The organism is Scytonema sp. NUACC21 (assembly GCF_054684315.1).
On the sequence record NZ_BAAFZH010000086.1, the window covers coordinates 1 to 115,343 of the forward strand.

93 protein-coding genes and 10 pseudogenes (1 of these 103 running past the window's edge) are annotated in these 115,343 nt (G+C 41.9%); 37 read left to right on the plus strand and 66 right to left on the minus strand.

What is annotated here, in order from left to right; all coding sequences use genetic code 11:
* Positions 1 to 166, minus strand: a 166-nt coding sequence (locus tag ACYRY3_RS21065) for a histidine phosphatase family protein (RefSeq protein ID WP_460203709.1), incomplete at its 3' end; no start/stop codon positions are given.
* Between the two features lie 463 nt (positions 167 to 629).
* On the opposite strand from ACYRY3_RS21065, the gene ACYRY3_RS21070 reads away from it, so the two are divergent.
* From ACYRY3_RS21070 to ACYRY3_RS21095, 6 genes are all read left to right on the plus strand, one after another.
* Positions 630 to 1,001, plus strand: a complete 372-nt coding sequence (locus tag ACYRY3_RS21070; protein ID WP_460203574.1) for a LysM peptidoglycan-binding domain-containing protein — start codon at positions 630 to 632, stop codon at positions 999 to 1,001.
* Between the two features lie 125 nt (positions 1,002 to 1,126).
* The gene (locus ACYRY3_RS21075) at positions 1,127 to 1,321 is read left to right on the plus strand and encodes a glycoside hydrolase family 30 beta sandwich domain-containing protein (protein WP_460203710.1); all 195 of its coding nucleotides are present in this window, start codon (positions 1,127 to 1,129) and stop codon (positions 1,319 to 1,321) included.
* Between the two features lie 87 nt (positions 1,322 to 1,408).
* Positions 1,409 to 2,473, plus strand: a complete 1,065-nt coding sequence (locus tag ACYRY3_RS21080) for a LysM peptidoglycan-binding domain-containing protein (protein ID WP_460203575.1) — start codon at positions 1,409 to 1,411, stop codon at positions 2,471 to 2,473.
* A gap of 174 nt (positions 2,474 to 2,647) precedes the next feature.
* Entirely contained in the window at positions 2,648 to 3,262 is a 615-nt protein-coding gene (aroQ, locus tag ACYRY3_RS21085) for a gamma subclass chorismate mutase AroQ (RefSeq protein ID WP_460203576.1), read from the plus strand.
* 4 nt (positions 3,263 to 3,266) lie between these two features.
* Entirely contained in the window at positions 3,267 to 4,010 is a 744-nt protein-coding gene (locus ACYRY3_RS21090) for a WD40 repeat domain-containing protein (RefSeq protein WP_460203578.1), read from the plus strand.
* A 635-nt stretch (positions 4,011 to 4,645) separates the two neighbouring features.
* Positions 4,646 to 5,374: an SDR family NAD(P)-dependent oxidoreductase gene (locus ACYRY3_RS21095; protein ID WP_460203579.1), complete on the plus strand. Its 729-nt coding sequence runs from the start codon at positions 4,646 to 4,648 to the stop codon at positions 5,372 to 5,374.
* A 301-nt stretch (positions 5,375 to 5,675) separates the two neighbouring features.
* Here the strand turns inward: ACYRY3_RS21095 and ACYRY3_RS21100 are convergent, their stop codons facing one another.
* From ACYRY3_RS21100 to ACYRY3_RS21125, 6 genes are all read right to left on the minus strand, one after another.
* The gene (locus tag ACYRY3_RS21100) at positions 5,676 to 6,035 is read right to left on the minus strand and encodes a helix-turn-helix domain-containing protein (RefSeq protein WP_460203580.1); all 360 of its coding nucleotides are present in this window, start codon (positions 6,033 to 6,035) and stop codon (positions 5,676 to 5,678) included.
* Positions 6,028 to 6,243: a hypothetical protein gene (locus tag ACYRY3_RS21105; protein ID WP_460203582.1), complete on the minus strand. Its 216-nt coding sequence runs from the start codon at positions 6,241 to 6,243 to the stop codon at positions 6,028 to 6,030. The genes ACYRY3_RS21100 and ACYRY3_RS21105 overlap by 8 nt, the downstream gene beginning before the upstream one ends.
* Positions 6,244 to 6,431: 188 nt before the next feature.
* Positions 6,432 to 6,719: a hypothetical protein gene (locus tag ACYRY3_RS21110; protein WP_460203584.1), complete on the minus strand. Its 288-nt coding sequence runs from the start codon at positions 6,717 to 6,719 to the stop codon at positions 6,432 to 6,434.
* A gap of 403 nt (positions 6,720 to 7,122) precedes the next feature.
* Entirely contained in the window at positions 7,123 to 7,968 is an 846-nt protein-coding gene (locus ACYRY3_RS21115) for a DUF4351 domain-containing protein (protein ID WP_460203585.1), read from the minus strand.
* The gene (locus ACYRY3_RS21120; protein WP_460203587.1) at positions 7,925 to 8,113 is read right to left on the minus strand and encodes a hypothetical protein; all 189 of its coding nucleotides are present in this window, start codon (positions 8,111 to 8,113) and stop codon (positions 7,925 to 7,927) included. Before ACYRY3_RS21120 ends, ACYRY3_RS21115 begins: the two co-directional genes overlap by 44 nt.
* A 457-nt stretch (positions 8,114 to 8,570) precedes the next feature.
* Positions 8,571 to 9,068 (minus strand): hypothetical protein, encoded by a 498-nt coding sequence (locus ACYRY3_RS21125; RefSeq protein ID WP_460203589.1) that lies wholly within the window; start codon positions 9,066 to 9,068, stop codon positions 8,571 to 8,573.
* Positions 9,069 to 9,890: 822 nt separating this feature from the next.
* Between ACYRY3_RS21125 and ACYRY3_RS21130 the strand changes: the two are divergent.
* Together ACYRY3_RS21130 and ACYRY3_RS21135 are read left to right on the plus strand one after the other, a co-directional pair.
* Positions 9,891 to 10,220 (plus strand): annotated as a pseudogene (locus ACYRY3_RS21130) (DUF4365 domain-containing protein); the annotation flags it as partial.
* Positions 10,217 to 10,765 (plus strand): hypothetical protein, encoded by a 549-nt coding sequence (locus ACYRY3_RS21135; protein ID WP_460203590.1) that lies wholly within the window; start codon positions 10,217 to 10,219, stop codon positions 10,763 to 10,765. The pseudogene ACYRY3_RS21130 and the gene ACYRY3_RS21135, both read left to right, overlap by 4 nt.
* Before the next feature lie 412 nt (positions 10,766 to 11,177).
* Here the strand turns inward: ACYRY3_RS21135 and ACYRY3_RS21140 are convergent, their stop codons facing one another.
* From ACYRY3_RS21140 to ACYRY3_RS21155, 4 genes and pseudogenes are all read right to left on the minus strand, one after another.
* Positions 11,178 to 12,026: a hypothetical protein gene (locus tag ACYRY3_RS21140; RefSeq protein ID WP_460203591.1), complete on the minus strand. Its 849-nt coding sequence runs from the start codon at positions 12,024 to 12,026 to the stop codon at positions 11,178 to 11,180.
* Between the two features lie 532 nt (positions 12,027 to 12,558).
* Positions 12,559 to 13,524, minus strand: a pseudogene (locus ACYRY3_RS21145) (AbiTii domain-containing protein).
* Between the two features lie 6 nt (positions 13,525 to 13,530).
* Positions 13,531 to 13,734, minus strand: a pseudogene (locus tag ACYRY3_RS21150) (response regulator transcription factor); the annotation flags it as partial.
* A gap of 283 nt (positions 13,735 to 14,017) precedes the next feature.
* On the minus strand, positions 14,018 to 14,284 hold the full coding sequence (locus tag ACYRY3_RS21155) for a type II toxin-antitoxin system RelE family toxin (RefSeq protein WP_460203711.1): 267 nt from the start codon (positions 14,282 to 14,284) through the stop codon (positions 14,018 to 14,020).
* Between the two features lie 172 nt (positions 14,285 to 14,456).
* Here ACYRY3_RS21155 and ACYRY3_RS21160 point away from each other — a divergent pair, with 172 nt between their 5' ends.
* Positions 14,457 to 14,579: a hypothetical protein gene (locus ACYRY3_RS21160; protein ID WP_460203592.1), complete on the plus strand. Its 123-nt coding sequence runs from the start codon at positions 14,457 to 14,459 to the stop codon at positions 14,577 to 14,579.
* A 36-nt stretch (positions 14,580 to 14,615) separates the two neighbouring features.
* Here ACYRY3_RS21160 and ACYRY3_RS21165 read toward each other — a convergent pair whose 3' ends face one another.
* From ACYRY3_RS21165 to dpdE, 6 genes are all read right to left on the minus strand, one after another.
* Positions 14,616 to 14,867: an AbrB/MazE/SpoVT family DNA-binding domain-containing protein gene (locus ACYRY3_RS21165; RefSeq protein WP_460203594.1), complete on the minus strand. Its 252-nt coding sequence runs from the start codon at positions 14,865 to 14,867 to the stop codon at positions 14,616 to 14,618.
* A 35-nt stretch (positions 14,868 to 14,902) separates the two neighbouring features.
* The gene (locus tag ACYRY3_RS21170; protein ID WP_460203595.1) at positions 14,903 to 16,000 is read right to left on the minus strand and encodes a helix-turn-helix domain-containing protein; all 1,098 of its coding nucleotides are present in this window, start codon (positions 15,998 to 16,000) and stop codon (positions 14,903 to 14,905) included.
* 389 nt (positions 16,001 to 16,389) lie between these two features.
* Positions 16,390 to 18,333: a DUF4365 domain-containing protein gene (locus ACYRY3_RS21175; protein ID WP_460203596.1), complete on the minus strand. Its 1,944-nt coding sequence runs from the start codon at positions 18,331 to 18,333 to the stop codon at positions 16,390 to 16,392.
* Between the two features lie 280 nt (positions 18,334 to 18,613).
* The gene (locus ACYRY3_RS21180) at positions 18,614 to 19,120 is read right to left on the minus strand and encodes a DUF3368 domain-containing protein (RefSeq protein ID WP_460203597.1); all 507 of its coding nucleotides are present in this window, start codon (positions 19,118 to 19,120) and stop codon (positions 18,614 to 18,616) included.
* A complete protein-coding gene (locus tag ACYRY3_RS21185; protein WP_460203598.1) occupies positions 19,113 to 19,364 on the minus strand; it encodes a UPF0175 family protein in 252 nt (83 codons plus the stop codon). Before ACYRY3_RS21185 ends, ACYRY3_RS21180 begins: the two co-directional genes overlap by 8 nt.
* Positions 19,365 to 19,572: 208 nt before the next feature.
* Positions 19,573 to 22,896: a protein DpdE gene (gene dpdE / locus ACYRY3_RS21190; protein WP_460203599.1), complete on the minus strand. Its 3,324-nt coding sequence runs from the start codon at positions 22,894 to 22,896 to the stop codon at positions 19,573 to 19,575.
* Positions 22,897 to 23,252: 356 nt separating this feature from the next.
* Between dpdE and ACYRY3_RS21195 the strand changes: the two genes are divergently transcribed.
* Both ACYRY3_RS21195 and ACYRY3_RS21200 read left to right on the plus strand, forming a co-directional pair.
* On the plus strand, positions 23,253 to 23,912 hold the full coding sequence (locus ACYRY3_RS21195; RefSeq protein ID WP_460203600.1) for a DUF938 domain-containing protein: 660 nt from the start codon (positions 23,253 to 23,255) through the stop codon (positions 23,910 to 23,912).
* A gap of 107 nt (positions 23,913 to 24,019) precedes the next feature.
* Complete coding sequence (locus ACYRY3_RS21200) at positions 24,020 to 24,610, plus strand: Uma2 family endonuclease (protein ID WP_460203601.1); 591 nt, start codon at positions 24,020 to 24,022, stop codon at positions 24,608 to 24,610.
* 66 nt (positions 24,611 to 24,676) lie between these two features.
* Here ACYRY3_RS21200 and ACYRY3_RS21205 read toward each other — a convergent pair.
* Positions 24,677 to 25,000 (minus strand): annotated as a pseudogene (locus ACYRY3_RS21205) (transposase); the annotation flags it as partial.
* A gap of 820 nt (positions 25,001 to 25,820) precedes the next feature.
* On the opposite strand from ACYRY3_RS21205, the gene ACYRY3_RS21210 reads away from it, so the two are divergent.
* A complete protein-coding gene (locus ACYRY3_RS21210; protein WP_460203602.1) occupies positions 25,821 to 27,485 on the plus strand; it encodes an MBL fold metallo-hydrolase in 1,665 nt (554 codons plus the stop codon).
* 64 nt (positions 27,486 to 27,549) lie between these two features.
* On the opposite strand, the gene ACYRY3_RS21215 is transcribed toward ACYRY3_RS21210, so the two are convergent.
* From ACYRY3_RS21215 to ACYRY3_RS21225, 3 genes are all read right to left on the minus strand, one after another.
* On the minus strand, positions 27,550 to 27,861 hold the full coding sequence (locus ACYRY3_RS21215) for a DUF6679 family protein (RefSeq protein ID WP_460203603.1): 312 nt from the start codon (positions 27,859 to 27,861) through the stop codon (positions 27,550 to 27,552).
* Positions 27,779 to 28,030, minus strand: a complete 252-nt coding sequence (locus ACYRY3_RS21220; RefSeq protein WP_460203604.1) for a hypothetical protein — start codon at positions 28,028 to 28,030, stop codon at positions 27,779 to 27,781. The genes ACYRY3_RS21215 and ACYRY3_RS21220 overlap by 83 nt, the downstream gene beginning before the upstream one ends.
* A gap of 388 nt (positions 28,031 to 28,418) precedes the next feature.
* Positions 28,419 to 28,607, minus strand: a complete 189-nt coding sequence (locus ACYRY3_RS21225; protein WP_460203605.1) for a hypothetical protein — start codon at positions 28,605 to 28,607, stop codon at positions 28,419 to 28,421.
* 271 nt (positions 28,608 to 28,878) lie between these two features.
* Here ACYRY3_RS21225 and ACYRY3_RS21230 point away from each other — a divergent pair, with 271 nt between their 5' ends.
* On the plus strand, positions 28,879 to 30,465 hold the full coding sequence (locus tag ACYRY3_RS21230; RefSeq protein WP_460203606.1) for a B12-binding domain-containing radical SAM protein: 1,587 nt from the start codon (positions 28,879 to 28,881) through the stop codon (positions 30,463 to 30,465).
* A 310-nt stretch (positions 30,466 to 30,775) separates the two neighbouring features.
* Here ACYRY3_RS21230 and ACYRY3_RS21235 read toward each other — a convergent pair whose 3' ends face one another.
* From ACYRY3_RS21235 to ACYRY3_RS21245, 3 genes are all read right to left on the minus strand, one after another.
* Complete coding sequence (locus ACYRY3_RS21235; RefSeq protein ID WP_460203607.1) at positions 30,776 to 31,081, minus strand: P-II family nitrogen regulator; 306 nt, start codon at positions 31,079 to 31,081, stop codon at positions 30,776 to 30,778.
* A gap of 509 nt (positions 31,082 to 31,590) precedes the next feature.
* Positions 31,591 to 34,776, minus strand: a complete 3,186-nt coding sequence (locus ACYRY3_RS21240; RefSeq protein ID WP_460203608.1) for an efflux RND transporter permease subunit — start codon at positions 34,774 to 34,776, stop codon at positions 31,591 to 31,593.
* Positions 34,777 to 34,835: 59 nt separating this feature from the next.
* The gene (locus ACYRY3_RS21245) at positions 34,836 to 36,269 is read right to left on the minus strand and encodes an efflux RND transporter periplasmic adaptor subunit (protein ID WP_460203609.1); all 1,434 of its coding nucleotides are present in this window, start codon (positions 36,267 to 36,269) and stop codon (positions 34,836 to 34,838) included.
* Between the two features lie 497 nt (positions 36,270 to 36,766).
* Here ACYRY3_RS21245 and ACYRY3_RS21250 point away from each other — a divergent pair, with 497 nt between their 5' ends.
* Positions 36,767 to 37,204, plus strand: a complete 438-nt coding sequence (locus ACYRY3_RS21250; RefSeq protein ID WP_460203610.1) for a hypothetical protein — start codon at positions 36,767 to 36,769, stop codon at positions 37,202 to 37,204.
* A gap of 76 nt (positions 37,205 to 37,280) precedes the next feature.
* A complete protein-coding gene (locus tag ACYRY3_RS21255; RefSeq protein WP_460203611.1) occupies positions 37,281 to 39,962 on the plus strand; it encodes a CHAT domain-containing protein in 2,682 nt (893 codons plus the stop codon).
* Positions 39,963 to 40,032: 70 nt separating this feature from the next.
* Here ACYRY3_RS21255 and ACYRY3_RS21260 read toward each other — a convergent pair whose 3' ends face one another.
* Positions 40,033 to 40,779: a DUF928 domain-containing protein gene (locus ACYRY3_RS21260; protein WP_460203612.1), complete on the minus strand. Its 747-nt coding sequence runs from the start codon at positions 40,777 to 40,779 to the stop codon at positions 40,033 to 40,035.
* Positions 40,780 to 41,514: 735 nt separating this feature from the next.
* Between ACYRY3_RS21260 and ACYRY3_RS21265 the strand changes: the two genes are divergently transcribed.
* The gene (locus ACYRY3_RS21265) at positions 41,515 to 42,951 is read left to right on the plus strand and encodes a filamentous hemagglutinin N-terminal domain-containing protein (RefSeq protein WP_460203613.1); all 1,437 of its coding nucleotides are present in this window, start codon (positions 41,515 to 41,517) and stop codon (positions 42,949 to 42,951) included.
* A gap of 29 nt (positions 42,952 to 42,980) precedes the next feature.
* Here ACYRY3_RS21265 and mtnB read toward each other — a convergent pair whose 3' ends face one another.
* On the minus strand, positions 42,981 to 43,610 hold the full coding sequence (mtnB, locus tag ACYRY3_RS21270) for a methylthioribulose 1-phosphate dehydratase (RefSeq protein ID WP_460203615.1): 630 nt from the start codon (positions 43,608 to 43,610) through the stop codon (positions 42,981 to 42,983).
* A 38-nt stretch (positions 43,611 to 43,648) separates the two neighbouring features.
* Positions 43,649 to 44,200: a 1,2-dihydroxy-3-keto-5-methylthiopentene dioxygenase gene (locus tag ACYRY3_RS21275; RefSeq protein WP_460203617.1), complete on the minus strand. Its 552-nt coding sequence runs from the start codon at positions 44,198 to 44,200 to the stop codon at positions 43,649 to 43,651.
* Between the two features lie 343 nt (positions 44,201 to 44,543).
* On the opposite strand from ACYRY3_RS21275, the gene ACYRY3_RS21280 reads away from it, so the two are divergent.
* Together ACYRY3_RS21280 and ACYRY3_RS21285 are read left to right on the plus strand one after the other, a co-directional pair.
* Positions 44,544 to 46,763, plus strand: coding sequence for a hypothetical protein (locus ACYRY3_RS21280; protein ID WP_460203618.1), 2,220 nt, complete (start codon positions 44,544 to 44,546; stop codon positions 46,761 to 46,763).
* Complete coding sequence (locus tag ACYRY3_RS21285; RefSeq protein WP_460203620.1) at positions 46,735 to 47,775, plus strand: NAD(P)/FAD-dependent oxidoreductase; 1,041 nt, start codon at positions 46,735 to 46,737, stop codon at positions 47,773 to 47,775. Before ACYRY3_RS21280 ends, ACYRY3_RS21285 begins: the two co-directional genes overlap by 29 nt.
* 184 nt (positions 47,776 to 47,959) lie before the next feature.
* Here the strand turns inward: ACYRY3_RS21285 and ACYRY3_RS21290 are convergent, their stop codons facing one another.
* The 8 genes and pseudogenes from ACYRY3_RS21290 to ACYRY3_RS21325 form a co-directional block, all read right to left on the minus strand.
* Entirely contained in the window at positions 47,960 to 49,810 is a 1,851-nt protein-coding gene (locus ACYRY3_RS21290) for an alpha/beta hydrolase (protein WP_460203622.1), read from the minus strand.
* A gap of 234 nt (positions 49,811 to 50,044) precedes the next feature.
* Complete coding sequence (locus ACYRY3_RS21295; RefSeq protein ID WP_460203623.1) at positions 50,045 to 50,974, minus strand: EthD domain-containing protein; 930 nt, start codon at positions 50,972 to 50,974, stop codon at positions 50,045 to 50,047.
* 167 nt (positions 50,975 to 51,141) lie between these two features.
* Complete coding sequence (locus tag ACYRY3_RS21300) at positions 51,142 to 52,308, minus strand: low temperature requirement protein A (protein WP_460203624.1); 1,167 nt, start codon at positions 52,306 to 52,308, stop codon at positions 51,142 to 51,144.
* Positions 52,309 to 52,473: 165 nt separating this feature from the next.
* Positions 52,474 to 52,740: a ubiquitin carboxyl-terminal hydrolase 14 gene (locus tag ACYRY3_RS21305; protein WP_460203625.1), complete on the minus strand. Its 267-nt coding sequence runs from the start codon at positions 52,738 to 52,740 to the stop codon at positions 52,474 to 52,476.
* Positions 52,741 to 52,760: 20 nt separating this feature from the next.
* Positions 52,761 to 54,146, minus strand: coding sequence for an ATP-binding protein (locus ACYRY3_RS21310; RefSeq protein ID WP_460203626.1), 1,386 nt, complete (start codon positions 54,144 to 54,146; stop codon positions 52,761 to 52,763).
* A 48-nt stretch (positions 54,147 to 54,194) separates the two neighbouring features.
* Positions 54,195 to 55,853, minus strand: coding sequence for an FAD-dependent oxidoreductase (locus ACYRY3_RS21315; RefSeq protein ID WP_460203627.1), 1,659 nt, complete (start codon positions 55,851 to 55,853; stop codon positions 54,195 to 54,197).
* A gap of 219 nt (positions 55,854 to 56,072) precedes the next feature.
* Positions 56,073 to 57,308 (minus strand): annotated as a pseudogene (locus tag ACYRY3_RS21320) (STAS domain-containing protein); the annotation flags it as partial.
* Positions 57,309 to 57,418: 110 nt separating this feature from the next.
* Positions 57,419 to 58,090, minus strand: a complete 672-nt coding sequence (locus ACYRY3_RS21325; protein ID WP_460203628.1) for a hypothetical protein — start codon at positions 58,088 to 58,090, stop codon at positions 57,419 to 57,421.
* A gap of 534 nt (positions 58,091 to 58,624) precedes the next feature.
* Between ACYRY3_RS21325 and ACYRY3_RS21330 the strand changes: the two genes are divergently transcribed.
* The 4 genes from ACYRY3_RS21330 (at position 58,625) to ACYRY3_RS21345 (ending at position 63,395) form a co-directional block, all read left to right on the plus strand.
* Positions 58,625 to 60,220, plus strand: coding sequence for a prenyltransferase/squalene oxidase repeat-containing protein (locus ACYRY3_RS21330; protein WP_460203630.1), 1,596 nt, complete (start codon positions 58,625 to 58,627; stop codon positions 60,218 to 60,220).
* A 1-nt stretch (position 60,221) separates the two neighbouring features.
* Positions 60,222 to 60,938: an HAD family hydrolase gene (locus ACYRY3_RS21335; protein WP_460203632.1), complete on the plus strand. Its 717-nt coding sequence runs from the start codon at positions 60,222 to 60,224 to the stop codon at positions 60,936 to 60,938.
* Between the two features lie 491 nt (positions 60,939 to 61,429).
* Positions 61,430 to 61,585, plus strand: a complete 156-nt coding sequence (locus ACYRY3_RS21340) for a hypothetical protein (RefSeq protein WP_460203633.1) — start codon at positions 61,430 to 61,432, stop codon at positions 61,583 to 61,585.
* 1,057 nt (positions 61,586 to 62,642) lie between these two features.
* A complete protein-coding gene (locus ACYRY3_RS21345; protein WP_460203634.1) occupies positions 62,643 to 63,395 on the plus strand; it encodes a hypothetical protein in 753 nt (250 codons plus the stop codon).
* 498 nt (positions 63,396 to 63,893) lie between these two features.
* Here ACYRY3_RS21345 and ACYRY3_RS21350 read toward each other — a convergent pair whose 3' ends face one another.
* Complete coding sequence (locus tag ACYRY3_RS21350) at positions 63,894 to 66,098, minus strand: dynamin family protein (protein ID WP_460203635.1); 2,205 nt, start codon at positions 66,096 to 66,098, stop codon at positions 63,894 to 63,896.
* Positions 66,099 to 66,230: 132 nt separating this feature from the next.
* Between ACYRY3_RS21350 and ACYRY3_RS21355 the strand changes: the two genes are divergently transcribed.
* Positions 66,231 to 66,383: a hypothetical protein gene (locus ACYRY3_RS21355; protein WP_460203636.1), complete on the plus strand. Its 153-nt coding sequence runs from the start codon at positions 66,231 to 66,233 to the stop codon at positions 66,381 to 66,383.
* 146 nt (positions 66,384 to 66,529) lie between these two features.
* Here the strand turns inward: ACYRY3_RS21355 and ACYRY3_RS21360 are convergent, their stop codons facing one another.
* Positions 66,530 to 67,279 carry a hypothetical protein gene (locus ACYRY3_RS21360; RefSeq protein WP_460203637.1) on the minus strand — a complete coding sequence of 250 codons (750 nt, stop codon included), beginning with the start codon at positions 67,277 to 67,279 and terminating at the stop codon, positions 66,530 to 66,532.
* Between the two features lie 671 nt (positions 67,280 to 67,950).
* Between ACYRY3_RS21360 and ACYRY3_RS21365 the strand changes: the two genes are divergently transcribed.
* Complete coding sequence (locus ACYRY3_RS21365) at positions 67,951 to 69,144, plus strand: RNA-guided endonuclease InsQ/TnpB family protein (protein ID WP_460203638.1); 1,194 nt, start codon at positions 67,951 to 67,953, stop codon at positions 69,142 to 69,144.
* A 45-nt stretch (positions 69,145 to 69,189) separates the two neighbouring features.
* Here ACYRY3_RS21365 and ACYRY3_RS21370 read toward each other — a convergent pair.
* Positions 69,190 to 69,486 (minus strand): annotated as a pseudogene (locus ACYRY3_RS21370) (M24 family metallopeptidase); the annotation flags it as partial.
* 126 nt (positions 69,487 to 69,612) lie between these two features.
* Between ACYRY3_RS21370 and ACYRY3_RS21375 the strand changes: the two are divergent.
* Together ACYRY3_RS21375 and ACYRY3_RS21380 are read left to right on the plus strand one after the other, a co-directional pair.
* Positions 69,613 to 69,801 (plus strand): ribbon-helix-helix domain-containing protein, encoded by a 189-nt coding sequence (locus tag ACYRY3_RS21375; RefSeq protein WP_460203639.1) that lies wholly within the window; start codon positions 69,613 to 69,615, stop codon positions 69,799 to 69,801.
* Positions 69,802 to 69,892: 91 nt separating this feature from the next.
* Positions 69,893 to 70,495, plus strand: a complete 603-nt coding sequence (locus tag ACYRY3_RS21380) for a hypothetical protein (protein ID WP_460203641.1) — start codon at positions 69,893 to 69,895, stop codon at positions 70,493 to 70,495.
* A 231-nt stretch (positions 70,496 to 70,726) separates the two neighbouring features.
* Here ACYRY3_RS21380 and ACYRY3_RS21385 read toward each other — a convergent pair whose 3' ends face one another.
* The 3 genes and pseudogenes from ACYRY3_RS21385 to ACYRY3_RS21395 all read right to left on the minus strand — a co-directional run.
* Entirely contained in the window at positions 70,727 to 70,978 is a 252-nt protein-coding gene (locus tag ACYRY3_RS21385; protein ID WP_460203642.1) for a hypothetical protein, read from the minus strand.
* Between the two features lie 136 nt (positions 70,979 to 71,114).
* A complete protein-coding gene (gene cutA / locus ACYRY3_RS21390; protein ID WP_460203644.1) occupies positions 71,115 to 71,462 on the minus strand; it encodes a divalent-cation tolerance protein CutA in 348 nt (115 codons plus the stop codon).
* A 141-nt stretch (positions 71,463 to 71,603) separates the two neighbouring features.
* A pseudogene (locus ACYRY3_RS21395) lies at positions 71,604 to 71,795 on the minus strand (transposase); the annotation flags it as partial.
* Between ACYRY3_RS21395 and ACYRY3_RS21400 the strand changes: the two are divergent.
* A complete protein-coding gene (locus ACYRY3_RS21400) occupies positions 71,795 to 72,286 on the plus strand; it encodes a phosphopantetheine-binding protein (protein ID WP_460203645.1) in 492 nt (163 codons plus the stop codon). The pseudogene ACYRY3_RS21395 and the gene ACYRY3_RS21400 sit on opposite strands and share 1 nt — an antisense overlap.
* 508 nt (positions 72,287 to 72,794) lie before the next feature.
* Here the strand turns inward: ACYRY3_RS21400 and ACYRY3_RS21405 are convergent.
* The 8 genes and pseudogenes from ACYRY3_RS21405 to ACYRY3_RS21440 all read right to left on the minus strand — a co-directional run bounded on the left by ACYRY3_RS21405 (position 72,795) and on the right by ACYRY3_RS21440 (position 80,348).
* Positions 72,795 to 72,950: a hypothetical protein gene (locus ACYRY3_RS21405; RefSeq protein WP_460203646.1), complete on the minus strand. Its 156-nt coding sequence runs from the start codon at positions 72,948 to 72,950 to the stop codon at positions 72,795 to 72,797.
* 62 nt (positions 72,951 to 73,012) lie between these two features.
* A complete protein-coding gene (locus ACYRY3_RS21410; RefSeq protein ID WP_460203648.1) occupies positions 73,013 to 73,252 on the minus strand; it encodes a peptidoglycan-binding domain-containing protein in 240 nt (79 codons plus the stop codon).
* Positions 73,253 to 73,526: 274 nt separating this feature from the next.
* Positions 73,527 to 74,064 (minus strand): annotated as a pseudogene (locus ACYRY3_RS21415) (universal stress protein).
* Between the two features lie 231 nt (positions 74,065 to 74,295).
* The gene (locus tag ACYRY3_RS21420; RefSeq protein WP_460203649.1) at positions 74,296 to 75,150 is read right to left on the minus strand and encodes a DUF4231 domain-containing protein; all 855 of its coding nucleotides are present in this window, start codon (positions 75,148 to 75,150) and stop codon (positions 74,296 to 74,298) included.
* 405 nt (positions 75,151 to 75,555) lie between these two features.
* Positions 75,556 to 76,401: a class I SAM-dependent methyltransferase gene (locus ACYRY3_RS21425; protein ID WP_460203650.1), complete on the minus strand. Its 846-nt coding sequence runs from the start codon at positions 76,399 to 76,401 to the stop codon at positions 75,556 to 75,558.
* Positions 76,402 to 76,747: 346 nt separating this feature from the next.
* Positions 76,748 to 77,263 carry a hypothetical protein gene (locus ACYRY3_RS21430; protein ID WP_460203651.1) on the minus strand — a complete coding sequence of 172 codons (516 nt, stop codon included), beginning with the start codon at positions 77,261 to 77,263 and terminating at the stop codon, positions 76,748 to 76,750.
* A gap of 142 nt (positions 77,264 to 77,405) precedes the next feature.
* Positions 77,406 to 77,789, minus strand: coding sequence for a hypothetical protein (locus ACYRY3_RS21435; RefSeq protein ID WP_460203652.1), 384 nt, complete (start codon positions 77,787 to 77,789; stop codon positions 77,406 to 77,408).
* 21 nt (positions 77,790 to 77,810) lie between these two features.
* The gene (locus tag ACYRY3_RS21440; RefSeq protein ID WP_460203653.1) at positions 77,811 to 80,348 is read right to left on the minus strand and encodes an alpha/beta hydrolase; all 2,538 of its coding nucleotides are present in this window, start codon (positions 80,346 to 80,348) and stop codon (positions 77,811 to 77,813) included.
* Positions 80,349 to 81,188: 840 nt separating this feature from the next.
* Between ACYRY3_RS21440 and ACYRY3_RS21445 the strand changes: the two genes are divergently transcribed.
* Positions 81,189 to 82,142, plus strand: a complete 954-nt coding sequence (locus ACYRY3_RS21445; RefSeq protein WP_460203654.1) for a lipase family protein — start codon at positions 81,189 to 81,191, stop codon at positions 82,140 to 82,142.
* A gap of 65 nt (positions 82,143 to 82,207) precedes the next feature.
* Positions 82,208 to 83,848 (plus strand): peroxidase family protein, encoded by a 1,641-nt coding sequence (locus ACYRY3_RS21450; RefSeq protein ID WP_460203655.1) that lies wholly within the window; start codon positions 82,208 to 82,210, stop codon positions 83,846 to 83,848.
* Between the two features lie 202 nt (positions 83,849 to 84,050).
* On the opposite strand, the gene arsH is transcribed toward ACYRY3_RS21450, so the two are convergent.
* The 4 genes and pseudogenes from arsH to ACYRY3_RS21470 all read right to left on the minus strand — a co-directional run.
* A complete protein-coding gene (gene arsH / locus ACYRY3_RS21455) occupies positions 84,051 to 84,698 on the minus strand; it encodes an arsenical resistance protein ArsH (RefSeq protein WP_460203656.1) in 648 nt (215 codons plus the stop codon).
* A 60-nt stretch (positions 84,699 to 84,758) separates the two neighbouring features.
* Entirely contained in the window at positions 84,759 to 85,217 is a 459-nt protein-coding gene (locus tag ACYRY3_RS21460) for a phosphatase domain-containing putative toxin (protein ID WP_460203657.1), read from the minus strand.
* A 12-nt stretch (positions 85,218 to 85,229) separates the two neighbouring features.
* The gene (gene arsC / locus ACYRY3_RS21465) at positions 85,230 to 85,628 is read right to left on the minus strand and encodes an arsenate reductase, glutathione/glutaredoxin type (protein WP_460203658.1); all 399 of its coding nucleotides are present in this window, start codon (positions 85,626 to 85,628) and stop codon (positions 85,230 to 85,232) included.
* Between the two features lie 58 nt (positions 85,629 to 85,686).
* Positions 85,687 to 86,388 (minus strand): annotated as a pseudogene (locus tag ACYRY3_RS21470) (arsenic resistance protein); the annotation flags it as partial.
* A 175-nt stretch (positions 86,389 to 86,563) separates the two neighbouring features.
* On the opposite strand from ACYRY3_RS21470, the gene ACYRY3_RS21475 reads away from it, so the two are divergent.
* Positions 86,564 to 86,725 carry a hypothetical protein gene (locus ACYRY3_RS21475; RefSeq protein ID WP_460203659.1) on the plus strand — a complete coding sequence of 54 codons (162 nt, stop codon included), beginning with the start codon at positions 86,564 to 86,566 and terminating at the stop codon, positions 86,723 to 86,725.
* Here the strand turns inward: ACYRY3_RS21475 and ACYRY3_RS21480 are convergent.
* A complete protein-coding gene (locus ACYRY3_RS21480; RefSeq protein ID WP_460203660.1) occupies positions 86,693 to 87,244 on the minus strand; it encodes a hypothetical protein in 552 nt (183 codons plus the stop codon). The genes ACYRY3_RS21475 and ACYRY3_RS21480 overlap by 33 nt on opposite strands.
* A gap of 688 nt (positions 87,245 to 87,932) precedes the next feature.
* Here ACYRY3_RS21480 and ACYRY3_RS21485 point away from each other — a divergent pair.
* From ACYRY3_RS21485 to ACYRY3_RS21495, 3 genes are all read left to right on the plus strand, one after another.
* Positions 87,933 to 88,493: a helix-turn-helix domain-containing protein gene (locus ACYRY3_RS21485; RefSeq protein WP_460203661.1), complete on the plus strand. Its 561-nt coding sequence runs from the start codon at positions 87,933 to 87,935 to the stop codon at positions 88,491 to 88,493.
* 27 nt (positions 88,494 to 88,520) lie between these two features.
* Entirely contained in the window at positions 88,521 to 89,285 is a 765-nt protein-coding gene (locus ACYRY3_RS21490) for a foldase protein PrsA (protein WP_460203662.1), read from the plus strand.
* Between the two features lie 440 nt (positions 89,286 to 89,725).
* Positions 89,726 to 92,362, plus strand: coding sequence for an AAA family ATPase (locus ACYRY3_RS21495; protein ID WP_460203663.1), 2,637 nt, complete (start codon positions 89,726 to 89,728; stop codon positions 92,360 to 92,362).
* 283 nt (positions 92,363 to 92,645) lie between these two features.
* On the opposite strand, the gene ACYRY3_RS21500 is transcribed toward ACYRY3_RS21495, so the two are convergent.
* The 12 genes and pseudogenes from ACYRY3_RS21500 to ACYRY3_RS21555 form a co-directional block, all read right to left on the minus strand.
* The gene (locus tag ACYRY3_RS21500; RefSeq protein ID WP_460203664.1) at positions 92,646 to 95,690 is read right to left on the minus strand and encodes an AAA family ATPase; all 3,045 of its coding nucleotides are present in this window, start codon (positions 95,688 to 95,690) and stop codon (positions 92,646 to 92,648) included.
* On the minus strand, positions 95,677 to 96,897 hold the full coding sequence (locus ACYRY3_RS21505) for a metallophosphoesterase family protein (protein ID WP_460203665.1): 1,221 nt from the start codon (positions 96,895 to 96,897) through the stop codon (positions 95,677 to 95,679). Before ACYRY3_RS21505 ends, ACYRY3_RS21500 begins: the two co-directional genes overlap by 14 nt.
* 200 nt (positions 96,898 to 97,097) lie before the next feature.
* Positions 97,098 to 98,816: an ATP-binding protein gene (locus ACYRY3_RS21510; protein WP_460203666.1), complete on the minus strand. Its 1,719-nt coding sequence runs from the start codon at positions 98,814 to 98,816 to the stop codon at positions 97,098 to 97,100.
* Positions 98,813 to 99,832 carry a hypothetical protein gene (locus tag ACYRY3_RS21515; RefSeq protein WP_460203667.1) on the minus strand — a complete coding sequence of 340 codons (1,020 nt, stop codon included), beginning with the start codon at positions 99,830 to 99,832 and terminating at the stop codon, positions 98,813 to 98,815. Before ACYRY3_RS21515 ends, ACYRY3_RS21510 begins: the two co-directional genes overlap by 4 nt.
* Positions 99,833 to 100,254: 422 nt before the next feature.
* Positions 100,255 to 101,022 carry a ferritin-like domain-containing protein gene (locus ACYRY3_RS21520; protein WP_460203668.1) on the minus strand — a complete coding sequence of 256 codons (768 nt, stop codon included), beginning with the start codon at positions 101,020 to 101,022 and terminating at the stop codon, positions 100,255 to 100,257.
* Entirely contained in the window at positions 100,964 to 103,825 is a 2,862-nt protein-coding gene (locus ACYRY3_RS21525) for a PAS domain S-box protein (RefSeq protein WP_460203669.1), read from the minus strand. The genes ACYRY3_RS21520 and ACYRY3_RS21525 overlap by 59 nt, the downstream gene beginning before the upstream one ends.
* Positions 103,826 to 103,987: 162 nt before the next feature.
* Positions 103,988 to 105,007: pseudogene (locus tag ACYRY3_RS21530) on the minus strand (hybrid sensor histidine kinase/response regulator); the annotation flags it as partial.
* On the minus strand, positions 104,965 to 106,026 hold the full coding sequence (locus ACYRY3_RS21535) for a hypothetical protein (RefSeq protein ID WP_460203670.1): 1,062 nt from the start codon (positions 106,024 to 106,026) through the stop codon (positions 104,965 to 104,967). The gene ACYRY3_RS21535 and the pseudogene ACYRY3_RS21530, both read right to left, overlap by 43 nt.
* Before the next feature lie 418 nt (positions 106,027 to 106,444).
* Positions 106,445 to 109,990, minus strand: a complete 3,546-nt coding sequence (locus ACYRY3_RS21540) for a hybrid sensor histidine kinase/response regulator (protein ID WP_460203671.1) — start codon at positions 109,988 to 109,990, stop codon at positions 106,445 to 106,447.
* Complete coding sequence (locus ACYRY3_RS21545; RefSeq protein ID WP_460203672.1) at positions 109,984 to 110,115, minus strand: hypothetical protein; 132 nt, start codon at positions 110,113 to 110,115, stop codon at positions 109,984 to 109,986. Before ACYRY3_RS21545 ends, ACYRY3_RS21540 begins: the two co-directional genes overlap by 7 nt.
* Before the next feature lie 28 nt (positions 110,116 to 110,143).
* Positions 110,144 to 111,766, minus strand: coding sequence for an MFS transporter (locus ACYRY3_RS21550; protein ID WP_460203673.1), 1,623 nt, complete (start codon positions 111,764 to 111,766; stop codon positions 110,144 to 110,146).
* A 257-nt stretch (positions 111,767 to 112,023) separates the two neighbouring features.
* The gene (locus tag ACYRY3_RS21555) at positions 112,024 to 112,359 is read right to left on the minus strand and encodes an ArsR/SmtB family transcription factor (protein WP_460203674.1); all 336 of its coding nucleotides are present in this window, start codon (positions 112,357 to 112,359) and stop codon (positions 112,024 to 112,026) included.
* Positions 112,360 to 112,439: 80 nt separating this feature from the next.
* Between ACYRY3_RS21555 and trxA the strand changes: the two genes are divergently transcribed.
* The 4 genes from trxA to ACYRY3_RS21575 form a co-directional block, all read left to right on the plus strand.
* Positions 112,440 to 112,763, plus strand: a complete 324-nt coding sequence (gene trxA, locus ACYRY3_RS21560) for a thioredoxin (RefSeq protein ID WP_460203675.1) — start codon at positions 112,440 to 112,442, stop codon at positions 112,761 to 112,763.
* A 205-nt stretch (positions 112,764 to 112,968) separates the two neighbouring features.
* The gene (locus tag ACYRY3_RS21565; protein WP_460203676.1) at positions 112,969 to 114,081 is read left to right on the plus strand and encodes an alkene reductase; all 1,113 of its coding nucleotides are present in this window, start codon (positions 112,969 to 112,971) and stop codon (positions 114,079 to 114,081) included.
* Positions 114,082 to 114,116: 35 nt separating this feature from the next.
* Positions 114,117 to 114,788 carry a nitroreductase family protein gene (locus tag ACYRY3_RS21570; RefSeq protein ID WP_460203677.1) on the plus strand — a complete coding sequence of 224 codons (672 nt, stop codon included), beginning with the start codon at positions 114,117 to 114,119 and terminating at the stop codon, positions 114,786 to 114,788.
* 217 nt (positions 114,789 to 115,005) lie between these two features.
* Positions 115,006 to 115,343, plus strand: the 5' portion of a protein-coding gene (locus tag ACYRY3_RS21575) for a glutathione S-transferase N-terminal domain-containing protein (RefSeq protein ID WP_460203678.1). 328 nt of this gene lie beyond the right edge of the window; only the first 338 of its 666 coding nucleotides appear in the window; its start codon is at positions 115,006 to 115,008; its stop codon lies off the right edge, out of view.

The window sequence follows — 115,343 nt, forward strand, 5'->3', positions numbered from 1 at the left end:
GGCTCACATAAACTGCTTCCCACTTCAATTTTTGATAAACATCAGCAAAGCTCTCTGCCATCTGCATCCCTTCAAGTGTCAACTCCGCATCAGTTTCACCGCAGAAATTACCACTTTGACTAAAAGTAGTTTCTCCGTGTCGCAGTAAATATAAATTGAGCGTCATAGCTTGTATCGCGATTGGGATAACCGAGTGTGTGTAAACATAAAATATCATTAATCTCGCAATCGAGTATGTGCCACCAGGACAAAGTCATCAACCAAAAAAGTTAATTAACCACAAAGTTTTGGCAAGAGATTAATTGTGGCTAGTTTCTTCTGTGATATCTTGCACTTACACCCTAGAAGGGTGAGGCTATACAAACGAAGCAAGCCTACGCAGGCACAGAAATTGTTGTGATTGTTAATCGAAGTTGAAAATGGGGATTGGGGATTGGAGACTGGGGAAGGGACATTTGTACGGTACTGAGGTTTGGATTTGGATTCCAACTTTAGTTGGAGCTTACTTTCTATTTTAAGATCGACCGATCGATCGCTCGCTATATTGAATAGAAATTGCATCTCAAAGTGGACGACAAGTAAAAGGCAATTGCATATATTGAATTTATACAAACATTGATAGCAAAATTATGAGTTGTAAAATAGGTAGTTCATACACGATCGAAATCGGAGATACGCTGTTTAATATTGCCCAACAACAGTTGAATAATGGCGATCGTTGGCGTGAGATCCTTAAATCAGATGGCACTTCATTTACGGAAGAAGATGTTCGTAATTTACAAGTAGGTCAGGAAGTATGCATTCCTCTGTCTGGTAATGGAAGCACAGGTGGAAGTACAAGCGATGGTTTTGCAAGCATAGTGTCTCGTCAAACTTACGAGAGTATCTTTCCCGAACGTGATAATTTTTATACTTATGAAAGTCTAATGACGGCAGTTCAGAAGTACTCGCTGTTCTGTAACGAGGGCTCGAAAACTCATCTCCAAAGCTTGCAGGAGTAGATTCATCCAATTCAAACCGTGGTTTCCTGACAATCAGGTCAGATTCTACAGACAGCGTAACAAGGAACACATCGTATTATTCAATAGGTCATACAAGCAAGTTTGTTGACCCAGGAGCATACAGAATAGAATCTAATTCATTCACAGACGATATTGAAGACGTAGCATACAAAAACTCTGATGGTTCTAAAGTAGTTGTATTGTCCAATAGAACATCAATTCAGAAATCAGTAAAAATCAAATGGGGTTCGCAGTCATTTACATACACTGTACCTGAAAAAGCTGCGGTAACATTCAAGTGGGGTGCGCCAAATCAATAAGGATGAGGTGCTCAAGAGCCTTGACCAATTGCTGACAAGCTTTGTAAAAATTTTACCGATTGAGTATCCTATCGTTTGAGTAGTGATATGGCAACACAAACATATACCGTACAGCCAGGAGACACGCTATCAAAGATAGCCGAAAAATTTTACGGAGATGGCAATCAGTGGCATCTTATTTATGAAGCCAATCGCAATATCATTGGAGATAATGCGGAACAGATTCAAGTTGGAATGGTATTTGTTATTCCCGAACAATCTGGTAATGATGGCGGTGGTGCTAACATTTGGCAACTTCAAGATAGTTGGATTGGAAATCAGTTTATCAATGGAAATGAAAAAGGTGACAAATGGAGTTTTTTCACTCATGATGACCCAACCCACGGCTATGTACAATACGGGAAGTGGGACGAGCTCATCAACATTGTCGATGGCAACAAAATTAAAATCGATGTTGAATCGGATGGCTACAACCCTGAAGAGAAACGTCAAAGAAAGGCGATCCGCATTTATACAGATAAAAAGTACAATGGAGGGTTATTTATTATCGATTTAGACCATATACCTGAAGGAATGGCAGTATGGCCAGCCATATGGCTTGTTGGAACGGGACCTACATGGCCTGAAAACGGGGAAATCGACATCATTGAAGGAGTAAACTCGACATCCTCGGCCAACAACAACAACCAGTCAACATTGCATACCAAAAAAGGATGTTTCCAGAACATTCCACATATTTTGCAGCCAGATTGCAACGCCAACAACGGTTTCACGGGATGTGGCATCATAGGACCGGAAAATTCGTTTGGTCACGGATTCAATGAGAATGGCGGCGGAGTATACGCTTGTGAGTGGCTCTACGACCAGACAATTAAAATCTGGTTTTGGAAACGTGCTGACATCCCTGCAAATGTCCTTGGAAATTCACCTGACCCAAACACATGGGGAAACCCTTACGCTAGTTTCAATCCGTGTCCTGGATATTTCAAAGATATGGAGATGGTCATCAATACGACTTTGTGCGGAGACTGGGCTGGCAATGTTTTCCCTGGAGGATTAGAAAGATGCGGTGGATATCTTTGGGACACAACAAATAATCCCAAATTACGAGATGCATATTTCCTCATCCGAAGTGTAAAAATCTTCACGTAAACACCACTTTAGGTTGAGCTTTCAGTCAAGCTCAACTAAATCCCTCTAACAAGTACGTGGTGCTCTACATCTGTTAGCTATCTTCAGCAGTTTCTCATATCACTCATCATGAATTTAAATTTTTCTAAAAAGCTTTTACTATTGCAGATCACTATCATTACTTTTGCGCCGTTCTTGACTGATAAGCTAAGTCTTGGACAGTCCAAAGAAAACTTTCAAGGAACGCAATTAGTAATTTCCCAAAGCTCTACGGTAGTATCCTACCAGCAACAGGTAGATAGACTACTGAACCTAATACGGCAGCGATTGTTGATTCAGAATGATGTTGCCCGATGGAAATGGAATCAGAACAGCGCCATTGAAGCTCCTGAGCGCGAACAGGAGTTGCTGGCAGAAATTCGGAAGCAGGCACCGACTTACGATCTCAATCCCGATGCAGCCGTAGTCTTTTTTCAATGGCAGATATTTGCTGGAAAGCTGCTTCAAGTAAATAATTTTCAAACCTGGCAAAGAGAAGATCTTCAATTTTTTGATAACGTGCCTGACTTAAATCAGACATTGAGACCATCGCTGGATAAGTTAACCCCAAAAATCCTCTCAGCATTAGCATCACTGTCTCCAGTCCTCAGTTGTTCGAGATTACAGCAATTAATTCAGTCACGCGCCCAGATTGTTATCCATGAAGATGCGATCGATGACACAGTGCGCCGTATTGCTATTGCACCCTTGATAGAACTTAAAGGTAGTTCATGCCAAGATGTTTCCGGACTTGATTGGGTAAAAAACTGAGATCTTGCAATATTCAGTTGTATCACTCAACATTAGTCCAGATGGCAAAACTTTAGCCAGTGGTAGTTGGGACAACCGGATTAAGTTGTGGAATCTCAAAAATGGGAAATTTCACCGCACTTTCTCTGGACATTCTGATGATGTTGAATCTGTTGCAATCAGCCGAGATGGGAAGACTTTAGTAAGTGGCAGTTGGGATCGGACAGCTAAAGTCTGGAATATGAGTACTGGAAAAGTACTCCGCAGTTTTTACCACACAAATGCAGTGAAAGCGGTTGCCATTAGTCCTGATGGGCAGTTGCTTGCCAGTGGTACTAAAGATGGAAAAATCATGATTTGGCAATTGGCAAGCGGTGCATTGAAAACCCCCCTAGCGGCACACAATCGGGCTGTTTCATCATTGGCTTTTAGCCCTGATGGAAAGCAGCTTGCTAGTGGTAGTGATGACGGAACAATTAAGGTGTGGAATCCGCAGGGGCAGTTGCAGCATGTCCTAACCGGACATAATAATGCAGTTTGCTCTGTGGCTTTTAGCCCCAATGGGCAGCAACTCGCTAGTGGTAGTTACGATCGGACAATTAAATTATGGAATCCCAAAACAGGGCAGTTGTTAGACACTTTCACCGGACATAACAAAGCAGTTTGGTCTGTGGCTTTCAAACCGCAAGGTAATACCGTTGTTAGCGGCAGTGCAGATAAGACTATCAAGATTTGGCAAGCGCCTTTAAAGCCACTGTCGCATAACTAAATCGGGTTTGAGAACCCCTCAAAAAAGGGTACAGTGTAATCACGAGAAAAAATTATTGATCGAGGGAGGTGGCATACCAGTGACAAAAACGCATCAAACTGAAGAATTGTTAGTTTGTAGAAGGATTAGTACTCAGGTTTGAATTGAAATTCCTACTTTAGCTGCAGCCAAGCTTCGATTTTGAGATGGGCTCATTCATCAATCACTTGATTGAATAAAATTTTCAACTCTAAGTGGACGACAAATTTAGAGTCAATTGTATATATTGAACTCATGCAAATCTATAATGCTATGGTTAATGACTTTGCACTGCTGAATGGTTTAGCCGAGCTTCCAGCAACCCGTTCTCTTTTCGTCCAGGCAGCTGCCGAACTGAAGAAACATCTGCAATAGGTAGCGATCGCTTTTTTCCCCTCAGTTGCAAGTAATTCTCTTTTTTATCAGGTTTTGGTATCGGCGGCTTGACAGCGCTTTGGCTTATCTAATTTTCGTTGGGTAAGTCAAAGATAAGTTAACAACTGGCATTGACTCCGTAGTTTGCGTTTGAGAATACGAGCAAAGGGGATTGAGAAAGTTCAGTGCTTTAGGGCAGAAAGAGGAAAACCGCGAATATTAACAGACATGGATTCGCCATTATGAGAAAACTAGAAGGAAAAGTCGCTCTTGTCACTGGTGGCAATAGTGGTATTGGTCTTGCCACTGCCAAGCGCTTTGTTGCTGAAGGTGCTTATGTCTTCATCACGGGTCGTCGCCAAACTGAACTGGATGCTGCTGTCAAAGAGATCGGTAAAAATGTTACGGGTGTTCAGAGCGATGTCTCCAAGCTGGCAGACCTCGATCGCCTGTTCGTTACCATCGAACAAGAACAAGGACACCTTGATGTCATCTTTGCCAATGCTGGCGTTGGCGAATTTGTCCCCATCGGCTCAATCACCGAAGAACACTTTGACAAAACATTCAACACAAACGTCAAAGGTACTCTGTTCACCGTGCAAAAGGCACTGCCTTTGTTGACAGAGGGCGCTACTATCATCCTAAACGCCTCAATCGTTTCGATAAAGGGCAATCCAGCCTTCAGCGTTTATAGTGCTACTAAAGCTGCCGTGCGCTCCTTTGCCCGTAATTGGATACTCGACCTTAAAGATCGCAAAATCCGGGTGAATGCCATTAGTCCTGGAGTGATTCCAACTCCTGGTTCCGAGCACTTGGGAGTGGAATTTGACAGCCAAGCCAGCGCTATCCCACTCTTGAGAGTCGGCACGCCCGATGAGATTGCCAAAGCCGTTGTCTTTCTTGCATCAGACGACAGCAGCTTTGTCAACGGCATCGAGTTGTTTGTTGATGGCGGTATGGCACAGATTTGAAGCACCCTAGGATCGATCGATCCATATTCAGTAACTGAATCTGTTCAACGATTGAAATCTAAAAGATTGACCTCTCCGAACGGTATTGAGAGTTTTTTCTTTAGCATTGCTCTTTTAAGCAGTGCATATGTTCTGTTTTTAGCAGGTTGGTGGATCGTTATCATTCCACCCCTTCTTGGTCTTGTGGGATCTGCGATTACAAGCAGTAGCTACCTGCTGTGGGAAAATTTGAAGGAGTATACGCTGGATATTTTTGACGTATCTCCCTCAGTGTCTGTTCTAGTTTTTTTTTCCAATTTTCTTATTCTACCTGGTCTGCCAGTTCGTGTGCTGGTCGCGGTACCTTTAAACGCATATCAAAAGATTTTAAGTATTCCCACCCTCTTTGTGGATGAATAGGACGGTCAAGATGATTACTCATCCAATCCGCAACTTTACGACCATTCCATAAACCACCATCTGGTGGTGGTTCTTGCAATGCGCTCCATAACAAAGCTTGTTCTGTCTCTGATAGCAAAGTATCAGGACCGGGATGGTCATGGCGTTTATCCTTTAACCCAAAAGCACCTAACTGGTTATAACGACCTACAATTCTATAAATCGAACTCCGCCTATATCCTGTAACTTTTACGACTTCTTCTACCCTGTATCCCTTAGCCAACAACCATATTATTTGGAATCGCGTGCGTTCTATTGGGTATGAGTGCTTGTCGGTAAAGCTTGGACAACTCCTCTAAACAGTCGTGTTGCTCTAGTTTCAAAATTTTAGGCATAGCGATCGCAACCCATACCCGAATCTTGATGAGTGTCACATATTCATTATCTGGAATGTTTTGATTTTGATACAAATTCAAATTGGGATCCAGCATTAAGTCTGAAAGCTAGTTCTATTATACTTTCCAATTCTTTTTATCACTCCAATAGGGTTGTTTTTCACGCCACTCGACCCAATTGTCTTTTCGTAATCATTTCATTTACTAAATCTCTGACAAGCATCCAAAATTATATTCACGTATTTTTGTCAAGCTCATTTTTGACAAGTTTTAATGCGTTTGCCCTAAGGGTATTGTGGGTTATACTGATTAATTCTTTCACAAATTTCTATCAAAGTTTTCTGTAAAGCCTCATTGTAATAATCTTGATAATTAGGCATCCCCAACCACTTAGCTTGCTTGCTCAATCGTCCAGAAAACTGAATAGCATTAACCAGTCGATTCAAGGCTATCCGTCGCTTTGCTCTGATGATTGGACTATCATCAGTAGCCGAAAATTGCTTGACCTCCTCGATAACCTGCTGTAATTGCAGGTTGAGAGCGCTATCTCTGTTGTGAAAATCGTTGCTCATCAGTACTTCTGGTTACCCATGAGGGAATCTCTACTCTGGTATCTTCCCGCAGCTGAGACTTCTACGCAAAAACTGCTAATCTTTACAAAACTTTACTTATGCTTTCCCGTGTTGTGCGGTTTAGTGTGCTTTGAATCAAAACACGAGTGTCACCCAGACGATAATTTGTCTGGGTGACATTGAAGGTATATACGGCGATACACGCAAAAACTTTATGGAACTCTACGCCGTCTTCAGCATCATATCGCGTCCAGTTAAAGACTTATCATTAAGGCAGATGGGGGGCTTTGGGGTCCCCTCTGGGGTTGGGGGGCAATGGGGAGCGGGTTTTCTGGTTTTTGCACTGCTCGCTTAATAATAACCCATTAACCGAATATGCGATCGCCCCCCTAATCTCAGGTTATTAACTTTTTTCTACTTCTATAGCATAAGATCTATCTCGTAACCATTGTTCTAAATCAGATACAGTCGAAAAATCCAGTAATGCTTCTGCTAATTCTTCCAACAGTTCAACAGGTAATTTACGAATTTGCTCAATGAATGGAGCTTCAATCTCACCAAGACGACGATTGAGTAGTCGTATAATGACTTTCTGCTCACCTATTATTTCGCCTTCTTCGCGACCTTCTTCGCGACCTTCTTCCCTAGCCAGTTGTACAGTTGGGCTTACCAAAGCCATTAACATTTCCTCCTCAAAACGATTGATTTTGGCAACTAATCTTTTTTGTAGCTGAAATGGCAGTGTCATCATTGTATCAATTATGTCAAAGAGTTTAACAATTTGCTGTTTTGTGAAACCCCGTTCATAAAGTCCGCGAATTAACTGCCATTTCCACTCTTCCCGTTGGGTTAAGTTAGTCGTGGTTGCTTTAGTTTTCAAGTGTGCCATCGTAATGATGGCAAATGGATTACTACTCGATTCTAGCTCATGCCAACTCTGTTCGTAATCCATGAGTTTAACAGTAGGAAATGTGAAATTCAACGAACAATTTAAAACATATTTAGCATATTGGTTAGGTCGCCATGTAGGAATAGTGTCACCTAAAACCGCCAGACTCACAACAAATTTATCGTAAAGTTCGGCGGCGCGGTAATTATAAGTGTAAATCCGCTTGGACAAGTTAGCATCATAATAGCTTTGCACCTCAACGTGGATTAAAATCCAAGCTTCTTTTTTGTCTAACAACGCAACTTTGTAAAGTTTATCAGCCACTCCATCTCCCGTTTCTGCTGAAGCCGTAATATGCATGAAGCTCTTTATCAAGAAGTTCAGGGGTTTGCGTCCAATCAATTGCTCTGTGTGCTTCGGGAAAAAAGAAGGCTAAGAAGTCTTCAAAATATTCGTTTAAAGCTTCTTTCCATGATTTGTCATAATTGGCTCTGACTTCACTCATTTTGCTTTTAGTAAATGATATTGCTGGGAAAAATCTAGTGTTGTATTAACTTGTTAGGCAAGCATTTGGCTAGCTTTAAAAAACCGAACAAGTAGAATCTAACTCTAGGGTATTTTAGTATGAATTAATCAAATTTTTATTTTAAATTTATAAAATCAAATATTATATAGGACGATTCAATCTAAACACAATTCATCTGCTTTATCAATCAGTTGCTCAAGCAACAGAAGAATTTTGGAGAACGCCAGATTTAACATGAAAGAATTCAGGCGATCGCTTGCTAAACAACGGAGTGCGGAGCGCTTTATTGGTTGTAGTTCGTAATTGAATCTTCAACTACGAATTACGAATTGCACATTATACCAAAGTTAGTTTTGGTGGAGATGAAGACTTTTTCGATGGACGTGTTTTCTCCTCAAAAATCCGGCTCTTTTCTTCTAGAGAAGTCGTGCATAAGTCACTCCAAAACTGAACTCTTCTGTATAGCGTCGTTGCTATGGCGTTGTTTCATGAGTGCTTTTTCTTTTTTCAGAGCAATAAATAACTTATCTGACCACAGTTTTTTTAACAATCGTGGAGAGAATTCTTCAAAAGGAAATATCCAATTGTAGTCTGAATCCAAAAATGCTCTGTAAGCTGCGATCGCGGGTAACGAGAGGACGGCTGGCGCTTTGAACCCAAACGCGCTACCGTCAGCCAATATTGTGTTTCCACTGGTTGATATTGAAGCTAGCGTGTCATTGTTACCTTTATTTACAGGGCTTGTTAAGTATTTCTCGATAAGTTTGTACAGTTCCCGCTCAATTTCCAACGCTTGAGGAAGGAGTGGTAACAGGCGATTGATTCTTTCTAGTTCTGTGGCGTTCAGCACCTTTGGTATCTGCAAGCTAGTAGGATGTCGTAACTTACCACTAGTGCTGTAATCATATTTAACTCTGTCCAAACAGATTAACATTTTGTAAATGTGGTTGATAGAGCAACGTCATTTCTTTATAAGTGCTTGACTTTTTGTTTGGTTCTCTGACGTTTGGTGTTAGAGGAATGTCTGTTGGGAAATCTTCCACACGTGCTGTCACTACTATGTATAGATGACTACCTTAAGATATCTGATTGCTGATGGATTCTCCTTTAATAATGAACGTTTTGGGCATATTAGAGATATTTTGGAGTTGATGTCTTGTCGATTGTAATTGATAAAGGTCGCATGCACTTGTTTGCTAGAGAGTGAAAACACCTATTTGTAGCTAAATTTTTATATTCCATTAAGAAGTACTATCTTTCTCTTATGACAAGAGTACTGGATGGTGCTTTGTTCCCTGCCTGCTCCACAGCCAACAGCCATGCTTCACGCTGGTCGTCTGGTTGTAATTTTGTCAGTGGTCTCACTTGGTACTTATTGGTAGGCAAAATTTGTGAACTACCAGGGATGGCGAAAACTAATTATTGACAGTTTTACTTCTCTGTATTTTCTTTTTTTAAAAGAGATTTTTTTGCCAAGAAAAAGCTGCAAAAAACGTATAACTAGCGTAATATGATAATAATGTTGATAAATAAAATCAACATTATTCCAAACATCTCAAATTAATACATAAGTGCCAGTTTAATGGATTTGAATATCCAAAAAGAAGAATTCAGCTATGCTTATATATATGCTGTCGTATCAGCAGCAGGTTACTCATGCCAGATAGCATCCAGACCTACAGATATTGGTGGTATCGACATTATCATTTCAGGTATAGAGCAGTAATACTCGCTTTATCCACCTCGCCTCGAAGTCCAAGTGAAATCTACTTCAATAGATGTAGTGAGTGATGAGTTTATTAGATACCCCCTCAAACTCAAAAACTATAATGAGTTGAGAAAGCAGAAAACTCTTGTACCTAAAATCTTGATTGTAGTGTTAATTCCTGACAATCCAACTCAATGGGTGAATCAGTCAGAAACCGAACTCTGTATGCGGCGTTGCGGCTACTGGATGTCATTAAAAGGACAACCAGAAACACAAAATACTGAAAGTGTAACTGTCTATTTGCCTCGCCGACAGTTGTTTACAGTCAATGCTCTTAAAGATATTATGCAGCAAATCGAAACAGGAGGCACATTATGAAAGCAATTGTTTGTGATAATGATATACTGAAAAGTTTAGATCCCTGTCAGGTGGCAGCTTATTTACAATCTAAAGGATGGCATGAAAGAACCCGTGTTCCCGCTCAAGTATCTAGTTGGACTAGGGACACTTTCAATGAAGATAAATTAAAGATTTATTTACCTTTAGACCAGGATTTCGATGATTATCCCCGTCGGATGTACGAAGTTATGGAAATTTTGGAAAAGGCAGAAAATCGGTCACAGTTGGATATTTTGAGCGAGCTAATTACAGTAGTGGGGAATATTGAAATTCAAGGAGTTGTGACACAAGTTCAACCGTTAACCGAAGTAAAAAGTAGCAACATTATGATTCTGGGCGTTGTTGTGGATAAGTTGCGAAAAATTCACATGAATTTAAATGAATCCCAATACAATATAGCACTGAAAGCTTACTGGGAGCGAAAGCCCATTATCTGCACTGGGGATTTAATTAAGGAGGGTGGCTCATTTATGCTGCGAAACCCTCGAAACTTTGGATTCTATCCAGACGAGGAGACAAATTAACCTTAAGTGCAATATTCTTCAAAATTCTAGCTCTGTAAAACTCATCCTCTAGTTCCCGTGTTTTCTCTAGCACTTGCGACAAGAGATTTTCGGATAAGTATTGAGCGATGTCCTGCAAAGCTTGAGATCGAGCAGATTAATTACTGCAAATAAGGCATTTGTCGTTATACCCATAATATTACCGAAGAAAGGCAGCCTTGCTGATGGCAGATGGCAGCTATGTAGGATTTTCAATCTTTAACAAAGGTAAGTCATCTGTGCTCTGCCATTATGGTTTAAAGGCACCATTATTTATTTATGGATAAAAATAAAAACGTAGTAACTTTACGCGCATCCCCTAAATTTATTTATGGGGATTCCATAAATGCCCTCTGCCCTCGTACTTCTGCCTTCTTAACTTTTTTGGGTAAAATCACACTTCAGCAATAAAGCACATTGAGTCTTTGATTAATAAAATTTCTGTATCATTTGGTGCTTCTGGCCAATCTTCACGAATTGTATTTCCTTGAATAAGATTAATAGATACATTAGTCCATGCATCAAGATTATGTCCACGAATGAGAATTTCACTAAAGAATTTATCTCCGATCAAATTTAGAATTTTTTCTTTTGGAGCTTTGTAAGTTAGCCAAAAAGCAAAAGGATAAAATTTTAGAAAATCACCGTTAAGTGTGATAACTGTACCACTCTGTTCAATTGAAGATATGCTTAATGCTCTTAAAATCACTTGACGTTCTGGTATGTAGTAAGGCCAAAAGTAAAGGTTAAAATCAGATGGAAAGTCTAAAGTAACATCTAAAAAATATTTTCTCATTAAATCAACCATTGGTGCTGTACGTAGTGGTTCAGCCATGTCATTACGTATTTCTACAGCGAGTAAATGGCCTACAATAGAACGTGCTAATTTTTGTGGTTGTATTTTAATATTAATTTCTCCAGGCAATATAATTGTTTGATTTGCATTGAGAATTTTGGAAAAATCATGGCTAAATTTATTTAAAGAAGGGTCAAAATTACTTCCCAATCGTTCATTGTTACACCTTCCACATAAACTTTTAAATTTCATCCCATTTTGGGATAATCTACAAATTTTTGGATCTACTTTATCAAAAAAAGGAATTAGACTTTTAATTGTTACTTTTTTAGGATTTACACTACCTTTTGGTGGTACATGATCTTCAGTTAAATTACAAAAAGTACCACAGATATTGCACAAACCTTTTGGCGTACTTTTTGTACAAACTTTTGGAGTATTTGTCATTTCTATTTTTACCTGTTAAATTAGTTTAATTAAGTTAACACATTTTTTACTTCTTGCCCTTTCATTAACTCTAAGCTGCAATCTTTAACAATTTTGTAGATTGCACCAAAAAGTTTCTCTGGAAAACTTTTAACAGCGGAATGTTCAATTAGCATACTTAACTGGTTTAGCCATTTATACAACACCGTTATTCTGGCACAAGTTTTTAAAAATAGGTATTTTTTTTAAGATTCCGCTACAGGGTTTTAGGGGTCACCTTTTTTATTGACACTCCTAAAAAGGCGGTGTTATATTTGACAGGTTTGGCATGGTGCTCCCAAAACTGGCAACAAACACGACTTTTTGAAACCAATAGAAAATATAATTTCAGGATTTCGCCTTGACAAAAATTTCTCAATAAGTTAAAGCTAGGAAAGCTATGACAAGTGTTGCTGAATAATAAGCTAAGTTTCACCTATCCAGGTGAAAATTTGCATTATCCTCATTACAAATAGTTGTATTGTTGCCAATATAGATTTTCGCCAATTCAAAATTAGAAACAGATGGGAGACGCTCTTTCTAACCGTTGACTCAAGTACTCTGTAAGTTTAAGAATTTCATTAATGTTAGCATCAGTAGATTTGCTGTATGTATTTGTAACATTTCCACTGATGTGGCCACCTGCGACTACGCCACTAACATTAGAACTACTGGTAATGCCACTCACATCGCGACCTGCTTGAATATTAGTTGAATAATTATCAGAATTTGAACTATATGTTTGGGACATATTGATGTATTTTGTGTAATTTCTTATTGAGTAATGCGCTGGCGCTGCTTGTACAATTTGCTTTTCTTTGACAGAGAAAGTTATTCCTTCCCCTAAAATTCCATCTTCTTCTAGCTTCAACGACCATCTAAGTATAACATCTCTAATAGCTTCTAAAATACCGACTAAGCTGACTTTGCTAATATGTAGTGATGGCGGAAGGTCGATACCTAAAAACTGCATCAAATTCGATTCTGCATTCTTGGAAAAATAAATAACCAATGGATCTTGTCCATCATTGACCAATTTCTCTATTTCACTCACTGGTTGAGCAATATATTTTTGGGAAATCGTGTCGGCTAAGTCTTGCGGTATATTATGGATTACAATTGGTATCCAGCCATGATAAGGATTCCATGCTCTCAATATTCCTGTAATCAAACGATACTCAGGTATCTTTACCTAGTTAGAATATCCATTGAGTTCAAAATCAATCCATTCTTGAAATTCCTTGAGCGCAAGTTTTTGGGAAACAACTAATGCTTTACGAAGCAAGTTCAATACAGAGACTGATGGGTCAAAAGCATCTCTTTGTAAATCTAAAACTAATGAATTCATGGCAAATTGTTGAGTATGAAGGGAAGCTTGCTCAGAAGAGACTTGAGCTTTCATTATTATCTGTTGAGGAGTCTCTAAACTACTTTGAGCAGTACTGGCTTCTGTGGATTCAACTGCTGTCTTTCTTAACATAGTTGCCAGTCGCAAAAGCGATCGCACCCTCGCCAACAGTTCATCCACTGTTACAGGTTTACGAATAAAGTCATTCGCACCCAAATCTAATCCTTTAGCAACATTGGGTGAGTCGTGGGCTGAAATCAGCAGAATAGGGATAAATGGCAATGCAGTATTTTGCCGGATTGCTATAGTTACTTCATAACCATCCATTCCTGGCATCATAAGTAACATACAGCAAAGCTGCTCTAATTCCTGGTGATTACTAATACCAAAACCAGCCTGTACGCTACGCAAAACCATCAGATATTCTTCAACCCCTAACAGCAAACCATGTCGTTGTCGCAAGCTGTTAAAAATATCCAAAAGGAGGGGAGAGGATAACAGAGAACACCCATCACCGAATTGCTGTTTATTCGCGAACATACTCTTTGCTCCACGCATCCAATGCTCTTTTATGGAACTTAATACTAGAAAACTCTAGGCGATACTTCTAAAATTTTCATATTTGTCAACTTTCATCTTTATAAACCTTATTACGATGTCCAATTTCCACAACGTTTTTCAGTAAAATATTGTCAAAAATATCGTAGATAACGCGATACTCACCTACTCTAATCCTATAAGCGGTTTCTTTACCTTTTAGCTTTTTTACCCCGTTAGGACGGGGTTCTGTAGCTAAATCATCAATTTTAACTTGTATGCGTTCTTGAATTTCTGGCGATAATTTTTTAAGTTGTTTTAACGCTCCTTTTAAGATTTCAATTTTATAACATATATTAGATAAACAATATTACTATTGCGGTACCCACTGGGAGGATGTGAAAACCAAGCTAAAGGAATTGGGAATTGGGAGAGACGACCCAATTCAGGATAAAGATTAGAGAATGAAAGTACAGGTTCTGTGAACTTAACTAGCTGCACTGTTAAGTCGATAACTTCGCAGAAAAATGACAAATCCAAAAACTGTGAATAATGCAACACTGGAAGTGCTGGGCAAACCCCAAAGCGTGAACATTTTTACCGATACAATTTCATGGCTGACCAATCAAACCAGTTGGGATCGTTGGTAAGAATGTCGAGGATAACGTTGCTGTCTACTAAGACGGTCATTGATTGTCGTCGCTGCGGGTAAGAGTCATGATTTGGTCAGTGGTGAGATTTCCAGCAGCACAACCCCGCATGGTGTCAATCCAGGTTAGGATTTTATCACTAGGTTGTATTTTCTTGAGATAAAGACGCTCGCCTTCGATTTCAAACGCTAATTCTACGTCAGGAGAAATGCTTAGCGCTTCTCGGATTTCAGGAGGGATGGTAATCTGACCGTCAGGTGTAACTCGCAGCGTGTGTTTGTTGTTCAAGCGTTCTTATGTCCTCATATTACAAGAAATAGTCACTAACAATAATCCGAATAGACACAACTTGGTCCCTTTAATCCAGCCTCTACTTCGTGAATCGGTTTTCGCAAAAGTTCCGCAGCTTTACTTAAAGAAATTAAACCTTCTGCTAACGCACGATAACAAAGCCGCTCAAATCGGCAAGCTTGTTCTTTTTTACCTCTTTCTTCAGCTACTTCTAGTTCTTCTGGTTCAGTAGTTCTCCAATATCTTGCTACCGATTGAAAAGAGTACGTTAAAGTTGCTTCAGAAATAATTCCGATCGCTTGAAGACGAATCAATAGTGCTGCTCCGCTCACTTGGTACAATCGTTTAAGCTCAATAAGTTCTTGGTATCCCAAACATTTACGCTGCTTGCCAACTTCCCGCTCAAGATGTTCTCGTGGCATTAGAAAGGCTTCTGCGAAGAAATTTACTATTTTTTCTGCGTTTTGTTGAGGCAAATTTTCGGGATCTATTAGCTGATGACCTAACTCACGTCCCAATATTAACCGCCGCCGTTCTAGAGATAATTGGTTATTAACTACAACAACTGGTATGTCTAAATGATTATTGAAACGTTTAACTGAGCAAGTAAAGCCGGACACTTTTCTAGGAAGATTAATTGTCAGAACTTTTATTCCTTTTTCTTCCAGTAGTTCAGTCATGTTTGGGATAGGAGCATAACCTAAATTCCACTTCCTGCGAACATCATCAGCGAGTTTCTCAGATTCTTTAATGTCTCTAATTTTAAAAGAAGCGTTAATAGGTCTTTCCCATTCTACACTGCTCATATCAAGTATTTGTTCAATTTGTAAGTAGCGTTCTACCCATTCAAGAACTTTAGTTTTAACTCTCGCACGGTCTTGAATATTGATATGGCTTTTACATTGAAAGTCAATTTCACCTAGTTCGATACCCTGAGTATCTATTAAATAAGTTAGAGACACCCCAAGTGCTTTGCTTAGAGCAAGTAGAACACTCGAACTAGGAAGCATTTCTCCTCGTTCATACTTCCCGATCGCTTGGGGAGAAACCTTCCCCTGAATGGCTTCGGAAAGCTGGCGAAGAGATAAACCCGCTTTATTCCGGGCAATCTTAATGCGATCGCCAAGCATAGATTTCGCTGTTGTTTTATAGTATGTTTTGTAAACAAATTCTAGCTTCCCGTTCTTCCAGTCAAAAGCATTATACCAGGAGTAGTAAGGGCTGGTAGTTACCTATGGGGTTCGGGGAATTAACGTTCATGACGCTCGACTGGTCGTAGCAATGCTGGTGCATGGCTTAGCCCATATTCTAACTTTCAACATTAGCGATTTTACTCGTTATAATGTCACATAATTTCTAATCCTGATATACTCCCTTCCCGGTGTAAGATTACCGATCTTTTTTTCCTCTTTCTTTGTGTCCTTAGCGTCTTTGCGGTTCATTTAAATAGGTAATCTTCTGGCGGGAAAGGAGTAGGATTATCTCAAAGATGAAGCTTGAAACATTAATTCAGTAGTCATTATATATCTCCGAAATTGAAAGTGTCAAAATCTGCTCCCTTTCCAAGCAAACGCACCTTAAACTGCTCCTTTTGTCGCGGAACTTGACTGAAAACTTCGTTGAGCACAGTGATAAAATCAGTAACTGGAAATTCTTCGGGTTGGTTTTGTGCAAAACTAATCATTTGTTCCATAAGCTTATTTCCATTGCACTGGTAAGCAGCTAGAATTATATCTGACACCAATAATGAGTCATCACTTTGAGAAATTCCTATCGCAATAGCGTTACACCAAGCTTCTACATCCTCTGTATTGATTACAGCAGCTATTAAGAATGAAATAAAGGCACTATTTGTATTGCCATTTTGAAGTTCTAAAACCCCTAAGTTAAACCATGCATAACTACATAAAGCATCACACTCTAACGCAGCTTGTAATTTTTGTCTGTATTCACTAGTGGATAAATTATCATTAGGTATGGCAAGTTTAATTGCTGCATCAACATGGCGTTTTTGATCGTCGCAACCTAACATACTATAAATTAATACGAGTACACGGACTTTAAGCCGCCATTCAGGTTCAAATGTTGTGTGAGATATTAGATAAGTATAAAAAGCTTGCTTCGATTCATGATACTTCCCTGCAAACATCAATGCATCGGCATATAATGCGCGACAATTATCTTCTTCGCCAAGGCTAAGTGCGCGTTCATAAAACTTTACTGCAAAGAAATATCGTTTACTTTCAAATAGGATTCCTGCTAATTCTCGGCAAAAATAGGATCTTTCCAAATATTGAGGGGAATGTTTAATCGCTTGTTTGTAGTAATGTAAGGCTAATCTTTTGAAATTTCTTGACTTTAGGTAGTTTCCTAGATTATAGTGGGCAGTAGCTATCTTACGACTATCTCCTAATTTTACTGCTCTTTCAATATAACGTTCTAAAAAATGATAGAAGTACTTATGTTCAAACTCAGATAGATATTGACTTTGTAATAGTGGTGGCAACATCAACATTTCAGCTGCATCAATTTCGGCGTTAAAGAGCTTTTCCAACAGTTGTAAAGCCTCTATTACACGATGTTCCTTAATCATGCAAGTGACTGCTATCTGAAATATTTCTGGCTTAATGATGATAGATGAATTATCAGCAAAATCGGCAAATATCCGTGCAGCTACATTAGAATGACCTGTTTTTTCTATAGCAACAGCAACTCCTAAAATTATATCGTAATAAAACTTAGATATATCAATCTTATTTACCTGCTTTTTAGAGGTGTGAAGTGTAAAACCTGTACCATTAGCAAGGTAAATTTCAACTTTATCATTGTCAATTGTAATTGTTCCGTGACAATTTCTTGACGAAAAATTATTAATTACGATGAATTTTGGATAATTGTCTAATAATTTGCGAATTTCCAATTCAAATTGAACAGCTAATACACCATGAACACGCTGTTCCTTTAGGTTGATTTTGAACTGGATAGGCAGTGTCAATTGAGGAGTCCTTAACTGTCTAAATCCTTCTAACTCTGAAACTAGTTGAGCCACCGTTTCTTCTTGCCATTCATCTCCTACAGAGAAGCGGAAGGTAATACTATTCTTTGCCTTTTTGCCATAATAAGGATCGTAAGTATGAAACCACTTTACGTAAAGTTTTCCTGTAGGTGCATGATAGCGAACAATCAGAACTGGTAGATCTAACGATCGATAGTATTCACAAGTGGAAATTTCGAGCTGAACTGCCAAGGCTTTTTTTAATTCACTCTTATCTGTTCCTTTAAGTTGGACAAAGAACATTTGGCCTGTAGCCGACTCAGTTTCGTCGAATATTTCTACTCTACCGTCAAGCCCGTACTCAGGTGCAGGAATTGTTTTAAACAGCCATTGTGAAGGTAGGTGTCTCTGAAAAGCTATGCAAGATTCAGATTCTAACTGATGTTCACGTGGTCTTTTAGGCAACATTATATCTTAGGGAAAAATTAGTTTCAGCTACATTTTTAACCCAGTTTTGGATTAAAAATATTTTCATTTTAATTTTTATGCAAGACTTTATGACTTACCACCCCTCACTGCACTACCTGCCGCACTTATAACCTAACTGCAAATCCTTGCGAATGCCGTTGTACGCCTTTCACTACGGAGTAAACCTGCAAAAATTCTAACTCCGTAGGTATTACTCCTTTGAATGAGAAGTAGGTGCGCTGAACTTCTGAACCCACACATTAGAGAGCAATGCCATTGTTTATTCCCCTATTAATGCCAGTGCTTGATTCATCACTCGGTCAGACAAATACATTCCACAGAGGCGCAGTTGTTCTAAAACCGGACGTGCTGATGGAATTGCGCCTTTTTGTTTGGCGTTAAGAACTATACCTAGCGTACCTCGTACCGGAATTCCCAAAGCCACAGCACAACGACGGGCTGCTAAATCGTCTATGATAACCTCAGTCCTAGGATTTACATAACCCCAGGTTAAAACAGCAGATTCACCAAGACCCAAATCCCAGTTTGCAATAATAGAAGGGACAGAGGGTGCTGATTTTACTACTAACCAGGAAGTACTGACTAGAGCCTGAGCAGTTATATCTGTTTCACCGTATGCCTGAATTTCCGTTGCTACTGCTTGTGGGACAATAATTTCTGGACTGATTGTCTGTAATAGGTGGAGAAAATTTCCCTTAGTTAAAAAAATTAGGGGAGAGGTATTAATAGCAGGAAATGCGGCTGCGCCACGTAAACTATTAGCCAAGGTTTAACTCTCTTTGCAAGTCATCAATATCTACAGCAAACACATCTACTTGTTCGCGGGTAAGAGCAGAGAGAAAGTCCCGGCGGTTTAAACCTGCAATTTGTGCGGCTTTTTCCTGGGAGACCTCTCCCTTTTGATACCAGTAGATAGCAGCAGCAAGGCGCATATCACGCACAAAATCATCTGGGGTCAGACGACGGGCTGAGAATACTTCTTCAGGTAAGTCTAGATTGACTCTGGTCATAAAGTTATACTCCACTTAATTAAACGTCTTCGCGGTTAAAAATTATTTTTGAACCACAAAGGCACGAAGATCGCGAAGAAATTTTCAGTATAGATCTCTGACACTTGACAGAGTGAGGTAGGCATTGCCCAGAATTCAATAATGTTGGTGGGCAGTGCCCACCCTACGTTTATAGGTAATCCTTTGGGGGGAAAGAATCAGTTATATATTATCTATCTTTCCACTCAGAGGTGATAGGAACACGCCCAGACACAATGATGAAGCCGACAGAATCAAGCCTGAGAAGGGGCTTTTGAATTCCCTCTAGAATAGCTGCGTTTAAAGCACGTTCTATCTCTAATTCTTCAGCTAGGACGCGATCGCTACTCTGTCGGTTTAGGCGCAGGCGTAACTGTTCTTCGCGATTCCCCAACTTTTTCTCTGCAGCTTTCGCATATTGTTTGCACAAGTCTATAAAATCAGGACGACGGGCTAGTAATTCCGAAGATGTTTTATATGCTTGATAGCAAAACTTTTGCCATTGACTCGCATCCACAAAATCATCAATAATTGCTACGTCTTCCTTTGCCAGATTGTAATCCCGGTATGGATGACTGCTTTTATTATTATACGGGCGTTGCAGTATATTTAAAAGCTTTTCATCTTCAACAATACTTATTGGATGGTAGCGACCATCAATAAATATAGTTTCGATAATTGGCGGAAATAAAGCATCAACACGCCGCTGCAAAATTTTGTATTTAGAAGCCCCTAAGTTATTCTCTTTTAAAACCTGTTTGGCAGTTGTTAAATTGGCTTCCACTACATAATTGCATCGAAAACCGAACCATTCCATCCCCTCTGCAGCATCCCAAGATGTGTCCGTGCGCCACATAGCAAAGGCTTGACCTCGGTCATCCCAGTCTACATAACTTAAGAGGGAGTTTACCAATCCTTCTCCTATACGGAAGAGTTTAATTCCGGGATTTTGGTTGGCTACCCTGCGGTTATAAGTTCCAAATTGGTCAAGATAACTCTTAGCAAAGCGAGTTTTCAAATCATCCACAGGAACTAACGTGCGAGTTATGGGTTGATAACGCCGCACTTCTGATACATTTGAGTTATTGATTGGCTTAAATCCCAATGCATCACACATCCAAGATTCAATTGCTCGTTTTATTTCTTGATGTTTTGCATCATAATTGTCTAACTCTTGAAAATACTGAGTTGCATCTTCATCATTAGCATCAATTTCATCTAAAGCATTCTGTTCGCTAATTTTGACGATTTCAGCTTGAATTTCTTCTTGAATTTGTTCGGTTTTTTCCAACAACCCAGCAGCACCTGATTTAAACAAAACTGTTTCCAATTCTGCAACTTTTTCATCTATATAAAACTGTAAACTGGCAATTGATTGCTGGAAAATTCCAAATCCATCTTTCAATATCTGATACCAAGCATTGTGGGGGCTATCCTCTAAATAGGGACCCAGCAATATACAGGATTGAACGCCAATTTTGCTGCCAATACGGTCAATTCTACCGATTCTTTGCTCTAGTTGATTGGGGGACCAAGGGAGGTCAAAGTGAATTAACCAGTCAGCAAACTGGAGATTGCGCCCTTCTTCTCCAGAGCGATCGCATACCAAGATAAAGCAGTGTGGGTTGTTCTTAAACCTATTTAGATTTTCCTCTATCTTTTCTCTTGATATCCCAAATTGATGGCTGGCTACTATCCCCGCTCCAAAGGTATCAGACAAATACCGAACAATTTCCGCACAACTTTGGGCAAAACTGGTAAAGATAACAAATTTGGGAAGAACATCTTCAGAAATTGGTCTGCGAATTCTCTGCTGTATCCTTGCTAGTAATTCCTTTTTATTTTTACGAACTGTAGGAGGAATTTTAAAGAATGTAGCTAGCTGATTCAACAACACTGTTCTCAAATTTTCCGTCCGTTCTCCGTCCTCTACAGGTTGACGAATGATTTTGAGTAAAGACTCTAGAATTGCTTCTTCCCCTGAGAATTTAGGAGTTGCAGTCAACAAGCGAACATTCTCTTCACCAAACTCATTCAGGAGTTTGGGATGACTTTTACTGCTTAAACGTGCAGCAATGACCTGTTCTAAAATGCCAAACCAAGTACCAGCTGCTAGGAATAACAGCAGGAAAATCTTGCTATACTGCGCCTCATGAGGAGCGACAGTACGCCATTCATCAATCAGTTCGTGGATTTCGGGCGAGCGCTCATCTAAGTCATACTCTACCTTAGGCGTAATATTGCGGTCAAAAATCACATCTTCTACGGAGGTGCGGCGGTTGCGAAGCATGCGACGGTGAAGCCTGTAGGTATCGCTGATGTGGGTACGAATTGCTCGAACTATATTATCTTGCTCAGCATCGTTGGCTTCCAAACAATTTTGCAATTTGTCTACCAGATTCAATAAATACTTATCTTCAGCAAACAGATTGCGAAGTTCTTTGAGGTTAGTTTTGAGGACAAAGGGGTTCGCGCCTTCCTTAAAGGACAGCAGCACTCTACCAATATCTTGGCGTTTTACGACCCGATCGCGAAAACCCGCCAAATCATCAAGTTGATAAGCTGTTGGGTCGAGCAAGTGAAGCATTGCCAGGAAATCTTGCTCGTGATTGAGAACAGGGGTAGCAGAAAGTAACAGTAAGCGATCGCTTTTATGGGCGAGGATTTTGCAACGTTCAAAACACTTGCGTTGCAAAGAATCCGAAGACTTTGCCATAGCAGCGATGTTGTGAGCTTCATCTAAAATCAGGAAACCCAATTTAGCATTTGGACTCACCTGGCTCACATCCTCAACAGCAAGTACCTTCACCCTATTGGGAAAGTGGGAAATGTAAAACTTTTCCAACTCAGTACGCCATTGTTCCACTAAATACTGCGGAACTATGACTACAGCGTCTCCAGAAGGCTCATCCAACAGGTATTGACGAAGAATAGCACCAGCCTCAATCGTTTTTCCCAAACCTACTTCATCCGCTAGCAGGTAACGTTGAACCGGATCTTCCAGTACCCGCCGAACAACTTCCACTTGATGGGGATAAAGCTCGATATTCGCGCTCAACAGCCCGGTCATCCCGCGACTTACAGCACGTTGCTGAATCAAGCATTTGTAGAAAGCTAATCTTCTATCGTGGAAATAGGGCGTTTCATGACCCTTTATCGCCAAGATTTCGATAGGATTTGCCTTCAGGCGATTGCAACGGACGTAAATTTCCTCTTCAGTCGCAAAGATAGTTTTCTTATCAGGTAAGTCAATTTGATAATGTTCGCTCTCTTCATCCCAGGCGGAGATTCTGCCAATTATCCAAGTATCCTGGGTTGACGACATTGTATAACATCGAGTTTGAGGCTGCAGCTTGACTTCAGACAACGAACTTAAGTGTACAGTTTTTTCGATTCGTTGTCCTACTGAGCAGAAATACTCAATATTTGCATCGAAGTTAGATAAGATTTCAGTAACTTTTCCTATCCCCAAATCATTATTGCGGGACTGTACCAGCGAACCAAGCTTAATCATGTTTTTAGTTTCTTGAAAACACTATCAGGGTCTCACCCTGTCGATATTTAGTGCGATTAATTTCCAGATTTTGCATCTTAGGAGTGAAACTTTATTAACTCCATAACATTGAGCTACAAGATAAATACCTCCAAATACGTTTTACTTATACCTCAATGTCAAATACCCGATGCCTAAGACTTGGCGCTAGCCACTTCTCTTTGATGACTATAGGAATCCTATTTCATTTTTGAAAACCTATAGTAGCTGAACCCTTTTCTAACAACGTTAGAGCTTCAATATGTTTAGCAAGGCTCATGCCGAGTTTCTATACTATCATAATTGTTTCTCGTAACGTCAACAAAAAACTAAGTCATATGAATACACCTGAGGAGACTCGACGATACGCACCTGCAACGCAGCGTAACCGAGAACCGATTCTGGAAGTGCTTTTGAAGGTGCTGCCCCCCCAGGGTACTGTTTTGGAAGTAGCAAGCGGTACTGGAGAACACGCTGTCTTTTTTGCCCCACGCCTCAATCCCCGTAAATGGCTACCCTCCGAACCCAATCCACAATTACGTGCCAGTATTACTGCGTGGTCTGCAGACCTTGGTTGCGAAAATCTTTATCCACCCATTGACATTGATGTTTGTGCGCCAGTTTGGTCTGTGGAGAAAGGCGCATCCCCACAGTGGTCTAATTTTGATGACTTAAATAATTCACCCATTACAGCCATAGTCAATATCAATATGATTCACATCGCACCTTGGTCAGCTTGCTTGGGGCTGATGGCGGGTGCTGGTCGTATCCTTCCACCGGGAGGCATCCTGTATATGTACGGTCCATATAAAGTGGATGGAAAACATACCGCCCCAAGTAATGTAGCTTTTGATGAGTCTTTGCGATCGCAAAATCCAGAATGGGGTGTACGCGACCTCAGTGATGTTGTTAGTGCAGCTAGGGCACAACATCTTACTTTGTTAAACACCTACCAAATGCCAGCGAACAATCTTTCTGTCGTTTTTCAACGAACTTAGAACAATCCCCCTCTCCTGTCTCCGCGTCCTGTGCAGTTCAAAAAGAATCAATTTCCCCAATAATGTACTATATAAATAGTACGCAATAGCTCATTGAGGTAAATTATATGGTTTTACAAACCGAAAAACGCTATTACACACCACAAGAATATTTGGAACTAGAAGAGCAAGCAGAATTTAGAAGTGAATATATAGACGGAGAAATTATCCCAATGCCAGGAGGCACAACCAACCATAATAAAATTGCCTTGAATTTTTGTAGAAAATTTCCCTTAACACTACAAGGTCAAGCTTATGACATTTATATGGTAGACGTAAAGCTCTGGATAAATCGTTACCGTCTCTATACTTATCCTGATGTCATGATTGTTAAAGGAGAACCTACGTATGAAGGAAATAATAAAACAGCAATTGTCAATCCAATGTTAATTGTTGAGGTTTTATCAAAATCTACTCAAGCCTTTGATAAAACAGATAAATTTAAGTACTATCGTTCAATTCCCGAGTTGCAAGAATATATACTAATTGACCAATATAGTTTTTCCATTGAACAATATGTAAAAAAAGCAGAAGGAGAATGGACTTTTAAAGAATATGAAGGCGAAGATGCAGCTTTAGTCTTAAATTCTGTAGATTTACAAATAAGCTTTAGAGACATTTACGAACGGGTTAATTTTGAGGTGCGTGAGGAAGCGTGAGGTAAGTTGGCGAGCGAGAAAAAACACAACTATATAACGAAACTAACTCAAAATTTCTGTAAAAGTTCAAAACAACTGACGCAATTCATCTGGGTTATTGACTGTTCTAATAGCTTGCTGAATAATCTTTAATTGCTCTAAATTGGTAATCTGAGAAATTTCTGGCATCAATTGTAATCCTGGTGTGCCAAATTTCATTTCTAAAAGCATTTCAATACTTGATAACCTCTCCTCTCGCCGTCCTCGTTCTTCACCACGTGCTTCACCTTCTTTCAATATTTCCTGATACCAGGGAGATTCTCTCAAAACTGCCATGTCCCACCTGATAATTTGTTGAATTAGAGCACTATCTAATACAAAACTAGCAAAAAATGCTAAAACCGTTTCCAACATTTAAGTAAAAATGCGTAGGTTTTGCTGAGTTGAATGGCTTATCTGACATCTTGCACCTTCTTAATAAGTAACGGTGGGCAGTGCCCACCCTACGAAAAAATAAGTTTTTCAGCCTATAATTTTTTCAATAAAAGGGTTGTGCAAGATATGTGTGATTTTACTCTCAGTACGTTAGATGGCTGATTTCTAAAGAAGGGGCTATCTGCGAAAATCTGGGTCTTGTTCAATACGGCTAGCTAACTTGATGCTGTTTTGTTACATAAGATGGACAGCATTGGCAAAAAGTTATAATATCAACATACTAGGGGTAAATTTACTTATTGCCGAATTTTCCCTGCCATAGTAAAGACTTTCTGGTGATTTCCTGAAAATCAGGAATCGCTACTATTAGAATCAGAAAGTCTTTAAGTAGAGAGTAACAAACGTATGGATGTCAAACTGATTTTACTCGGGTTAACAGCTATCTTCACAGTTTCGTGCTTGTTCTTTGGCACGAAAAATGGGTTTTATGACTCAGACAACTATCACGGCAACGGCTCCGCTCATTAATGCACGGATTTCATAAAGGTTATCGACAACCGTGTTGAGCTTAGAATTTGATTAAGTTTCATTAACAACTTTTTTTCAAGGTAGCGCAAGTTTGGTATAGACTCTATAGCCGCCAAACACAAGCCAGCATTCCAATGGTATGGGGATGTCTAACTGAGCTTGCAACGGACACTTAGCCTACCGGGGGAAACCCCATGCAAGTGTCCTCCCCTACAAAATTGGCTTTTGGCAATCGCCTAACAAAATAAAATTAGAGGGGGAGGAAAGCATGAGCGATCGCCTATCAGTGTCTTCTGGGGTAGATACAAAAGGTACCGCTAATGAACTAGAATGTTTGCCTTATGGTGTCCACCATGAGAATGAGGGCGTAAGCTTGTTGGTGCGAATGGGACCGCACCGCATCTTGCTTGATTGTGGCTTGACGGATACTTCTCCCTTGGTCAAGGGGTTGAAAAAATCCGCACGGCGGGGGAACTCACCACTCCCAGCAGATTTAGTTCTGGTTAGTCACGCCCATCCAGATCATGCCAGAGGTTTGCTGGCACTTCATAAAGCATTTCCGCTTTTACCTGTCTATGGTAGCGAAGTGACTAGCAAATTGCTGCCTCTCAATTGGCTAGACCAAAACCATCACAATATCCCATCATTTTGTCAGGCATTACCGTTACGTTCACCTGTGGAAGTCAAAGATGGTTTGGTGGTAGAGTTGTTTCCCGCCGGTCATCTACCAGGTGCTGTGGCAATTCTCCTAACCTATACCACCCCAGAACGTTCTTATAAAATTCTGTACACGGGGGACTTTTTCCTATCTAACTCGCGTTTGGTGGAAGGTTTGCGATTGGAGGAATTGCGGGGATTGGAGTTAGATGTCCTCATTGTGGAAGGTAGTTATGGGACTTCCCGCCATCCCCACCGTCGCAGCCAAGAAAATCAGCTAGCCGAAAGAATTAATCGGGCGATCGCAGATCGTTGTTCAGTGATTTTACCGACCTCTACTTTGGGGCTGGGTCAAGAATTGCTCATGCTGTTACGCAGCCATCACTACTTCACAGGACGGGACTTAGATATTTGGGTTGATGGTACTGTCGCTGTTGGGTGTGATGCTTACCTCGAACTTTTACCCTATTTTCCTGCATCAGTTCAGAACTTTGCCCGCCATCAACCACTGTTTTGGGATGAACGGATACGACCTCGCGTGCGTCGTTTGCTACCAGACCAGCGCTCCCATATTGGTCATTCTCCTTGTATTATCCTGACTGATGCTGACGCTGATTTGCGGGAATACTGCCAACCCGGAACAGGTCCTTGGCTAACTTTACTACCGGAAAAAACCAATATAAAAGTTGACAACAGATTCTCCGAAATTACCGCTATCGAAACCTATCTTCTTGCCCAACATAGCGACGGTCCGGGTACTACTCAACTCATTCACAATTTACGACCGCAGCACGTTATTTTTATTCATGGTTCTTCAGCATATTTAGCAGACCTGACAAGTTTAGAAGAACTGCAAAACCGCTATCATCTCCATTCACCAGATGCAGGTACACTGGTAGACTTGCCAATCGGTGAAACGTTTTTACAGCCAGCCGCTCCTGAAACCAATTATGAAGGTGAACTCACCGAATTGGCATCAGTTGTTACAATTACCCTGCCCGATTCCATTGCCGCCGATCCCCGTTGGCGACACTTTGCTGATACGGGTTTAGTCGAAGCCCGATGGCAAGGAGAAGAACTTGTGCTGCGGGGGCTCACCCAAAGAGAACTGCTTCACCAAAATAGCGATCGCCTTATCTTGTCGGATCTTGACTGCTGCGGTACTTGCCGACACCAAAGGGGACAGAGATGTTGGAATCCCTCGTCCCCACTGTATAATTTCAAGGTAACTCTTGAAGGTTACTGCCCTGCTTTTGAACGGAATCAGGATGGTTAGTGTTAGTGGCTAGGGGTTGGCGGTTAGTGATTTTTACCAATAACGACTAACGACTAACTCCGAACTAATCTGGATTTGAGTCTGTAAAACGATTGCGGATGCGTTCTGCTTCCGGGCAGTCTTCTGTTAAAAGAGGTTCGACATTTCCTCGGGGCACTGACGCTAGCTTTTGAGTTACAGCGCCAATGCTTTCAAGACGAACCATCTCTTCCCAAGAACATATTTCATCTTCTTCTTCTGTTTCATAACGCAGGGTGACTAAATCTCCCTCGATATCGATGATGCGGGCGCGTTCAATCCAGCGTTGCTGGTCCCGCAAGAACACGCACACCTCCCGCCCATCGCAACAAAGCTGATAAATCTTGCGGTGTAGCATCTACTGCTTCTGCCTTTTTAAATCTAGTATATCTGTCAACAATTTGGGGTTTTCCCGAGTCTATGACATCTTTTCCTGGTTCGTAGAACGAGCCGCTTCCAGATGTCCTTCCTGACCCAAGCCAAAGACTGATTTTGTAGTTATTAGCTATATGGGCTTTTTGGGTCACAAAGTTTGTGTTTACTTCACCAGTTAAACTCAATCTCTGTTAGGGCGATCAAAAAATGTTTACTTCATAGAAGTCACATATTTCGGGATTTACCCTAAGGAGATTGAGAGCCTCCAGTAAACGTTTTCTAGCATTATGTAATATAAGATACTTCAAAACAAACGGTGATTGCAGTTGTTTTAGTTGCCTACTTGTAGTCATTGGCATCTTTGGGAAGTCCAGGGAGCTTGCTTTACGTTTACCCCTATATACCTGATCTTAGCTTATTCTCTTGTGACCTTCACGAGTTTTCAGCAACAACACCTTAATAGTTCTTTTCTTAAACTCCTTAACCAACCAAATACACTCTATGCTCGACTATGAAGCGCGATCTCATCTGCCACAAATCTTAACCTGCAGTGTTGTACAAGAGAAATTCCAGGGGCTTAGCCATGTGTGATGATGATTCTCTTTGAATCCGACCGGTAATAACTGCATTATATAGGGCTGACAGGGCTGTCAAATCTTGTGACTGATAGCTCTTGGCTGCTAACACCTGATAAAGAAGACCTACAGATTCAACACTAAGACATCGCATGTACTAGCTTGGTTCATGATTGGTGTAGTTATGGCTCCTACATTCATTTTGTTGGGTTTGGCAAGCATCTGTTTATTAGCAAATTTAGGGGCAATTCTTAGACATAGACGCTTTGTGAAAGTGTATAATTACAGTACAGTTTATACCTGTATTTAAAAACACTAGATTCTAGTAATCTAAGTTAATCAGTGTGTATCTTACTCTCCAGCGAGTGGTATGTTGAATACACCATTCAGTCTTAGCGAGGGATACAGTTTATTGGAGGTTTTTGATGAATATTTTGCTCCTGTATCCCCTGTTTCCCAAAAGCTTTTGGTCGTTTGAAAAGACCTTGGCATTGCTTAATCGCAAAGCGATGTTGCCGCCGCTTGGGTTAGTGACGGTTGCCGCTATTTTGCCGCAGGATTGGGAATTTAAGCTAGTCGATCGCAATGTTCGCGAAGTTACCCAAGTAGAATGGGATTGGGCAGATTTGGTGATTCTGTCCGCTATGATCGTGCAAAAGGAAGATTTATTAGAGCAGATCCAGGAGGCGAAACGCAGAGGAAAACGGGTAGCAGTAGGTGGACCCTATGCAACTGCATTACCGCAGGAAGTGATGGATGTAGGGGCAGACTATATGATTTTGGATGAAGGAGAGATAACTTTGCCGCTGTTTATCGAAGCGATCGCACGGGGCGAGCTATCGGGAACCTTCCGTGCAAATGGCGAAAGACCAGATGTTACCAATACGCCCAGTCCCCGGTTTGACCTGTTGGAATTCGATGCCTATGCAGAAATGTCGGTACAGTTTTCGAGAGGATGTCCCTTTCAGTGCGAGTTTTGCGATATTATTGTGCTCTACGGTCGTAAGCCGCGCACAAAAGCTCCGGAACAACTGCTTAAAGAACTAGATCGCCTCTACGAGCTGGGTTGGCGACGCAGCATTTTCATGGTGGATGACAATTTCATTGGCAATAAACGCAACGTCAAACTGTTCCTTAAAGAACTAAAACCCTGGATGGTGAAACACCAGTATCCTTTTTCCTTTGCCACAGAAGCCTCGGTCGATTTGGCAAACGACCAAGACTTAATGGATTGGATGGTGCAATGCAATTTTGGAGCCGTCTTTTTAGGCATTGAAACACCGGATGAAGCCAGTTTAACGCTGACCCAAAAACATCAAAACACAAGGGACTCCTTGAGTGAGGCAGTGAATAAGATCGCAAAAGCGGGCTTGCGGGTGATGGCAGGATTCATCATTGGCTTCGATGGCGAGAAGGCGGGCGCAGGCGAGAGAATTGTGCAATTTGTAGAACAAACATCAATTCCCACAGCGCTGTTCAGTATGTTGCAAGCATTACCTGATACAGCCCTCTGGCATCGGTTAGAAAAGGAAGGACGACTCCGTAGTAAGTCAGCTAACATCAACCAAACCACGTTGATGAATTACGTACCGACCCGTCCCTTAGAGGAGATTGCCCACGAGTATGTAGAGGCATTTTGGCAATTATACGACCCGGCGAAGTTCCTCGATCGTGCTTATCGCCACTACCGAATTCTGGGCGAGGCGACTTATCCCAAGAAAGGTAAAGGTGCGAAGAAACCGATTAATTGGGTAACGATTCGTGCCTTGTTGACCATATGCTGGCGGCAAGGTGTCTTTCGCAAAACCCGTTGGCAGTTCTGGCGCAATCTTTGGAATATGTATCGCTACAATCCGGGCGGCTTAAGTAGCTATCTGGCAGTTTGTGCCCAAATCGAGCATTTCGTGGAGTATCGCCAAATTGTCAAAAGGGAGATTAATGAACAGGTAGTGCAGTTTCTGTCAGAGTCAGCGAGCAAGATAGAGGTAGAAACAGAGGCTGTAGTTGCTTAGGAACTTCCAAGAAATAAATTACCCCGGAATGTGGGGTGGGCATCCCTGCCCGCCTAGTTTATAGGACGGGCAGGAATGCCCATCCCACAAGAAAAACTTGGAGATTTTTTAATTTGGAAGTTCCTTAGAAGAGGGATCTCCTTAGCCTTATGTTAAGCTTCGATTACCGGCGAACGGTTACACCAGATCAAACCTCTCAAAATTAAAAGGTTCTCAACAATTGCTTGCGTGCCTCTAGCATACCTGCCTTTTTTCTTGGCACTTTCTCAAACAACAGATTGGTCAAAACTGCTCGGTTCAGAAAGGTTAATTAATAGAAAGCTTCTATATTGTGTCGGAAAGCGATCAAGGCATGCTTACCCTGCTCCTCTTTCAGTGCGCCAAGGATAGCATCAGATACTTCTAATGAAACAATGGTTTTGATTTCAATATTAGTGTTGTAGCCTGCTAAGTCTGACAAGCGTCTGCCGTGTCCGCCCTCACCCTGAACTTGACTAATAGTGTAGCCACTTACACTATGGTTTTTTAGTAGCTTGACAATACGGTCTTTCAGCACCGTTTCTCCAATGATAGTGATTAAGACGGCGGGTTCGAGGGGAGAGACTAAGTTTGACATGGAGAACTCCAGATAATAGATTTTAGCTTCTAAAGCTTAAGTTTTTCATAAAACAGGCGCTACAACTTCTACCCCTAAGATGTAGATTCGTCTTCTGAGTCGGCTAACGGTCAACTTCCATGTTGACAACAATCTTACTGCATGGCGACGATTGGGTAGTCAAAGTAACCGACAACAATCTTGATAAAGTAGCCACTTTCAACAATGTAAAAAGTGTTCACTACGTTAAAATCTAATGTCATAAACGTCGCTGTTTATAGATTTTAATTATACTTCAAAATTCTCGTGTTTTCCAAATCACAAATAGGGAAAATACAATTTAACTATAAGATAGTCAAATTTAAAGCAAGCGCTTATTTTCTGCTACAGAATTCCATCTATATAAATTTAGATCCGATCGTTGTTAAGATGAGTGTACAGCATAGATATAGTAGCTAGAATACATAATTCCCTCATATTTGCCCGCCTTTAAACTCAGGACGGGCACCCAAACCACAAGAAACGTTAATTTACCGATGGCTTTCAACTGGTGTTTTTTCTCGGGAATCCACCTTTGAGTTTTTGGAGCCTTTTGAGCTATCGCCATCTTTTTTCAAAAAGCGATCGCTCAACCTCTCAATTATGATGTAAAGAACTGGCACCACAAACAGACTTAAAAAAGTAGCAACAAGCATACCACCAAATACTGTGGTACCGAGTGACTGTCGGCTACCTGCACCCGCCCCCGTAGCAAATAGCAAGGGAGCAATCCCCAGCAGAGTGGAAATAGCAGTCATGAGAATTGGGCGCAAGCGTTCCTGTGATGCTTCAACAGCTGCCTTGGTAATTGAATAACCGCGCTCTCGGAGTTGATTTGCAAACTCTACAATCAAAATAGCATTTTTACTTGCCAATCCAATAAGCATCACCAGACCAATTTGACAGTAGACATCGTTGGACAAACCACGCAATGACTGAGCCGAAAGAGCGCCGAAAATAGCTAAGGGTACAGCTAAAAGAATAATCAAAGGATCGACGTAGTTCTCGTATTGAGCTGCCAGAACCAGGAAGACGAACACAATTCCGAGGGCAAAAATAATTGGTGCTTGACCCCCAGACTGCAATTCTTCCGCAGAAATACCAGACCATTCATAGCCTAAATTAGGTGGTAAAGTTTCTGCAGCTAACTGCTCCATCGTCTGAATTGCTTCTCCAGAGCTAGAACCAGGAGCTGCTGAACCAGTGATTTCGATTGAGCGGAACAGGTTATAGCGATTTATTGTTTGTGCTCCGGTTGTGGGAGTAATCTTCACTAAAGTACCTAAAGGAATCATCTTATCCTGTTCCGAACGAACATATAATTGTCGAATATCATTGGGGTTAGAGCGGAACTGAGCCTCTGCTTGGACATACACGCGGTAACTCCGTTCCTCTAAGGTAAAGTCATTCACATATTGAGAACCTAAAAGGGTTTGGAGTGTACCGAAAATATCAGCTATGGGAACTTGTAAAGCTTTGGCTCGGTTGCGATCGACTTCTACCAATACCTGTGGTGTATTTGCTGTAAAAGTGGTGTAAACACCTTGCAATCCCGGTCTTTGATTGGCTTGCCCAATGAACTGGTTTGCTGCTTGTATTAAGCTTTCCAAACCCACGTTACCTTGGTCTTGCAACTGAAATTGGAATCCCCCAGTCGAGCCCAAACCTGGAATCGCTGGAGGATTGTTTGGCAAAATTCTTGCTTCTGGAATTGCCGAAAACGATTTACTTAACTTATCAATAATTGCTTGCGCCGACTGCCCCTGTTCGGTTCGCTCATCCCAAGGCTTGAGAGAGGTAAAAACAACACCACTATTCGCAGTATTTCCACTGAAGCCAAAACCGCCAACAGCAAAAGTACCTCTGACTTCAGGGAATTGCAAGATTTCTTTTTCTACCTTTCTCATCACATCGCTAGTGTAGTTCAGCGAAACTCCTGGTGGACCCTGTATTAGAGTAATAAAGTAGCCTTGGTCTTCTTCAGGTAAAAATGCTGTTGGAACGCTCAGGAACAACCAAGCTGTCAACCCCAAGCTAGCGACAAAGAGTGCCAGAATAATGTACTTAATCCTAACTATATGATTGAGAACGCGTTGATAACCCCGGCGCAACCAGTTCAGGAAAGCATTAATGCGGTCAAAAATCCATCCCAACCATCCGCCAGTTCTTTGCTGCTGACGTAACCACAACCCAGCGAGTGAAGGAGTGATGGTTAATGCTAGGAAAGTGGAAATCGCAATTGAGAAGGCGATAGTTAAAGCAAATTGCTTGTAAAGTGCTCCCGTTGTTCCTGGAAAGAAAGCAACTGGCACAAACACTGCCATGAGGACTAATGAAGTGGCAATGACTGCTCCAAACAACTCCTGCATTGCTACAGAAGCAGCCTCACGAGGTTCCATCCCATTTTCTTGAATCCGGCGCGAGATATCTTCAACCACAACGATCGCATCATCAACAACCATCCCCGTGGCTAGAGTTAAACCAAACAGCGTCAAGCTATTGATGGAAAACCCAAAGGCTTTGATAAAAGCAAAAGTTCCAATTAAGGCAACTGGAATTGTAATCGATGGAATGATTGTAGTGCGCCAGTCTTGCAGAAAGACAAAGATAATCAGTACAACTAAGGCGATCGCAATAAACAGAGTGACAATCACTTCTGTAAGTGACGCTTGCACAAACAAAGTTGAGTCAATAGACACTTCATACTTAATTCCTGGAGGGAATCTCTCAGAAAGCTTCTGCATTTCAGCTTTCACTCCGTTAGCAACATCCAAAGCATTACTGCCTGGTAGTTGATAAATTCCCAAGCCTACAGCATCTTTGCCTCGAAATCGCAAGAAAGAATCGTAGTTTTCTGCGCCCAATTCTGCCCTACCAACATCTTTTAGCCTAACGAGCGTACCATCCGCCCCTGTTTTCAGGATGATATTCTCAAACTCCGAGGCATCTTCTAGCCGACTTTGAGCCCGCACGTCAAGTTGGTATCTTTGTCCCTCTGGTGCTGGCTGCTGACCCAACCGCCCTGCACCGACTTGTAAATTTTGTTCCTGCAGTGCCGCAGTCACATCCTGAACGGTGAGGTTGCGACTGGCGAGTTGGTTGGGGTCAAGCCACAGACGCATAGAATACCTGCGTTCCCCAAAAATAGTGACATCACCAACCCCCTCTACACGTTTTAGGGCGTCTACTAAGTACAGGTCAGCATAGTTGCTTAAAAATACCGTGTCATACTCGTTATTTTCAGGATACACACCGAATGCTAACAAAAGAGAGCTAGAACGCTTGGTTACAGTGACACCTGTTTGCTGTACCACATCTGGTAACTGAGCTTCAGCTACAGACACCCGGTTTTGAACATCGACAGCTGCAATATCTTGGTCGCGGTCTGGGTCAAATGTGACTGTAATGGAACTAGTGCCAGAGTTACTACTGCTCGAACTGATATACCTCTGACCGGTAACACCGTTAATTTCCCTTTCTAAAACCGTTGTCACCGTGTTTTCCACAACCTCTGCACTCGCTCCCGTGTAGTTGGCAGTAACATTCACTTGGGGAGGACTGATTTCAGGATACTGAGCGATGGGTAGCGTGGGAATGCTAATTGCCCCTAGTAGCAAAATAATGAAAGTGCAAACGCTGGCAAAAACAGGTCGCTTAATAAAGAAGTCAACAAACATAGTTTCATGCTATGGCAGATTTGCAGTAAGGCTCTTAAATATGGAAGTCCTTGTTTCTTCTATGATGCAGGGGTAATAGGAGCACCATTCCTCAGGTTAAGCAAACCTGCAACAATGAGTTTGTCTCCTGGCTTTAATCCTTCAAGGACTTGGTAACTATTACCTTGAAGATCGCCTAACTTAACTAGCTTTTGTCGGGCTATCAATTGGGGTTGTCCCTGTTGGTTTTGTCCTTGTTGTTGAGCTACATAGACAAAAGTTTGTCCTGCCACCCGCGAAACTGCTTCAGTAGGGATGAGAATTCCAGGTTGCTGTTCCCAAATGACTCTTGCTCCCACAAAAGAATCAGCCCGCAGTTGACCTTTGGCATTATCAAAGAGTGCTTTAATCAGTACGGATTGCGTGTCATTGGCTGCCTGAGGAGAGATAAAAAAGACCTTACTGGTTCCAATACTCTTACCTTGGGCGTCCATCAGCTCTACTGGTGTACCTATACGCACTCTCGGAGCCTGCTGTAATGGAATAGAAATATTTACCTCTAAAGGTTGATTTTGGGTAATGGTCGTCAGTTGAGTGGAAGTGGTGACAATGTCTCCTAGTTTGACTGGAATATCACCCACAGTACCGGCAAAAGGTGCTGTGACTCGATAGTTCTGGAGTTGAGCTTGTGATTGCTGAGCATTAGCTTGTGCTTGCTGTACGGCTTTTTCTGATTGAGCCACAACAGCCCGTTGAGCGTCAATCCGCTTGTTGATAGCAGCAAGGCTAGATCGGGCGGATTGCAGTTCATTTAAGTATTGGTCTCTCGTTTCCCGCGAGACTGCTCCTTGAGCTGCAAGGTTGGAGTATCTTTCGTACTGTTCTTGGCTTAATTTCAACTGTGATTGGTTGGAAAGCCGTTCCGCTTCCAGAGAACTCAGTGTCGCCCTAGCACTTTTGACCTCAGCTTGAGCTGCTGCTATCGCTGCTGTTGCGCCACTGACGGCTGCTTGTTGTTCGTCAGGATTGATTTGGATGATGGGCGTTCCTGTTTGTACCTGATTCCCCGGTTTAACGAAAATCTGGGACACTCGACCTTGGGTTTCTGGCTGCAGCGTGACTGCTCGACGGGATTCTAAGTTAGCAACAAACTCCGCGCTATTTCTCACTGTTGCTGTCTGTACTGTGGATAGTCTTACAGGTATTGCTTGCGATTGGCTTTGACCGGGCGGTGATTGTTGTTCTGCATTGTTATTCTGCCACCAACGCCAACCAAAGCCGCCACCAATGAGGAGTGCTGTTGCTCCTAGAATTAACATCCAATTCCGTTTCTTTGGTGAGCGGGGTTTTCTTTCAAATTGTTCTGGAGTCTCATCAATATCAGCATCATCAGCCGTGCTGGTCTGTTGGTCGATATCTTCCTGTTTTTGCGGAATGACTACCACCCTAAAACGGTTATCGTCGCCGTCTTGTTTTCCCGCTCTCGTCTGCTTTGTATCCTCTAAATGTTTCATATGCGTACTATTCCTAAAAAAAATGTTTCATATGCGTACTATCCTAATCAAATAAGCTCCCATAGGCTAAGAACTTCAGTCCTAAGCAAGATTGATTACCGATATTTTATTGTTAAGTTACTTGTGCTTTCCCATACCAAATGAATAATGAATAACTATATTTAGTAGCTATTTTTTGTCATAAATTGATAGTTACCCTCCTTATACCAACAACACTTTCAGGCAATGTTTAAATTTCTTTATATCCTTATTAAAGTCTTTAGACTTATACTTTGTAACTCTACTAGAGGTATATAATTTAATTTTCTGTGACCCTCTCGCTCTCTACAAAGACGTACTTGATATTTTTCCAGCTACAACAATTTTCTGCTCAACTCTAGCAAAAAAGCAAAGGACTTAACCAAGGAAATCAATTCCCTTACAACCGTTTGGTAAACTATCTCATAGCTGGTTCATTTGAGAGCCGTGGGATTGTAAAAAGGTAAATTCACAAGAAAATGAAAGTTTACCCTGCTTTAATAACTATTGCTATATTTCTACCACTACCGGTCTACGCACAGCTAGAGGAAGGTCATCCTGCTGCTTCTAATGTACCGGGTGCAAAGTATCCATACATTCATCGCGATGGGCGTGTAACATTTCGCATTAAAGCACCGGAGGCGAAAAGAGTGCAGGTTGTGGGGCGTAGCGGTAAAAATGTCCTTAGCAAACAGCCAATAGATTTAATTCGTGGTGAAGAGGGAGTGTGGAAGGTAACGACTTCACCAGTTCCGCCCGGTTTTCATTACTACCAACTTATCATTGATGGTACTCCTGTTAACGACCCATCAAGCCTAACGTACTTTGGTTGGGGACAAGCAAGCAGTGGATTGGAAGTACCCGACACCAAACTTGATTTCTACGAAGCTAAACCCGTCCCTCATGGCATTACCTAAACTTTAGTTCAGGTATCAGCTAGAAAAAAAAGTTTATTTTCATAATAAGTACTTTGTCCACTGTAGGAGTTGATTTGTGTTTAATCAATACCGCAGGTATATGCAGCGACAATTGTTGGGAGTTCTCTTTCTTTGCAGCCTGACTTTTTGCTTGTGGCTGAATCACTTAGTATTTATAGGGAAAGTGGTACGCGCACAAACTCCTGATGCAGGTATACTCGTGCAGCAGGGTGTTCAAAGTTACCAATTGGGGCGCTTACACGATGCAATCAAAGACTGGGAAAAGGCTTTAAAGATTTACCAGGATAGTAACAACCACGCACATGAGGCGGTGGTTGTAGAAAATTTGGCAAGGGTATATCAAGAAGTGGGTCAAATGGATAAGTCTATTGCCCATTGGGATAAAGCGATCGCTTACTATCGCCAAGTTGGGGATGTAGAGCAGGTAGGACGTATGCTTGTAGAGCAGTCTCAAGTATACAATAGCTTGGGGCAACCCAAAAAGGCGATCGCTTTGTTGTGTGGTGTCCTTCAGGGCGACCCGCAAGAAGAGCAATCAAAGAAGGTGGAAAACAATTCAGATTGTCGGAAAGAAAGTGCATTGTTCCTTACCAAATTCTCGAAAGACAAAATGGGTGAAGCAGGTGCCTTGGGAAGTCTTGGAGAAGCTTACCGTCTGGTGGGTTATTATGACCGAGCTATGCAGTATCTTGAAAGTGCTGAAAAGATTGCTCCCAAGGGTTATGATTTTTTAGTGCTGAATAGTTTGGGTAATGTCTATGTAAGTCAGGCACAACGCTGGGAGTTGCGTGCTAAGTCAGCAGAGCAAAGAGAGGTTCCAAAGGCTGGTGAATTTAAGCAGAAATCTGACAGTTACTATCAAAAAGCTTTGAATAAATTTCAGTCTAGTTTTGAAAAAGCTGGCGAACAAGGTAACCCATTGGCTCAAATTAGGGTGCTAATGAACTTAATTCAGTTTTACTATCGCATGAATGCTGAACAAGCCAACGTTAATAAAGCGGTGGAAACAGCTTTAGCCCTGCGGGAGAAATTACCAGATTCTAATAGTAAAGTTTATATAACAGTAGATTTAGCTAATCTTCCAGTTGTTACCGAACGCGTAACTTCGCCTTTAACTCAGTGTCCAAAAAAACGACAACTATCAGATGAACAAGCGATCGCACTCCTTAAGGATGCAATAAAGGTCGCTAACAATCTTAAAAACCCTCGCTCGCAATCTTTTGCAAATGGGGCTAATGGTCATTTTTATGAATGTCGCAAAGAATATAAGCCTGCTTTAGAATTAACTCGGAAAGCTCTTTGGCAAGCCGACCAAAATTTAGGAGCAAAAGATAGTTTGTATTTGTGGCAGTGGCAAGCGGGACGAATTTTGAAAGAACAGAATAATAAAATAGAGGCGGTCACAGCATATCAAGAAGCTTATTCTACGCTAGAGAAAATCCGTAGTGATATTTTAGTAGCTGATAAAGATTTACAATTTGATTTTCGTGATATTATTGAACCTCTTTATCGTGAATTAGCTCAACTAAGGCTAGAATCGCCATTTATCAAACCTGAAACTCGTAAAGAACAGCTAACGACTGCCCTAGCAACTATAGATTCTTTAAAATTGGCAGAGTTACAAAATTACTTTGGTAATGATTGCGTCATAACAGCAATTAATAATTTGAAAAATGTTGATGATTTACTTGAAGAAAGTACTGCTGTTGTTAGCTCTATTGTTTTTGAGGACAACACTGCTATTATTCTGAGTTTGCCAAATGGTGAAAAGCGAATTGAATGGATAGATGAGAAACGGGATATTTTGAGAAAAGAGATCGACAATTTTCGTAAATTGCTGGTAGATGGAATCAAAACAATTGCGGATGATGATATTAAGCAGGAGGCACAAAAGTTGTACGATAGAATAGTCCGAAACTTTGAACAAAAGGGAGATTTAAAGCCAGACAAAATTAAGACTCTCGTGTTCATCCAAGATAGTTTCTTGCGTAGCATTCCAATGGCTGCGCTTTATGACGGCAAGCAATATTTAATTGAGAAGTATGCTATTGCGACTACCCCAAGTTTGCGTTTGACAGCCCCTAAAGAACTGAAACGTAAAGAAAGCCGAGCTTTAATTTTGGGCGTAACGACAAAAGCTAAGGTTGATGAAAAAAACTATCCTGTTTTGCCAAAAGTGGCTTCAGAAATCGCAGAAGTTAAAAAACAGTTCCCAGGTAGTAAATTAGTTGTAGATAAAGATTTTAACCAGAAAAACGTAGAAAAAGAACTAAATAAAACGGTTTATCCAATTATTCACATTTCTACTCACGCTCAGTTTGGAACTATTGCAGAGGATACTTTTCTAGTTGCTGGGGATAATAGCAAACTTACCATTAAGGAACTAGAAACTGCTCTCCGTCGAGTTAATAGTGGTTCTAACTCAGTAGAGTTGCTGACACTCACTGCTTGCCAAACTGCTGTGGGAGATGACCGTGCGACTCTTGGTTTAGCTGGTGTCGCCTTGCAAGTTGGGGTAAAAAGTGCATTGGCAACTCTATGGTCTGTTAATGATGAATCTACATTCAACTTAATATCTGCATTTTATAGCAACTTCCGCAATTCAGGAGTGAGTAAAGCAGAAGCTTTGCGTCAGGCTCAAATTAAACTCATTAAAGCTAAAGAATCAGATATTAATGACCAATACGATAACCCTGCTTACTGGGCTCCTTTTATCCTAAGCGGGAACTGGCTTTAAGCAACAGTGTGGGGACTAGGAGTTTGTGAGGTGTTGCCTAAGTCTCCTTCTCCCCGATTGAGACTGTGTTTCACTTTGCCTCATTTGCGATTGCCCGCAAATTCTCAATTCTTTGCTGAAGTTCTTGACTTCCCCCTGTTTCTCCTCCTTGTCCCTCAGACTGAGCTAGGGACTGCACGAGAATTGCACCGATTTTGCCCAGTTTGCCTTGTGGAGCTAAATTAAGTGCTTCCTCTAGTGCGTCATACCATAAACCTTTTTTGGCGTAAAGATTTGCTTTTTGAGAAACATCCGCTGTTTTCGGTTGGTTAGTTTTGATATCTGATAACATCTCGACAACCATAAATTCTGCTTTTTGAATTAAAGCGCCATCTGGACAAGAGATTGCTACTTGCCAAAGATATTTTTTTCCTGTAGTTAATTCTGGGTGGTTTTCAGGGAGAGAATATTTGTTAATTCCTTTTGTAGCTGTGAACTCAATTGCATTGCCTAGTTGTTTGGGTCTATTATTGGAATCAAATTCAAAAAGCCTCAATTCTGTATTACGAGAGCTATGTAAAAACCAAGCAAACGTGGGAGACTTGGAAGATGTATAGCCAACATGAGTTATAGGTGCAAGGATTGTCAGGGGTATTCGTTCTTCTGGGCAACCTCTAGCACCTCCTGATTTGGTGTAGTCACTGGGAGGTTTTTGATTTCGGGGCGGTACATAACCAGCTATAGCTGGAGAAACAAACAGTAATAAGGTCAGAAGTAAGTTGATGTTGAGTTTGCGATAAATGTGTTTGATGAGCAACCACAAGATTTGAGCGTTCATATCTCCCCCTACGTGTATTGTTCATGATTCAATAATTTACTGTGAATTAACTACAAAAAGAAAAATGACTATTTAGGAAAAAATATAATATGATTCTCAGAAAAATTAGATGCAAGTATTTGACAAAATAAACAATATGTGTTTAAATAGTATGGAAAAATTGATTTAATTTACGATTTTTCTAAAACGGTTACTATAAAGTCGGAATAGTTTAATTTTTTAAATTTTTCAATATTTAAGTCATTCGTTAAGACTTATAATCCTTTTCTTACTGCTACTACTCCTGCTGCAAAACCACTTGTGACTTTTACAAGTTTACGTCGAGATAAGCGATTAAACATAGTGTTTTTCCTCCAAGAGTGATTGGTCGTAACCATTGGACACCAAGTGTAAATTAAATTTTCTAATGTAGGTAAATGTCCTTGGTCATTGATTATTGGTTATTTACGAATAACACATGAAAAATAATCAATGACAATATATAGAATTTTATCACTGACTTATTAACTGACTAATACAATTCGTCACAACTTGTCACTATCACAAAGATTAGTAAATACCTAATCTTTAGAAGAGGACATCACCTAAACTTTAGTTCAGGTGCTAAGTCAATTAGCTAATTTCTTGCTTGAATCGCCAACAAACCCGATAATAATTCTTGAGGCAATAAACTTTGATGCCATGATGAGCAGCTTGTGGAAGTCTCTTTGGAAGCTTAGTTTGATAGGTGTAACCGTGTCGCAGATATTGGCATTAATAATATCTGAGCAAGCTAATGCACAAATTACACCTGATACTACGCTGGGAGCAGAAAGTTCAGTTGTCACACCCAATGAAGTGATCCGTGGTTTGCCGAGCAATCGCGTCAATGGGGGAGCAAATCGTGGAGCTAACCTGTTCCACAGTTTTCAAGAATTCAATATAGGTGAAGGAAGAGGGGTTTATTTTACTAACCCTCCAGGAGTAGAGAACATTCTCAGCCGGGTAACGGGGGCTAATCGTTCCGAGATTCTGGGGAGGCTAGGTGTATTGGGGAATGCCAACTTATTTCTGATAAATCCGTCGGGGATCGTTTTTGGGCAAAATGCCAGATTGGATATTCAAGGTTCGTTTGTTGCAAGTACTGCCAGTATTGTGAAATTTTCTGATGGATTAGAATTTAATGCAACTGCACCTGAGTCAACTCCCCTGTTGACTATTAGTGTACCTGTTGGTTTGCACTACGGAGATAATCCCGGTCTAATTCAAGTATTAGGTGGTGATAGACCAACAAGAACAACGGCGGAACTGTTTGATACACAAGTAGGGTTACAAGTAGAACGCGATCGCACCTTAGCTTTGGTAGGAGGTAACATTTCTTTAAGTGGGGCAACCCTAAGGACATCTGGGGGACGGATAGAATTGGGTAGTGTGGGTCCTAACAGTTTTGTGAGTCTTGCCCCAATCAATCAAGGTTTTTCATTCAGCTATGATGCAGTAGAAAAATTTGGCGATATTCAACTCGTGCAAAATTCGGCAGTAGATGCAAGTGGGGAAGGTGGTGGAGAGGTAAAGGTTGTAGGTAGGCGCGTTAGCCTGAGTAATGGTTCGGTAATAGTAGCAAGTACTTTGGGGGCAGAACGGGGCAGAGCTTTGGTGGTGAATGCATCAGAGCTAGTAGAGTTAAGTGGGAGAACCCCCGATAATCGAATTCCTAGTGGCTTTTATGTACAAGCTCGTGAAAATGCAACAGGAGATGCGGGAGAGCTAAAGATTAATACCCAACAGTTACTCGTGAAAAATAGGGCAGAGATCGGTACTACCACTTTTGGTGCTGGCAAAGGCGGGAATTTGACCATTAATGCAGCTGAGAAAGTTGACTTGATTGGTAGATCTGGTTTGTTTGCTCAAGTTAACTCAAATGCAAAAGGGAATGGCGGAGATTTGACAATTAATACTCAACAGTTACTTGTGCAAGATGGAGCGCGAGTTAGTGCTAGCACTTTTGGAGAGGGTGATAGTGGAAATTTGACCATTAATGCAACTGAGAAAGTAGAGTTGTTTGGTAACAGTTCTGGTTTGTTTGCTCAAGTGAACCCAAATGCAAAAGGGAATGGCGGAGATTTGACAATTAATACTCAACAGTTACTTGTGCAAGATGGAGCGCGAGTTAGTCAAATGACTAATGACTAATGACCAATGACTAATCACCAATGACTTTTTTAGATAAGCGCACACCTAGCCGCGACCATGTAGCGAAAAATATATTCCACTAGCTCAATATAGTTGCGAGCGGTTTCGGGAGAAGGTGCCCAGACTGTGACACCGTGATCCCGGATTAACAGGGCTGGGACTTCAGGAGGAGTGCTTGTAAAACGGTCTTGAATTTCAGTCGCAATCTGGGAAACTTGTAAGTGATTGGTAAAAACTGGCATATTACAATTAGGGTTTTCTTCCCAGACTCCCAAACCTTTTAGCATCTCTAAGGGTGGGAGGGGTAGGGTATCTCCTTGTACGAAGCGAGAAACCAAATTTGCTTCAACTGAGTGGACGTGATAGCAGCTTGTGGCTTCAGGAAAAAGGTTATAGATAATCTGGTGAATTGCTGTCTCAGCTGAAGGTTTCAAACCAGGAGAAGCTTCCTCCACTTTCCCATTTGAGTTTATGCGAACAAAATCACCAGGCGATAATTCTCCTTTAGAACGTCCACTGGCTGTAATCCAGAAACTACCATCAGGCAAACGAACTGAAAGATTACCTGCAGTTCCTACCATCCATCCCTGATTGTAAAAGTGACGGGCAGTGGTGACGATCTCAATAAGACGTGGATCGGTAAGGGTTTGAATTGTCATTGATATTAACAGAAAATTTCATTAAGAATTACGAATTGTTACGCAGCAACTTTGCGAGCGCGAATTTCTGTTCCCGTGTACTGGGGAGTCCAACCTTCTGTTCCAGTAAAATAGCGCACTGCCTTAATCCGCCGTGCTGGAGTGAGATAAAACCAGTGTTCTGTTCCCGCCGGCACATTGATATATTCCTCCGGGTGTACTGTCAGTTCTACCTGACTGCCATCTGGTCTGACAAAGCCAAAAATTCCTTCTCCATCAATGATGTAACGTACCTCGTCTTCTGCGTGAGTATGTATCTTATCGAACTTCGCCAACATTCCATCAAGGTTTGGAATTCCAGGGTGGAGGACAATGAGATCGCGAGTTTGATAACCTGCTGTGTGTTTAAGTTCCTCAAAGTAGCCATCTAAAAATGCCAGGGTTTGTTCTTTTTCATCCTCACTCAGGCTATCCTGTGCTAGCAACTGGCGCAATTGCTGGCTATCTCCCACAGCCCAGCGATCGAGCTGAATATTTAAAGGTGCGAGTTCTTGAGCAATGTTCGTCAAATCCGTGTGCCGTGTCCCATCTTCTAGTTTTAGAATTGCCATATTCCATTTTCCAAAGCAAAAGATATATTATACGGTATCCATATAAATTTAATGTAGTTCATTTTCAAAGAAAAGAAAGTTTACATAAGGTCTTTTGTAAAAAAATTTGGTTTATTTTACGTAATTGGCTTAACCTAAGTTGAATAATTTTTATAGACCTACTCAAGAGTACTCAAGCATTAGTACTAAATCAAAACTTGTACTAGAGCACACTAGTAGGTTGGGGCACCTACAGCATTGTTTGTAGTTCGGTTGTGGTTAGTAGTTACGCTCAGCACTCAAGCGCAACTGCAAAATTTGTTGTTATAAAATTTACAACTGCTTTTAAGGAAACTGATGATTCATGGCATTAATTGATGAGGTTAAAAGAGTTTGCGATCGCTTAGCGCCCTTTGGATGGAGAGATTTGTTGCAGCAACACGGGTTAGATATCACAGCCGCTAACCTCAGACAGGAGCTCACAAAAGATTTACCTGCCATCAAGCGTCAGATTCCAGGATTTGAAGATTTTGCCTTTGAAGGCAAACGGGGAATAGAAGCGGGAAATCCCGCTCGTAGCCTGCTATTTCATGCCTTTGCTTCACCTAATGTTGTACTTAGCACTCAAGGTAGCAACCCAAACGCTTACCCAACACTAGCTGAACTCGAAATCATTGAAAACTTTGTCTACGGTATACAACCCCCTTCCTTGCAAGATTTGCGAGTTCGCGCCCAGAACCAACCTCTAGCGATCGTTGTCTTCGCTTCAGAATATCGACCTGGTGCAGAAACGGTTCTTCGCAAACACGCCGATTTATGCTTCTCCCGTACAGGTGTTAGCAGAGTAGGAACGGCTGAACCACTTTATGATGCCAAAGCTCGCGGATTTTTACCCTTTGTTGAATCAAACTCAAAAAGTCTCCGTGTTCTGCCAGCTCGTTATTCTGCCTACATTGCAGTTCAACGTAGAGGGAATGCTGACGCCTTTGGTCCAGCGCGGTTCCAAACTGGAGATGACAGCAGACTGTTCTGGGTTCCCCTCCACAAGCTATTCAACGGTACAGAGTGCATTCGCGCTTTAAAATTGCAGGTGACCCTTCGTTCCCGTCATGTCAATCAAAAACTCCGGCGAGTTCACCTATCTCTTAAAGGTACGGGATGGGGTGAGCCAGACATTAGCAATCCACCATTCATCTTTACTGAAGGCATTGCTGAACTAGCTACCAAGCCTGAGTTAGCTACTGGGCTTTTGGTTCCGGTGGTTCACCCAAATCTCATTGAAGCCGCAACATATAAAGGTAAACCACTGACCTATAGAGTTCCAGAGAATAGCGCTACTCTCTCTTCTAGTCTGGCTATTCCTGCCGATGGAGATGCAAGACACGCACCTGAGTATGTCCACGCCCGTCACAGGGTTTTGCCAGACGGTAAAGTACAAAATCTCAACGAACTACGAGATGTAGAATCTATTGTCCGAGCAGGTGGCTACGATGCCCAGCACTACTTGGATTTTACCGGGGATGGATCGGTAGAAGCAATCTGCCCGGAATTGGCAGTGGCAATTCCTCGTCGCGTACCTGCTTATTCTCTGGTGACAGCACCAGATTTCTTCCCCAACTGCGATCAGCGAGAACTCTTGGAATGGACGGAGCAGTCAGTCCCAGCAAGGCTTAGAAACAATCTCTGGCGAATTCCACCCAACACACTATCTGATGTGCGACTGGCTCCCAATCTTCAGATAGCAGATGCTGATTTCCGCCCAGAAGATAAAACTGTCAGTGCCGTTATCTCGGCACCTGTTACCGGGTCGGTGCGGCAAATGCCCCTAGATGGTTCTCCAACAATGCGGCATTCATACCTTCCAGATGCAGCGGCTGGTATATTTGCACCTGGCTGGGATGTTAGTATAGATACAACAGCTGATGGGGTGAGTCACTTGGCGTCTTACGGGTTGGGCAGCCCTTTCCCAGAAGATGCAAAACTTTGTGCTGCATTAAGTACATTTTGGCCCGCAGTCGCTCCCGATGCTGCACGGACTTTCCAACCAGATCCTAACTGGCCTACCGTTAGCCCTCTCACAGATGAAGAAATTGGTCAGATTGGCAACCAATCCTGGGATGGTGTGCCCGGTCCGCGACGGGTTACCAGAGATGGCAGAACTTTGATAGAGTACGCTGATTTTGCCCATGCAGATTATATTGACAACACTTTGCAGCAGAAATTCTCAATATCGCTAACAGGCAAAGTCGATGTGCGTGAATATGAAGCCAGAGTTTTGGCAATGGCAAATGTTTACCGCATTCTGGGAATTAGCCCTCAAGCACGGGGACAATGGAGTGTGTTCTCATTCCGTAAAGTCGCACCAACTGACGCGGAATTGCAGCAGGCACAAAGTCAAACAGGAACTACACTCAGTGGTAGTATCTATCGGTTTGAGATTTATCGTCCTGGAAATTCTTTCCTAAGCCCAGATGATGTTCGCAAACGGCTAGTTGAAATCACAGAAACTGTAACGCTGTTTGTTACACCCGTTAATATCTTGTTGAAACGTGGCAATGGCAATTGGTCCAGCAGACGTGTTTAGTTTTGATGTTGTGGTGGTCGGCAGTGGACCTGCGGGTTCTGCTGCCGCTATCTGGTGCGCTCAACGGGGTTTAAGAGTTGCCCTGATTGAAGCAAAACCATTTCCGCGATCGCGTCCCGGTGAAACTCTGCATCCTGGTATTGAACCACTTCTGGTGCAGTTGGGTGTTGTTGAACCAGTGTTAGCAGCAAGTTTTGTACGCCATAGTGGAAATTGGGTGCAGTGGGAGGGGGAACGCCAGTTTGTCCCCTTTGGAGAAGACGAATCGGGAGCATGGCTGGGATTTCAAGCTTGGAGAGCAGATTTTGATGCCATTTTGCTCTCTCGGGCAAGAGCTTTGGGTGTTACAGTTATGCAACCTTGCCGTGCAACTCGCTTTCTTTTGGAAGCGGGTAGAGTCGTTGGTGTTGAGACATCTCAAGGGACTTTTCGGGCATTGAAAGTTATTGACGCCGGTGGCAATTACCATTGGTTGACGCGACAATTGGGATTGCAAATTCACCATCACTCTCCCCGCCTGATTGCTTACTACGGTTATGCTACAGGCGAATGCCCCTCGCGAGATGATGCTCCAGCGATCGTTGCAGATTCTGATGGTTGGACGTGGACTGCTAAAGTGAGACCTGGTTTTTACCAGTGGACGCGCTTATCATTAGTCGGTCAGAGAGTAAAAAAAGACTGGCTTCCAGAAGAATTCCACGGTCTTAAGATTCATAAGACAATGTTAGCGGCTGATGTCACTTGGCGTATTGTTTCCCAACCCGCCGGATACGGCTACTTTATAGTTGGAGATGCAGCAGCGGTTCTCGATCCTGCATCAAGTCATGGGGTGTTGAAAGCAATTATGTCTGGTATGTGGGCTGGGCATTTAATTGCTGCAGAACTATTAGATAATCTCGCTGAGCCGCAAGCAATTCAGCACTACTGCCAGTGGATTGATAATTGGTTTCGCCATGATGTAGATAATCTTAGTAAGATGTATAATAAACTACTAAGTAAGGTGGCACTATAGTTGTAAGTGTCGGTTGTTGCTCGATTGTTCATTTGATGAATGGATAGAACAGAAACAGGAGGAAGCACGAGCGTGTTTGGCAAATATTTATTTTCATCAAATGCAATATTTGAAAGCCTTGTAGTTATTCATGCAAAGTTTGCTGATTCTACCTCTGTGGATTAGTGCCAATGGTCGTTTTATTTTAAAAAGAAGGTTTGCGGAAATCACCCAATTGGTTCGGAGGCGTTTTCAAATGGGAAGCATTGAGTGTGGGGGCTAATTGCGTAGTTGTCAGCAACTGCACTAAACTGAGATTCAAAGGTGCTTGAGCGATCGCTTTAGCATAGGAAGCGCTCAGGTAAGGCTGGTACTCTGGTTGATGAGCAACATATGTCTTTGCAAAAGCCACACTCAGTATCTTCAAGTAGCGTTTAGCTAAAGCTGGTTCTGGACCCGTTAACTCTGGTGGAAGAAAGGACAACCCACTGTTGGTAGCTGATTGGCTCAACATGGAAAAGTGAGTGCCCTTTTCGACCAAAACCAGATACTTGTGCAGATTTGTCAGCGAAGTGAAGGGGAGAATTTGTTCTGGTACTGCTGGTGCAAAAAGATCGTTTTGACTTGCAACTAGCATCACAGGAACTTGAATTCTACTCAAACCGCTTGAACCGAAAAGACTGCTATTGACTGGATTAATGGCAATGGCTGCTTTAACTCGTTTGTCCTGTAAATTGTAGGTCAAAAACGGTAGTTCAGTAGCTTGACACTGAACAAGCAGTGACAAATTCAAGAAGATGTCGCGAGGTAATGCTTGCCTGCAATTTGCTCGTAACTGTTCAAAATTAAGTTCCGCACCAGCCACAGCAAGAGCTGTATAACCACCCATAGATTGACCAATCACCCCCACCCGATTGAGATTTAGCCGACCTTGCCAAGCTTTGTCGGATTGAGACCGACGCTGAAGTTCATCCAGTAAATACTTCACATCTAAGGGGCGGTGAATCAGTTCAGATGGTTGTGGTGCTTTCTCAAAGCCTGCCAAGAATTTCTGAAATTGTTGGGCGTTATCTGCATGCTCAAGCACAGCTACTGCAAAACCATAAGACGCAAGGTGCTGAGCCAAATACGCAAAGGTATTGCGGTCTGAAGCCATACCATGAGAAATGACAATCACGGGTGCTGATTGCTCAGTTTTTGTTTGGCTTGAAGTTTGGGGCAAGTATATATCAGCAGGAAAAACACGATTCCGGTTGCGGTCGTTCAGGGATAGGGTTTCTTTTTTCCAGGTAAATGGTCCTAAAAGGGACAAATCAGGTTTTGAAGAAAAATCGATTCGGCTTGTAAAGGTCGCTTCGGCATTTGTTTGTTGCAGAATTTTCCCGATAATGGCTTCTCTTTGCTTCAAAAGCTGTGCCATCTCCTCGGTCAAAAGGAAACTGCGGTTTAAGTCAATCCGCACGCTGTCACTGGGAAAAAAACGTAACATATTTAGTATTGTCAAGCCTTGTTCATCTCCCGCTGCTAAAATGCTAGCGGCTCTAAGTGCGTAAAAACCATTTTGACCAGATGGTGTTTGCAAAATTTGTCCTAAAAGTTCTAAGAACTTTACTCCAGGAGAAGAGTAAGTAAACTGAGCAACATTAGTAGAATTTACTTCTAAGCGTTTGAGTAACATATCTCGCAGTAAAGCCTGTTGTTGTGGATTCATACGCTTAGCGTAAAAGGCAAAATCATCAGTTATTTTGCCTTCCTTAGCGTATAATTCCACATCTTTAACTGGAAGGGAAAACTGCAAGGCACCATATACAAAAGAAATGTGCTCTGCACCAAAAGCTGGAGTCTCTGTCACTGTTGTAGCAAGCAGCCACGATACTAAGCAGCCAATTGCTATGTCTAACTTAATTAACTGTTGACTTACTAAACGAATTTTTTGATACAAACAAGCATACTGAGAGACAAAAAACAGAATTAGAAAAAGGCGAATTTTAGGTTTAGAGGTTTCAAGTTTTCTTTTGAAGATTGGTGTATTGAGCCTAAAAAGAATTGGTAGCATTTTACATCTGTAGATAGTATTTATAAATAGAAATTAAACTAAAATAATGCTTCAAATTTGTTTATTGATAAGCGTTAAAGTTATTGGACTTTATCGTAATATTACAATCACATTAAGTAAGTGGGTGGGAAACGTCCTCGTTCAATTAAATTGAGAAAAAAGGCGGTTAGCCGTGCTAAGGTGACCGCCTATTGGTTAATCTTGGCAAAAAAGAAAGGCTACAGCTTGTTTAAGCTATCGCTGATAATTAAGCATCAGAGAAGTAATGTTCTCTTTCAGTTGATTGGTTGCACCAATATTTGTAATCAGTTCCGCTACCGTGGAACTCCGCTGACCAGCCAGGGTCATTTGACCGTCGTAAACAAAGGTGTAAGCTGTTCTTTCTGGAAATGTATTGATTTGCTTAATGTATTTGGGCTGTGAATTGATTGTGGAGATGTACTCGGGGGAAGCAAAGAAGTTAGTCATATCAAGGGGATTAGAGAAAGCAATTTCAAAGGCAGCTTGATATTGCTTCTCAATGGGTTCAATATGAATGACCCCCGGTGCATCTGGTCTGGAATTATCCACTTCTTCAAACAGATGCAGTCGGAACTTGAGAACTAAATTACTCTTGACAATAGCAGGAGCAAAGTTATCTGTCATGTATTTCCGAAAGGCTTCCACACTCACGTCATCTGTTTTTTTGACCATGACGTGAAATTTTAAAATTCCTAGTTCTCCGTTAGGATAACCAGTGGGGATGCCATCTATATAAGTTTGAGAATTGCCAGGATTAGTATTGTATCCAATTGCTTTACTGAAGATGTTGTATTCATCGTCCATCAAAATGGCAGCGGCATTGAACCAAGTTTGGCGGTCGGAAACTGTTGCAAAGGTTAATTCGGCAATGCCATGAAACTGCTCTGATTCTGGGCAGCTATAATCTATGCCATCCAGAGTGGGCCAAATACCGCCTTCATTATTCGCCAGGTGGAATTGCCAGTATTGGTGTTGACCTGGTAGTCTAGCACAGACGGGACCATGTACATTGCGCCAGTAGTCATCAAACATCTGTAAGGTAATACCTTTTCTTTTCCACAGGAGAACGTAAAAGACTGCTTTTCCATTGCGATCGCGGGATGCATAGTTGGCTGTTGTTGTTGTCGGATTGAGGGTTTTCATGGCTGATAATTACAACGTTTTAATTGCGTGCTTGGGAATAACTTTAAGCATTTTTTTGATTGTGTCCGCAGGCATTGAGGGGTACTGGCGTATGCTTCTACTGCTGCCAAGGCTATAGCTAAAAACACCGCAGTGTAAAACTTCGAGGGAATTTCAGATGGTACTTCTTAAGTAAGTGAGGGACGGCTTTGATATAAATCTTGAACGACTTGGATAGCACAGACTATAGCTACAAGTCCGATTACCACAACAGGCAACAAACCTTTACCAACTATAGCAAGTACAACCAGGGCAACTGCAGAGCGAAGGCGGAATCTGGAACGGATTTTGCAGTAGCGTATTACCCCAGTACGATGCAAAAGGGATAAAGCTAGCAAGCACAGTGCTACTGCACCGCAGAGAAGCACTCGTTCGGCAAGGGGCAGTGCTATATTAGGCTGGCTTGATATAATGTGCTCCACGCCAACTCCAGTAGCAGCAAGTCCAATAACCAGAGGTAGATGCCCGTAAAGCCAGATTTGATAAACTCCGGTTTTACCAGTTGTACTGACAGACCGCAGAGCCGAGCTGCCAATGTTCTCAAAGTAGATCCACCACAAGCTAAAAGCAATGCTAAAGCCAAATACTGCGGCGATCGCGCTCTTACCATCCCATGTTTGATTGGATAGACCATTGACCACCGCTATAATCGCCTCCCCCAAGACAATGATGGTAAATAGCCCAAAACGCTCTGGCAAGTGTTCGAGGTGATGGGCTAGTCCTAATTGCAAGTACTTTGCAGTGAGCGGTGTAGCGAAATCCACAATTAACCCCAATGCCCAAAACCCGAAACGCAATGGAGCGGGTATAAATATTGATAGCACCCAGAAGGCTGCAGCAATTGCAAAACCCTGTGCGTAACGAGTTGCCAGTGGACGCGCTAGGGGAATGTGCCTTGCAGCACGCAGATATTCGATGACAAGCACTGCCCGTCCAGCAGCATAGGAAAGGGCAAAGCCAGTTGAACTTTCGTCTAAACCGTGGTGTATGTTCACTGCTAAGGCAGCGATCGCTATCATTTGCACACCGATTAGCAAGCGATGACCTATATCATCGATATCAAATCGGTTTGCATAGAATGTGGTACCAATCCATGCCCACCAAATTGGCATAAACAGAAAAACAAAGCCGAAAAATCCTGATAGAGAGATATCTTTGCTAAGGTTATGGGCGACTTGTGAGACCGCTACCACAAACACCAAGTCATAAAAAAGTTCTAGCCAAGTAGCGTGACCGTTGTCTCCTTCGCTTTCTGCACTAATGCGTAGGCGAGGAGGTTGCAACCAGGTTTTCACTTGTAAAGCCTCAGATTTTTTTAGATATAACTCAATAGCCTAGGCTACATCTTGCACCAACTTCAAAAACCGTATATGAGTATAAATTTTGCAATCTAAGCATTGGTTCAGTTATCCCACGTAACCCAGTTTTTTGGTTTTATTGAGAATGGTGCAAGATCTCAGCTAGGATACGTAGACGTAGGTTTTGTCGATGTAACACCAGCCCCAGGTCTCACCAGCCTCTAAGGACTTTATCAGGGGATGACCAGTGCTGTGGAAGTGTTTGGTGGCGTGCTTGTTTTTGGAAGAGTCACAGCAACCAACGCGACCGCAAATTAGGCAGAACCGCAGATGCACCCAAGTATCTCCACTTGCCAAGCATTCCTCACAACCATTCGCCCTGGGTTTGGCTGCTTGTAGCTGATTAAGATGTGTACACTCCATAGCCATTTATTCTCCTTGTACTCTCATCAAGTAAGCGCCACTTCACATTTAGAGCGGATCATTTCTTGGAACGGGCGGACGGGTAGTCTCACCTGAAAGCGTGTGTCACCGGGCTTTGAAATGCAACGAATATCTCCGCTATGCTGACCTACTACAATCCGATAGGCAATCTCCAGACCTAGCCCCGTCCCTACACCAATACCCTTAGTTGTGAAAAACGGATCGAATATCCGGGACTGAATCTCAGGAGGAATGCCAGGTCCATCATCTGCAACTTCCACCATAACACAATCATGTCCACTAGAAGTACGTACCCAAATCGTACCCCCCTCGCCCAAGGCATCAATGGCATTGTCAATTAAATTCGTCCACACTTGGTTCAATGCACTTCCGTAAGCCTCAATAGTTGGAAGGTTGTGCTCGTATTCACGCATTATTTGGATACGGTGTTTTCTGAGTTTATAGCTCAAAATAGTGAGAGTGCTCTCAATCCCTTCATGAACAACTACTTCCTTAAGTGGAGACTGATCCATGTATGAGTATGCCTTGACAGCACTGACAAGCTCGGAAATGCGAGTAACACCTTGATCGAGAACATTGAGTACGCTAGCTATGGACAGAGTTGCCTCCAGCCAAGTCAGTGCATCGTTAAGTATATTAGTGGTGAGTTGCTCGGCAATTTCTTCTAATTGCTGAGTCTTTATTCCGGATGCCACTAGGGTTGGAACAAGTTCCCAGTTATTAACAACACCATGTGATTCCAACCAGTCTGTTAGTTCATCTTCTAAATCAATTTGAATCAAGGGGTCGAAATCGCATGGTTGAGTAGCCTGGGAAATGGACTTACGTTTAACTTCTAAGAGGTAGCTTGTTTGGGTCGGAGTTAAGTGTTGTTCAATAGACTTAAGCGAAAGCTTAGCTAAAACATTGACTGTATCTTGCAATTGTCCCGTTGCCCGACGTGCTGCTGCTGTTGGATTACCCAGTTCATGGGCAAGACCAGCTGCTAAAGTCCCCAGGGAAATAAGCTTATCATGTTGTTGAGACAACGTCTGTAGCTCTTGCATTCGACTTGCCATAAAACCGAGAACAGCTTGTCTCACCGACGGGCAGAACATGAGCATCTGCCAAAACTCTTCCTCGTGTAAACAATACACGTGACATTCATCTACTGCTTGCCCGCTGGCAAGATGAAGTGTACCAGCAAGGAGAGGGACTTCACCAAAAAACGTACCAGCTTCGTATGTGGCTAAAACGACTTCCTGGTTACTTATTTCTCTGGTCAGCCGGATCGATCCTTCAAAGACCACGTAAAAGCATTTTGCGGGCTCTCCTTGTTTAAAAAGAAAATCTCCTGAATTCAGCCTGATGTTGGTGCCATTCATCAAACACATCAGCTGATCCTCAGTCAAGTTTTTGAACAGAGGTATTTTATGCAACAAATCAAGCATTGCTAGAACCTATAAAGATGAAAGATATTGATGTATGAATTGAATGGCGATCGAACCTTCACCTACCGCTGAGGCAACCCGTTTCACTGATTGATAACGCACGTCTCCTACCGCGAAAATTCCCGGTACATTAGTTTCCAGAAGATAGGGAGAGCGAGGCAGTATCCATCCTCGGGGGTACTTCTCACCGTGCAAAACGTCGGGTCCGGTCAGGATGTATCCTTTTGAATCTCTCTCTACAACGTTTTGCAACCAGTTAGTACGTGGCATTGCACCGATAAAGGTGAAAAGAGCGCAGGCGGGGACAGTTTCGACTTCACGAGTTGCTGAGTTACCAATGGTTATTGCCTCAAGCTTGTCTTTGCCAAACACTTCAATAATTTCAGTTAACACCTTGACTTTGATATTGTCCGTTTCTGCGATCTGATCGATCAAATACTTAGACATACTTTTCTTCAGAGAATCTCCGCGTAGAAGAATGGTAACAGAACGAGCATACTTGGAAAGGTGCATAGCAGCCTGTCCTGCCGAATTGCCCGCCCCAAGAATAAACACATCTTCGCCTTTGTAGTTAATTGCTTCGGTCATTGCTGCTCCATAGTACACGCCAGCACCTGTGAATTTGTCGCTGCCAGGTACATTAAGCTTGCGATAAGATACGCCAGTTGCGATAATTATCGTATGAGAGCTGAGTTCTGAACCGTCCGCTAGGGTCACATACCGATATTGACCATCTACACGAAGACCAGTCACTTCTTGAGGTGTAAGAATTTCTGCTCCGAACTTCTGCGCCTGTGCGACAGCACGTCTAGCTAAATCTCCACCACTTAACCCAACCGGAAAACCGAGATAATTCTCAATCCGAGAACTGGTTCCTGCTTGCCCGCCTGGAGCCTCTTTTTCAACCATAATAGTACGCAGTCCTTCGGAGGCAGCATACACTGCGGCAGCTAGACCAGCCGGACCAGCCCCCACAATAATTGCATCGTAAAACGGCATTTCGGGGCGCATTTTCAGCCCAATTTTCTCAGCAATTTGGATGTTAGTTGGTTGTAAAAGATGTGTGCCGTCTGGAAAAAGCAGCAGTGGTAGTTTTAATTCATCAAGGTTAGTGTCTGCGGACAACTTGCGCCCCTCCTCTGACTCAATATCCAGCCATTGATAAGGGATGTGATGGCGAGCTAAGAAATCTTTGACTTGATGCGTTTTAGGTGACCATCGGTCGCCAATAACGCGAACACCTTCAAACGACGGAAGGAAAGCTTTTTTCCAAACCTCAAGTAAATCATTAAGTACCGGGAACAAACCTTGTTCTGGGGGGGTCCACGGCTTCATTAAATAATAATCTATCTTCGCCTTATTGATAGCACGGATAGCCTCATCAGTGTCGGCATACGCTGTAAGTAAGGCACGTTTGGCATCTGGGACGATTTCCTTCGCCTGTTCAAGGAACTCTACACCGGTCATGTTCGGCATCCGTTGATCCACTAGCAATAAAGCTACTGGCTGGTTCCGCAGTTTCAGTTTTTTCAGCGCCTCTAGAGCGGCTTGACCGGAATCTGCGCGTAGTACCCGGAAGTTTTCACCGTATTCGCGGCGTAAATCGCGCTCGATCGCCCTTAAAACTTCTGGATCGTCGTCTATTGTAATTAGAACAGGCTTAGCCATAATACTCCCTCATTCGTTTATTTGCCGATCGAATCAATACGTTTGCCGTGTCAGAAGATGCAACCTGTTGCCAGCAGATGGAAATTATGACTTTTTCGTGTAGATTGTTGAGCTTATTGCAATTTTCAGGTAAATGAACCTCACTTTTTGTTAGGGCGTTGTGTAGTAAACGCCCTTACAACTGCGATCTACCGATCTGAAAACTACTGTTTCTAGTTTCTACACACTAGCTAACTCAGCAACTTCATACTTATCTAGCATGATGATGCCCTCGCAGAATGCACTCATCCTGATAAATTGCTCCACCTGCACTTGCGCGCCGACTACGTACAATTCCACATCAGAACCCAGTTTTTGCTTGATGAAAATGAGTGCCCGCATACCAGCAGTGGTTATACATTCCAGGTCTTGTAGCAGTAAGACAAGGCGTTTGATAGGCTTTTGTGTTGCTCTGCTCAACTCCTCCTGAAGCCGTCCCACGGCATCTGCATCCAGCAATCCAGTTAAGGATATCTTGGCAGTACCTTCAGTGAATTCTAACAGTGTTGCGTCAAAAAATACCTTTGCAGGAAGGAGCCTCACTCGAACTTTCAACTCGTCTTGAGTGGATGGTAGCTTAACTGTCAGATTTTCAGCATCAAAATCGGAATGCTTTTGCCCGTTGATCCATACTTCACCGATACGCACGCTACCAGGTGGCAGAATATCTGGTGCAACCCGGAGAATGTTGTCCTTAAAACCACCCGGCTTTGGCTTAAAGTACATATCCATTGGTTGCTTAGTAATGAGCAAGTTTGTATAAACTGTAGCTAAGTAAGCTAACTCAAAGGAGTGATAACCGCTCATTGAGTGGCTACCTTTAGCTCGTTCCGTTCCTAACAAGTATGGAAGACCATTTGCCAAAACATTGAAGTAGACACCGCCAGCCTCATTATCAAGAAACCAAGCATTATAGAAAGCTGCTGATTCCCGCGCCCACTGTTGATACTCAGGTTTATCTAATGAACCAGCCAGGATGAGGTACGCTAAAATTGCTTGTTCCTGCTGCCACCAAGCCTTGCGGTCATGCCAGACAAAGCGGTTTACCTCTTGCCCTGGTTCTAGTATGCGCTCTACAACATCGTACCACCCTCCACGCTGTTGGTCGCTACCAACTGCAGGCATGATTTCTGCAATTTTTTCGGCTAGGGCAACATACTTTTCTTTCGGTTTGAGGTGATTCATCCGCATTAAGTTCCAAGCAATTTTAAGATTGTGACCTACAACGGCTCGGTTTTGCTGCCATCCCCAAGTAGTATCGGCACTCCAATCTTCATAAAAACGTTCTTGAACAAAGGGGCTATTCTCATAATCCGGGAATCGCTTTTCAATGGTGTCAAAGGTATACTCAAGGAAATCAGCGTATTTTTTCTCGCCTGTCGCCAGCCACAGGTTGATCAAATAAGCTGGGGCATGGCATTTGTTGAGTTTCTCCACGGCGATCCAAAGCCACAAAAATTCTTATCCGAGTAGTATTGGGTGCGGTGATGGTGTGATGCGACTCTCCCCGAAAAGCAATAGTAAAGTTAAGGAGATGACAGTTGCCGAACTCGCATAAATAGCAGAACATTATAGACTTGCTTAAACGGATTCACCAAAAACCCTAAAATAGTTCCAATCATTTCAGCACGATCTTCTATACTGGGAAAGAAACGAACAATAATTTGGCTGCTCAGGTCGTTAGCCAAATAATTAAAGACCAGAACATTGACAAGAACTGCTAAAAATACAGATGTCCAACGTCCGCGTACTAAATCAGAACTTCGATTCATTCCATCCTTAGCTGTTCGATTCTCTATAAGAATAGCCTCAGCGAAAAAGTTATATTTTACCAACAAGTATACACCGGGAATAATAAATAAAATTAGCCCAAGCAGACAGACCCCAAATACCATTAAAATCCCCAATATTAATCGGGTAACTTTTGTAAAAGTATTTTTAAAAGCCATAAAAATACTAACTTTCGGTTGAAAAAAATAATAATAGATATAATAAGTGGATGCTCCCCACGTCCAAATAATTAAAAAGGCGTTGACTAAAACAGCGATCGCGAAAAATAGCAATTTCCACCCTGTTAACGACAAATCTAATACCAAAAAGGGAGTTACCAGAAAGCTAGGGATATTTAAAAGCAGCAGGAAACCGTAAATAGGAACGGAGTAACTAAAAGAATCTTTCAATAATTTTAAAGGGTTCATAATTCACCAAATTTATGATATAATATTCAAGCTATGTAGACCACCATGCTTGACAGTTCTAAAATTTTTTCTATTATTTGGAACTCTTACTTACTTATCAATAGCAAGGTAGGAGTTTTATGAAGAACCCTATTATTTTTTACAAAAATTAAATCTTGCTTGAAGTCCCGAGCGGTTATCAAGAGCGTCCCTCGTTTGCCTTCTGTTATATTGTAACTATAGATGGGAGGAGTCAATCTCGACTTGGTTCTAAAAAAGCGATTGGTTTGGCTTTGCATTCTACTGAGAAGCAACAGCGCTACACCCAGTAATGTATGCGCTAAAGCCGTGATGCGGAAGCATTCTTAATCCAGGTAAAAAACTGACTTATTCAGACCCATAACCCATAATTAACACAAATTTACTGATTTTTTGTTTCTAACGCCTGACTTTATCAGACTTTTAAGGACTGTGTAATTTTTTCAAAAAGCTTAGTCTAGTCTTAGCGAGAAAAGCAGAGTGCAAAACTAACCTTATATATCTTCCCGTATATCTATGGAAACTTTAAAAAACTTGCCTAACTCTACAGTTACCTCTTCTATGTTCCAATCTTTAATACTACATAAACCCAATTTTCAGGCTCAACTCATAGATTGCCAGAAAAAACTTATCCGCTATCTAAAAGGACAAGTGAAGACAGACGGATCTGTTAGAGATATTTGCAAAAGCCGTGTTCTTGAATCCTCATTGATGCTCCACTTGCTTACCATTCAAGAAATTTATCCAAATTGCCAGTCTCAACTCATTCAATACTTAACTAGCCAACTTAATAAAGAGCAGGAGCATAAGTTTGACAAAGCTTTAATTCTAGGAGCATTGCGTAAAACTACATCTGAAGATGTACAAATTGTTGAAGATTATATGATAAGTTTTCAACATTTTACAGCAAGCCGTAAACGCATACTCTTTCATGCAATCCTAGCAGAGCTACAGGTAATACCCTATGACAGGCAATATCAGGTAGAACACTTCTCTTATCGTGGTTATCAAAATTGGGTTGCAGCTGAAATATGTGCTCTCAAAGTTCTATACGCATTTGGTTTAAATCACCCAGACTGGGTCAACCATAATGATATAGAATTTCTACTAGCAACACAGCAGAATAATGAGCCTATATGGGAAAAACACGTTCTAGCTAATATTGTCATATTATTGGCACTTCAGAAATTTCCAGAGCACCACCATGTAGTCCTCAAGAGAATTAACAATTTGCTAAGGTGTCAAAACTTAGATGGAGGTTTCCCTTTTATTGCTAGTTTTGAAATTTTTTGCACGGCCCTTGCAGGAGTAGCGTTAACAAATACTGGAGTTGACATAGAGACGCCATTACAAATGGCTAATTATATAGTAAGACAACAGCAATCAGACGGTGGCTGGTCATATGCAGAGGGTGCCTATCAGACTGACGTAGATGATACTTCTTTCTGTCTAGAGTTTCTACGAGCAGTTGACCCCAACAAATACAAAGAATACATTTCCAAAGGGGAAGCGTACCTTCTTGCTATTCAGAATGAAGACGGCGGTTTTCCTACCTTTGTTCGTGGTAATCCCTCTGAAATTACTATGACAGCAGGAGCTCTTAACGCTTTAGCTCCTCAAGCTGCTGAGTATACAAAAGTCTTTGAGGGTGGGCTGCACTACATTACTAGCCATCAAAAACTTGATGGTTCTTTTGAAAGAAGCTGGAGCTTGAGCGAGGCACAAGCAATTTTCCGTTCACTCTTAGCAATGCGTGCTTGTAAAGTTGTTCGGTCACCACAACTTTTGGAGAGCATTTATATAGCAAAAGCTAAGGCATTAAACTACTTGTATAAATCTCAAAATAGCGATGGCGGTTGGGGTCATCAGTTGGGTGATGCGAGCGACGTTATCAGCACCTCATACAGCCTAATTGCCCTAAGCATCTCTGGTGATAACGAAGCACTAAGGCGAGGTGCATATTACCTTATCCTACAGCAAGATGAAGAAGGAAAATTTATCTCCATACCAGACCAAGCAGCCCCCCGACCTATCCCTTATGATGTTCCCATTCTCGCTAGTATCTTCGCCCTACTCGCTCTGAAGTACACTGCTGCTGTTATTAGAGAATAATATGTCAAGGAACAATATGAAAGTTGCTGCTTTAGACATTGACGGAACTCTCTACCCTGGTGCTTTAGGGCTTCAGTTGCTACAAGCATTGGCAGCAAATGGTATTAGTGATAAGTCAAAGACCGAGGAGATTTTTAAAGTTGTTGAAGAATATCGCCTCAATAAAATTGACTTCCAGACTATGGCAACTAGTGCTTATACTCTCTATGCAGAGGCTATTGCAGGTATCTCACAAGCTGTCATGCAATGTCATGCTAGGCAAGTATGGCAGCAAGAACGAACTAAATTGTTCCCTTTTGTTCCGAAACTTATCGAGATTCTTAAAAATCGGGGATACTCTCTTGTATTAATTTCAGGTAGCCCGAATGAAATTGTGTCTTGCTTAGCAGAGGAGTTTGAGATATTAAAATACCAAGGTTCAATTTTTGCAACTTACCAAGGTAAGTACACTGGAAAAGTGAGTCTCTTGTCTGGAGTTCTCGGCAAGAAGTATTCTATTTTTTTACAGATGGTGAAGGATTGTCGGGTCAATCTGAATGAATCCCTTGCTATAGGTGATTCAATAACTGACACAGCATTGCTTCAGATAGTCGGTAAACCTGTAGTGTTTGAACCTCATCCATCCTTAATGTTGGTTGCACAAGAGAAAGGTTGGCTTGTTACTAACCGGAATGATGTTGTAAAACATATTATGGAATTAGAAAATTCTTCCTGCTGATTTTTACAGGCTGCGGAGATCTATTAAATTACAATCCACTGGTTGACCAGTGGTGATGTCAGTCCTGTTCAACTTCAGCTTGACCGATAGATGAAGGCGATCGCGGACATTGGTTATGGTACGTTTGTGACTGAAGGGTGATTGTTTGTCAGAGTCGGGTTTGGGAAAAGTGTTTACAACTTCAAAGAGTTCGATTTGAATAAATTCGCTCGCGATGAGATTGAGTTTTTGCAGCTTTATTCTTTGGTTGTACGTGCTTTAAGATTGTGCGACCAGCGATCGCAACCAAAATCGTTCGGTTTTAACTAAAATCTTGCCATCAGTTCAAAACTTAAGTAAAATCTTGCCATTTGTCACTAAACTCTTTCTCACTAAATATGTTGAGAATGATGGAATTTGAACACAATTGCAGTAGATTCCATGTCATGAACCACTAGATGTAGCGAACTGCCTAAAGTATAAGATTGTCAGAGTCAATTTAAAGTAAAAGCTTGCCACTGCGGCAAACATTTCCTTTAAGTCACATATCTGGTAGTGATGAGTACTCGCAGGCGATCGCTACAAAAACAACAGTTGAGAAATATTTTGATTCCAAAGATAGACAATACAAGCAGTTCAAGAAAAAAGAGTTCCAGATTGGGAATTAAAAGAACTAACAAGAAAGCCGCGACTTGGTTCCAAGAAAGCAATATCTTTAGCTTTGCGTTCTACCGAAAAACACTCCTCGCTACACTCAGTTGCACTACTCTGTTGGTAAGGAGGTTTTAGTTGGAGTGCATCTTCGTTGCAACAGCTAAGAGATAAGCAAAGCTCAACGGCTATACTGCCGTATTGCTCTGACTTTTCATTTTAGATGGGAGATAATTGTTGTGCTTGCCACTCGGTCTTCAAGACAGAGGATGTTTCCTTTTCCTACACTCACAGTAATAAGTTAAAAGACTCGTAAAAATTTCTATAACCGATACTACAAACCAAGTAAAAAAAACTGATTTATAATACATATCTTCTTGACTCGTTAGAAAAATTTGTTTCTTATGTAAGAACAAAAACATAAAACAATAATAAATGAATGTAGAATAGAGAACTAGAAATGCACTCTGACTGAAAATGAAAAAAAATAATTGCTTGTCACTCAGATGTCTCAACCGGAAGCTAGTCGTTCGAGTGACAAGAGTTTTCAAGTTTTGAATAACTGTTATCGATGATGAGATAATGAGAAGTAATGCAAAGATCATTAGGAAAGTAGACATTTTAGCTCAAAACTTAATTCATTCTATTGACTTATCAGTAGTACGGTAGAAGTTTTATGAGCGATCGCATTATTCTTTACAAAACTTGAATTCTTCCTAAAAGATGGCTTCGGTGCTTAATTGCTTATGTTAATACCAATTTAATATGAAGCTAGGTAAGTACACTGGAAAAGTGAGTCTCTTATCAGGATCTCTCGGCAAGAAGTATTCTATTTTTTTACAGATGGTAAAGGATTGTCGGGTCAATCTAAATGAATCCTTCCAGAAATTTTTTCCTTCAATATTAGTACAGTAAATCGAGAATAGTATAGTTAGAAAAAATACTTTAAAAGTATCCCGAACTACTTAACTCTACTATAAATATACAAAAAACTATTTTTCGCAATATGTTTTATTTGTAAAACCCTCAGGCAGGATTGTAGCTTTGATTGGACGAAACATAAAAAAGTCAATCATGAAAATCATTACAAAAAAAACTTCTTGCTTGAGATTTTACAACATACCGTTATTCTTTTGGATTCTTAGCACATTAATGCTAGGAATCGGGTTTCACCAGATAATAACTTTAAAAAAAGTTACTTTTATTTGTAACAGACAACAGCTTGAGTGCAAATATATAACTTCGACTTTAATCGAACAACGGGTAGTTGAAAGGTTCCCCTTAATAAGTTTACAAGGAGCTAAATTTGTTAAAAATGAGTTTGAAGGGAAGACACATTATAATATTTATATTCAGACTGCTCAAGGTGAATTTTATTTTGGGTATTGGCCTAATAAAGATTTTTCTAAGAGCCAAGCTATTGTATCTCGCATTAACCAGTTCGTTAAAAACCCTCGCGAAACCTCCTTAGTTATCAACCAATATCAAAACCGCCTACTGGAAAAAACACTCTATGCATTATACTTTATATTTTTTGGTATATACTGGTTCTTCCGCGAATCCCTTGTAACTTGCTCCTTTGATAAATCCCTTGGCACTTTCATTTACAAGCATGGGAAGCTAATAAAGACAGAAACTGTCAGGGGTCAATTGAGTGAAATTGCAGATATTAATGTAGATGGTTATAGAGCTAAGCATGAAGCCTATATCCTCTTAACTTCAAGCAAACGCTTGCCACTCACATTGCGTTTACCTCTGTTTCATCAACAAGAGCATAAAAACCTTGTTAATGATATTCGTGATTTTTTAGACTGGAGGCGAATATAATTGTACAATTAAGCGGCAAAGGATAAGAATTTCGGTTGTAAGGATTTTATCTTTGTACGGCAAAGTGTTTCACGGTTATCCGCGTTTAATACCACTTGAGTGCGATCGCACCTTTGGCATTCACTACTTCTCTACCTGAATCCCATCTACAATTAAGTGTTTGATAAACTAGCGAGCGCTAAGTGCGAAAATTTTGAAAAATATGAATTTATTTATTCAGTGAATTTGATATAACCGTAGCATCACAGATTTGCATTACAAAGGATAGCCTTGGAATTTTAACCGCTAGTACTGTTAGCCATAGGAGACTGATAATATATTGGGAGTGCCTTTTAAGGCGATCGCCTGTGTTCTTATTGATGAGCGAACCTCAGCTTGTCGCGTTTTGCTCCATCGCGGCTAAGGGCAGAACTGGCGCTTTGGAGGGCGAACAACCGTTCGCCCCTACCTGATATTAGACCTTGATTTACTATCAGTTCTAGTTGAATCGCAATAACTCTAATTGGCTAAATAAATTGGTTTCCAGCTATCAAGTGTTTCTTGAATACTTTCTAATTCATTGAGATATCTATTTACTTCTATTCTTTGGCTTTGAAGCATAGAAATAATCTGAGGAGCCTCTACCTCCTTTGTTGCTCGTTCCTTTAGCAAGTAGTCAAATTGCGATTGAAACCTATTCATGTAGTCCTTAATTTGCTTTTCCGCGTTGTAAAAATCTTCCGACACTTGTTTTTGAATAACTCGCCGGAGCAACTCTATATTTCTTTGCACTTGTTCATCTATCTTATAATAAATTGTCTTTGCAGTTAAATGTAAATCAATTTCGTAGTAAGAGATTGTTTCCTCAATAGGAACATCTATTTCATAAACTTCATCAGACGCACAGCAACGACTTTTTGTTCTTGGTTCTTTTTTGATAATAGTGATGACTTCTTGCTGCTTTTCAATTTTTGCATCAATTCCGGAAAATTCAAACTGAGGAAACTGAATGGTATTAACACCTATTTCTATCTGTAAAGCAGTTCCAATAAATTTAGATAATTCGTCAGATATCTCCTGTATTTCATTTTGAATTCTTTGAACTAAGCCTTCACGAATTTTTGTTCCATCTCGAACTAGTTTATCTTGAGTATCTAACCAAAAACTTTGTATAATAGGGGCGCAGTACTCATTAATAAGTTGTCCAACTTCCCAAGCATCTTTTCTACTCTTAACTCTAATTTTATATGGATCTGAGCTAGTAGAGGCACCTTCCACCCAGAAACCCAACTTATTCCAAATATAAGTTAAAAGGTTTTTACCTACTGGTTCATACAATAAAGGGTTTTTTGATTGATTTTTAGCTACCCTCTCTATTTCTATTTTTATACAGTTTTTCGCACCATCTGCAAATTTATGAATTCCTTTTGTAAATTCATCGAGTAATCTTGGCTTTTGTAGCTCTATAGACTTTTTTACGTTTGTTATTTTATTTCTAGCTGAATCAGAACATTGTTTATATTCTTCTATTTTATTTTTAAGTTGCTCGAATTCTACTTCCCAACCTCGTATTTCTGTAATAAATACATCATCAATAGCTTGAGCAGCTTTGTTAAGGACAGCTAAAACCTCACTTAACAAATTCCAACCAGAATTTTGAGTAATAGTTTGAATCACTGTTTCTTGAATTGTAAGAATACCACTGTCTACTAGAGCACGTGGAGCAATTTCCTCTGGTAATGGAATGATACGCCTTCCGCTTGCATCTCTTTCGGCATATCTAGCACTAAAGAAATCATCAAAGTCCTTAATATCGCTGTCAGTTGCCTTTTCTTGATGAATCAGTTTAGCTAACAATCCTTGCCATGCACTTACAGGATAAATAATTGGGTCTGGAATACCAAATTCCAATAAGGCTTTTTTTAAAGATTCTATAACATCTACTATTCGTTTATCTCTTTCAGTTCTTCTATCAATTTTATTGATAATAAAGAAAAGTCTACCAGTACTCTGTGCTAAAAATTCTTTGCGCTGTTCAACCAAATTTTGCAGTAATTCTAAATTCGTATCATCTCTAAATGAGGTGTAATCCAGAATAAATAATATAGCATCACAAGTCCGTAGTGCTTCTAAAGCAGTTTGTTTTAAAGCCACTGTGTTAAACCTAGCAGATTTCCATTCATTAGGACCGGGAGTATCAACTAATGTAAAACCAGCTAGGGATGACAGTTTACCAATGGCTTCAATGGGATGTTCTAATTCAAAGCGCGTAGTATTATCTTGATTAGCTGTTGCTCGAATCTCATGAGTACGCTTTAAGAATTTTTGACGGAGTTCGGCTACTTCACCCTCTGCTACTACTACAGGTTGCCTTTGTCCCTGTCGATATTCCAAAAGCCTGGGTGTTTGTCCAGCTTCAATTGGACGAATATCTGTACGACAAACTGTACAAGCATCAGCTTCGCTTGCTAATACATCTGCACCAATGATGGCATTTAAAAAGGTACTCTTACCTGCATTCATTGCTGCAATCACAGCAACTTGATATTTTTGTTTTGTTAGCGCTTTCAAAGCTTTAGTAATATTATCCTCAATGCTCTGTAATCCTTGAGTACTGTCTCCTTCTTTAAGTCGTCCAGCACGAAGTTCTTGTAGATACTGTAAGAGCCTGTTACCAGTATCGTTAATTCTGTCATAAGTTGCCTGAAACTTTTGAGAAATCATAGTTAGATAATTATTGCTTGTCTGTCACTTTCCCCAAAAGCATGAGCTGATTTGCTTCAAACTAACAGGGTATTAGCTTCTTTTCCTATGGTTCCCAATAGGTCTCTGCCTATAACACACATAAAACAAAAAATGGCGTTTGGTGTAGCAAGAAGACAGGATACGCTTTGGTTGTTCCCAGAGAATTCACCAGTCTTGCAAAACGATAGCTTCGCTACTGCCTTCAGATCGCGATCGCTGGTTAGCAGACTTTTCTTTCTAGCTCTTTTTAGTAATGTTCTCTAATACCATTTCACGTTAACTGACATCTTGCACCTTCGAGTGGGAGGAGGTGGTGGGCTTTAGCCCTACCTACAATCGGGATCGGCTTTTTGGGCTTTGATTTTTGCAATAAGGTGATGGTGCAAGATATGAGTTAACTGGATTTTTTTCTATAGCTGCTGACGCAGGGTGTTAATAAATTTGGTAACTTCTTGTTCTCCCTCTTTCTCTTGCACTGTTCTCAGCATTTTTAAAGCTTCTTCGGCTGTGCGTAATGCTTCACGATTTTTGCCACGTTTTTGTTGTGTGGTAGCAATGAGATAAAGACTGTAAGCATCTTTTCTTACATCTGGCTGTGCTGGCTTTTTCTCAGGTGTACGCTCTACATCAGCAATTCCCAAGCCAAGAGAGCCCATGCGAATATTTTGTATTTCGGCTATTTTTCTGGTAACTTCTAAAACTTGGGGATAATTACCCCGATCTGCATAAATAGTCCCTAGAGCAACTAGTAGTTCAGGTTCCATGAAAGATTTTTTCTCTACCGACAAATTTGACTGATTAAGTTTTGTTTGGGCTAATTGTAAATATTCGAGTGCTTTTGAGTATTCACTCAACTCAGTATAAGTAATAACGATAGTATTTAGTGTTATGATTTCTTGCTCAATATCACCATTTTTTTGATATTTTTTTAAGTCTTGTTGTAATACTACTAATTGTTGTCGCCATTGATTTTTTTGAGCTAATGAATTGGCTGATATTGCTCGATTTTTTGGTTGGGAGTTTGTTGTATCTAAGTCTGAGGGATTGTTAGCCTCTTGTGCAACCCTGTTACTGCTACTTAGCAATATTTGACTTGTTAAAAATAAACTGCCTGTGATAATCGAAGCTATGGAAAATATAGTGATATAGTATCTACTCATTCCTTTTATCTATTTGAGAGAGATGAAATGTGTGCCAGAAGATCTTTGAATACTGATTGTACTTGACTACTCCCGCAAATTTATTCGTAAGCGGATAGCACTCATGCGAATTTATCCGGATTGCCTCGCGAACTGTGCCACGTTGTTAAGGCTTTTTGCTGAGATAGCTTGCCTGTAATGTCTGGACTCCTAGCTTACGGGCAGGATATGCTTTGGTTGTTCCCAGAGAATTCACCAGTCTTGCAAAACGATAGCTTCGCTACTGCCTTCAGATCGCGATCGCTGGTTAGCTAAAACGGATAGAAGCCCCACATCCTACACGAAGTGAGGTGTGGGATGAATAGCCGGACTATTGATTTCAATCCCCGACCCTCCGGGTAAGCAGTTGCTTTATGCCGCACGGCCCGTCCACCGCACTGCTTACCTATATTAACTGTCAGTTAATGCGTGAGCGGGATTAGCAATCTTTCTGTCTATCTCCGGGTTTTCTAACGAATCAATTAACTCATCTACAACTTGTGTCATTGTTTTATCTTTCCACTCTGCATCCTCATTTCAACTTATTGAATCTTCTTGTAGACATCCTTAATCTTAATTGCTTATCTTTCATAAAGGCTACATTGATATGTTATCATAAATACAACCGACAAAAAACAAGGAGGTGATACAACTTGAGGACAGCTTATCAATACCGACTCAAACCTACCAAACAACAAGTTCAGCAAATAGATAGTTGGTTATCTATGCTATGCGCTCAATATAACTATCTTCTGGCTGATAGGTTTAATTGGTGGGAACAAAATCGTTGTCCTATTAATGCTTGTCCTCTCGTTTGTCACTTACCAAAATTGCGCGAGCATCCCGATTACTATTTACAAAAGAAAACTTTACCCCAACTTAAAAAAACTCATCCTTGGTATGCAGAGGTTCAATCACAAGTATTACAGGATGTAGTTAAACGGGTTAAAGTTACTTTTGAAAAATGGTTAAAAGGTGATTCTAATGGCAAAAAAAGTGGTAAACCTAGATTCAAATCACGTAATAGGTTTAAGACTTTCACTTTTCCACAAATCAAAGACGGCTGTGTAAATGGCAATGCGGCTAACTTACCCGTGTTTGGTAAAATTAAATTTGTCTTACACCGACCATTGCCAGATGGATTTAAAGTGAAAACAGCATCTATCACTAAAAAGGCTGATGGGTATTACATAACTTTCAGTCTGGAAGATACTACTGTACCAACTGTTAAACCTGACTTTAATCCTGAATCAATAACAGGTATTGACCTGGGATTGAAAGAATTTTTAACTACTTCCGTTGGTGACACAGTTAAAATTCCAAAACACTATCGTCAAGCCCAAAAGCGATTAAAAGTAATTCAAAAACGTGTATCACGGCGTAAAAAAGGAAGTAAAAATAGAGCCAAGGCAGTAAAACAACTTGCAAAGCAACACAAAAAAGTTGCTGACAAGAGGAAAGACTTTCATTTCAAAACTGCTAATGAACTATTGAAGAAGTACGACGTGATAGTACATGAAGATTTAAATATTAAAGGATTGGCAAAGTCCAAACTGGCAAAATCAATACATGATGCGGGATGGGCAAGTTTCCTAACTATTTTGACAAACAAAGCCGAAAAAGCTGGTTTGGTAGTAATAGCAGTAAATCCATCAGGTACATCACAAGATTGTTCAAATTGTGGCGCAAAAGTGCCAAAGAAATTACATGAGAGATGGCATAATTGCCCGCATTGTAATTGCAGTTTGGATAGAGATTTGAATGCCGCAATAAATATAAAAAATAGAGCGGTGGGGCATCCCGTTCTTAAAGCTCAGAGTCTCCCAAGCAATAGCCGGATTGTCTGAGAAGCCCACACTCACTGCAAGGCAGGAGTGTGGGAGTATGTCACAACTGGGGATGCCATGTACGGCTTCATGATTTATCGAAGCGCAGATAGAGCCAGGAAAACTGTGGTATCCCTTAAAACTGGGTGTTGCACCCATTTCCCGGATGTGTTTCTCTGCGTAAGCATCTAAGTCAGCCGTCGTCATCCCTGGTTTGACTATTTGAGAAATCTGCTTGAGCACGGTTGTAACAATCGCAGATGCTTGACGCATGATTTCAATTTCACGTTGGGACTTGATGCTAATACCACGAGTTTGCCGTTGAGCAGCTGGCTGGGTGAAGAGGGTGTTAAGGATGTTCATAACTGAGAGGTAAAATTTCACTCCGGATGCTAATGTAGCATAGCATAGCATAGCTAATGGTAAGGCAATAGAAGCTATAGTAAGCTGCTACAATAAGTACTATCTAAGCAATACAAAGAATTTAAGATGGGCGGCAAAACTTTATTGTCTGGTGTAACAACCTACATTTCCCCGGAATTAAAAGCAGAACTGGAGGCGTGGGCACAAGAGGAGGAACGCTCTATTTCTTGGCTGCTTGCCAAATTGATTGAAAATAAACTTCAGGAACGACGACAAAAAATGTCACCAGCAAAGATTGCTAGCAACCAGGATTAGCTACCTCAAGTAGGATACACGTAGCTGACTAAACTTCAAACCGCTCGTTGTCAGATTAATAGAAATTGAAATCGGGCAAAACTAGCAAGCTATGCCATATAGTCAATTTACTATCGAACAAATCAAAAATAATTTTGGGATAGTTATATCTGAGCAATTTGGAATTTTTGCTGATATACCAGAGATAAATTACAGTGATTTTCTTGCCCAATCTCTTAAAGAGTATTTACCTCTAGCATTAGCGATCGATACTGAAAAAGCACGTTCGGAACTGATTGTCATGCCTATTTTAGTAGAGATTAAAAGACAACTAGCATCACAAATAAGTATATTTTCTGGCAAAGATTTTACGGTAGATGTTACAAAGGGATTAAGTGGATTTTGTGATTTCTTAATTAGCCTGTCTTCAGAGCAAATTGTTATCGAAGCACCAGTTGTAACTCTAGTGGAAGCCAAAAATGATAATATCCAGTCTGGGTTAGCACAATGCATGGCAGAAATGATAGCTGCCCAAATCTTTAATGAAGCTAAAGGAAATCAAATTAGTACGATTTATGGTGTAGTAACAACTGGAACGAACTGGAGATTTTTGCGTTTGAAGGGGAAAACTATAGAGATAGATTTTAATGAATACTTTATCAGTCAGGTAGGGAAAATATTGGGAATTTTGAAAAGTACAGTAGTTCCTCTTTGAACATTAACGCAACTGCTTACACACAGACTCTCATTGTTTATACTTGCCCCTATTTGCTTCTTGACCTTGACCAAGTTGACCTGTATACAGAGTTGTAGACGCTGTATACAGAAGGGAGATGGTGAGGTAGTTCGTATCAACGGCTTACGCGTGTGCTTACTTCACCAATTAGCCCGTCTACAACTGTAGACATCAAGCAGCCCTTATTCGCAAGCTAGGGGAAGTAGTTCATTAACTATCGGGTGTCAAAATCTTGGTTATGACTTTTTCTTTTAGCTCCAATTTATTTTGTTGAATTGCATCTAGCTCTTTTTGTAATTCAGGTAAATGCTTTTTTATCTCCCTTAAGACTGTAGTATCGGTTTCTCCTTGGTTTACTACTGTATCTGCTTGTGCCAGTTTTACAGTATATTCTGCGATTTTACTATCAGAGTCTACGATTGTGAGAATTGCCAAGAAGTTAGCCAACTCTGTTAACTGCATATTTCACTCCCTGTATCAGAATGTAAGGAAATTAAATTAAGTACCTAGTTTTTCAAACATCTTCTAAGAATGCAAGGACAGTTAAGACACTTAAGACACTTAAGAAATAATTAATAAAAAATTTAACATTGCGCGTTCAATTGTTAAATCCTTGTGTTTTGGATAAACCTACTTGCTCGGAAATCCATTGAAGATAGGGTAGGGAACCAGCAACGACAGGTAATGCAATGATTTCTGGAACTTCGTAGGAGTGCAGTTCGCGAATTTTTGCTTCCAGAGTAGGAAATTGTCTTAAATCAGTTTTAATGAGCAATTGCCATTCTTGCTCCTTGTACTTTTGTCCCTGCCAAGTGTAAATGGAGTGGATTGGCAAGATACTTACACAAGCAGCAAGTTTACTTTCCACAAGGGCATTTGCTATTGTTTCTGCTTCCTCTACTGAAGAAGCTGTTACCAAAACGACACCGTAGTTAGCTGAAGTCATAACCAACCACAAAAAATAGTGTGAGTAGGAAGATTGTCATTTGTCATTTGTCATTTGTCATTTATCGTTTAGTAATAACCGATGACCCATGACGGATGACCAATAACTAATGACTAATGACCGATGACCAATGACCAATGACTATACCGTAGTAGGCGACAGGGAATAAACTTGACCATCAATTAGCAGCCGAGTGATTCCCTTGGCATGCAGGTGATAGCGAGCTTTGTGTAACATTCTACTATCGGGGATTTTGATAATGCGATCGCGTTTGGTTGAGAAACGCTTAGCCACACGGTGATTATCAAACACTGGTAGAGTTCGTTGTCCAGTTGCAAACATATTTAGCACAAAAGTTACCTGAGTACATGGTGCCATCTGCTTTTGTAGTACTGGAGTTCTTACCTCTGACAGCTCGTGGCAAAGTGGATCGCCGCGCCTTAAAAGCAGCTGTTCCAATCAAGCCAGAATTAGCTGGAGGTTATGTCCCGCCTCGGACTCCCGTGGAAAAAGTATTGGTGACAATTTTTGCAGAGGTTCTGGGACTCAAGCGCGTGGGAATTCATGACAATTTCTTTGAGTTAGGGGGTCATTCCTTACTTGCAACTCAGCTTGTCTCCAGAGTCCGCGACGCCTTGCAAGTGGAGTTACCTCTGCGTAGCGTGTTTGAGGCGCGGACAATTGCAGAATTATCTAAGGTGGTAGAAAGCTTTAAAGAAAGCAATGCTCAAAACCAAGCCCCAGCTTTAGTACCTCTGTCCCGTGAGGGTCGGCGGATTAAGTTGTCTTCTTTAAGTAAAGAGCAAGGGATTTCCAAGCAATAAATTATCCATCTTGTGGGACTATCTTGTGGTCCGGGCGTCTCGCCCGTTACTTATTTAGGGTAATACCATTTCACGAAAAGCATGATACAAATCGCTAGTGTAGAAACGCGCTGTTTGAAGCGTTTGGACAGAATTTAAATGTATCAAGATTAAAGTGAAATGGTATAAGCGCAAAAGTAATCGTACTGATGTTGATTACATAACAGGATGGTAAATAGTGTAACAAGACCGTAACTGATGCGGGTACTCTCAATTGGTTGCGATCTCACCATCACTATAATAATCTTGTTGAAAGTGCGATCGCTTATTCATTAATTGCGAATAAATAATATCTTTTTTCAACCAAAATCTAGAGTTAGATTTTACTTTCAATTGCATCATCTGGTGGTGGATGTCGTCCACTTTCTCTATCTGCTGCACGTTTCGTAGTTTCGTAGGGTGGGCACTGCCCACCGCCTCGTGAGAAGGTGCAAGATGTCAATAGAAATATTTTTTTCCACTGAATTGACTACCATTCATATTCATATAAATATTCCTTAATTTGATGAAAAACTTCAATGTAGTTTAGGGCAATCGCACCTGCGTCAGGAGTAGAAGATTCCGCACAGTCATTAACAATACCGATCCCCAATACTCCGTCACGCGATCGCCAATCCAATCCCATAATAGAGATTGATATAACAAATAATTAAATTTTACAGTTGTAAATTATGTTAACTTCAGGAACTAGGAAACAAAAGCTTCCCAAGTTTTAGCTCCCACGATTCCATCGACTTTTAAACTTGCGCTTTGTTGGAATTGGCGGACAACAGAATCTGTTAGATCGCCAAACACCCCATCCACCCGAAGCTGGAGATTCGGATTTGTGCTTGTTCCAAAGCCTTTAATTCGCAGGAAAGTCTGTAAAAGAGCAACGGTAGAACCACTGTCTCCTTTTCGCAGAATAGGTAAACTAGAATCAGCCATAATCAGTCAATCCTCAATCACCTCGTTCATACTTAATTATTTCAGTTTTAAGAACAGATATCCTTAAAGTTATAATTTGTAAACTTTCTGATGCCATGTTTGCAATCATGTAGAGCGTCGATATAGTAGTCAAGCAGGGGAGCACAAATACATTTTCTCTCTGCTGTAATCCTTGATTTTTCGTGAATGTAGAGACGCTTCAAACAGCACGTCTCTACAAAAAATTGGGTTTTTTATGATTTCTGTACTGATGCTCTAGAAAATTAGCAAAGTGTTAGATAGATGGCGTGACTTCTGCCCGTGTGACTTCAGTGTTACTTGCACTTACAGGATGCTGTACAGTCAAGACCGAACAAGAGGCATGGTGCAGGACGTAATTGCTGACACTACCTAACAACAACTCGGACAAACCAGAGCGACCCCTACGCCCTATGACAATTAAGTCAAATCTGCCATCACTGGCAAATTCACAGATAGTGCTCCCAGGGCTACCAGGTTTTTGAGTAAATTCAGAACTGACACCAGCCACCGTTGCTTCCTCTACGAGCGATCGCAACATCTCTATTCCCCGATTAACAAACTCTTCCCACTGCTTGCGCTGTATGTTCAAAATTTCGGTGCTCATCCCCAGCCCTACATAGTAGTCAGGGCTGGACAGTGAAAGAAGTATTTGGGCTTCCCTCTTCTTCTGGCGATAATACGTGCAACAACGTCAGGTTAGCTCGTAAAGCCTTCGCTAAGGCAATTGCTTCCTCAAAGACACTCCTACTGCTGGTAGATGTATCTAATGCAACCAGTATTTTGTCAAACATACGAGTTTACCTCCAAACTGTTTTGCTTGAGCTTTTAGCTACTTGTGACGAGTGCGTTTGCATTTTTGGCGATAGCTTCGCTCCTGCCCTCTGGGCAGATCGCTTTCACTTTTGTTTATAAGAAAACAATTTGAGGAACTCGTGAGGTATAGCATCGAGTTGAGAAAATTCTGAATAACCGGGGAATAGTAGATTTAACACTTAAATTGAGATGCTATCTTGATACCAGTGTCAGCTTGATTTACTCTGTTCCTGGTTAGACTCGCTAGATTGAACTGGTTCAGCCTTCTCCTGGCTAGACGAGCTCTTACTCAATTCTTGTACTTGCTTAAGATGAATATTATTCACTTGAATAATATAGTTTTCTATTGCCTGTCTTGCCTTTTGTTGACGTTGAGTTTCATCGTCGATATCGTAGCTACGATAAGGTTCAGTTACTCCCAAGATAAATTTCTCTTGTTCAGCTTCTAATAACTCAACGGTAGTGTTAGCAGCCACCGAATTTTCTTGAAAAGGAAAGGAGGTCACGATACTGGCGACTATGGAGGCGACAGCTGGGAAGATGACCGGGAGCCACTTGAACCATGAAATACCCACATCCAATTTGTCTACCAAGACTAAAATCGGTGTAATTCCTGAGAAAATAACAGTTGCTAATTGTAAAGTATAGTAAATATTCCTCGAACTGGAGCGAATTTTTTTATAATCGTCAATCAACTCTTGGGAATACTGTAAAGCCTTTTCTCTCGCAGGCGTTAACAGATTGTTTGTTGAAGAATTCTTATTAGCCGATAAAGAATTATACAGTTCAGCTTTCTTCGTGATATCGGAATTGTTAGAATTGTTCGCCAACTGTCTATTGGTTAAAAACAGAAAAACCCAAATAGAAAAAAAAGCAGCTACATAAATTCCGGCAACTTGAAGGTCTGGCAAGGTCTTGGTAATGACGATTGCACAGACACTAGCTGCTAAAAATAAATACTCAATTATCTTCAACGTCAACAACACACTTGGGCTTGCTCCGTTAGAGACATTTTCAACAGGTTTGGAAATCTCAATCTGGTCTTTTTGAGCGGAAATAGTCATGGCGTGGTAGTCACAGTAATGTTTGATTCAAAAAATGAACCTTACTACAAGGCGTAAATTGTTGTCCAAATTATGCTTTGCCTTAATTATCTCACGCCATCACTAATTTTATACTAGCTATAATTAAAGCTTTATTTTCAGTAATTTTACTTATTAAAATATTATGGGAGTCGGTAGACCCTTATTTTACCCACAAAAGATCTATGGTGCCCAGGTCAGTACAGGGGAAATGAATGAGTTCATCTGAACTGAACCAGCCACCCTCCTTTTTACCTACTGCCTAAATCATCACCCGATCGCAGACAATTTATCCCATTGCTTTGTTTATGGTAGAGTAAGAGCGATCGCTTGCCCGAGGTTCTGGAGAAACAGCCCGTTCGCGATGCCCAATTTTTGATGTAAACTTTATTTCACAGCCTTCATCTGCTGAAATGGATAAAGAAAAATGCTTTCTTGAGTGTATTTAAGAAAATTCAATTCTTGTGCCATTTCTTCTAATAAATCGAGTGTAACTTGTTTCTGAGCCATTAAGTCTGGAGATGCACTAAGTAAAGCTTCAAGAAACCAATCTATCAAATTTGCCCGTTGAACAGGCTCTTTGATTCTGTCATCTAAAACAATAGATACATGATTAAGCAAAATTTCAGAAAAGTTTACTTTTGATGCTAGATTACAGAGTTTTAATCCTATATTCGTATCACCCTTGAAATTGTTTTGTTGGCGATTAAAAATTTCCCAATAACTCTGTAGAGCTTGACAGGTTGGATAGACATATAAACCCGTATTAAACGCCTCTGTACAATAAAGACTACTCCCCGAGCGCATTACCCTTTTTAATTCTTTAAGGATGTTGATTGGATGATTTGCGTGTTCTAAAACAAAGCAGATTAATGCACCATCAAATGACTCATCATGGAAAGGAAGTTCTTCACCATAACTAACATAGAGCGATACCTGTCCTGCGTCGATATAAGGTTTGAGCAATTCACGAGCACGAGCGATCTGCACTGCGGAAATATCAACTCCAGTAATTTTTAAATGTGGCCAACGATTTAATAGTTGTTGTATTTGCGCTCCTACTCCACAACCTACTTCAATGATATGATAACAATCAGAAAAATCAACGTATCTATATATATATGATGCCAAAAAATTGCTTTGTCTTATAAGGCGATCTTGTTCATTAGCACTATAACCGTGAATATATGGATTTCTGTTGTCATTTTTAATTAATGTTGCAATTGTAGACATAATGCTTATATGTATTTGCTTTAGGTTTTTAAAAGTTTACTCAATTCGAGTGTTTGGATTCCACTCGATGTGTTGGACTCCAGACCAATTTGTCAAAATCATCAAATTGGTTGCTGATTTAAATTTAAAGCGTCTATTCAATTGCGTCAGTATGAAAAAGTCTGGAGCTAATAACTAATAATTCTGTTCCATCCCGTGTAAATTGGTTAGTAAAAGTCTGAAAAAGTTTGATTAAGCCATATAAATGTACACATCAATATACCAATGTTAGCTTGATTAACTCTGCTCCTGGTTGGACTTGCCAGAGTTTAACTAAGAGAAGAAAAATTTACAGTGCTACTAAAAACTAAAACGATTGAAGTGCATATTCCTTCAATCTCTCCCATCCCAACCTTTGAGCAGCGGAAAGGGATATGGTCTTTCCATTACGAAATAATACGTATTCAAATCCGTTTTTATCTGAATTAACATCCGCAATGATTTCATTTCTTAGATCGCTTCCCCAAGCTTTGAGAGATTGCTCCCAAAAGATTTCACAAGGACTTTTAAAGTTAGGATTATTTAAGTACGCATCTTTCCAGTAACGGGAATCCCATCGCTCTCGTATTGCTTGAATTATGCAAGGGTTAGGGTAAAAAGGTCTGGAGTTTTCTTCTAACCAATACCAATACGCAATTGTGGCACGTAGAGCATCCTCAAAACCATCAATACAATTAAGGAGTGCTTCTTGAACGTCCTCTTGAGAAAAATCCACACCAATATATGCCAAAGCGTACTTATACTTACTGAAAATTTCGTCTTTGGCTTCCAGTTCATCAGCATCAAATTGATAAGCTAGATGGAATGACTTTAGGCAGAGCATTTACACATAAGCAGGCATAGCTATCTGTAATTATACAGCTTTTGGGACACGCTTGCTTTTATTTACAACGTGTCCCCCGAAAGTGCATATTCTGGTTGAAGCCCAGCCCTAGACTCTAAGTCGATATGAATTCTAGCGTAACTTATTGGTTTCGGTTATAACGAAATTGAGATTCTTGAAGCTGCTCATTAGGAGCCTTAGTCCAACTTAGAGAGATAGGTGCTCCAACTTCAAGTCTATTGGGTTCAAAAGCCCAAAATCTATAAAGGTTCTCGCCAATCTGTTCGCTTTCAGTTAAAACTACATTCCCAACGTGTAATACTGGGCTAAGAGCACGAATAGGGATAGGACTGGTTGTTCTAATTTGGAACTCCATTGCCTCAGTTTTGGCTTCAAGAGATGACCTAAAATTCCTTAATTGACGTGGTTCAAAGGAAACATTCCGTGTTTGTACTTCAACAATTTCAGGTAAATTCCACGAAGGGCGTGAATCTGGAGGAAGTGGTTGAGAGACATCAATAGACATCTTTAAATCTCCATCAGTTAATTAAATTATTTGTAAATCATCAAACGCGATCGCACGTTCATCGTTTCGATTGCATCGGATAAGAATGGCACGGATGCTATCTATCTTAAACTCTTTAGCCTTGAAGCAGGGTACTTTGAAACGCAATGTGTTAAGCATGGTCTTAATGTTACCCGGATCGCGAGCATAGGGTCTTGGTAGACCACCTATATCATCCGAATCAACCCACGCTTGAACACCATTGCTATCTTCCAGTCCAAGTTCAAAACCAGTTGAGCCTGGAGCAACTGAAAATCCATTAGTAACCTCAGCTGCCCGAATCCAAATTTCATTTTTTGAGAGATTGGTAGCCTTCAACTCAGAACGGAAAACACGACCCGCCCTCCCTGGTTCCACGACCATACCGATACTAAGACCATAGAATGAACTGTTGAATGCACCCGCTACTCGATCGAAGGGATATTCATCCGCACTCATTCCGCTAAGCTGGGTTGTGGGTTGCCCTAAAGAGTTGATGTTAATTGTATTGCCATCCTCATGATTGTCTACCGTCAAAACCTTAGAGCGCTCATAGGAACGATAAACGTGTTGAGTTAATACTCCAGCTGGAAGTTGAGTTCCATCAAGATAGCCAGTTGTGGATTGCCCAAGTAATGTAGCCCGAAATAGAGCACATCCATAAGCTGTCAGGATACGTTCATGATCTGAGCGGGTGATAACAGCAGGTTGGGGCGAAGTCCAGAGGCTATCATCATCTAGCCACTGGCGATTAAAAAAGTTGTGATTCGTGAAATGGACATAGATCTGGGACTTAAACGGATCGGGAATAGCTCGATCGTAGAACTGAGCACCATTGTTGTCGGTAACATCGCCATCTCCCGCAGGCAGTATTGTCATAAATGCATAGCCTTTGGGTTGAATTGTTGATAGACCTGCCCAGTATCGGAAATTTGTTGGTGCGAGTGCGAGTACAGATTTGATAGTGACTTCTGGCAAATTTGCGATCGTTGGAATAGTGACAACTGCATCCCCTCCTCGTGAATGTCCCATTAACCCGAGGAGATTAAAGTTGATTCGTTTAAAGAAGACTGAAGTTGAGTCAGCGTTCAACTTCTGAAAGAAGATAATGTTGTCAATGATTAAATCAGCACGATCTTCTATATTCTGAACTCCACCACCAACCCCATTCAGGGCATTACAGTCCACTGAAACAGCAATGATGCCCATCTTTGCTAGATCGGTTTGAAAGTAGTCATATCCTAGATAGCTTGGATCGTTGGGGGAATGATTACCGTGTGCCATAAAGACGATGGGCACTCGACCTAATGATGCCAGCCGCTTATTAAATGGTTGTTCTTTACCATCATCTTCCGCCGGGTAATAAACACTGCCTTTGATGCCACCGTCTTGATATTCACTAAACCCTACTGGAAAGAGGTTGAGGTTTGAGGGGTTGCTCGCGACTGGAGGGTCTACGCATAGAACTTTGACCTCAAGTGCTAGACTACCTTTACACTTGTTTAAATCCTGAACGACGATTAGGGTATCTCCTAACGCCACTTTTTTTGTCAGCATAACAATTGGCCCGCCGCTTGCACCCACCAGTTCACCGTTCAGATAAACCTTAATGGTCGCATCTGGAACAAATTGAGTTAGTGTAATGCTGTTATCACCTGCTTGAATCGGTCCTATCTCAGGAGCAGGCAAACTGGAACAGGGTTGAACTACACCACTTCCAGGAGGACTGTCAGGGCTTCCGAGGCACATGCTCTGAATGGCAACAAAGCTCTCACCGGTCATAAAAGGGCTGAATCCATCAATTTTTAAAGCATCGCCCCAACAGAGCCAAGTTCCTTGATTGATGCCATTGCGATAAATAGTAACTTTCGCCCCATTAACAACATTTTTGACAATCAAAACTGTTCCACTCTCAAAAATGGGGTCAAAAGTTAGAGTTGGTAATGGATTAGGAGGTTTGCTTGTCACATATTCAACGGAAGCAGGACTTGGATCTTTGCACAATTCAAACCAAGCCCTTACTTTTTGACCTAATCCGTAGGCAGGACTAACATTTACTCCCTGATGAGCGTTACAGCCATTGACTCTCCCGACTTCGATTTGATCTGCAGTAATCCAGACATTGCCGCCCGTCAGAAGATTAGAAACTCCTGTGCGTACTCCACATTCAAACACCGGAGCAGGATTAATTTCTGGTCGGGGAGGACCTGCGGGGTAGTCCTTGGTGTGGTCTTTTACAATCGCTTCTACTGACCAATCACTAAGAGCGATGGCTGTTTTTTGTCGTGCACGTACTTTTTGACCAACAATGAGGGCATTTGGTATAGGTACAGTTACTCCTTCTGGCCACGGCGATCCACCATTGGCAGAAGCGAGGATAACTCCATCAACTTCGATTTCTATATCAGCATTTAGTTGATATGAGATAACCGTTACAGCTAGCGCACACTGATAAAGAGGTTGTGTAACTATTGGAGGAGAAAGAAACTGGCGATTATCAGGTAATTCCAATCGTTCCCTGTTTAAAATTTGTGTTTTCATGGATTTTTCTATTAACCCTAGTGCTATTCGGAAACATAATGCTACGGCTAAGACCTTTCTTGACAATCCTGCTAGGCAGCACATACTTGTGCTTTCCGCATCAACAGGGTTGAACGCACCACCAACTGAACTTGCGTTGTATTTGGAGAATATGAGCGCTATATAGTCTTACAACTAGATTACGTTCCCAGGTACACTGGCGCTCAAGGGAGAATCGTAGAAACTTTTATCTACGGGGCAATCAAATAAAATCTTGCACCAATATACATAAGTCCATTGTGCAAAACTTACTCTAGAGCTTGATAGTACCCCCTGGTGTACTCTTTGCTAAGCAGTAAGTACGCAAGTGGCGAAGAGCTACCTACCCCCAGAAGGAGTAGGCTTCCGCCTTCAATTCCCGTGATGTTAATGAGTTCAATTGTACTGTAGGATTGCTTTACCGTTGTAGCACCACTTTACCGAGCGTGTGATGTGGTTTTGAAATTGTAGCCTGGGGGTTGACTGCACTTACCTCATGAGGCTTATCATAATGGATCTAAGAAATGGATATAAAAACTTATAAAATATACTTTTCCTACTTTTCCTGCTTTTTGTACTTTAGATAAAGTTAATATTCATAAATAACAACTACTTTTCCTAAAATTCCTAGTTTTTACAAAAATATACCATTCTCTTTAAGAAACATAAATGTAGTTAAGCCTTGTACTTTGCAAAAATAGGTGTTATAAAAAATGAAAAGTTTGGAAAAATTGTTTTTCATATTATGAACAGGAAATATTCACGTTCAAGTTTCAGAATTCTCAATCGTTAATTGCTGACATATCTGTTAGGTGTTGTGCCGTGAATAATATTTCATTTTCGTCATTTAATCACCAGGCATCAGGATACGATCCCAATAATGCCTATCTACTAGCTCAGTTATCTCTGGCAACTTATAGAAGAGGAAAAGTCGAAAAACTGGGAGGTAGGGATGAAAACAACGATGAATGGCGGGAGAGAGTTAAGCAAGAAGCTTCCTCTTGGGGATTCAGCAGCGATCGCGTTTACTGCTTTAACCATAAAGGTTCACAAGCAATTCTGCTAGTAGATGAACAGAAAATCATTCTTGCCTTTCGCGGAAGCGAAGAAAAGTCCGATTGGCAGATAAACATGAATCGACTTAAAGACAAAGATTTCAGCAAAAATTACAAAATCTGCCTTCATACTGGTTTTTGTGACTATTTAAATAGTATTTGGAAACCCTATAACGATCCTAAAGGAAGGGTAGAAGCTAAAGGCATTCAAGCTATCCTCCAAGAGGAAATGGAACAAGCTCCTAAATCTTTGTGGATTACGGGACATAGTTTAGGCGGTGCTGTTGCAGTCTTAGCCGCTGCAGTCTGTACCTTGGGCAATTCACCTATCAAAGTCAGTGGAGTTTATACCTACGGACAACCTAGAGTTGGGGATTTAAGGTTTGCAAAGCTTTATAACTCCCAACTCAAATCTAAGACCTTTCGGTTTGTCAATAATAATGATGTAGTGACTAAAATTCCGACTTGGGCTCCTGTTTTCTTCTTTTACCATGTCGGACAAATTAAATATTTAACCCAAGATGGCGAAATCTTAGATTTTGAAAAGCTCAGCTGGTGGCAAAGATGGCGCTCCATCTTTATTGACATAGCAAAAGATTTACGCGAACAAGGGTTAAATAGCATCACGGATCATTCCATGTCCACAGGCTATATTCCGCCACTGCGTAGAGTAGTGTCTGAACAAGGCAACCTTACCCCGGTTACTACCACATCTAAGTAACCAGAATCAAGCATTTTTCAGAGAAATAACAAGTAATTTCGTTAAAGCAAGAGAGATAAAAAACTATGGCAGCTAAAAGAGATACATCTAGAGACGGGTTGAGAAACAAACTAGAGACATTGGCTTTAACTGGCTTTAAACCGATTTGGAACTTTATTCAAAGCAACGAATCTTTGAGGAAAAAAGTCAACAAAACTCTCATTAACAATGCTATCTATAAAATTCCTACTCGTCCCTATCCTTTTAGTACAATGACTCCCTACACCTCTTGGGAGTCATTAATAGATAGAGGTTACTCAGGACTTCATTTACCACCTGTTGATTGGAAACCTTTAACCAATAAAAACTACATAGGAGTTAATTTAAGCCCAACCGAGGAGTTTGAAAAAAATCTTCCTCCTATTGAAGATTTGAAAGTTTTGTATCAGCAAACTGGAGAAACTAAATACTCTCAAAAATCTACCCTAATTTTTCCCTATTTTGTCCAATGGTTTACTGACAGTTTCTTACGAACCGATAGGCTCGATCCCCGTAAAAATACCTCAAACCACCACATTGATTTGTGTAACGTTTATGGTTTGAATCCAAAAATTACTCACATGCTGAGGTCTCATAAAGGAGGAAAGTTAAAAAGCCAATTTATCAATGGTGAAGAATATCCTCCTTTTTACTATGATGAGAATGGACAGCCTAAGGAAGAGTTTAAAGATCTGCCCCATCAAGTAACCAAAGATAACAAGATCAAATCAGATTATTTCCCCGCAGAGAAAAGGCAAAAATTATTTGCTATGGGGGTAGAACTAGAACGAGCCAATGTGCAAATTGGCTATGTCATGCTTAATGTACTTTGCTTAAGAGAACATAATCGAGTCTGCGATCTCCTGGCAAAGAGTTATCCAAATTGGGATGATGAGCGTCTCTTTCAAACAGCCAGAAATGTTGTAATGGTTGAGATGCTGAAAATAGTGCTAGAAGATTATATCAACCACATTACTCCCTATCACTTTCAATTTTTCACCGATCCCCTGGCATTTACCGATGAAAAATGGTACCGCATGAACTGGATGTCGGTAGAATTTACCCTAGTCTACCGCTGGCATAGCATGCTGCCCGATACTCTAATTCATAACGGGCAAAAAATGCCTATGAGGGACTCAATGTGGAATAATGACATGATTATTAACAAGGGCTTGGGAGCTATATTTGAAGAAAGTTGTGCCCAACCCGCAGCCCAACTTAGTTTATTCAATACCCCTGAGTTTCTACTTGAAACAGAGTTGGCTAGTATTCGTTTAGGTCGTGAAGCAAAATTAAGAACCTATAACGATTATCGCGAGATGTGTAAATATCCACGAGTCACCGATTTCGCTCAGATAAGTGGTGATATCAAGGTTCAAGAAACATTGAAGCGATTGTATAAGAAAGTAGACAATATTGAGTTATATGTAGGGCTGTATGCAGAAGATTTGCGTCCAAATTCAGCCTTACCTCCTTTAGTCGGACGCCTGATAGGAATTGATGCCTTTTCTCAAGCTTTCACAAATCCTTTGCTAGCAGAAAGTGTCTTCAATCCAGAAACTTTTTCACCAGTAGGTTGGGAAGAGATCCAGAGAACCACGACTCTCTCCGAACTTTTGCATCGCAATGTTCCTGCTGGTAAGCAGTACAACGTTTCTTTCTATAATGAGGGTTGGAAACAATCTTAATTAGATCGCTAGAGCATCGATTCAGTCATCCCACAAACCCGGTTTCTTTGCCTACTCCTTGGACGCTCTAAAATTACCGATTTTTGTAGATTTTTGTAGGGTGGGCACTGCCCACCAGCAGCTAACGTGCGGCATAGCCCTACCTACGTCTACTTACGTCTATGTCTTGAGGTAATCTTCACAGTAGAAAGGGAGTCGTGAGCTACTCAAGAGCCTTCTGAGCAAGTGTCATTGCCTCTTTAGCAGCTTTTTCCTTACGCTCACTATAGCGATCTGTCAAGTAATCAACTTTGTCACGCAACAGCAAGGTAAACTTATAAAGCTCTTCCATCACATCAACAACGCGATCGCGATAAGGTGAATCCTTCATCGTCCCGTCTTCGTTAAATTCTTGGTAAGCTTTTGCAACACTCGACTGATTCGGAATTGTAAACATTCGCATCCAACGTCCTAAAATCCGCATGGTGTTGACGGCGTTAAAAGACTGAGAACCCCCACTCACTTGCATAACTGCTAAAGTTCTACCTTGAGTTGGTCTGACTGCTCCTATACTTAGAGGAATCCAGTCAATTTGGTTTTTCATGATGCCAGTTATATTACCGTGCATCTCAGGAGACGACCACACTTGACCCTCAGACCACTGGCTCAATTCTCGCAATTCCTGCACTTTGGCATGGGTATCCGGTACACTATTGTAAATAGGTAATTCCCGAGGGTCAAAAAATCGAACTTCTGCACCAAATTCCTGAATAATACGAGCGGCTTCTTCTGCTAAGAGGCGACTGTAGGAACGCTCTCGCAAAGAGCCATACAAAAATAAAATCCTAGGGGGGTGCTCGAAATTCGTCATATTTGAAAAAAATGATTTAACTACAAGGGTTTTAGCAACGAGACCTTACAAAACTGCGATTTATCTTGCTGCTAAGTCTCGCAAAAAGTTAGTTTGGGCTTCTCGCAGTTCGACCTCAGGATTTGCCATCAGGATTGTCTGGATCGCATCCTCGTAAGACGAACCGCCAGAGATTAAGTAGGACGCCAACATCGTTCCCGTCCGGCGTCTTCCACTAGAACAATGGACTGCAACAGCATTACCAAGGCGGTTTTGGTCGTCAACAAAGTTTTGTAATTCCTGAATCTGTTCCCGAGTTGGTGCGTTCCCTCCCTTAGTTGGCAACCAGAGGTGAGGGATGCTTGCTTGCTCGTACAAATCCAGGTTGGAGGGGTCATCCATAACGGAGACAATAGCACCAATGCCCTTCGCCTGTAGTTCGAGGATTTCCCCTCCTATGGGCTTACGAACACCTGCCAGTTTGCCGGGAATCACCCACCACAGGCTTTCTACAATTTGCTGCATTGATTGCTTCTCCATTAGTTTGAACTTTTATTTATCTCCAAAATTATTAATCAGGCGAATCACTCGCTCTTTAACCTCATCGCGCACTCTAGGAAAGATTTCCGGTTCTTCGGCTGGATCGTCTAACTGCCAGTCCTCAAACACCTCACGACTTAACCACTCTGGTGGCAGACTTACACCGCAGCCACAGAGGGAAATCACAATATCGAAATCCTCCGGCTTAAAATCGGCGAGTGCCTTTGAAGTCTGATGGCTGATATCAATGCCAACCCCTTGCATGGCAGCGATCGCACCTGGATTGACTTGACTTGCTTCCAATCCAGAGCTTGTCACATCAATCTTGCCCTTGCCAATTGTTGTAGCAAAACCTTCTGCCATTTGGGAACGTGCAGAATTCTTTTTACAAACAAACATCACACGTTTCATGGTCTTCCCTCTTTGCCTTGCTTAAAGTCAACAAATACTCGTCATAACTCGCTTTCGACTACTTAAAAGCAGTGGTACAACGAGGGTCTCGTAACGTTGCCTTTTCAGGTTCCCGTGGAAACCAAGCGGCGGTTCGCTTGCAAAATTCAACCAACATCAACATTACTGGCACTTCGATTAAAACACCTACTACTGTAGCTAACGCAGCTCCCGAATTTAAGCCAAAAAGCATCACGGCTGTAGCAATAGCAACTTCAAAATGGTTGCTAGCCCCAATTAATGCTGCGGGGGCTGCATCCTCATAAGATAGATTGAGTTTCAAAGCTGCAACATAAGAAATCAAGAAGATAAAGTTGGTTTGGATAAACAACGGCACTGCAATCAACAGAATGTGCAGTGGATTGTTAACTATTAATTCACCCTTAAAGGCAAATAGCAAAACTAAGGTGAGCAACAGAGCAGCGATCGCAACCGGATTGAGATACTTAAAAAATCGACCCTCAAACCACTGCCGTCCCTTATTCTTGAGAATCCAGTATCGGCTATACATTCCTGCTGCAAGTGGCAAACCAACATAAATCAGCACTGATAAGACTATAGTTTGCCACGGTACAGTCAAATCATTCGCTGCCAACAACCATCTTCCCAAAGGTGCATACAAAAACAGCATCGTCAGAGAATTTACCGCCACCATTACCAGAGTGTGACCCTGATTGCTGTAAGAGAGATAACCCCACATCAATGTAGCAAGGCAGGCAGCACCGCAGTCTTCTTCACTGTGTTGCAGTACACTTTGATATCGCATGATATTTTCTCATTAAGAGCAACAAAACCCCCCCAACCCCCCTGTAAAAGGGGGCTAACGTACAACCAAATTGGTTGAAACTGGATGATGGAGGGGAGGAAAGGAGATCGGGGCAAACGCCCCGATTGGAATGGGTGTTCAACTTGTCCGATGGACTGCTAAGCATTTGGCTACTGTAGCTTTCGCTGCGATCGCACAATGGACATTATTCAGCTTGACTCGTGTCTGGGCACAAATCTCTAAAACAGTTGCAGGAAGACTATACTTCTGTCCTAAAAATACCAGTCAGTGAGTTGTCTGGAAGACCAAATGCTTTGTGATTAGGATAAACCCCGTTCTTTTTTGGTCCACCTTTGGCCGTTATCTTTATCGGTGTACTCTTTTGATCGCCGTTTTCGTATATCAGCCATTCACCTCTTATGACTCTAATGGACGAAGTTCTGTTATTCCAACCGCTTCCGATGGCGGCGTTGTCAAGGTTGTCATCACCACCAAGCGCTTTTGCATTGATATGCAGTGTTGCTCCGGAAGTAAGAAGATTGGGGGAGTCATATAAAATTACATCTGGGTCATCACCTCCAAAGTAAATGTCCCTTTGAACTCCACCACTACAAGTAGCAGCAACCTCATCGTCAAGTTCGTGAAAGGCAGGGACCTCAAATTCGGCAGTTAGTTGTTCATGCTGATTGTTGTTCATCTTGTTTCTCCTTATTAGTGTGAATTGTTCAGTTATCGATTGCCAGTCATAACAATTGTTTGTCACTTCAGCAAACTCTTTGTTGTTTGGATTAACTGTTTCTTCACCAATCACACTTCAATCTTCCGATCTTAAATCAAGTATTTCAAGAGGTTTAAGCTTGTTATTTATGCATAAATACAGGAGTTATGTTCCGTTTTTTTGTTTTTAAGTACAAAAAACTGCTATACTTTCCAATTAAAGTGCATTGACACACTCTTACTTTTCTAGATTTTGTACTTTTAAACTGAGGGTACGTCTGATGGTAAATAATACCAATTCTCTAAAACTTGACTACACATCAAATACTCTGTAAGGGCTCTCGGTCGAGAGCCCCTACCTTAGGTATCTGTCGCTGAATTAAAGAGAAATGGTATAGCTCTGCTTTTGCCCTGTCAAAGCCATAACGTCTGAAAAGCCTTACTTCTGACCGTTCAGCTGTATAGTGTGAACTTTTGTAAAAAATTGTGGAATTGCAGCACTTTTGACTCTGATAAGTAGGTGGAGGTTCACAAGGAGTAGCCAGACAAAGTTATATCTTGTATTACAACAGAAGAATTGCTGTAGAAAAACTAGGTCAATACTTACTTGGGATGGTCGATTGATATAGTGAGCCAACAACTGAACCGGTATTGAACCAAAGATGAGCCATCAAGATAGTACTGCTTTGGCACTTTAGATCTATAACAAGTGGCTAAATTCCTTGACTTTTAATAAAAACTCGTTCCACTGTTCTACTGAAGTTCTGCAAGGAGAGACTGCTGTGGAAAACCAAACTTTTTACCTAACTTCTTTTCAGCGCAAGCTTTTGCTTAAAAGTCTAGAAGCAGATTTACGTCCGGAATACCGTCGTCGGATTGAAATTATGCTGCTTGCAGATGCAGGTCAATCTCAGACACAAATCTGTGAAGCTTTAGGATGCGCTCAAGAGACCGCACGGTACTGGATTACTATGGCGCAGACAGGTCAGGCTCACAATTGGGACGATCGCCCTATGGGACGACCCAAGGCAATTAACGAGCAATATCTTCAACGCCTGAAAGAACTGGCAAGCCACAGTCCTCGTGAGTATGGTTATCCATTTGAACGCTGGACAGCACAATGGTTAAGCAAGCACTTGGAAAAAGAATTGAGGCTAAAGATTAGCGCTTGTCACGTTAATCGCTTGCTTAAGCAGATGGGTCTTTCTACCCGACAACAACACAAAACTGCACAATTAGCTACTGACAGCATCAAGGATTCCGGTATTACTATTCGCGACCTGCACTCAAACTCCGAGCATAATTTCCTGCGATCGCTCAATTTCATGAAAACCAGCCATTAATTATAACTGTTAAACTTTCCGCCAGCCATGACTCAAAAATCATCCCCATTCACAATAACTAAACAAACTTTCCCTGTATACTTAGACGAAATTATTCATCAAATCAAACTTTCTTGCCAAATTCCTGCTGTTGTTGAGAGCATTCTCACTCGCAAGATTATTATCAGTACAGCCCAAGAAGCAGGTATAAAAGCCGAGCCGGAAGAACTTCAGCAGGCAGCAGATAACTTGCGATTAATAAGTCATCTTCAGAGTGCCGACGCTACTTGGGCGTGGCTACAACAACACAGCCTCTCTTTAGACAATTTTAAAGAGCTAGTTTACTACAATGTCATTTCTTCAAAGTTAACAGAATATTTATTTGCCGACAAAGTTGAACCGTTTTTCATTGAACATCAGTTAAATTATGCAAAAGTTGCTGCTTATGAAGTGGTTTTGGATGACAAAGATTTAGCGATGGAACTCTTTTATGCAATTCAAGAAGAAAAAATTAGTTTTTCTGAGGTTGCCCATAAATACATTCAGGATACCGAACTACGCCGTTGTGGAGGTTATAAAGGAATACTGAGCCCCACGGATTTAAAGCCAGAAATATCAGCCGCCGTATTTGCAGCCACTCCACCCCAGATTCTCAAACCAATTATTACCTCTCAAGGAGTACATTTGATTTTTGTTGAGGAAATTATTCAGCCAACATTAGACGAGATGCTGCGCTCAAAGATTCTTTCAGACTTGTTTTCTGAATGGCTTAAGGAGCAAGTCGAGCAATTAGAAGTTGAAGTTATTTTGTGAATACTCGCTTTCAGTATAAGATTCAAGAGCCATCATAAGCTGCGTATACCAAGATGCATAGAAATGGGCATTGCATTGGTTCTGCCCCAGTCATTGAGCTATTACAGGGTGAAGAGTGCAATATCATTTCACTTTAATCGCGATACATTTAAATTCTGTAGAGACGCGCCATGGCGCGTCTCTAAATTTGAGTAAGCTTACGGGATTTCAAGCTTTGCAATAAAAAGAAATATTTTTTACCCCCCTGCTTAACTACTGTATCAACGCTCTAAGTAATTATTCATGTGAAAAATTTTAAGTACTTTTAGGGAGTGACAATCTATTGAATCTATGCTGTACCAAGTAAAATTTCACAAATTTTTATCATCTCTAAAAAAACTTTTTTTGAGAATATGTTACTTTTATGAAATACATATTATAGATTTTAAAATTTCCAAGTCATGCGCCTCAAAACAATCTTTATCCGTTTTTACAAGTCTTTTAATGATGATTTTATAAGAAAAAATGATTCTAGGGTGAAACCAAAACGTTGGGAAAGGATAGATAATAAATTCTATCCTTATATTGAAGTTCCCATTGAACCTAACATTACGACTATTGTTGGTGCAAATGAATCCGGCAAATCCCATTTATTAAGTGCTATTGAGAAAGCTATATCTGGTGAGAATATTAAACGTAGCGATTTTTGTCGCTATTCCCATTTCTTTACTGTTAAACAGAATGAGTTGAAATATCCTGATTTTGGTTCAGAATGGTGCGATATCTCTAAAACTGAAATTGAAAAACTAAGAAAAATTACTTCAATTCCAGAACATATTAGTTTTGATAGCTTCTTAGTATTTCGTAATAATATTGACAAATTGACATTATATTTACCTGACAAAGGGGATTATGTTCAATATAAAATTCAAGGAAGCCAAATAGAAAAATTACAAGATATTTTACCTACAACGCTTAAGATTGAATCAGATATTGCTCTACCAGCCAGTGTACCAATTAAGAAATTAGTTCAAATAGCTCAAAAAGAAAATGATGGAAACACCAGAAAGTTTGAACTTTTAGATCGAGAACAACGAGCAAATATAATTGATGTGCTTGATAATTTTAGTAATAATCCAAAATTATTTACTAAAGTAAATTATTCTTTTGAACAGATAGATTCTAATGTAATTCGGACAATTGAATCTATTATTTCATCTCTTAATCAAGATAATTTAAGCAACAAAGAAAAGGAAAAGAAAGAGCAAGAATTCGAGTTAGCTTATAAGTTAATTTGTAAAATTGCTCAAGTAGACGTTGATGCTCTTATTGATTTATCTGAAGCTATTAAAAATGGAATGCAAGGATATGCTAATGGTATTATAGATAGAATCAATCGTCAATTATCTATTAATTTAAATTTTCCAAATTACTGGGTTCAAGATCGTAATTTCAGTTTGAAGGTTATGGCAAGAGACTACGATTTAGTATTTACTATAACTGATAGAACAGGAACTGAATATTCGTTTGATGAGAGAAGCGTTGGACTAAAGTATTTTCTGAGTTACTACATTCGTTATCGTTCGCATGAACCACATGAATATAAATCTGAAATTCTTTTGATGGATGAACCCGATGCTTATCTCTCCAGTCAGGCTCAGCAGGATTTACTTAAAGTATTTGATTTATTTGCTAGTCCGGAACCAGGCTCACATTTAAAACGTCCGATTCAGGTAGTTTACGTTACTCATTCTCCCTTTCTAATTGATAAAAATCATGCTGAGCGTATTCGTGTTTTAAAGAAAGGGAATGAAGATGAGGGGACAAGAGTAGTTAAAGATGCAGCTAAAAATCATTATGAACCTTTAAGGTCTTCGATTGGCGTCTATGTTGGTGAAACTGCTTTTATAGGCAATTGTAACTTAATGGTTGAAGGTATGGCAGATCAGATACTTATTGCTGGGGCAGCAACGTATCTTCGATCTTGTGGTACTTCCAATTTAGAAACATTAGATCTAAACCAAATTACTATTGTTCCTTCAGGTTCAGCTACTCAAATTCCTTACCTAGTTTATCTAGCCTGTGGGCGTGATGCAGAGCAGCCAGCAGTAATTGTTCTACTAGACAGTGATAGTAGTGGAAATGACGCTAAGAAACAACTGCTTGGTAAAGGTGGTCAACATAGAAGACCTTTACTCAAGGAAGAATTTATTCTTCAAATTGGTGATGTGAGAGAATCGCTGAGTTTAATAGCTGAAAATATAACAGAAAAGCTTGAGACAGAAGACTTGATACCTTTGCCGATTTGTATACAAGCCACCAAATTTTATTTACAGGAAATTTTGAAGATTGACGAGACGGACGTCAGCTTCTTAACAGAAGATTTAGTTTTAAGCAATCTTGATAATCAAACTATTTTTGATGCTCTTAAAAAAAGCCTTGAAGTAGCTGCTATACAAGATTTTAGTTTTGGAAAAGTTGGATTTGCTCGAAATGTTATTAGAACTGTGAATGAGTGGTCGCGTCAAAGACAGTTGCTTGAACCGAAACACGAGAAATCACTTGAGATTTTTGAATCGAATTTTAAAGCTTTATTTAGAAAACTCAACAATATGCAAAGACGAGCACAACAGAAGCTAACCAAAGAAAGATTATCACAAAAAATCGAGCGATTAAAGAAGAATTTTCTTTCACTTCATCCTATTTCAGCAAAACGTGAAGATGCTGTTATCTTTCTTGATGAAATAGAGAATATTTTGAATGACAATGTAGAAAATGAATCATTTGTAGAGATTGATGCAATTAAAAGTGCGATTCAAAATTTGCGTCGTGACTATAAACTAGATATAGAAATGAGTAAAACAATTGATGACTATATGGGATTTCAGATGGGAATAGAAAGAATTAAGTATGCAGGGATTTTAGCCACACAAGAAGATAGTTTTGAAGAAGAGCCAATCACTGAGTCAGATTCAAATGAAGAAGCTGTAGGTAGAAAATCATTTGAATTTGACCGGGACATCAATCCTGCTTCACAGAAAGAAACAACTGAAAATGCTCAGAATACCAGGAATCCTAGGAGAAAAAAATCCAACTGAACAATCCCTTAATTTTATGTAGTAGTTAATCAAATTACAATAGCTTATTGTAATAATTGTGCGCGATTCTTGTTTTTACATAACTGACTACATTAAAAGTCTCTAAATCTAAATTATGACTTGTTCTCTCAAATATCTAACAGTAAGGAACTTGCAAATTAAAAAATCCAACTTTCTCTTGTGGGATGGGCGTCCTCGCCCGCCCTCTCCAACATGAACGGGCAGGGATGCCCGTTCCACAAGAAGGAGATTCAAAATACGTTCCACAAGGAGGTAAGGAGATTCAAAATATGTCAACCTCGATCCTCGAACCCTCTGGGCGCTTATAAACTTTGACTTGGGGCAGGCGATCGCCCAATGCTTTAACATGAGTAATTACCCCAATCAATCGGTCTTGCTGTCGTAAAGTTTGTAAAATCTGGAAAACAGTTTCCAGTGTCTCTGCATCCAGAGTTCCAAATCCTTCATCTAAAAAGAGACTGCCTAACTCTGCACCCATAGATAGCTTTTCTGACAAGGCAAGTGCCATAGACAGGGAAGTAGCAAACGTTTCACCACCTGAAAGAGTTTGCACTCGCCTCGATTCACCACCATTCCAATTATCCTCAACGGAGTACTCTCCATCTTGAATTTTGAGGGCGTAGCGAGAATCAGTGAGTTCCTGCAAGACATTGGTTGCGCGGCTTACCAACTCTCGCTCTAAATGTTCTAAAGCAAAAGCTTGAAATTCATCAGTTTTAAGGCTGCGGGCGAGAGTTGTGTAAGTTTCTGCTTGTTTCTTCACTAAGGACAATTCCTGTTGTCGTTTTTCAGCTTGCTTCTGCTTGGATTCCGTCCCTTGCATCCAAGCCATTAATTGAGCCAGTTGATTTTGTGCTTGGTTGAGTTGTGCATCAGCCTCATTCTTGGCATCCCGTAGAGAGTTGATAGCCGATTTATTGGTAGTGCGATCGCCCACCTGGGATTTCACTTCCTCAATTCGTGTTTCTACTTGAACTTTAGCAGCATCGTAGTCTGAAATCTGTTCTTGCCAAAGAGATTGCTGTCTGGAATCAGCCCGCGCTGCAACAAAAGTTTCTTCCGTAAACCCCGCGCTTACAAGTGCAACTTGCCAAGCTGATTGCAACTGTTGTTCTTGGAGACGCGCTGCATCAGCATCATCGCGAGCTTTTTTGTCTTCAGCTTCATACTGAATGGCTCTTTTGTCTGCAGCTTGGTAAGCATCAGTTGCTTGTTGCAGTTGTTGCTCCAACTTCTGTTTGTCTTTTTCTAATTCTGTCTGCAAATCAGCATAAGATTTACCTCCAGTCAGTTCATCCAGTTTAGCTTCAACTTGCTCTAACTGTTGCTCCCAACGGTTGACATCCTGTTGAGCGATATCGCATTCTGTTAAAGCAGTAGCATGAGTATTGCGAGTGGCTTGTAAAGCTTGTTGAGTTTCTCGCACCTGTGCTGCTGCATCTTTCTGCTTTGCCAAAGCTTGATGATACGAGCGATCGCTTTCTTGCAATTCTTGAAACTCTTGGTTGAGTGCATTCACTTCCCAACCCTCTGTTTGCAACACTGAGCTAATTTTTTGTTGTAATTCGGTTAATTGATTCTCATATTTTACCAATTCCTGTTGAGATTCCGATTCTTGTTGCTTGGAATTTTCTAAATTCGTTTCTGCTTTTGCTACAGCTTTCTCTGTTGCCGTGTATTCTTTTTCTGCCAATTCTTTCTGAGAAGATAATTCTGTTGTATCAACTTGCTCAACATTTGGTAAAGGTAACAATTGTGCGGTTAAATAAGTACCCTGACAGACAGGACAGCGATCGCCATCATGTAATGACTCACGTAAAGCTGCAGCATGGTTACTTTGTAGTGCTAAATAATTGGCTGTTTCTGCCTCTTGCAATAATCTTTGCTTTTCTTGTAAGATAGATATTACCCGTTCTAATTTTACAAGAGCTTCCTGATATTTTTTCTCTGCTTTTTGTTTATCTAAAGTTGCATTATTCAGCTTTTGACGGTAGTTATTAGTCTGCTCTTGCAATAATTTATAAGAACCAAGAAAAGTTGAAACCTGCCTTAGTTGCTCCAAACGAATACCACCAGGAGAGTATTGAGTCAATTCTTTTTCCACCTCTTCTATTTGCTGACTAGCTGCTTGGAGTTGATTTTCAGAGCGGTTTAACTCCTGTTTTGCCACAGATAGATTCTCTTGTCGTTGGGTAAGTATTTGACGGGTGCGAGCTAACTCTGTTTGGTAGTGTTGTCGTTGCTCGTCATGATTTCTAGCAGCAGTTAAAGCTTCCTCTCTTGCTTTGAACTGGGGTTCCATCTGTTTTTGTTGCTCTGTAATTTCATCTCGCTTAGTTTTCTGCTGGTCTAGTTTCTGTTTTGCTTGACTGAGATTTCGTTGCGTTGATATAGCATCAGCTTGTGCTTTTTTATATCTGTCGCGAGCAGCTTTCACCAAAGCGTAGGTATCCTTAATGCCATCAGATGCTTGAGCTTGCTGTAACCGTAACGTCAACTCTGAAATTTGTTCGGATTTTGTAGTTAGTTGATTTAGCTGCGATCGCAAATCAACTAAACGCTCAATTTTTTTGAACAAATCTTCTTCTTCATCCAGGGCTTTTTGTGCTTTTAAAACTGCCTGACTGAGAACAGGTATCTGCTCCTGAATAGCATTGAACTGCTGTTGTTTTTCAGCCACTTCCTCTGGTGTAGGTAATTCAAACTCCTCCAACTGACGTTCAAGAATTTGATACTCCTTTTTAAAACTATCAGCTTGACCTTGTGCTTGTTGGCGCATCCTTTCAAAAATCTGAAATCCAGCCAAATCGCGTAATATACTGCGGCGTTTCGTCTTATCCCCTTTGATAAATTCATCAAACTTACCTTGGGGTAATAAAATTACACGAGTGAAGGTTTCATAGTCCATTGCCAAAACTTGCTCAACCCGCTTGGTAACGCTTTTTTCCTTCGTCTCCAATTTCTCCCAGGAATCATTACTTTGCAACCGTTCCAAAAGGGCTTTACTTTCAGGAGTTTTGGGACGATCCCGCCAAGTCCGAGTTACCCTGTACTCCACTCCACGCACCGAGAACCGAAAACTGACTTTAAGATTTTGGCTTCCCAGACTGACCAGTTCTCTAGCGTTAGCATCCTTACCAAACCGAGCAACATGACCGTAAAGTGCAAAGGTGATAGCATCTAAAAGAGATGTTTTCCCCGCTCCCGTTGGTCCTGTAATCGCAAATAAATCCAGTTGGGAGAAATCCAGAGTTTCGCGAGAACGGAAACTAGTGAAACCTTCAAGGGATAATTCAAGCGCTCTCATGACTCTGCTCCTGATGGTATAATTGCTCAAATGCTTCTAATACAAATTGGGGTACTGTCATCTCATGACGCTGCAAGTAGTAGCGACGGAATTCTTCGACAGCATCAAATTGGCGGTCTTCTTGAGACTGGGCTTGCTTTTCTAGCTCAATTTTTAAGTAATGAGGCTCAACAATCAATGTCTGCGGGCAAACCTTTCGCACCATCTCAGCTAAACCAATTTTAGGTGAGGTTAGGTCAACCACCAACTTCAAAAACCCTGGATGCGTCCGATTAGCTTCTAAAGTTTCTTCCAGGTCGTTTTCATGACATCTCACAATTTTTAAAGGCTTTTGGCACGAAAGAGAGATAAATTCCGATTTTGCAGGGCGTCCTGGTTCAACGTCAACTAAATAAAATCCTTTTTCTTCCCCTGCTTCACCAAAATCAAGTTGAATTAAAGACCCTGAATAACGCGTTGGTGCGGCGTGAGAAATCTCTTGGGGTTTGTGAATGTGACCGAGGGCAATATACTGGGCTGTAGGTGGTAAGGTTTGCCCGGAGATAAGATAAGTGTCTCGTGTATAATAATCGACTTCTGAGTAAGCACGTAAGGAACCCTCAATTGTCATGTGTGCCATCACAACATTAACGCTGTCATCTCGAAATTGAGCCGCTAATTTACCCAGAAGTTTTTGCACCTGAACGCGGTAATGCTGGCGTTGTTCTAAATCGTCTTTATCCCATAAATCCTCGTATTTCAATAATCTCCGTTCGGAGGCAAATGGCATGGCTGCAACACACAGTTTTCCACTAGGCGTATCAAGGTGAATCAAACCCCCCTTATTAGGTGGCTGAGGTCTACCTAATGCTCGAACTCCTACAAACGACAGGAGTTTTGCCACACCATCAAAACGAAATGGGGAATCGTGATTACCTGCGATCGCAACTGCGGGAATTTTCGCTTCTTTCAGTTTGCAGAAAAAATTATAGGCAACTTGTTCGGCTTCCGCAGGTGGATTGGGGACATCATAAATATCACCTGCTACCAATACCGCATCGACTTCCAAGGTCTTTGCTTGGTTGAATAATTCATCAAGTGCAGCTGCAATTTCAGGGGTGCGGTCTTCCCCTTTCAGTCGTTTTCCTAAATGCCAATCGGATGTGTGGATGAAACGCATATTGTTATTGGATAGGGGTAGGTTGGGTTGAGGAACGAAACCCAACATAATCAATCATTTGTTAAGGGGTAGGTTGGGTTGAGGAACGAAACCCAACATAATCGGTCATTTGTTAAGTCGCAACCCAACATAATCGGTCATTTGTAAGGTCTAAACCCAACATAATCGGTCATTTGTAAGGTTTAAACCCAATATAATTGGTTATTTGTTGGGTTTCGCGCTTCGCTCAACCCAACCTACGATTCTAATTAAAACTCAACATCTTCATCATCATCTTCACTATTTGCAACTTCGCTTTCACGAGTTGCATAGGGAGGAAAGGGAAAATTAATGAGGATAGGAGATGGAACTTCTGGTTGGTGAACAAACATACTGCCAGATTTTAAGAGTAACGCTCGCTTGCGACAACCGCCAGAGAGAAAGTTATATTCTGGGCTTTCGGCTTCTGCAGAATCGAGTCTACCAACCACACGAATTGCGGCTTGTCCCACAACACGACGTTCTACTTCTGAGGCTGTTTGTTGTGCGCCAATCAGGATAATTCCTAAAGAACGACCTCTTTCGGCAATTTCTACCAGCAAGTTTTTAATCGGGCTGCGTCCTTCACGGGGGGCGTATTTATTCAATTCATCAAGAACTATAAATACAACTGGGTATTGTCCCCGTTTCTCTTTTTCTGCAAACAGCCTTTGTAGGAGTATACCCACAACAAATTTTTGTGCCTTTCCTCCTATTTTGTTAATATCTACGATAGTGATTTGATGTGCGGGGGAAAGAGGGTCAAGTTGATATTTTGCTATCTGTTCTGGAGGCAAATCTCCCCGTATCAAATGCCCTATTTCCTCGCGAATTCCCCATATACGGCGAATCAAAGCTTCAGCAGTGGCATTGGTATTGCGTCCCAGCCAACTGTTATCTTCATTTTCAACTAACTTATCTTCTAAAAATTCTATTAATTCTCTAAATGTTCTGACTTGCTTCTTTTCTGGTGTGCCATAGGGTTCTACATCAAGATGCACTCCTAACTTGCGGTTAGCTTTTTTATCATTTTTATCGTTTTCTTCTGCTATCCGTGCTAGTTTTTCCTCAACAATAGAGACTAAAAAGCCTAAATTTCCCCTTTCTAAATCTTCCCCGGCAAAGAGGAAGCTGAAAAGGCGATCGCGACACAATTCCCTGAGACTCCACAGGTAAACTGAAATATTATCAGCACGTTGTTCTAAATGGGGATCTACATCATGGCTGCCTTTTCTTGGTGCAGCACAAAAACGCACATCTTTAAATGGTTCTGCGGGTATACCCAGTATTTCATATTGTTTTAAATGTTCTTCTTTAAGTTTCGCATTGGACTTATCTATAAAAAACAAATCCTCCCCTTTAACGTTAAAAATCAAAGCTTTGGTATTCGCACGATGGTAACCTAAAGCAGCAGAATTGAAGATGGCGTGGAGTAAGAATAAAGCATAAGAAGTTTTTGTTGCTACTCCAGATACACCGGAAATATTAATATGAGCGCCCTTGGTTCCATCGATAAATTCATAGTTGAAATAAGCTGGATTACTGTTACGCATCGTACCTGCGGGGATGCGTTTTTCCATCCCATCAAAGTGCAAGGCACGTTTTAACTCTTCATCAACAGCCAGTTTAACAGTGTCTCCCGGTTGCGGTGGTAAATATTCCTCAGGTTCAATGCGCGTTACTTGAATGTGAGCAGCATAGGAGATATTGACAGGTAAACTACCACTTTTTGCCAGGAAAGTATCTGTGTCAAACTGCGTTCCTTCGTGTAAGGTACGGACATAATCAACAACACCGTAAAATTTCACAACACCACTACCATCGGGACGGTAAGTTTGTACTTCCACCACATCATCAAGGCGCAAAACTTGACCGGGTGAAACTGCAACCCAAAATTCTAAGGGTGTTGCTTCTTGAGTTCCAAGAACAAAGCCGATGGGAGTTGTCATGATAAAACTCCTACAGACCCCAGAAAAGTTTGTACGCGTCGTTTGATAAGAATTGCATCCCCCATACGCCGCCCTAGTTCTCGTTCGAGTGCGCCAACAGGTGTTAGGTTTTGTGGTGCGCGGGGGTCTTTGTATGGATGGGAAGCATACTCGGGAATGAGATAGGTTGTTTGGTCGGCGATGGTTTGGGCTGTGCTTAAAGGAATATCGCTAGATAACTCAAGTCTGACAACACCGTGCAAATCGTGGTAACCAAAACGATGGGATGAGGTTTGAGGATTACCGGATTTGAGATACCAACTCCAATGAGGGCGATTTTGTTCTTTAATTAAGAAAATGGGAGTACGTTCTCCTGGCTTTAATTCCCACAACAGGGCTGCATATTTTTCGCTGAGATAGTTTTTATGCATTGTTTTTACATAGCCCACTGTAAAATTCGGCGCATTATAAGGTAGCCGTCCGTCACGAATTACCAAAGTATCGAGGTTGAGGGCAAACTGCTGGGCTGCTAGAAATGCTTCTGCCTTAAGCATGGTATTCTGAACAAGATTCTTAGGGACGTTAGGATTGTTTTCCCTATACGGATCGACTGGTTCGTAGATTAACTCTGCTTTACTTCCTAAAGGGCAAGGAATTCTGGTTTCTGGTGCTTCTTGATTTCCCCCAAATCCAATAATGCGGCGGATATGAAACTGGGAACAAGTGGCAGTGTGGGTGGTTCTATCGACAACGACAGCACCGACTGCAATTGTTCCAAAGGCTCCATAGGCAATTGTATTGCCACTCCCACCGATAAGAGTAGCATCGATGCGACGGCGACCATCTATAAATATCAGCCGTTGGGGTAGTTTGGGTTGCCTTCTCGTTGTTGAGAAGTTCGCCCAGTCAGATGTTTCTACAGTTGGGTCAACTTCACTCTCAGATGGCAAAAGTTCTTCCAAATCAATTGGGGAGTCGTAGTTATTCGCCCAAGGCTCAAGTCTAAAGTTGTTTTCCCTCCAGAATTCGTTGGACAATCTGCGTTTTGCCTCCTTGGCAGATAGCTATGCAGTTTATAAAGTAAGGTAATTTTATTTAGTATGGCATCTGTATAAATACTTTGGGTTGGTTGCTTGATAGATATTTACCGATCGTTAACTGCAGTGAAGGCAGAGGCGCGGAAGTTATATAATGTCCGGCTAAACACTTATGAAAAAATACTCCCCGCCTGACGGCACTCTCTTACTAAGGGGAAGGTAGGTCTGGGGTAGAATCCGGGTATCGTAAGTCTGGGGTATGAAATTCTTAGTAGGATGGGCACTGCCTACCATTCTTGATATTACAAGAAATAGATTGAGTAACGATGAAAGTCTTAGTAGGGTGGGCAGTGCCCTCCATTATTGATTTATTCTTCATATGAAAGAGGTTAGTTTTACCTCACCCTAGCCCTCCCCCTTGATTAAGCATTCGTGTCATTAAGGTGAACATCGAAAAACGGAATGCCAAATCCCTGAATTGCCAGCTTTTTGGCGAGCACTTGTAAGGAAATCATTTCCTGACGTGCAAAGATAATATTGTCGGCATCTTCCATGTCTCCTTTTTCGTAAGCTGCTCTTAAATAGTTAAGAAGTCGCTGGTACCCATCTAGAGCTTCTTTGGCATCTGGAAGATCGCTGGGTGCGGGGGTGATATTTCTCAGGTATGGTGGTCTAGTGCCATTAGCTTGTGACTCACCTTGATAAGAACGTAGCACTGTTTCAATTTCGCTGAACTTGCTAAAATGCTCCACCCCATCAGCAATAATTTTTCCTGCTAACTGATATAGACTGTCTGGATACTGGGGTTGGCGAAGAGTCGCTACCACCCGTGCATATTGACCATCGATACCACCACTAGGAGCTTCCACAGCGATAAAATCAGCCAAAGCCTTTCGATTTAAAGGACGGAGTTCGCGGGGACGAGTATGACCGTGACTTACAGGGATGCACTCTGCGACCTCCAAAGCTGGACCATACGCTTTTTTAGTTAATCCTGTATGGTCGAGTTCCCAAAGTAATTGATTCACCCACCGCAAATGACGCATTTCGCTCACAGCGACCAACAGCAACTCGTGACTGACGAAAGTTATGTCATCCCGGAGTGTGGGCCAGGTGTTAACATCTACTTCCTCAGGAGCCACTAGGGAGTAGAGGGCGTGAGAGTTGAGCTTGTTGATAGAGTTGAGCATTTGCGATCGCCATAGCTGCCCGGTCTGCCAAATCTTGAAACAAATTTTGATCATCGGTGTTGTGGGGTTCTCCGGGATGATGGCGAGTCAGGCTTAAGACGCCAATCGCTTGTCCCCGCACTTTCAGCGGTACAATCAGCGTACTGTAAACACTAAAGCGCTCCAAGTAAAGCTGGTACTCAGGTTTGATGATAGCACCAAACTCATCCTGTGCCGTCACTGGCATCAGCAGGGCTTCTCCCGTCTGCATGACTCGCCCCCCAATCCCTTCATCAGCACGGCGGGGATAACGAGTTAGCAGTTCACTGACGAATTCTCGTACCTCCGGGTCAGTATGGTAAAAAGAAGCAGGGTCAAGCCACTGTTTATCTTCAGAAAGCAAGCTTAACACGCACACATCCCCTGTATATTCGCTTACAAGCCTGGTGATATCATTTAACACCGTTTGCAAATCTAAGCTTGCTGCTGCAAAAGTTTGCGAAGCTTGAGCGAGAAAACGCTCTCGTTTTTCTACTTCCTTGTAATGAGTGACATCACGGCAAAACCCAAGTATTGATTCTATCTTGCCATCTGATGCAAACTCGGGTACAGAACGCGAATGATACCAACGGGTTCCACCATCTTGCGCCTGAAAGCTAAACTCCAGTTCCTCAGGTTGCCCACCTGCGAATATGCGCCGCCAGTGCTCGTGCCAGAGGGTGCAACTCTCTTCTGGCATACCCAGGTCAGTATTGGTTTTACCAACAAATTCTTCTGCTGGAATGCCAGTCACCTGCTTAATGGCAGGGCTGACATAGAGATGGCGAAATTCTGAATCGATGCGACTGATAATATCTGGGGAATTTTCAGCTAAGGTTTTGAACTGTCGCTCCCGACGGCGGAGTTCGGCTTCTAGCTGTTTGCGATCCGTGACATCCTGCACGACCCCCAGCATCCCCAAAACGTCTCCCGAAACATTATAGTGAGCACGTCCTTTTGCCGCCACCCATCGTTCGGTACCATCGGAACGCAGCACCCGGTATTCAATGTCATAATCACTGTGTTCGCAGATTGCTTCCTCAACCGCTACACGAGCGCGTTCGCGATCGTCTTGGTGAAGTAGGTCGCGTATCTGTGTCCAAGTTATATCGGAATCGGGTGGAATGCCAAAAATTTCGGCAGCGCGTGGAGAAAACTTGACTATATCTGTTGCCGCATCCCAACTCCAATCTCCCATTTTCGAGGCTTCCAGTGCGAGACTTAATCTTTCTGCACTTGCTCGGAGCGCTTCTTCTGTTTGTTTGCGTTCGCTAATGTCAATGGATGCTCCCACCATGCGTACTGCTTGACCGGAGGCATCTTTGTATACCCGTCCCTGGCTGTTAAGCCACCGTATAGTTCCGTCCTGACGCATGACCCGGTATTCCTGAGCGTAGTTTTCTTCTCCAGCTAGGGCACGCTCATAAGCAGCAACAACGCTTCGTAGATCTTCAGAATGGACAACAGCAAAAAAGTCTTCTCCCGTCCCCTCTTGAATGCCCCAAACCTCCAGGGCATTGGGGGAACATACCACATAATTTGTCCTCAAATCTATATCCCAAGCGATGGCGTTGGCTCCCAACAGGGCAAGCTGTAGCCGCTCCTCGGTTTGGCGTTGGCTCTCCTCAATTTGCTTTAACCTAGTGACATCCTGAAACACCATCACAGAGGTTGGCGGTTGCTCGTGCATTGCAGGTAAGCTATCTGCGTGAACGAGCAGCGGATAAACCCCAGTTGGAGTGTGCCAGTTCAACTCTGCCCCATCAATCTTTTCACCTCTTGCCACCCGGACTGCCGGTAGTTGGTCGGGAGGAATGAGTTGCCCTGCGGCATTGGTACAGTAAAACTCTACATCATACGTTCCTACAGGACGATCCTCTGGAATTTTACTGCCTGCCATCTCATTTGCTGCCTGATTTGAGAAGGTGAAGCGACCTGTTTCAGGTTCAATAAATACCAGTGGAACGGGTAACAGATTGAGTACCGCCTTCAGCCATTGGCGTTGATTGGTTTGAGCTTGTGCGTTTTGCTGGAGGAATTGTTCTAATCGCTTGCTTTCGCTAATGTCCCGCACAAAGAGAGAGAGCCCTTCAGCAGAGGGGTAGGCACGAACTTCCGTCCAAATGTCTAGGGGCGCATAATAGTCCTCGAACACAAGAGCAGTTTGTTCATCCACCGCTTTTCGCAACATCCGCTCCACATTGGTGTTGCATAAATCTGGAAATACATCCCAGATGCACTGACCGATAAGTTCCTGTTTGCTTTTCCTGAGTAGCCCTTCAGCTGCCTCATTTACATGAGTGTAGCGCCAGCTGCGATCGTAAGCTATGAAAGCATCGGTTATACTTTCAAGTATGTGAATGACTTTACCCTCAGATTGAATCGTTACTTGGGCTGGCTTGGCTGGATTGAAATTTTGCTGCCACCACTGTAATGCTTCAATGGTTCGTTGCAGTTCAATAATTTGTGCATTTACTCTTGCATTGGTTTGGGAAAGTTCAGATGATTGTTTTGCAGACAGTACTTCACCGATGCTCTTGACTAATTGTTGCAGTTTCTCTACTTGATAGCAAGTATCAAGCTTCTCATGAGTCAGGTTATTGAAAGAAAAATCAGATTGCAAGTTGCGAGCATAGCGTTCCACCAACTCAGAACGAGAAATGCCGTTTTCACACGCCTGCTGCTTCAGAATCTGCCAAGCGGTCTTGGTCAGCGATAAGTTAACCGCCTGCTTTGGTTCTTTTTCCCAACTCTGGATAAATTTGCCTGTTTTGTCACGCTTCATTCAAGTACTGCCCGTATACCTATACGGCTATGTTAACCCTATTAAATCTGAGGCAATTGATTTTTGGAAATCTTCCATAAGAATGACATCATAAGCCGATGGCGTTCGGAGCTATTACAATGAACAAATATTTATTCGGCAATTGTTCGTACAAAGCAAGATTTACACTAAGCTGCGAATTGCCCTAACCAACTGTTCTGGCTCTATGGGTTTTGCAACGTGCAGTTGAAACCCAGCAGCAAGTGCCTTTTGCCGATCGTAATCTCCTGCATATGCTGTTAGAGCAATAGCCGGAAGCGCCCCGCCCTGTTCTGGTGGCATAGCCCGAAGTTGGCGCAAGAGCATATATCCATCGACATCTGGCATCCCGATATCCGAAACCAAAACATCTGGTACTGAATGCTCCAAAGTTGCAAGTGCCTCAGCAGCAGATCCGGCTACGGTAACTGCTGCTCCAAACTGCTCTAAAGCAAAGGCAACCAGTTCGCGCATATCTGCTTCATCATCTACGACCAAAATACCGAATCCACTCAAATTCAACCCATCATCGGATTGCACTTCCTCCTGAGTCATCTGCCCTGGAGCCCCCATCACTGGAAGTTTAACGCTAAACGTTGCTCCCTGCTCTTCTCCGGGACTCTCTACTGTCACAGTACCACCATGCAATTCTGTTAAATAACGAACAATGGCTAATCCCAGCCCCAAGCCACCAAATTTGCGAGTCGTCGCGCTGTTCTCTTGCCGGAAGTACTCGAATACGTGGGGCAGAAACTCTGGACTGATGCCAATTCCTGTATCCTTTACCTGAATCTGAGCATAACACTCAGTTTGCTTTAAACGGACTTCGACTTGTCCCCCATTGGGTGTAAATTTAACGGCATTTGAGAGAAGATTCCACACCACTTGCTGTAAGCGGCTAGTATCACCTGATACTAGCCCTACATGGGAATCTAGAACTGTACGAATTTTGATAGCTTTTGCTTCCGCTGCCAAGCGCACCGTTTCTATAGCAGCCTCAATGGTTGCGCTCAAATTGACAGGGGAGACATTCAAAACCATTTTGCCACGCAGAATGCGAGAGACATCCAACAAGTCTTCAATCAGTTGTGCTTGTAACTTAGCATTTCGCTCAATAGTTTCTAAGGCGCGAGCGGTAGTTTGTTCATCCAACTTGCGCGATCGATTTCTGCCAGCATCTCAGCGCGGCGGCGTTCTTCCTCGTAAGCCTGTGCATTGCGGATGGAAACCGAAACCTGCCCAGCCAAGAGTGCATAGAACGACTGATAACTTTCATCCAAAGCGCGGCTGGGGCTGATACCAACGATAAGCACTCCAAGAGGCGCAGTGACGTTTGATGACGGAATGGGCAGCGCTAACGCCTCCCGGACAATTTCGCCCCAAGGTCCACCAACAAGAGCGATATAGCGGTCAACACCTTCTACCAGAACAGTATGACCTGCCATCACCGTTGTCAAGGACCATAAGTCCGTTGATTCATTATAAAGGGCAGTCTTCGGCGCGATAGAATCATTTCCGCCCATACCCACACTGCCATACAATCGCAGCGTCTTGCCCTCTGCTTCCTGCAGGTAGATGAGTGCAAAAGGTACATCAAAAGGATATTCGGTAATAGCAGCCACAATATCCTGACATGTGGTGTTTACACTCCGCATCTCACCCGTCCGTGCTGCAAGGTCGCGCTGCAACCGCAAACGGCGCTCGCCAAGCACCTGCTGTGTCACCTCGCTACAGACGCAAAGCATACCGCGAATCACTCCTTCGTCGTCTTCCACGGCGCTGTAAGACAGGCTGAAATGGGCTTCCTCATTATAACCAGCCCGGTTGACCACCATCATTTGGTCTTCCACCCAGTTGGGTACACCCGTTGTCATCACTTCCGCAATCATCGGACCGATGGTATCCCAGGATTCGGACTGGGTTTCCCGAATGGAACGACCAAGGGCACCCGGATGCTTATCCCCAATTAAACTGGTGTAGGCATCATTATAGATTTGAGCAAGCTCCTGTCCCCATAGCAGTATCATTGGGTAGCGCGAGCCTAAGAGTATACGAACGGTTGATTTCAAGCTTTGCGACCATGTTTCCACAGAACCGATAGAGGTCTGTTCCCAATCATAAGCCCGCATACGTACCCCCATCTCACTTGCTCCGGGAAAGGGGTCTGTTTTCTGTCGATTCATTGCTTCAGTGCCCCTTCTCCTCTATATCATTTCATGGCAGCGTTTACTGTTTGGGGCAGACCGAGCTGGTACTCTTTGCTGAAGTTGCCCTAGCCCTTCGCCGACTACTTCGCTTGCCGATTTATACTGACCTGACCGGACACGTGAGGCAATAATTTGGTTCAGTTTAGAAATCACTGATATATTGAGTGTGGCGTGTTGGGTAGTCACGTCTATAGATTTTAGTGTAGCAAAAATTGCTACTAACTCTAAAAATAATACAACATGAATGCCAACAGTAGATCTATCTGTGGTATGATGAAAGAATAGTCATTTTTTGCGTTAAGGCGTGTAGAGACGTGCCATGGCACGTCTGCACATTGTCTTCCCGATAAAAGTTCTGAGCTTAGATGAACCGTATTGGTACATGGGGGTAGAATTAGGCATTGGGCTTAGGCTTGATAAGACTGGCAACAACAGCAATTAACTCTGCTGGCTCTACGGGCTTGGAAAGATGCCTCTGAAAACCTACGGCTAGCGCTCGATCGCGGTCTTCGTTTTTGGCATATGCTGTCAGCGCGATTGCGGGAATTGCGCCTCCCTGTTCTGCTGCCAATGTTCTCACTTTATGAAGGAAAGCATATCCATCTTCCCCTGGCATCCCAATGTCGCTAACCAGTACATGGGGTTGGAACACCAGCAACGCCTCAAACGCTTCCGACGCCGACTCAGCCGCCATCACAGTTGCCCCATATTGCTCAAGTACGAAAACGAGAAATTCGCGGGAGTCAATATTATCTTCTACCACTAGAACCCGTGCTCCCGTCAAATCGGGTTCATTGTCGGTAGGCTTAGCCTCCCTCTTGATATCTTGCTGAATGGAAACCAGTGGCAGCATCACTGTGAAAGTTGCCCCCTGTCCTTCACCAGGGCTGGCCGCGCTTACTACACCGCCATGCAACTCCACGAGGTGACGGACAATAGCTAACCCCAGCCCCAATCCACCGAACTTCCGAGTGGTGGAAGCATCGGCTTGGCGAAAGTAGTCAAAAACATAGGGCAGAAACTCGGGGTTGATGCCAATACCCGTGTCAGTCACAGCAAGCTTCGCCTGATTCCCAACTTGCTCCAACCAAATTTCTACACGCCCGCCATGAGGAGTAAACTTGATAGCGTTGGAGAGTAAATTCCAAACCACCTGTTGTAACCGACCGGAATCTCCTGAAACTCGTCCGACATTCGATAATTCTGTATGAATCAAAATCGACTTGGCGACAGCAGCCGTTCGCATTGTTTCTATTGCTGCCTCAATAATAATTGGCAGATTGACTGGAGCAACGTTTAGGGTTAGCTTGCCCTGTAGAATCCGGGAAACATCCAGCAAGTCGTCAATCAGTTGAATTTGCAATTTAGCATTACGCTCAATGGTTGCTATAGCTTCGGCAGTTTTGGCTTCATCCAGCTTGCGAGTTTTTAAGAGTGTTGACCAGCCTAATATTGGGTTAAGTGGAGAACGTAACTCATGGGATAAGATTGCTAAAAACTCATCCTTAACTCGATTAGCTCGCTGAGATTCCTCATAAAGTTGGGCAATGTCAATCGCTGCTGATGCCATCTGCGCCAGTTGCACCAGGATGGCTTCATCCTCTTGGGTAAACTCTCCAACGTATTTGTCGGAAAGTTGGATGAGACCCATGTTTTTGCCGTTACGATCGGTAAATGGTGCAGCCAACCAACCGCGCATGGGTGGATGATTGGAAGCTTCTTTGCCAAACCTACGCCAAGCTGGATGTGCTTCTAGTTCAGCCTGGGTCATCCGTATTGGACGTTGCATCCGACAGACTAATGTATAAATGCCCGAGCCATCCGGTTGCGCCTCGTACTCTCTCCACCGTGCGTACTTGTCCGAGAGAGACACTGTATGAATAGCTTGTGACCAATTTTCATCTATCGTCATGCTGGTGACGGATTGATGTGCTTCAATGATATCACGAGCTAGGTCTGTAATCAACCGCAACCGTTCATTCACTGATAGGGTCGAATTAATAGCGATCGATGCAAAAGCTAACTTTTGCAAGCGACGGGTGTGCTGCTGTTCGCGGGCAAGTAGCTGAGTGCGTTCTTCCTCAATTCGCTTGCGTTCGGTGATATCAATGTTAACACCCAGCAGCCGTTCAGCCCGTCCATCTCCATTGCGAAGGACACGACCTTTAGACGCCAACCACCTGATTGTGCCATCGCGCCTTTGAATGCGAAATTCATCATAATAATATTCACTCTCAGCGATCGCTGCTTCTATGTTGCGTTGTGCTTGTTGGCGATCGCCAGTATAAATAAAATCGACCCAAAATGTGAAACTTGGTGTTTCTGCCCCCTGCTCTATACCCAACAAATGCCAAATTCCCTCTGACCAAGACACTTCGCCTGTCAGTAAGTTCCACTCCCAGGTGCCAACTTTTGCTGCCCTTTGTGCAAGCCGCAACCGCTCTTCGCTCCTGAACAAAGCTTCCTCAGCTTGCTTGCGCTGCGTGATATCTACCGTACTACCTACAATACGTGTTGGACGTCCATCAGCATCCCTTGCCGCAACGATTCCACAATCTGTAACATGGACATATTGATTATCTTTATTGCGGACTCGGTATTCGCTGGTATAACGATCTCTGGTTGCCAAGACAACTGCTGCTTCTTGTTGTATCCGTTGCAAATCCTCTGGATGGACACGTTCAAGCCACCAATTAGCAGTTGGTTCAGCTTCTGCAAGTGAATAACCCAATATTCGGGTTAATCCTGCCGTTCTTTCAACAGTACCTCCCTCAACATCCCAATCATAAATCAGACAATTCACTGCTGCGGCTGCTAACTCAAACCGCTCGTTCGCTAATTTTAGGTGCTCCTCACTCTGTCGCCACGCCGCTTCTGCCTGCTTGGGGTTTGTCACATTTGCGAACATTCCGACTGGGACGGGTTCTGCTTCGTAAGAATCAGTCTTGGCGAGCGCAGTGGTAATACTGCTGACAACTAAATCGAAAAATCCTTGGTACTCATTATCGAATGCCCGTCGAGGACTAATGCCAAGTACCAGAAATCCGTCTAAGTGTGCTTTTCCCAATGGAGTAATGGGCATTACCATCGCAGATGATGGAAATGCTGACGGTGCTCCCCCAGAAAGTACAGCACATCGATGCGTTAAATCCTTAACAATCAACCCTTGATGTGTCCGGTTGACTTGCTTTAGGTGCCAAGGGTCTGTTTGCTGCATCAAGTCGATGTGCTTGGGGCTAACAGGAGTTCCCGCTTCTATACCAGCTGTTCCTACCAACCGTGCTTGCGTGCCTTCCGCTTCTACCCGATACAATAAGGCAAAGGGAATGTCAGCAGAATTTTTTGCAAGTATTTGTGCTATAATATTGTAACCTTCGACAACAGTTTTTGCTTGTGCTGCCTTGGAAGTCAGTTCCCGTAATGTCCGCAAACGGCGCTCTCCGATAACCTGCTCAGTGGTTTCACTGACAGCACAAAGGACTCCTCCAACTTCACCAGTTTCATCGCGAATCGGACTGTAGGAGAAGGTAAAGTAAGTTTCTTCGAGATAGCCGTAGCGCTCTATGAACAGCTGCAAATTTTCTGACCAACTTGGCAGCCCTGTGGTGAGAACGCGATCGGCCAGCGAACCAACAACATCCCAGACTTCTGCCCAACACTGCTTGCCAGACTGTCCTAAAAATTGGGGGTGCTTACTTGTACCAAGAATTGGGCGGTAAGCATCGTTATAGAGGTAAGCAGACTCTGCTCCCCACCAAACAAACATGGGATGGCGAGAGTTCAAAATCATGCTAACAGACGTTTTTAAACTCTGCGCCCATTGAGATGCCGGACCCAAAAGCGTTTGCGACCAATCAAGCGATCGCATAAGTGCCCCCATTTCTCCACCACCTGCAAAGATTTCCTCTGGGATAGTCGCTTTCACTGGATCGGTCACCATCTCTGCTCCACTTCTGGAAAATATTGACTGATAAGGTCTTTGCCGTGTTTCTGTAACTTTGGCACTGGCGAATTAACCACATCCTCTAGCGTTGCTTTAATTCCCTTGAGTGCCATTGCTGACATCTTACACCTTCCAGTGGGAGAGTAGCTCTTAGCAAGGCTGGCGAAAACCTCTGGCATCAGTGTAGTGAGCGTAAATCATCTGAGTTAATTTGGGTGGAGTATCACCAATATGAAAAGCACGAACCCGTTCTTCAAGCACCTTATCCGCATTTGTCACTCTCTCAAATTGCCGCTTGTGTTCTGCCCAGGACTCAACAAGAGAAGTTTCTACAAACCGACCGGGATCGGACAAATCTTGATACACACCCCACTGAATAGCACCATCCCGTTGGCGAATTTTACCAAGTGCTTGAATTGCCTTGGCAAACTCTTCAGAATTGGCAGGGTCAATACGATATTCTATTGAAATTAACACCGGACCATCATTTGGGCAGGGTTCAAAAGCATGAGTTGGCTCATCCCAGTGTAAGGATGCCCGCAGGTCCAGTTTGTCGGCACAGTGGAGGCGATAGCCCAACGTTAGGGCGACACAAACAATTAATCCGAAAGCAGCACTCATCAGAGCAATGGAGATAGTGGTACGTTGTGCGAGTGCCCCCCATAAAAGACTGCCCAGTACCATACAACCCTGAAATACCAGCAAGTGTACCGATAAAGCTCTAGCACGCACCCAGGTAGGAACAGCTGTTTGTGCCGCTACGCTGAGACTGACCATCACACTTAAAGACGCAATGCCCACAAATAGCATCACAACACAGACCAGAGGCACATTGCGAAAAGATGCGATCGCCAGCATCATCATGCCCATCAGTATAGAAGCACCCGCCACCAGTTGGTCAATAGAAAACTGCTGTCGCAGCCTGGGTAAAATAAATGCTCCAACCAAACCACCAAGACCCCAAAAGCCAAGAACGATACCGTATCCCAAGGCATCTAACTTTAACTCTTGACGTCCCAATAGAGGCAGCAAAGCAAACAAAGCACTAGCAAAGAAAATATAAGCAACCGTTCTTAACAAAACAGATTGGAAAACTGGGGCATAGCGGATGTAACGTACCCCCGCCTGCATTGCCCCCACAAACCGTTCTGTTGGTAAGCCACTTTTTTGAGGAGTGCGCCGCCACTGAGAAATAACAACGATAACCCCTATAAAAGAAACTGCATTCACTAGGAACACAAAACCCGTGCCAGCTGCCGCAATGATGACACCTGCCAAAGCCGGACCAATGGAACGAGAGAGGTTCACAACAATACCACTGAGGGTAACAGCTTGGGGAAGTTCTTCCTTAGGTACAAGTTCTGGTGTTACAGCCTGCCACACGGGCATATTCATAGAACTGCCAACACTCAGGGCAAAAGTCAGTAACAGCAGCAACCAAGGAGTTGTCATTTTGGCGATTGTCAACACTCCCAACAAAGCAGCAGCTGCTAGCATCCAACCTTGCGTCCACAGCAACATCTTGCGGCGGTCAACAACATCTGCGATCGCTCCTGCAGGTAAAGCTAGCAAGAAAAATGGCAAACTTGCAGCCGCCTGCATCAGCGCTACCAGCAAAGGTGAGTTGGGGGCAAGAGAAGTCATCAGCCATGCTGCACCTACATCATGCATCCAAGTGCCAATACTTGATACTGCCGACGCAATCCATAGGGCACGAAAAATCGGTTGGCGCAGGGGAGCCCACATTGTGATAGATGCTGCTCTTGAAGTCATGAACGTCTCTAGACTGGAGATTTACAAATGGTATTGCACTCGCTTTATAGTACAGGATTGGCAGGAAAAATAGAGAATGCACTTAATTCAATCAAAAACTAATGTTCTGGCGCTACGATAAATTTGCTCGGTAACGCCATAACCTGGAATTTGAATAGTTGAGTTAACCATACCTGTCTTCAAGACCCATGCTGCCAATTTTAAGTGTCTTGAATTAGTATTCCCATGACCGGGCTACTCATATCATTGGGGAATGTTTATAGGATGGGCATTTCGGTACAACTGAATAGAGGTTGAGCCGACCGCAATACCGCATCAAGCAACCCCGGAAACCGTGCTTCTAAATCTTCTCGTCGCAATATATTGATGTGCTGTGTGCCTTCTTTGCGAGTCAAGACTACTCCCGATTCCCGGAGTATCTTGAAGTGATTGGACATGGTGGATTTGGCGATCGCAAAGTCGAAGTCGCTACAGCACTTTTCCCCCTGCGTTGCCAACCGCCGCACAATTTCCAATCGTACTGGATCGCCCAAGGCATACAGCACTCCTGGCAAAGAAATGCTTTTTTTATCTGGATGATATAACAATCTCATACTGACATTATGTCACATAGTTGACAAAAATTCGTTTGTTCGATAATATCGAATTAATGAAATATAGAGGAGGGCTAAATATGTCATCCGTTGTAAGCGTGACAGACTCCACATTCGCGCAAGAAGTCCTCGAAAGTGAAGTTCCGGTATTAGTAGACTTTTGGGCACCGTGGTGCGGTCCGTGTCGCATGGTATCTCCTGTAGTAGATGAAATTGCTGTCGAATATACAGGACAGGTCAAGGTTGTGAAGCTAAACACAGACCAGTATCCTACTGTTGCCAGCCATTATGGAATTTGCAGCATTCCAACACTCATGGTGTTTAAAGACGGTCGCCAAGTTGATACAGTTGTAGGAGCAGTGCCAAAGTCAAGCTTGGCTAAAACATTAGCACAGTACCTTTAGGATGATTCTTAATCAAGCTGTTATCCATTTGGCGCTGCATACTGACTTTTGAGGATCGTCCTTTGTCATAAGTCATTCGTTATTGACAATAAAAAGGGCGCTCTGACGGTATAACGCTTTGTTATTGATAATCGCGATAGAGGGTGGTGGGCACTGCCCACCCTACTACAATTGAGGTTTATTTTTGACTAAGGACTAATAACTCATGACGAACAACATTAACTTACTCTCACCCTATAAATTGGCAGATCTCGAGCTGCCCAACCGCATTGTCATGGCTCCTTTAACAAGACAACGCGCTCTTAGGAATAACGTACCACAGCAACTCAACGCTACGTATTATGCTCAACGTGCAACAGCAGGGTTAATTATTGCCGAGGCAACTCACGTTACACCAGAAGGTTTGGGGTATATTTATGCACCTGGAATTTATTCACAAGAACAGGTGGAGGGTTGGAAACTGGTAACGGATGCCGTGCATCAGCAGGGAGGACGAATTTTCCTGCAACTGTGGCACGTAGGACGCATTTCCCACCCGGATTTGCAACCAGATGGAGCATTACCTGTGGCACCTTCTGCAATTGCACTCAAGGGACAGATATTAACCTATGAGGGTATGAAACCCTATGTGACCCCTCGTGCTTTGGAAACATCGGAGATTCCTGAGATTGTAGAAAAATTCCGCAAGGGAGCAGAAAATGCCTTAGCCGCGGGATTTGATGGTGTGGAAATCCACGGAGCTAATGGTTATTTACTTGACCAATTTTTGCGCGATGGTACGAATCAGCGCACAGATAAGTATGGTGGTTCCGTAGAAAATCGTGCCCGACTGCTGTTAGAAGTGACTGAAGCAGTTATTGGTGTGTGGGGTTCAAAACGTGTGGGAGTAAGATTGTCTCCCAGTGGAACCTTTAACGAGATGCATGACTCGAATCCATTCTTGACTTTTGGTTATGCGGCACAAGCACTTAACCAGTTTAATATAGCATACCTGCATATTTTTGAAGCAATAGAAGCAGACATCAGACACGGGGCAACAGTGGTTCCAACCAGCCATCTACGGGAACGCTTTCATGGAACTGTGATGGTCAATGGTGCTTACACCCAGGAAAAAGGCAATGCAGTTTTAGCAAGGGGAGAAGCAGAGTTAGTTTCTTTTGGGACTTCATTTATCTCTAATCCAGATTTACCCAAACGCTTTGCTCTAAATTTACCACTGACAGAAGCAGACCCCACAACATTTTATGGTGGCGATCAAAAGGGGTACACCGACTATCCCTTCTTGGAGAAGCAGTTTCCATCTTTGGTAACTTCGTAATGATTATAATGTAAAAAACTTGACGAAAAAATCCAATGGTTCAAGAACTCGACCTTAAAACTAAACCTCTGGATGTACCTACCGCTATCTCTCAGCGCCGCTCTATCAAAACTTTCAAACCAGATCCCATATCTCCAGAACTGCTTAAGCAACTTGTAGATCTGGCTGTGGCTGCACCTAGCAGCTATAACATTCAGGACTGGCGGATAGTTCTCGTACAAGAGGAAGGGCAAAAAGCGGCTCTTTGTGCTGCTTCTTTTAACCAAAAGCAAATCATTGAAGCCCCCGTAACTTTTGTCTTTGCTGCTGATGCTACAGCTGGTGAAAAAGATTTAACACCAATTTTTAATCAGGGGCTTGAAACAGGTGCATGGAATGAAAAGACGGTGAACTATTTTAAAACCGCCATTCCACAGCATCAAGCAGGGTTGGGAGATAAGCGGCGCGAGTATGCAATTAAGGATGCCATGATTGCTGCTACCCATTTGGTACTAGCCGCAGAAAGTTTGGGTTTGTCCACCTGCTTTATGAATGGTTGGATTGAAGAGAAAGTGAAGGAAGTCATTGGTGTGGCAGACAATCCAGATATTGCGATCGCAGTTCTGGTACCTGTGGGATATGCTGCAGAACCGCGTCTTGACCCCGGACGCTTACCATATTCTTACAACGTTTTTGTCGATAGAGTAGATAACCCATATGAGGGTTAATGTGTAAGTTGTGTTAATGGTTAGTGGTTAGTGGTTAGTAGTTAGTAGCTGAACCAATGATGCAATCAAAGTTTGACCGCTAAACACTATCCACTAACTACTAACATTCCTCATGTAAGAAAGTTGATTTTGGTGTAACGAAGAGCGCTCGCACCAAACACCGTGTCGGCTTTCCCAAGTCAATATTTCAAAAAATGTTCAAATACGGAAATAAACCATGATTGAACTATACTATTGGACAACCCCCAACGGACATAAAATTACCATGTTTCTTGAGGAGACTGGATTGCCCTACACCGTCATTCCTGTCAATATTGGTGCAGGAGATCAATTTAAACCTGACTTTCTCAAGATTTCTCCTAACAATCGCATCCCGGCAATTGTCGATCGCGAACCTGTAGCTGGAGGTAGTCCAATTTCCGTCTTTGAGTCCGGTGCAATTCTACTATATTTAGCAGAAAAAACAGGCAAGTTAATTCCAACCACAGATCTGCGACGCCGAGTTGAAGTTTTGCAATGGTTGTTCTGGCAGATGGGGGGTTTGGGTCCAATGGC

What these genes read in the sequence shown, in the direction of transcription:
- ACYRY3_RS21225 (WP_460203605.1), bottom strand. Translation starts at nt 28,607, where the DNA reads ATGCGATGTCTTAGTGTTGAATCTGTAGGTCTTCTTTATCAGGTGTTA.
- ACYRY3_RS21425 (WP_460203650.1), bottom strand. Translation starts at nt 76,401, where the DNA reads ATGTCTACAATTGCAACATTAATTAAAAATGACAACAGAAATCCATAT.
- ACYRY3_RS21170 (WP_460203595.1), bottom strand. Translation starts at nt 16,000, where the DNA reads ATGCTTGGCGATCGCATTAAGATTGCCCGGAATAAAGCGGGTTTATCT.
- ACYRY3_RS21405 (WP_460203646.1), bottom strand. Translation starts at nt 72,950, where the DNA reads ATGGGATTGGATTGGCGATCGCGTGACGGAGTATTGGGGATCGGTATT.
- ACYRY3_RS21185 (WP_460203598.1), bottom strand. Translation starts at nt 19,364, where the DNA reads ATGACCAGAGTCAATCTAGACTTACCTGAAGAAGTATTCTCAGCCCGT.
- ACYRY3_RS21545 (WP_460203672.1), bottom strand. Translation starts at nt 110,115, where the DNA reads ATGTCAGCAATGGCACTCAAGGGAATTAAAGCAACGCTAGAGGATGTG.
- ACYRY3_RS21490 (WP_460203662.1), top strand. Translation starts at nt 88,521, where the DNA reads ATGACTCAAAAATCATCCCCATTCACAATAACTAAACAAACTTTCCCT.
- ACYRY3_RS21355 (WP_460203636.1), top strand. Translation starts at nt 66,231, where the DNA reads ATGGCGTTTGGTGTAGCAAGAAGACAGGATACGCTTTGGTTGTTCCCA.
- ACYRY3_RS21570 (WP_460203677.1), top strand. Translation starts at nt 114,117, where the DNA reads ATGGTTCAAGAACTCGACCTTAAAACTAAACCTCTGGATGTACCTACC.
- ACYRY3_RS21235 (WP_460203607.1), bottom strand. Translation starts at nt 31,081, where the DNA reads ATGTCAAACTTAGTCTCTCCCCTCGAACCCGCCGTCTTAATCACTATC.
- ACYRY3_RS21520 (WP_460203668.1), bottom strand. Translation starts at nt 101,022, where the DNA reads ATGCTCAACTCTATCAACAAGCTCAACTCTCACGCCCTCTACTCCCTA.
- ACYRY3_RS21200 (WP_460203601.1), top strand. Translation starts at nt 24,020, where the DNA reads ATGGTTTTACAAACCGAAAAACGCTATTACACACCACAAGAATATTTG.
- ACYRY3_RS21450 (WP_460203655.1), top strand. Translation starts at nt 82,208, where the DNA reads ATGGCAGCTAAAAGAGATACATCTAGAGACGGGTTGAGAAACAAACTA.
- ACYRY3_RS21385 (WP_460203642.1), bottom strand. Translation starts at nt 70,978, where the DNA reads ATGCAGTTAACAGAGTTGGCTAACTTCTTGGCAATTCTCACAATCGTA.
- ACYRY3_RS21360 (WP_460203637.1), bottom strand. Translation starts at nt 67,279, where the DNA reads ATGAGTAGATACTATATCACTATATTTTCCATAGCTTCGATTATCACA.
- cutA (WP_460203644.1), bottom strand. Translation starts at nt 71,462, where the DNA reads ATGACTTCAGCTAACTACGGTGTCGTTTTGGTAACAGCTTCTTCAGTA.
- ACYRY3_RS21500 (WP_460203664.1), bottom strand. Translation starts at nt 95,690, where the DNA reads ATGAGAGCGCTTGAATTATCCCTTGAAGGTTTCACTAGTTTCCGTTCT.
- ACYRY3_RS21505 (WP_460203665.1), bottom strand. Translation starts at nt 96,897, where the DNA reads ATGTTGGGTTTCGTTCCTCAACCCAACCTACCCCTATCCAATAACAAT.
- ACYRY3_RS21420 (WP_460203649.1), bottom strand. Translation starts at nt 75,150, where the DNA reads ATGACTATTTCCGCTCAAAAAGACCAGATTGAGATTTCCAAACCTGTT.
- ACYRY3_RS21245 (WP_460203609.1), bottom strand. Translation starts at nt 36,269, where the DNA reads ATGAAACATTTAGAGGATACAAAGCAGACGAGAGCGGGAAAACAAGAC.
- ACYRY3_RS21215 (WP_460203603.1), bottom strand. Translation starts at nt 27,861, where the DNA reads ATGCTACACCGCAAGATTTATCAGCTTTGTTGCGATGGGCGGGAGGTG.
- ACYRY3_RS21380 (WP_460203641.1), top strand. Translation starts at nt 69,893, where the DNA reads ATGCCATATAGTCAATTTACTATCGAACAAATCAAAAATAATTTTGGG.
- ACYRY3_RS21535 (WP_460203670.1), bottom strand. Translation starts at nt 106,026, where the DNA reads ATGAATCGACAGAAAACAGACCCCTTTCCCGGAGCAAGTGAGATGGGG.
- ACYRY3_RS21345 (WP_460203634.1), top strand. Translation starts at nt 62,643, where the DNA reads ATGAAAATCATTACAAAAAAAACTTCTTGCTTGAGATTTTACAACATA.
- ACYRY3_RS21135 (WP_460203590.1), top strand. Translation starts at nt 10,217, where the DNA reads ATGAAAGCAATTGTTTGTGATAATGATATACTGAAAAGTTTAGATCCC.
- ACYRY3_RS21495 (WP_460203663.1), top strand. Translation starts at nt 89,726, where the DNA reads ATGCGCCTCAAAACAATCTTTATCCGTTTTTACAAGTCTTTTAATGAT.
- ACYRY3_RS21240 (WP_460203608.1), bottom strand. Translation starts at nt 34,776, where the DNA reads ATGTTTGTTGACTTCTTTATTAAGCGACCTGTTTTTGCCAGCGTTTGC.
- ACYRY3_RS21330 (WP_460203630.1), top strand. Translation starts at nt 58,625, where the DNA reads ATGGAAACTTTAAAAAACTTGCCTAACTCTACAGTTACCTCTTCTATG.
- ACYRY3_RS21280 (WP_460203618.1), top strand. Translation starts at nt 44,544, where the DNA reads ATGGCATTAATTGATGAGGTTAAAAGAGTTTGCGATCGCTTAGCGCCC.
- ACYRY3_RS21230 (WP_460203606.1), top strand. Translation starts at nt 28,879, where the DNA reads ATGAATATTTTGCTCCTGTATCCCCTGTTTCCCAAAAGCTTTTGGTCG.
- ACYRY3_RS21210 (WP_460203602.1), top strand. Translation starts at nt 25,821, where the DNA reads ATGAGCGATCGCCTATCAGTGTCTTCTGGGGTAGATACAAAAGGTACC.
- ACYRY3_RS21285 (WP_460203620.1), top strand. Translation starts at nt 46,735, where the DNA reads ATGGCAATTGGTCCAGCAGACGTGTTTAGTTTTGATGTTGTGGTGGTC.
- ACYRY3_RS21440 (WP_460203653.1), bottom strand. Translation starts at nt 80,348, where the DNA reads ATGAAAACACAAATTTTAAACAGGGAACGATTGGAATTACCTGATAAT.
- ACYRY3_RS21195 (WP_460203600.1), top strand. Translation starts at nt 23,253, where the DNA reads ATGAATACACCTGAGGAGACTCGACGATACGCACCTGCAACGCAGCGT.
- mtnB (WP_460203615.1), bottom strand. Translation starts at nt 43,610, where the DNA reads ATGACAATTCAAACCCTTACCGATCCACGTCTTATTGAGATCGTCACC.
- ACYRY3_RS21120 (WP_460203587.1), bottom strand. Translation starts at nt 8,113, where the DNA reads ATGAGTGAAGTCAGAGCCAATTATGACAAATCATGGAAAGAAGCTTTA.
- ACYRY3_RS21410 (WP_460203648.1), bottom strand. Translation starts at nt 73,252, where the DNA reads ATGGCTGATTCTAGTTTACCTATTCTGCGAAAAGGAGACAGTGGTTCT.
- ACYRY3_RS21475 (WP_460203659.1), top strand. Translation starts at nt 86,564, where the DNA reads ATGGGTGTTCAACTTGTCCGATGGACTGCTAAGCATTTGGCTACTGTA.
- ACYRY3_RS21350 (WP_460203635.1), bottom strand. Translation starts at nt 66,098, where the DNA reads ATGATTTCTCAAAAGTTTCAGGCAACTTATGACAGAATTAACGATACT.
- ACYRY3_RS21160 (WP_460203592.1), top strand. Translation starts at nt 14,457, where the DNA reads ATGACAAATCCAAAAACTGTGAATAATGCAACACTGGAAGTGCTGGGC.
- ACYRY3_RS21430 (WP_460203651.1), bottom strand. Translation starts at nt 77,263, where the DNA reads ATGCTCTGCCTAAAGTCATTCCATCTAGCTTATCAATTTGATGCTGAT.
- ACYRY3_RS21175 (WP_460203596.1), bottom strand. Translation starts at nt 18,333, where the DNA reads ATGTTGCCTAAAAGACCACGTGAACATCAGTTAGAATCTGAATCTTGC.
- ACYRY3_RS21305 (WP_460203625.1), bottom strand. Translation starts at nt 52,740, where the DNA reads ATGGCTATGGAGTGTACACATCTTAATCAGCTACAAGCAGCCAAACCC.
- ACYRY3_RS21095 (WP_460203579.1), top strand. Translation starts at nt 4,646, where the DNA reads ATGAGAAAACTAGAAGGAAAAGTCGCTCTTGTCACTGGTGGCAATAGT.
- ACYRY3_RS21115 (WP_460203585.1), bottom strand. Translation starts at nt 7,968, where the DNA reads ATGCATATTACGGCTTCAGCAGAAACGGGAGATGGAGTGGCTGATAAA.
- ACYRY3_RS21565 (WP_460203676.1), top strand. Translation starts at nt 112,969, where the DNA reads ATGACGAACAACATTAACTTACTCTCACCCTATAAATTGGCAGATCTC.
- ACYRY3_RS21510 (WP_460203666.1), bottom strand. Translation starts at nt 98,816, where the DNA reads ATGACAACTCCCATCGGCTTTGTTCTTGGAACTCAAGAAGCAACACCC.
- ACYRY3_RS21295 (WP_460203623.1), bottom strand. Translation starts at nt 50,974, where the DNA reads ATGAAAACCCTCAATCCGACAACAACAACAGCCAACTATGCATCCCGC.
- ACYRY3_RS21550 (WP_460203673.1), bottom strand. Translation starts at nt 111,766, where the DNA reads ATGACTTCAAGAGCAGCATCTATCACAATGTGGGCTCCCCTGCGCCAA.
- ACYRY3_RS21315 (WP_460203627.1), bottom strand. Translation starts at nt 55,853, where the DNA reads ATGGCTAAGCCTGTTCTAATTACAATAGACGACGATCCAGAAGTTTTA.
- ACYRY3_RS21105 (WP_460203582.1), bottom strand. Translation starts at nt 6,243, where the DNA reads ATGCTGGATCCCAATTTGAATTTGTATCAAAATCAAAACATTCCAGAT.
- ACYRY3_RS21525 (WP_460203669.1), bottom strand. Translation starts at nt 103,825, where the DNA reads ATGAAGCGTGACAAAACAGGCAAATTTATCCAGAGTTGGGAAAAAGAA.
- ACYRY3_RS21140 (WP_460203591.1), bottom strand. Translation starts at nt 12,026, where the DNA reads ATGACAAATACTCCAAAAGTTTGTACAAAAAGTACGCCAAAAGGTTTG.
- ACYRY3_RS21290 (WP_460203622.1), bottom strand. Translation starts at nt 49,810, where the DNA reads ATGCTACCAATTCTTTTTAGGCTCAATACACCAATCTTCAAAAGAAAA.
- ACYRY3_RS21250 (WP_460203610.1), top strand. Translation starts at nt 36,767, where the DNA reads ATGAAAGTTTACCCTGCTTTAATAACTATTGCTATATTTCTACCACTA.
- ACYRY3_RS21260 (WP_460203612.1), bottom strand. Translation starts at nt 40,779, where the DNA reads ATGAACGCTCAAATCTTGTGGTTGCTCATCAAACACATTTATCGCAAA.
- ACYRY3_RS21325 (WP_460203628.1), bottom strand. Translation starts at nt 58,090, where the DNA reads ATGAACCCTTTAAAATTATTGAAAGATTCTTTTAGTTACTCCGTTCCT.
- trxA (WP_460203675.1), top strand. Translation starts at nt 112,440, where the DNA reads ATGTCATCCGTTGTAAGCGTGACAGACTCCACATTCGCGCAAGAAGTC.
- ACYRY3_RS21435 (WP_460203652.1), bottom strand. Translation starts at nt 77,789, where the DNA reads ATGTCTATTGATGTCTCTCAACCACTTCCTCCAGATTCACGCCCTTCG.
- ACYRY3_RS21110 (WP_460203584.1), bottom strand. Translation starts at nt 6,719, where the DNA reads ATGAGCAACGATTTTCACAACAGAGATAGCGCTCTCAACCTGCAATTA.
- ACYRY3_RS21555 (WP_460203674.1), bottom strand. Translation starts at nt 112,359, where the DNA reads ATGAGATTGTTATATCATCCAGATAAAAAAAGCATTTCTTTGCCAGGA.
- ACYRY3_RS21070 (WP_460203574.1), top strand. Translation starts at nt 630, where the DNA reads ATGAGTTGTAAAATAGGTAGTTCATACACGATCGAAATCGGAGATACG.
- ACYRY3_RS21125 (WP_460203589.1), bottom strand. Translation starts at nt 9,068, where the DNA reads ATGTTAATCTGTTTGGACAGAGTTAAATATGATTACAGCACTAGTGGT.
- ACYRY3_RS21275 (WP_460203617.1), bottom strand. Translation starts at nt 44,200, where the DNA reads ATGGCAATTCTAAAACTAGAAGATGGGACACGGCACACGGATTTGACG.
- ACYRY3_RS21375 (WP_460203639.1), top strand. Translation starts at nt 69,613, where the DNA reads ATGGGCGGCAAAACTTTATTGTCTGGTGTAACAACCTACATTTCCCCG.
- ACYRY3_RS21335 (WP_460203632.1), top strand. Translation starts at nt 60,222, where the DNA reads ATGTCAAGGAACAATATGAAAGTTGCTGCTTTAGACATTGACGGAACT.
- dpdE (WP_460203599.1), bottom strand. Translation starts at nt 22,896, where the DNA reads ATGATTAAGCTTGGTTCGCTGGTACAGTCCCGCAATAATGATTTGGGG.
- ACYRY3_RS21460 (WP_460203657.1), bottom strand. Translation starts at nt 85,217, where the DNA reads ATGGAGAAGCAATCAATGCAGCAAATTGTAGAAAGCCTGTGGTGGGTG.
- arsH (WP_460203656.1), bottom strand. Translation starts at nt 84,698, where the DNA reads ATGACGAATTTCGAGCACCCCCCTAGGATTTTATTTTTGTATGGCTCT.
- arsC (WP_460203658.1), bottom strand. Translation starts at nt 85,628, where the DNA reads ATGAAACGTGTGATGTTTGTTTGTAAAAAGAATTCTGCACGTTCCCAA.
- ACYRY3_RS21080 (WP_460203575.1), top strand. Translation starts at nt 1,409, where the DNA reads ATGGCAACACAAACATATACCGTACAGCCAGGAGACACGCTATCAAAG.
- ACYRY3_RS21540 (WP_460203671.1), bottom strand. Translation starts at nt 109,990, where the DNA reads ATGGTGACCGATCCAGTGAAAGCGACTATCCCAGAGGAAATCTTTGCA.